Below are 115,343 nucleotides of genomic sequence, written 5' to 3' on the forward strand. Positions count from 1 at the left end.
AGGCCTCGACGCCTACCCGGGCAGCGCCACGCCGTTCGATCCTTGACTACGCGCTACACCCTCATCTGTGAAGAGCCCGTTTCAGCTCCGAAGCTCGCCGTGCGCTGCGCGGGGTGCTCGCGCCGTCGTCAGGATGCAGCGGCTGATTGAATGGCGTGGTGACCGACCTCGCGACCCCCTCGTGGCTCAGACCGACCTGGACACCGCGGGTCGGCGGCGACGCGGCGACCGTCGCCGACGTCGGGGAGGCCTGCGTGCTCGCGGCGATCACCCCCCACCTCGCGGCGGCCGGCGCCGAGATCGGGCCCGGTGACGACGCGGCCGTCCTGCCCCTCGCGACGGGCCGTGCCGTCGTCACGACCGACTCGATGGTGCTCGATCTCGACTGGCGCGACGACTGGTCGAGCGCCCACGACGTCGGGGTCAAGGTGATTGCCCAGAACCTCGCCGACGTCGTCGCGATGGGCGCGCGGCCCACCGGCGTCGTCGTGGCGCTCGCCACAGAGGAGCGCACGCGTGTCGACTGGCTCGTCGAGCTCACCGACGGCATGGCTGACGAACTGCGTCGCGCGGGTTGCGGATCCCTCGGCGGCGACCTGTCGGGCGCGCCCGCAGGCACCGTCGTCATCACCGTCACCGCGCTCGGCGAACTCGCCCCCGGCGCGCCGGCGCTGACACGCTCCGCCGCCCGGCCCGGCCAGGTGGTCGTGGTCTCCGACCGGCTGGGACGCTCGCAAGCCGGTCTGCTCGTTCTCAGCGGCGAGGTGGCCTGGCCGCCACGAGATGCGGGGGCGACGGCCCGTCGTGATCCCGGCCCGTCCGTCGCTGACGAATTTCCCTACGCAGACGCAGACGCGAACCAAGCGCTCCGCACATGCGCAGACGATCGCCAAGCGCCCCCCACAGACGGCGAGGCCGCGTCCCGCGCAGCCGTGGGTGCAGGGCCCCCCGCAGCCGCGAACGGGGCGGCCGAAGCCGTCGCACGCGAGTGTGTGACGTTCCATCGCGCACCCCGGCCGCGTTATGCAGGCGACGAGGCCGTGAGCGCGGGGATGGGCGTCGCGATGGACGTCTCCGACGGGTTGGGGCAGGACGCGGCGCGTCTGGCCGCGGCGTCCGGCGTCGGCATCGAACTCGATCGCGCCGCGCTGGAACGCATGGCGGCGCCGCTGCGGCCGCTGCTGGGGAATCGAGCGCTCGACTGCGTCCTCGCGAGCGGCGAGGAGCACGCGCTGCTCGGCACCTGCGACGCCGACGCGGTGCCGCCGGGCTGGCACGTCATCGGTCGCGTCGTCGCACCCGCAGCAAGCACGTCCGGCCGGCGGGCCGCGGTGACGCTCGACAGCGTCGACGTCGTCGAACGCGGCTGGTCGCACTACGAACGGGCGCGCCCCTCGTCGTCCGACTGACGGCGTTCGCTCGTCACGCGGGCGCCGTGCGCCGGCCGTCCGGGTCGAGGGCCCCATGCCGCTCCAGCACCTCAGCGTCGGCGCAGCGCGCGTGCCGTAGCCGCGAGACGCCACCCGGGCGCGGCGCCGAACATTGCAAACGGGTCTCGATTCCGAGTGTGAGCCCCTTCACCATGGCGCGCGGTGCGAGCTTGGCGTTACCGTCGAGGGTCACTTTCCTCCACGACTGTCCGGGAGCCAGCCTTGCTGCCTATGGATTCCTCAGCTCTGCGCCTCGACGCGGGGCCGGTCGACTACGTGCTCATCGCGTTGTACTTCGTGTTCGTGCTCGGCATCGGCCTGTTGGCCCGCCGACAGGTGAGCTCCAGCATCGACTTCTTCATGTCCGGCCGGTCCCTGCCCGCCTGGGTCACCGGCCTTGCCTTCATCTCCGCGAACCTCGGTGCGGTGGAGATCATGGGCATGTCCGCGTCGGGCGCCAAGATGGGCATGCCGACGTTCCACTACTACTGGATCGGCGCGATCCCGGCGATGTTGTTCCTCGCCATCGTCATGATGCCGTTCTACTACGGCTCGGGCGTGCGCTCGGTGCCTGAGTTCATGAAGCGTCGCTTCGGCACGGGCGCCCACCTCGTCAACGCGATCTCGTTCGCGCTCGCGCAGGTGCTCATCGCCGGCGTCAACCTGTTCCTGCTCGCCAAGATCGTCAACATGCTGCTCGGCTGGGACATGACGGTCTCGACGATCGTCGCCGCCGTCATCGTCCTCAGCTACATCACCCTCGGTGGCCTCTCGGCCGCGATCTACAACGAGGTGCTGCAGTTCTTCGTCATCGTGGCGGCGCTGCTGCCGCTGACGCTCGCTGCCCTGCACAAGGCCGGCGGTTGGGACGGGCTGCAGGCCAAGATGAAGGCCGCGGGCACGGACGGCGAGCTGTCGTCGTGGCCGGGCAACTCGCTGACCGGCTTCACCGATTCGGTGTGGTCCGTCATCGGCATCGTCTTCGGTCTCGGCTTCGTGCTGTCGTTCGGTTACTGGACGACGAACTTCGTCGAGGTGCAGCGCGTCATGGCCTCGAAGGACATGAACTCCGCGCGTCGCGCGCCGATCATCGGCACGTTCCCGAAGATGTTCATCCCGTTCATCATCATCATCCCGGGCATCATCGCCGGCGCGCTCGTGCCGGAGATCGCGAAGGCGAAGGCCAGCGGCGGCAACCCGGACTACAACAACTCCCTGCTGTACCTCATGAGCGACCTGCTGCCGAACGGTCTTCTCGGTGTGGCCATCGCGGGCATGCTCGCCGCGTTCATGGCCGGCATGGCCGCGAACATCTCGGCGTTCAACACGGTGTTCAGCTACGACATCTGGCAGGAGTACGTCGTCAAGGATCGTGACGACGCGTACTACATCAAGATCGGCCGCATCATGACAGTCGTCGCGACGATCATCGCGATCGGCACGTCCCTCCTGGCGCGAAGCTACTCGAACGCGATGGACTACCTGCAGACGCTGTTCGGCTTCTTCAACGCGCCGCTGTTCGCGACGTTCATCCTCGGCATGTTCTGGAAGCGCATGACGCCGACGGCCGGTTGGGCCGGCCTCGTCTCCGGTACGGTCGGCGCGCTCGTCGTCGCCGTCCTGTCGGAGAACGCGCTCGGCGATCTGTCGCAGGACGTCATCCACATCGGTGGTCAGGGCGCGTCGTTCGTCGCGGCCGGTACGGCGTTCGTCGTCGACATCGTCGTAAGCGTCATCGTCAGTCTCATGACGCAGCCGAAACCGGCGGAGAGTCTGCGCGGTCTCGTCTACAGCGAGACGCCGAAGGAGGACTTCGAGGAAGACACGAACACGTCGTTCTTCAAGTCGCCGACGAAGCTCGCGGGCCTGTCGCTGGTGCTCGTCATCATCCTCAACGTCGTCTTCCACTAAGGGGCATCGATCATGAGTACACCGATCAACGACGCGCACGACGCCCCGCGCGGGCGTGACGACGCCGTGCACACCGGGCGTGACGGCGCGGACGAGGTGACGACGACCAAGGCCGGCAACTCGGCCCGTCACGGCGCCGGCCTGTTCGACATCCGCAACATCATCGGGCTGCTGATGGCGCTCTACGGCCTCATCCTGCTCGTCACGAGCTTCACGACGAGCACCGCCGACAAGGCGAAGGCCGACGGCGTCAACCTCAACCTGTGGACGGGCATCGGCCTCATCGTCATCGGCGCCGCGCTCATCGCGTGGGCCGTGACGCGCCCCATCGTCGTCGACGAGCGCGAGCTGGAGGCCGACAAGGCCGCCGCCGAGCGTCAGGGCAAGCCCACCGCGCACTGAACGCCTCGCGCGGGGCCTGAGCGTTTCCGCGCGGCGTCGTCAGACGAATCCCCCGGTCTCCTTCGAGGAGGCCGGGGATTCGTCGGTTCGCGGGCGTCGAGCAGGCAACAAAAAACCCGGCCGAAGCCGGGTTTTTCGAACAAGTGCCGAGATCAGCGCTTGACCTTGCCTGCCTTGAGGCAGGAGGTGCAGACGTTGAGACGCTTCGGGGTCACGCCAGCCTCGCCGACCAGGGCGCGAACGCGCTGGATGTTCGGGTTCCAACGACGCTTCGTGCGGCGGTTGGAGTGCGAGATGTTGTGACCGAAGCCCGGTCCCTTGCCGCAGACGTCGCAGGTGGCAGCCACGGTTTCTCCTGAAGTCGATGTGTTCGGGCGGATGCCCTTCGGTTGCTTCGCGCAAGACCTGACGGTCTCGCTCGCCCCCATCGATCCGCAGCGTCGAGATGATGCGCGTGATGTCATGGGGGCAACCTGGACAGCATAGCCGGAGGCAGCGGGTGGGATCAAAACGGCGACGCGGTCGGGTGCGTGGAGGCCGGCCTGTCGAGCGCGGCGCGCCGCATGCGGAGCCGCCCGAGCGTCGCCGGTTCGCCGTGCGTGTGGCGTCCGCCCGGAGTGGCGTGGACGGCTTTTCACCCCGTCCTGCCGCGGTTGTCAGACCCGTGTGCCAAGGTACTCGTGACATGCCGCGATGACGATTCACGTCTCGCGGGAGACGCCCGCGGCGGTCGCCGGAGCGAGAGGCAGGAGGGTGCATGACGCAACGCCTGAATGCGCGTGACCTTGCCCGCGCCCTCGTCTCCGCACGCGTCGAACTGTCGTCGGCGGAGTCGACGCTCAACGCGCTCAACGTCTTTCCCGTGCCCGACGGCGACACCGGCACCAACATGCGCGCCAGCCTCGAAGCGGGCTTCGTCGCACTCTCACAGACCGGTTCGGACGATGCGCCGCGCGTGCGCACCAAGGCGTTCGTCACCGGCATGACGCGGGCGGCGCAGGGCAACTCCGGCGTCATCCTCTCCGAATACGTGCGCGGTTTCGTCCGCGTGCTGCTGGCCGATCCCGCCGTCCTCGAGGTCGGCCTCGACGGTCCGGGCCTCGCGGAGGCGCTCGGGTCCGCCTCGGCCTGCGCCCGCGGGGCGGTGGGCGAACCGGTGGAGGGCACGATCCTGTCGGTCGCGCAGGCCGCGGCCCTCGCCGCCCGTCGATGCGTCGACGAGGCGGCCGGCGCAGGACGCGAGGCCGATGCCGCCGAGGTGGCGCGGGCGGCACACCAGGCTGCGCAGGAGGCGTTGGACGCGACGCCCGCACAGTTGGAGGCGCTCGTGCGTTCGCGCGTCGTCGACGCCGGGGGTGCGGGTCTGCTGCTCGTCCTCGATGCCCTCGACCGCGTCGCCTCGGGTGCGGGGGGCCTGCCCCGGACGAACACCCGCTCGTGGCTCGACGCGCGTCGGACGACGTCGTTGGAGGAGGACGCGGGCTGCCACGTCGCCGCGGGTGGCACGGCCTTCGAGGTCGTGTGCGTCGCCGAGGGCCTCGACGACGAGGGCGCCTCGGCGCTGCGTGACGTGCTCGCGCGGTGGGGCGATTCGGTTGTCGTCGCGGGCGACGAACGGCTGCATCGCGTCCACCTGCACACGGACGAGCCCTTGACGGCCGTTTCCGTCATGCGTGAGCGCGCGACGATCAGCGCCGTCACGATGACGCATTTCGACGGCCCGCTGCCGGGGTGTGAACCCTTGCTCGTCGCCGCGCGCGACGAGGCGGTGCGCGCCTACGCGTTCGCCCTCGGTGCGCAGACGCGCGATTCGCGGGAGCCGGGAGCGCCGTGGGGCCACGCAGCCGGTGACGTTCTCGCGGACGTCGACGCCGGTGACGGCGCGCGCTCGAGCAACCTCCTCGCGCTGCTCGAACGACTCGACGATGCAGCCTCGCCGTTCGGTGACTGGGAGGGCGAGCAAGCGGCCGTCTGGGAGGAGGACGACCCCGGTGACGACGTCGAATTCCTGCGGGCCGACTCGTGGCGGGCCGCGCGCGACCTGGCCCGTCTGCATCTCCCCGGCGCCGAGTCGCTGCTCGTGTGCCTCGCGCCCGGCGCCGACGAAAGTGCGGCGCGGGAGTTCCTGTCGCTCGCTCGCACGCGCGTCGGTGACGGCGGCAGCATCGACGTCATGCGTCTCGATGCCGGTTCGCTCGTCCTCATGGAGGTGACCCATGGGTGAGGTGATGCTCGACTCGCCACTGCTCGCCGTCCTCGGATCCGGCGCGAAGAAGCTCGCGAAGGCGCGTGACCTCGTGACGGTGCGCGACCTGCTCGACTACTTCCCGCGCCGCTACATCGACGCGCACGCCGGCAGCACGTTCGGCGAGTTCGAACTCGGCGAGCACGTCGTGCTCACCGCCCGCGTCGAGACGATGACGCAACGACGCATGCAGACGCGCAAGGGTTCGATGGCGAACGCCGTCATCGTCGACGACGAGGGCCGCCGCGCCGCCGTCACGTTCTTCAGCGCGCAGCCTCACTACAGCGTCCTGCGCCCGGGCAAACGCGCGCTGTTCAGCGGCCAGCTCGGCCTGTTCAACAAGCAGCTTCAGCTGTCGCACCCGCAGTACACGCTGATGGACGACGCCGACATGAGCGTGTATCCGGGCAGCCTCGTGCCGGTCTACAAGCAGGTCGAGAAGATCACCAACCTCAACCTCACCCTCTCGATCAGCACCGTCCTCGACGCGCTCGGCGAGATCCCCGACCCCCTCGACGAGCCGCTGCGCGCGCGTCACGGTCTCGTCACGACGACCCGCGCCTACCGCGGCCTGCACCTGCCGGCGAGCATGGCCGACGTCCAGGCGGGGCGTGAGCGGCTGCGGTTCGACGAGGCGTTCACCACCCAGATCGTGCTGGCCCAGCGGCGCCACGAGGCGCGCTCCGAGCCGTCGACACCGCGCGTTGCGAAGCCCGGCGGTCTGCTCGAACGCTTCGATGCGTCGTTGCCGTTCGAGCTCACCGAGGGCCAGCGCGAGGTGGGGGAGCAGATCGCACGCGACCTCGCCGAACCTGTCGCGATGCACCGCTTGCTGCAGGGTGAGGTCGGTTCGGGCAAGACGCTCGTCGCGTTGCGCGCCATGCTCGCCGTCGTCGACTCGGGCGCGCAGGCCGCACTGCTCGCGCCGACGGAGGTGCTCGCTGCCCAGCACGCCGCCTCGATGCGCGCGATGCTCGGCCCGCTCGCCGAACGCGGACGCCTCGGCGGCGCGGACGACGGCACCCGCGTCACGCTGCTCACCGGCTCGATGTCGGCCTCGGCGCGCGCGCAGGCGCTGCTCGACATCGTCTCGGGCGAGGCGGGCATCGTCATCGGCACGCACGCGCTGCTGCAGAAGCACGTCGAGTTCGCCGACCTCGGTCTCGTCGTCGTCGACGAGCAGCACCGCTTCGGCGTCGAGCAGCGCGCGGCGCTCAGCTCGAAGGCGCACCGCCCGCCGCACGTGCTCGTCATGACGGCCACGCCGATCCCGCGCACCGTCGCGATGACGGCGTTCGGCGACCTCGACGTCTCCACGCTTCGTCAGCTGCCACGTGGGCGTGCGCCGGTCGTCTCGCACGTCGTGCCGACGCACGTCGCGTCGTGGATGAACCGGGTGTGGGAGCGCATCGCGGAGGAGTGCGCCGCCGGGCGTCAGGTCTACGTCGTCGCCGGACGCATCGGTGACGGCAGCGAGCCGGTCGCGCCGGGCCTCGTCGACGGGCCCGACGCTCATGGCGCCGGGGAGGGCGATGCCGCGGCGCGCCCCATCGGCGTCGTCGACCTCATCGACGAGATGCGCCGCCTGCCTGCGCTCGCTGGGCTGCGGATCGATCTCATGCACGGCCGGCTGCCCGTCGAGGAGAAGGACGACGTCATGCGCCGCTTCGGCGCCGGCGAGGTCGACGTTCTCGTCGCGACGACCGTCATCGAGGTGGGCGTCGACGTGCCGAACGCGTCGATGATCGTCATCGTCGACGCGGACCGGTTCGGCCTGTCGCAGCTGCACCAGCTGCGCGGACGCGTCGGGCGGGGCGAGCACGGCGGGCTGTGCCTGCTCGTGACACGCAACGAGAACCCCGACACGCTCGAGCGTCTGCGGCGCGTCGCGGAGACCAACGACGGATTCGCCATCGCCGATCTGGATCTAGACTTGAGACGGGAAGGAGACGTGCTCGGCGCCGCGCAGAGCGGACGGCGATCGTCTCTCGACTGGTTGGAGCTGACGAAGGCGTCCGATCTCGCCGTCATCGAGGCCGCGCGCACCGAGGCCGCCGCCATCGTCGAAGCGGATCCGTCTCTGACCGAGCATCCCCTGCTGGCGCAGGCCGCGCATGCCCGCGTGGACGCGTCGCAGGCCGAATTTCTGGAAAGAAGCTGATGACGCGCATCATTGCCGGCTCCGCCGGAGGCCGCAGGCTCGACACGCCCCCCGGAGCGGGCACCCGCCCGACGTCCGACCGCGTCCGTGAGGCGCTGTTCTCCCGGCTGGAGCATCTCGGTGCGATGCTCGGCGCGGACGTGCTCGACCTGTACGCGGGCTCCGGCGCGCTCGGGCTGGAGGCGTTCAGCCGCGGCGCCGCGTCCGCGACGTTCGTCGAGGTCGACCGCCGCGTCGCGACCGTCATCCGCACGAACGTGCGCAACCTCGGGTTCTCGCCGGTGCGTGTCGTGACGCAGGCCGTCGAGAAGTTCCTCGAGGGCCCGCCGAGCGTCAAGGCCGCGCTCGTGCTCATGGACCCGCCGTACAGCGTGAGCGAGGAGCAGCTGCGGCAGGCCATCGACCTGCTCGTCGAGCGGGAGTGGCTCGCCGAGCGCGCTCTCGTCGTCGTCGAACGCTCGTCGCGTTCGCCGCAGCCGACGTGGCACCCGCGCCTGGAGGCCTGGGAGCCGCGCGTCTACGGGGAGACGACGATGTGGTTCGCCGAGCTCGCCCAGGACGACGCGCCCGAGCCCGACGACGTCCAGGCCGTCGTGGCGACGCTCGATCAGGTCGTGCCCGAGATCGTCGTCACCGGTACGCCCGAGGACATCGCAAAGGTCACATCATGACGACGTGCGTCTGCCCCGGCTCGTTCGACCCGCTGACGCTGGGGCACCTCGACGTCATCGAGCGGTGCGCGGCGCTGTTCGAGGACGTCGTCGTCACGGTGCTGCACAACCCCGACAAGCAGGGGACATTCGGCGCCGACGAGCGCGTCGACCTCATCGAGCGCTCGGTCGCGCATCTCGACAACGTCCGTGCCGCGGCCTACGCCAACACGCTGCTCGTCGACGTGTGCCGTGAGCTGGGCGCACCGCTCGTCGTCAAGGGGCTCCGCGGGGAGACCGACTTCAGCTACGAGACGCCGATGGCGACGATGAACCGCGCGCTGTCGGGTCTCGAGACGGTGTTCATCCCCGGAAACCCGGGCATGGATCACCTGTCGAGCTCGCTCATCAAGCAGGTCGCGGGCCTCGGCGGCGACGTCACGGGCATGGTTCCGGAGCCCGTCATCGGCCCGCTGCTCGAACGTGTCGGCGCGTCGCGTTGACCTGCGCAGGCCCGCACATTCTGGGATTTGGGAGAGTGCGCGCCCGCGGCGTAGACTTGCACGTCGGCCTACGCCATCGCTGTGGCCGAAAGATGTTCGAAGTTCTCGACCGACGAAGAGTGCAAGGTAATGACCCAGGCTGATTCCCGCCGCCCGCTGGTGCTCGACACCAGGGAGCTCGGTCGTCGACCCGGAAATTCGCTGCGCCTCCACCGCGACGTCGAGGCTCCGGCAGATTTCGGTACCGACGTCATCGGCATCGAGGAGGGTCAGCCCGTCGGGCTCGACCTGCGTCTCGAATCGGTGATGGAAGGAGTCCTCATCACCGGTGAGGTCGAGGCGACGGCAACCGGCGCGTGCGTGCGGTGCCTGGAGGACGTGACCTACCCGGTCGACGTCCACTTTCAGGAGCTGTTCGTCTACGCCGATCGTGCTGCGCACCACCGTGAGGTGGCAGGCGGCGATGATGAGGACGAACTGCATGTGCTCGACGGCGACGACGCCGACCTCGAGCCCGTGCTGCGGGACGCTGTGGTGCCCACCCTGCCGTTCCAACCGGTGTGTCACGAGGACTGCCTCGGGTTGTGCTCCGAATGCGGTGCACGACTCGACGACGACCCCGATCACCATCACGAAGCTATCGACCCCCGCTGGTCGGCCCTGGTCAACCTGACCGAGGCTGGATCGGCAGAAGACGAGAAGAGGAACTGACGTGGCTGTCCCGAAGCGGAAGATGTCCCGCGCCAACACCCGCTCGCGCCGAGCCAACTGGAAGGCGACGCCCGTCGCCGTGCAGGCGTGCCCCGCGTGTGGTGCCAACAAGCAGTCGCACATGGCGTGCCCGGCGTGCGGTACGTACAACGGCCGCCACTACGGTGCAGCGGAGCGCACCGAGCACCAGGCCTGATCGGCCGTTCGCAGACCGTGGGCAAGAAGTCTTCGAAGCGGTCAGCTGCTGACGTGTCGCAGCGGCCCGTCGGCGACCTCGTCCGGATCCTCTCTGAGGTTTCGGGTGTGGACGTCGACGAGTCGCTGCTTCGTCGTGCCCTGACCCACCGTTCGTTCGCGTACGAGAACGGCGGCATTCCGCACAACGAGCGCCAGGAGTTCCTCGGCGACGCCGTGCTGGGCCTCGTCGTCACCGAGACGCTGTACACGGATCAGCCCGACGCGCCGGAGGGGCACCTCGCGAAGCAGCGGGCGGCGGTCGTCAACTCGCGGGCCCTCGCTGAGGTCGCGCGCGGTCTCGAGCTGGGGGAGTACCTGCTGCTCGGGCGTGGCGAGCTCGCCACGGGTGGACGCGACAAGGATTCGATCCTCGCCGACACGACGGAGGCCGTCATCGGCACGGTGTTCCTCTCGGGCGGCATCGAGGCGGGGCGTCGCATCGTCCACCACCTCATCGATCCGTTGATGAACCGATCGTCGACGATGGGGGCCGCGCTCGACTGGAAGACGTCGCTGCAGGAGGCCACCGCAGCGGCCGGTCTCGGTGCGCCGACGTACGTCGTCGAGGGTGAAGGGCCGGATCACGACAAGGTCTTCACCGCGACCGTCGTCGTCGACGGGCGCACCCTTGGTGCCGGCACGGGGCGCAACAAGAAGTCGGCTGAGATGATCGCCGCCGAGAACGCCTGGGTGAGCCTGCGCGACGAAGCGGCGAAGAACGCCGGTTCGGCCGGCGGTGACGTCGTACGCGACGAGGCGGACGCGGTCGCCGTCACGGACGGTGCGCATGCCTGAGCTTCCCGAGGTGGAAGTCGTACGACGAGGCCTGGACGACCACGTGGTCGGCCGGGCCTTCGTCACGTCCCGGGTGACGGGCTCGCGCGTCGCACGCCGTCACCTGCCGGGGCCGCAGCATCTGGCCGACGCATTGCTCGGACGACGGGTAGCGTCGGCCCAACGGCGCGGCAAGTACCTGTGGGTGACGTTCGAAGATGTCGGTCCTGCTTCTGCTGGCTCGGCGGACGCGACGGTGCCGCTGGACCGGCGCGAGGGTGCGGTGGCCGACGACGCCCTCGTCATCCACCTCGGCATGAGTGGACAGGTGCTCGTCGAGAGCGCCGACTCGCCGCTGGAGAAGCATGCGCATGCGGTGTTCGACCTGTCGGCGCCTGTGAAGCTCTCGCCGCCCAGGAGGTCGGGGGAGCGCGCTGGCTCGGGTGAGGCGGTGGATGCGCCGGGGGTGACTGACGCATCGGAGAGGCCGCGCTCGGAACGGTCGGCCCAGCAGATGCGCTTCGTCGACCAACGGACGTTCGGCGGGTTGTTCCTCGACGACCTGACGGTGGCGCACGGGCGCGAGGTGCCCGCGTCGATCGCGCACATCGCGCCTGACCCGCTCGAGGAGGCGTTCGACGCGGGCGCCGTCGCGCGGCTCATGCGCAGCAAGGATGTCGCGATCAAGCGGATGCTGCTCGATCAGGGCATCGTCAGCGGTATCGGCAACATCTACGCCGACGAGGCGCTGTGGCGCGCGAAGGTGCACGGCCGACGCCCGGGACGCATGCTGACGAAGACGCAGCTCATCGGCGTGCTCACGGCGGCGCAGGACGTCATGCGTTCTGCGCTCGATCATGGCGGCACCAGCTTCGACGCGCTCTACGTCAACGTCAACGGTGCGAGCGGCTACTTCGATCGCTCTCTCGACGCCTACGGCCAGCAGGGCAAGCCGTGCCGCCGCTGCGGCACGCTGATCGTCAGGGAGCAGTTCATGAACCGCTCGTCGCACTTCTGCCCGACGTGCCAGAAGCCGCCCCGGACGATGGACCGTTCCTGAACAGCGGGTCGATCGCCGCATGCGCTCCGATGCCGGCGACCTCCCCGATGCGCGAGAAGTCCGACTCGCTCGCCGCGACCCCCATTCAGCGGCGTCGCAGTCCTGCGGGCTTTCCTCGGGCACGATCAACCATCGTGTGACTGCGGGGTCGTTGCGGAAGCCGGCGATGATGTCGTCGTCCGACGCGACGGGATCGCGCAGGACGACGTCGCCGCACGGGGACGCATGTGGAACGAGGGGGGAAATGCGGCGCTCGACCTTCTCACGTCGGGCGCTACCGCTGAGCTCGGCGGATCCGAGAGGTCACGATTGAAGGCTCGGCTCCGCCGGATGGCGGCGCGTCAGATCGCCCATGCGAGTGGGGGACTCGGATCGTGGGCGAGGTATCGGTCCGATGCCCCCTGGACATCGACCCGATCGGCCCGAGTCGTGCTGACCTGCATCAGCTCGGTGTCGTCGGAAAGGGGAGCTGGCTGCGCTTCGGTCGCGTCGTCGATCTCGATGAATTCGAGTACGCCTCAGACGTGCGCGTAGACGTGAACGGGAAAGTCGGGGTGGTCGAACGACCCGTGCGCGATGATCGCATCGCGCGCACACTCATCGACACGTATCTGCTCGGGGACGCTCGCGTGAGCGCCGCCGCCGGCCGCGCGATCGAGGAGCGTGCTCGTGCTCTGCGACCCCTTCGACACGCTCGAAGCCGTGGCTGGTGGTGGAGATCAGGGTTTGTTCGTACGGCGAAGCCGCGCGGGCCGTTCAGAGCATCGGCTTCGATCTCCAGGAGCCCCTCGACGTTCGCGCACCTGTCCATCGGTTCGTTCGTGCTGACGGTGCGGTGATCGACCTCATGGTTGCCGACCGTGAGAGTCGCCCACCGGTCTACCGGGGGAGGCGAGTGGTGGACGTTCCGGTTTCAGCTCCGGCCATGAAACGAACCACTGATCACACCCTCCCCACCGGCACGCGGGTTCGTCTGCAGTCGTCATCCTGGTCGTCGCGACGGGCCGCCGCGACACGATCGACCGCTGATGCTTCGCGAGGCTCGACGGTGTCCGGGCGCGGGCTGCACTACCGTAGTCGGGTGATCGAACTGCGTACGCCCCGAGAGATCGACGAGATGAAGCCCGCCGGGGCGTTCGTCGCATCCGTCCTGACCGCCCTGCGCGAGGCCGCCGACGTCGGCGTCAACCTGCTCGAACTCGACGCCCTGGCGCACCGCATGATCACCGACGCCGGTGGGGAGTCGTGCTACATCGACTACCACCCGAGCTTCGGCGCGAGCGCGTTCGGCAAGGTGCTGTGCACGAGCGTCAACGACGCCGTCCTGCACGGCCTGCCGCACGACTACGCCCTCAAGGACGGCGACCTGCTCAGCATCGACTTCGCCGCATCACTCGACCGCTGGGTGAGCGATTCGGCGATCTCCTTCGTCGTCGGCACGCCGCGCGAGGCCGACCTGCGCCTCATCGACACGACCGAGCGAGCCCTCGCCGCAGGGATTGCGGCCGCGCAGCCCGGCAACAAGCTCGGCGACATCTCGGCCGCCATCGCCGACGTCTGCGCAGGCGCCGGATACCGCGTCAACACGCAGTTCGGCGGCCACGGCGTCGGCCGCACGATGCACGGCGAACCGCACGTGCCCAACGACGGTCGTGCAGGCCGCGGCCTCAAGCTCAAGCCTGGCCTCGTCATCGCGATCGAGCCCTGGCTCATGGCGGGCACCGACCAGATCATCCAGGACCGGGACGGGTGGACGCTGCGCAGCGTCGACGGTTCCCGTGGCGCGCACTCCGAGCACACCGTCGCGATCACCGCGGAGGGCCCGCTCGTCCTCACGGCGCGCGACACGGCCGCCGCCGGCGCGCCGCAGCCGACGGCCTGAACCGCGCGCCGTGTACGTCAAGTCGCTGACCCTCAAGGGGTTCAAGTCGTTCGCGTCGGCGACGAACCTCGTCCTCGAACCGGGCATCACCTGCATCGTCGGTCCGAACGGTTCCGGCAAGAGCAACGTCGTCGACGCGCTCGCCTGGGTCATGGGCGAGGGCAGTGCCCGCAGCCTGCGCGGCGGCAAGATGGACGACGTCATCTTCGCCGGCACCTCCGGGCGCCAGCCGCTCGGGCGCGCCGAGGTGACGATGACGATCGACAACTCCGACGGCGCACTGCCGATCGACTACACCGAGGTGACGATCAGCCGCACCATGTTCCGCGGCGGCGGCTCCGAATACGCGATCAACCGCACGCCGTGCCGACTGCTCGACATCCAGGAACTGTTGAGCGACTCCGGCATCGGCAAGGAGATGCACGTCATCGTCGGTCAGGGCCAGCTCGACGCGGTGCTGCGCGCGACGCCCGAGGAACGTCGCGGGTTCATCGAAGAAGCGGCCGGCGTGCTCAAGCACCGCCGTCGCAAGGAGAAGGCGCTGCGCAAGCTCGACGGCATGGAGGCCAACCTCACGCGCGTCGCCGACCTGACGGCCGAGGTTCGCCGCCAACTCGGGCCGCTGGGGCGCCAGGCCGAGACGGCGCGTCGGGCGCAAGCCATCCAGATGACGGTGCGTGACGCACGGCTGCGGCTGCTCGCCGACGACCTCGTCCAGCAGCGCGCGCGGCTCGAGGCCGACGTCGCGGACGAACAGGCGATGGTGCGGCGTCGCGCCGAACTCGACGACGCGGTGCGCGCCGCGAAGGCCGGCATCGACGAGATCGAGGCCGAGATCGCAGCCCGCGCTCCGGTGCTCGAACGGCTGCAGTCGCAGTGGTACGTGCTGTCGTCACTGGAGGAGAAACTCGATTCGACGCGCCGGCTCGCCGCGGAACGAGCCACCTCGCTGACGGCGGCGCAGGACGAGACGCCCGGTTCGGGCCGGGATCCCGAGCAGCTGCGGCGTCAGGCCGAACGGGTCCGGGGGGAAGAGCTGGAGCTGCAGGCCGAGGTCGAGCGAGCCCAGGAGGCGCTCGACGCCGCCGTCGAGGTGCGCGATAAGGCTGAACGTGAACATCAGGTCGAGCAGCAGCGACTCGTGCGGATCGCGCGGGCAGCCGCAGATCGACGCGAGGGTCTGGCCAAGCTTCACGGTCAGGTCGAGGTTCGGCGTTCACGCGTGGAAGCAGGCGAGGCCGAACTCGCGCGGTTGCGCGCCAGCATCGGGGAGTCCGCGACGCGAGTGGCCGAGGCCCAGGAGGAGCTGGCGCCTCTCGAGGAGGCGCTGCGCGACGCGGAAGCCGTCGAAGCCGCGCTCAATGATGCCGCGGAGAAGCTGGGGGCGGATCACGCTGCCCTGCTCGAACGTCGTCGCGTGCTGCGCGACGAGCGCAATACTTCAGCCCAACGCCGCAGCGCCTCAGCCGCACGCGCGCAGGCGCTCGATGAGACGCTCGGTTCCGACACGGCGGGGCTCGAGAACCTCCCCGCCGAAGCGTCGGGCGTGCTCGGCGACGTCGTCAGCCGCCTCGAGGTGGAGCCAGGTCACGAAGCCGGCGTCTCGCTCGCTCTGGGGTGGGCCGCCGAGGCCCTGCTCGTCGACTCCCACACCGACGCCGCAGCTCTGTTGGCCGCCCTGCGAGCGCAGGACGGCGGCCGCGTCGCTCTCCTCGTCGCGGGAGACGCGCCGCACGACGTCACGACCCACGACTGGCCGACCCTTCCCGAGGGTGCCGTCTGGGTGCGCGACGTCGCGAGCGTACCGGCGACGATGCAGAGCGCGTTCGACGTCCTCGTCGACCGACTCGCGATCGTTCCCGACGCCGACAGCGCGCTCACGCTCGTCCACGCCGGTGCGCGGGCCGTCACCCTCGACGGGGACGTCTACGAACCCACCGCGGTGCGTGGCGGGGGCCGCCCTGGGCGCTCCCGCCTCGAGGTGCGCGCGGCGCACGAGCACGCCGTCCGGGACGCGGAGATCGCAGCCGACGCCGAGCAGAACGCAGAAAACGCCCTGGAAGCCCTGACGCAGCCACTCGCGGCCGCGCAGGACGCCGCGGACGATGCTGCGGCGGCGCTCGCCGAGAACGACGCGCGCATCGAGGAACTCATGGCGGCGCTCGCGCGTCACCATCAGGCGATCGCCGCGGCCTCCCACGAGCGTGACCGCATCAACGACTCGATCGAGCAGGCGAGCGTCGCGCTCGATGCGAACCGTGGAGAGCTCATGGAACTCGAGATGCGTCTCGACGAGGCGCAGGCCGAACCGGGTGAGAGCGAACCGTCCGTCGCCGAACGAGACCGTTTGGCGACGCTCGCCGCGACGGCGCGCGAGCAGGAGACCGAGCAACGTCTGACGCTTCGCACGCTTCAGGAAAGAGTCCGCGCGATCGCTGGGCGCGCTGAATCCCTCGAGGCCGCCGCACGCTCGGAGGTCGCCGCGCGAGAACGGGCGCAGGCGCGCCGCGTCCGACGTCGGGAGGCCGCAGCCCTGGCGCAGGCCGTCGAACGGGCCGCCGAACTGGCACGCGAGCAGGTGCACCGCGCGCGCGATGAGGTGACCCGGGCGCGTGACGCCGAGCAGGCAAGCAAGGCGACTCGGGACGAGGCGTTGCGCACCGCCCGCGTCCGCCTGCAGGAATGCAGCGACCAACTGCGCGAGGTCACCGACTCCGTCCACCGCGACGAGATGGCGCGCGCTCAGCAGCGGCTGCGCATCGAGGCGCTGGAGACGAGGGCGGTCGAGGAACTCGGCATCGACCCTGACGTCCTCGTCGAAGAATTCGGGCCGCATCTGCCGGTGCCGCTGTTCGAGGCCGGCGCCGGTATGACGGCCGGCGAGAAAGCCGACACCCAGGCATCGTCGGGACGCGCTCCGTCAGGGCAGGGGAGCGAGGGCGACGACGCAGACGGCGGCCCCCCGAGCGGTACTGAGCCCGTCGCGAGCCGCCCGTTCGAGCGGGCCCTGGAGGAGAAGCGGCTACGCACGGCCGAACGCGACCTCAAGCAGCTCGGCAAGGTCAATCCGCTGGCCCTCGAGGAGTACGCGGCCCTGGAGGAACGGCACACGTTCCTCAGCGAGCAGCTCGCCGACCTGCGCGGCTCGAAGAAGGACCTGCTGTCCATCGTCAGCGAGGTCGACGCGCGCGTCGAGCAGGTCTTCACCGGGGCGTTCCACGACGTGGCGCGCGAGTTCGAAGGCGTCTTCTCCCGCCTGTTCCCCGGCGGTGAAGGGCGGCTCGTTCTGACCGACCCCGAGAACATGCTGACGACGGGCCTCGACGTCGAAGCGCGCCCGCCGGGCAAACGCATCAAGCGGTTGTCGCTGCTTTCCGGCGGCGAGCGCTCCCTCGTCGCCGTTGCGCTGCTCGTGTCGATCTTCAAGGCGCGCCCGAGCCCGTTCTACATCATGGACGAGGTCGAGGCGGCCCTCGACGACGCGAACCTCGGCCGCCTCATCACGCTGTTCGAGGAGCTTCGTGACTCGAGCCAGCTCATCGTCATCACGCACCAGAAGCGGACGATGGAGGTCGCCGACGCCCTCTACGGCGTGACGATGCGCGGTGACGGCGTGACGACGGTGGTCTCACAGCGTCTCGCCGACGTGCGGGTCGCACCCGAGCCGGCCGAGGCGTCCTGACGGCGCCGCTGGCCGTTGTGCGACACGAGGGCCACCTGAGGCGCGTCGACTGGCGCCGTCAGGACGGTTCGGCGACAATCATGGCGGAGCAGGCCTCATGCGCTCGCTCCCACCCGACGTGCCATCCGCGCGTCACACCCACCCCTCGGAGGATTCGTGTTCTGGATCGTGCTCGGTATGACGCTGACCGTCGTTCTGGCGGCGTTCGTCGTCGGCATCGTCGCGCTGCCGGCGCGACGGGCGGGCCGTCCGGTGCTCACCACGCGTGGCGAGAAGCTCTTCCGTGTCGGTCACGCGCCAGCCGCCCCGCGCGCCGCGACGGCCAAGGACGGCGAGCGCGCGGCCGAGCGCGGCGGTCGGATCCGCCGCTCCTGATTCCCCAGCTGACGCGTGCCGTCGCCGCCTCGTTGGGCGGTTGTCGGTGCCGTTTGCAATGATGGCGGCGTGGATCAGCTCTGGGAAATTCTTGGTGTCGTCGCCGTAGCGCTCGTCGCCGCCGTCATGGGCCTCGTGGCCTTCGTCCGCGGCCGTTCGCGCAAGGCTCCGAAGGTTCCGGCGCGCGAGGAATCCGTCGAGATTCCGCGCACGCCACCGAAGAAGACGCAGTACACGCCGAGTTCGGGTGTGCGCATCGACACGTCGAAGTCGGCGGCGCCCGCCCCGGCGAAGCCCGCGCAGACCGACGTCGTCGACGCACCGCGCGACGAAGCGCCCGCCCCCGAGGTCGTCGAGCCCGCTGACGTCGTCGACGAGACGCCCGCGCCCGAACCGGCTGCGCTCGAGCGCCCCGAGTCGGCCCGTGGGCGCATGGTTCGCCTGCGTGAGCGACTGTCGCGCTCGAACACTGCGCTCGGCAAGGGCCTGCTCGCCATGCTGTCCGGCGGCAGCCTCGACGACGAGGCGTGGGAGGACGTCGAGGACACGTTGCTGCAGGCCGACCTGGGTGTCGAGGCGACGACGCAGATCGTCGACAACCTCAAACGCCGCATCGCCGTGCACGGTGCCACGGACGAGGAAACCGTCTCCGGCTGGTTGCACGAGGAACTGCTCGCGCAGGTCGGCCCCGACATGGATCGCCGCATCGCGGCGAGCCGCGTGGGCGATCGACCCGCCGTCGTCCTCGTCGTCGGCGTCAACGGCACGGGCAAGACGACGACCGTCGGCAAGCTCGCGCGCGTTCTGGTCGCCGAGGACAAGGACGTCATCCTCGGCGCGGCCGACACGTTCCGTGCCGCCGCAGCCGACCAGCTCGAGACGTGGGGCGCCCGCGTCGGCGTGCCCACCGTTCGCTCCGAGAAGGAGGGCGCCGACCCGGCCGCCGTCGCGTTCGACGCTGTCAAGGCCGGTCAGGAGAACGAGTGCGACGTCGTGCTGCTCGACACCGCGGGGCGCCTGCACAACAAGGTCGGCCTCATGGACGAGCTCGCCAAGATGAAGCGCGTCATCGAGAAGCGCAGTCCCATCGACGAGGTGCTGCTCGTCCTCGACGCGACGACCGGCCAGAACGGCATGCGTCAGGCCGAGGTGTTCGGCCAGGCGGTCGACGTCACGGGTGTCGTACTGACGAAGCTCGACGGCACCGCCAAGGGCGGCATCGTCGTCAACGTCCAGCGTGAGCTCGGCGTGCCCGTCAAGCTCGTCGGGCTCGGCGAGGGCCCCGACGACCTCGCGCCGTTCGACCCGGAGGCCTACGTCAACGCCGTGCTCGATTGAGCAGGCCTGTCTCGAGCCCCGCAGCGCCCACCCGCCGTCACGGCCGGTGGGCGCTCGTGCGTCCACGCTTCGACACGAAACGTCTCACATGGCGTGCATACCCTCAGGATGTGACCGCGATTTCACGTCAGCGCCGCATCCGAAACATGGGCGAAACATCGCGAGCCGCATGCTGAAACGTGGCGAGGGCAGGATCACTGAGCATGAACGCACACCTTCTGGCGGCAGAGGCCGCCCCGAAACTCGACTATGCGGCCACCGCATTCGTCCTCGTGTGCGCATCGCTCGTGCTCATGATGACGCCCGCGCTGGCGTTGTTCTACGGCGGGATGACGCGCTCCAAGTCGGTGCTCAACATGATGATGATGTCGTTCGGCGCCCTCGGCGTCGTCGGCATCATCTATGTGCTCTACGGCTACTCGATGTCGTTCGGCACCCACGACATCGCCGGGGTGATCGCGAACCCGGGTGACAAGTTCGGTCTGCACAACGTCGCCGACGTGTTCAACTCGTTCGGGTACGAGGGCTACGGAAACATCCCCGAGCTCGCGTTCGTGGGCTTCCAGCTCACCTTCGCGGGCCTGACGGTCGCGCTCATCTCCGGCGCCATCGCCGACCGTGTGAAGTTCTCGACGTGGCTCGTCTTCTCCGCGATCTGGGCGACGATCGTGTACTTCCCGATCGCGCACATGGTGTGGGGCGGCGGGTTCCTCGGCGGCACCGACCAGGGCGTCGCCGCGACGATGTTCGGTTCGACCGACGGCAAGGCCACGTTCGCACCGATCGACTTCGCGGGCGGCACCGTCGTCCACATCAACGCAGGCATGGCGGGCCTCGTCCTGGCCCTCATCGTCGGGCGCCGCGCCGGTTTCGGCCGCGTGCCCATGCGCCCCCACAACGTGCCGCTGACCATGCTCGGCGCCGGTCTGCTCTGGTTCGGCTGGTTCGGGTTCAACGCGGGTTCCGAGCTCGCCGCAGACGGTTCGGCCGCCCTCGTGTGGGTCAACACGGCCGCCGCGACGTGTGCGGCGATGATCGGTTGGCTCGCCGTCGAGAAGATCAAGGACGGTGAGGCGACATCGATCGGTGCCGCCTCCGGCGTCGTCGCCGGTCTCGTCGCGATCACCCCCGCCTGTGGTGCGCTCAGCCCCGTCGGCTCGCTCATCCTCGGCGCGGTCGCCGGCATCCTCAGCGCCCTGGCCGTCAGCCTGAAGTTCAAGTTCAACCTGGACGACTCGCTCGACGTCGTCGGCGTCCACCTCGTCTCCGGCCTGTGGGGCACGATCGGCGCAGGCCTGCTGTCGACGACGAACGGCCTGCTCTACGGCAAGGGCTACGAGCAGACGGTCGTGCAGATCGTCATCGCGCTCGGTTGCCTCGCGTTCACGGGCGTGCTCACCGCCGTCATCGGCCTCGCCCTCAAGGCGACGATGGGCTGGCGCATCGACCACGACGACGAGCTCGCAGGCATCGACTCCGCCGAGCACGCCGAATCCGCCTACGATTTCGGTGGGTTCGCCTCCGGTACCCGCGTCGGCCACGGCCTGCTGCCGTCCGGCCACGGCCCCCTCGGTGGCAGCACCACCGGCGCAGAACACAACGACCCGCGAGGAGTGCAGGCATGAAACTCGTCACCGCCATCATCAAGCCGTTCAAGCTCGACGACGTCAAGGAAGCCCTCGAGGCCTTCGGCATCGCCGGGATGACGGTGAGCGAGGTCAGCGGCTACGGCCGCCAGCGCGGCCACAGCGAGGTTTACCGCGGCGCCGAGTACAGCGTTGACTTCGTGCCGAAGCTGCGCATCGAGGTCGTCATCGACGACGCCGACGCGCCCGCCGTCGTCGACGCCGTCGTGCGTGCCGCGCAGACGGGACGCATCGGCGACGGCAAGGTGTGGACCGTTCCCGTCGACGACATCGTGCGCGTGCGCACCGGCGAGACCGGCGCTGCCGCGGTCTGAGCGCCTTTGGGACGTGAGCCTCGCCGACGTGGCGCACGAGTCCTCGTGGCCCGAGTGCCGACGGTGACGCTCGGCCGCCCCGGTTCGGTCGAGACCCTGAAGAACGCCGTCGCCGCCCGAGGACCTCCGGCCCGGCGTTCGTCGGCGTCCGTCCCGCTTCGTGAGGCGAACCACGCCGCGCGCCACGCCGTCGTAGTCGCCGTAGACGCACAACCCCAGCCATCGACGGCGCAGAACCCCCGCCCAGCCCTCCGAGAGAGGACGATGCAGCCATGAGCGCCGTGTCCGCCCACTACGCCGCACGTCTCGACCTCGCGCGCACGCGCGAGTTCGAGCAACCCGGCGCGGGCCCCGCACGTCGGGAGCGGCTCGCGGCGTCGGCCCATGCCTTCATGGCGCAGGCCTGGCGCGATGCGTGTGCGGCGACGGGGCTGCCCGAGCGTCAGAGCGGTGTGGCGCTCGCCGTCGTCGGCTCGCAGGCCCGGGGCGATGCGGGGCCGTTGAGCGATTACGACTTCGTCCTCCTGCACGACGGGCGCAGCGTCGGCTCGAAACGCATCACCGAGCTCGCGGACGCCCTGTGGTACCCGTTGTGGGATGCAGGGGTGCGCTTCGACCACTCCGTGCGCACGCTAGCGCAGTGCCGCCAGGCCGCGTCGTCAGACCTCGCCGCTGCGGTCGGCATGCTCGACATCGCGTCCGTGGCCGGTGACGACGTCCTCGTCGCCGGGGTACGCCAGGCGATCGCCGCCGACTGGCGCGGTGCCGCGCGCAAGCGGCTGCCGGAGGTCGTCGAGTCGTTGCGGGCGCGGCACGCGCGGTTCGGTGACATCGCGACGACGCTCGATCCGGACCTCAAGGAATCCGGGGGAGGCCTGCGCGACCTCAGCCTCGTCGGCGCGCTGACGACGGCGTGGCTCGCCGACCCTCACCGCGCCAGCGCAGAACGCGCCCGAGCGCAATTGCTCGACGTGCGCGACGCGTTGCACGTCGTCACCGGGCGGGGGCGGGAGCGGCTCAGCCTGCAGGATCAGGACGCCGTCGCGGCGCTGCTCGGGTGCTCCGACAGCGACGAGTTGCTGACGCATGTCGTCGACGCGGCGCGCACGATCACGTACGTGACGGACGCGGCCGTGCGCGCGGCCGGCCAGTCGCAGCGAGCCCGGACGTTGCGCGTCGGGCCGCGCCGACCGTCGCTGACGCCGCTCGGGCACGGGTTGCACCTGCACGACGGCGAGGTCGTCCTCGGCGCGGGGCGCCGCGACGGCGGGCACCTGACGTTGCTGCGCGCCGCCGCTGCGGCAGCCTCGCGGGGTGCGCTCATCGGGCCGACGACCCTCGCGAACCTCGTCGCGAGCTGCGGGCCGCTGCCCGCCCCGTGGCCGCGAGAGATCCGGGAGGGTTTCGTGGGGTTCCTCGCGAGCGGGCCCGGCATCGTCGACGTGTGGGAGGGCCTCGATCTGAGCGGCATCGTCGACGTCTGGCTGCCCGAGTGGTCGACGGTGCGTTCGCGCCCGCAACGAAACGCGATCCACCAGTTCACCGTCGACCGACACAGCATCGAGGCCGTCGTCATCGCGGCGGGCCTGCGCGAGCACGTGGCACGGCCCGACCTGCTCCTCGTCGCCGCGCTGCTGCACGACATCGGCAAGGCCGCAGGCGCGCGTGACCACAGCGCGGAGGGCGCACCCGTCGCGCGCGCGATCTGCCAGCGCATGGGCTTCGATCGCGCCGACTGCGACCTCGTCGAACGTCTCGTGCGCGAACACCTCACGCTCGTCGATCTGGCGACGAAACGCGACCCCGACGACCCTGCGACCGTCAGGATGCTCTGCGAGGCGGCCGGCAGCGCCGAAGGCCTCGACCTGCTCGCCGCGCTGACGGAGGCCGACGCGCGAGCAGCCGGACCACAGGCATGGACGACGTGGCGCGCCGGCCTCGTGCGCGACCTCGCCGCGCGAGCACGCAGGCGGTTCGCGTCGGAGGAGACGGTCGCAGGCGTGCCCGCACCTGCCGCGACCTTCGAGGGTGCCTCGTCCCCCGACGCGTCGTCGCCCGGGGCGACGGCCGAGCAGCGGCCGTCCGAGGACGTGGCGACCGGACACGCCGGTTCTCCTCCTGCGGTCTCTCGACCCTCGAGTCGCGCCCCCGCGGCGTCAGCCCAGGCCCTGGACGAGACCGAGTCGGTCGCGGAAGGCGACGGGGTGCAGGCGCAGGTCGACGCTGGCAGCCCGTCGGGCATCGTGAGCGCGGACGAGCGAGGACGCGTCACGGCGGGGGAGGTGGTCGTCGAGATCGAGCCGCTGGAGGGCGTGAGCGGCGTCGTGACCGTCCGCATCATCGACGTCGACCGGCTCGGCCTCTTCGCCGACATGGCGGGCGTGCTCGGGCTGCGACGCACGTCCGTGCGGTCGGCGAACCTGCGGACGATCGACGGCCTCGCCGTCGACACGTGGGTCGTCGAGGTGCCGCACGGCGACGTGCCGCGCACGAGCGACCTGGCGCGGTCGCTGCGAACGTTGCGCGAGGGCGAGCGCCTGCCGCTGCGTGCCCTCGAGGCAGACGCGCGCCGTCGCGCTGCCGCGGGGCCGTCACGCGCGACGATGCCGCGGGCGTCCGCGTTCGTCGTCCCGGGTGCATCGCAGCACGCGACCGTCATCGAGGTGCGCGCCGCCGACCGTCTCGGATTGTTGTTCGACGTTGGGTCGGCATTCGCCGCCGAGCGGGTCTCCGTGCGCTCCGCGCACATCGCGACATATGCGGGACGCAGCGCCGACACCTTCTACGTCACGGACGAGCAGGGCTCGCCGCTGGCGCCGCCGCACGCGGCGCGCGTCATCGGCGCCGTGCTCGACGCCGTCGACACCGCCGGCTGACGCATCTCTTCGCTCGAACCGCTACCTCGAAGAACCCCGGCACCCGTCCCCATCTGCGAATCCCGTCCCCATCTGCGAATCCCGTCCCCCTCTGCGAGTCTCGTCCACATCTGCATCTACGCCAATGTGGACGAGCATCGCAGATGGGGACAGTCGCCACGATGCGTCGATCCTCGAGGGCATTCCCGGCGAGACCGAGCGTCGACATCGACGAATGCCGACGCGACGGGCTCGGCATCGGCGCCACTGCACGGTCGATCTGACGGGGCCGCATGGGAGCGGGTAATCTGGGCCGGTGTTCAATAGCCTCTCAGACCGCCTGACAGCGACCTTCGCCAACCTCAAGGGCAAGGGGCGTCTCACCGAGTCAGACATCAACGCGACCATCCGTGACATCCGGATGGCGTTGCTCGATGCCGACGTCGCGCTGCCCGTCGTCAAGCAGTTCACGCGGGGGGTGCGTGAGCGTGCGCTCGGTGCGGAGGTCAGCCAGGCGCTGAACCCCGGCCAGCAGGTTGTCAAGATCGTCAACGAGGAGCTCATCGCGATCCTCGGCGGCCAGACGCGGTCGATCCAGTACGCGAAGACGGGCCCGACCGTCATCATGCTCGCCGGTCTGCAGGGTTCCGGTAAGACGACGTTCGCGGGCAAGCTCGCGCGTCGGCTGCGCGACGAGGGTCACTTCCCGGTGCTCGTCGCCGCCGACCTGCAGCGTCCGAACGCCGTGCGTCAGCTCGAGGTCGTCGGTGAGCGTGCGGGCGTGCCGGTGTTTGCGCCCGAGCGTGGCAACGAGGGTGGCCACGACGCGGTCTCGGAGACGGGCGAGGGCACGCGCAGCCACGGCGACCCCGTCTGGGTTGCCCAGGCCGGTGTCGCACAGGCGAAGGTACGCCAGTACGACGTCGTCATCGTCGACACCGCGGGTCGTCTCGCTGTCGACGAGAACCTCATGCAGCAGGCCGCCGACATCCGTGAGGCGATCCAGCCGAACGAGGTGCTGTTCGTCATCGACGCGATGATCGGTCAGGCCGCCATCGAGACGGCGATCGCGTTCCAGGACGGCGTTGACTTCACGGGTGTCGTCCTGTCGAAGCTCGACGGTGACGCCCGCGGTGGTGCCGCCCTTTCGGTGGCCTCGGTGACGGGTCGCCCGATCATGTTCGCCTCGACGGGCGAGGGCGTGAAGGACATCGAGGTCTTCCACCCCGATCGCATGGCGAGCCGCATCCTTGACATGGGTGACGTGCTGACGCTCATCGAGCAGGCGGAGCGCGCGTTCGACAAGCGCCAGGCCGCCGAGATGGCGCGCAAGTTCATGGACGAGGAGGATTTCACGTTCGACGACTTCCTCCAGCAGATGTCGGCCATCAAGAAGATGGGCAACATCAAGGGCCTGCTCGGCATGATGCCGGGCATGGGTCAGATGCGTGACCAGCTCAACTCGCTCGACGAGCGCGAGTTCGACCGTGTCGAGGCCATCGTCCGCTCGATGACGCCGTTCGAACGCACGCACCCCAAGCAGATCAACGGTTCGCGACGCGCGCGCATCGCGCGAGGTTCGGGCGTCTCGGTCTCCGAGGTCAACCAGTTGCTGCAGCGTTTCGGCGAGGCGCAGAAGATGATGCGTCAGCTGAAGCGTGGCGGCGGCATGCCGGGCATGCCGGGCATGGGTGCGATGCCTGGTGGCGGCGGTGGCAAGAAGGCGAAGAGCCAGCCGAAGAAGAAGGGCAAGAGCGGCAACCCCGCCAAGCGTGCGCAGGAAGAGGCGGCCGCAGCGGCCAAGGCCGAAGCGGCGCGTGCGGCCGCGATGGAGAACGCGTTCGGCCAGATGAACGACGAGCCCGACTACTCGAACATGAAGCTGCCCAAGGGCTTCGAGAAGTTCCTCGGCCCGGGGGCGGACAAGGACTGACCGCGTCGGCCGTCCTTCGGCCCGGAGGAGTTGTGGAGGTTCGTGCGACCGGTAGCGCGAACCTCCACAACCTCTCGGGCGATCAGCGCCGACGTCGCGCGATAGTGTCGGTTCATGAATGACGATGTGCTTCACCTCACCGGCTGCATCCTCGCCGCGCCTGACGACGAGGTGGGGGAGGCCTGGGTCGTCGACGGACGCATCACCTACGTGCGTCCCGAGACGCACCTCGATGACGCCGTCGAGCTCGACGGCTGGCTCCTGCCGGGGCTCGTCGACGCGCACTGCCACGTCGGGCTCGAGTCGCATGGGGGAGTGCCGCCCGAACGCGCCGAAGAGCATGCCCTCGCCGACCGCGCGGCCGGCGCGCTCCTGCTGCGCGACTGCGGCTCACCCGTCGACACGCACTGGATCGACGAACGTGACGACCTGCCCCGCATCGTCCGCGCCGGCCGCCACATCGCCCGCACCAAGCGCTACATCCGCAACTACGCCCACGAGATCGAGCCCGAAGATCTCGTCGCGTACGTGCGCCAGGAGGCGCGCCGCGGTGACGGCTGGGTCAAGCTCGTCGGCGACTGGATCGATCGCGACGCCGGCGACCTCACCCCGTGCTGGCCCGCAGAGGCACTGAAACCCGCCCTAGACGCCGCCCACGCCGAGGGCGCGCGCGTCACCGCGCACTGCTTCGGCGAGCAGTCATTGTTCGACTTCGCGGACGCCGGCGTCGACTGCATCGAGCACGCGAGCGGCCTCACCGAGGAATCCATCGCACTGTTCGCCGAGCGCGACATCGCGATCGTCCCGACCCTCATCAACCTCGACAACTTCCCGACGTTCGCCGCTGCCGGCGAGGCCAAGTTTCCCGCCTACGCTGCGCACATGCGCGACCTGCACGCCCGCCGGTACGCCACGATCGGCGCGGCCCGCGACGCCGGCATCCGCATCTACGCCGGCACCGACGCGGGCGGTCAACTGCCGCACGGCCTCATCGCGAGCGAGGTCGCCGAGATGACGAACGCCGGGATGAGCAACAGCGAAGCACTCGCGACGGCGACGTGGGGCGCGCGCGAATGGCTCGGCCACGAACGCCTGACGGAGGGTGCGCCGGCCGACATCGTGATGCTCGACGCTGACCCGCGCGACGACGTGCGCGTCCTCGCCGCGCCGCGCCACGTCGTCCTGCGCGGACGCATCGTCGAATGAGGCCGAACGCATGAGCAGCGCCGAACTCCTCCACGCCGACGGCGAACGTGTCAGCGTCAGCGTTGCCCGGCGAGCCGACATCGAGCCCTACCGACGCGCGATGACGCGCTCCGCGGCACGCATCGGCTCATGGAACCCCGTCAATCCGGGCGATCTCGTCCACCACCTCGCGGCGCAATCCGAGAAGCACCGCACCTTCCTCATCCGCGCCCACGACGACGTGCGCGCCCCGCACGACACGGCCGGTCTCGTCGGCTGCGTCAACGTGTCGAACGTCGTGCAGGGGCGGTTCATGAGCGCGACGATGGGGTACAACGCATTCGACCCGTACGTCGGGCAGGGGCTGTTCCGCGAAGGTCTCGCGCTCGTCGTCGACATCGCTCTGCGCCCCACGCCGTCGGGCATGGGCCTGCACCGCGTCGAGGCGAACGTGCGCACGGCCAACGCGACGTCGGCGGGCGTCCTGCGGTCGCTCGGTTTCAGGCGCGAGCGCACCGTCCGCCGCATGTTGTGGCTCGCCGACGGCCCGTCGGGCGCCAACGCCTGGCGCGATCACGACTCCTACGCACTGACTCGCGAGGAATGGCCGGCGCGAGCGTACGCCGAGCACGACGCTCCCACTGGCGTCATCGTCCTCGACGACGCGATCAGTGAACCGGCCGCCGTTGCGCTGGCGCGTGAGCTGACGGCGGTGGCCCTGTTCGGACTGCCTTACGCGGCGGCCCTCGACGTCGCTGCGTACGCCGGTGCGCCGATCGTGTGGTGCGCGGGTTCCTCAGCTGAGCGCGCCCTCGTCGATCTGACGGCTCGCGGCGTGCGCGCCGCGCGGCCCGATGACGCCACCGCCGCGCAACTGTGGCAGCTCAACGACGGTCCCCACGATGCACGAGCCCTCGTCCAGCAGGCGCTGAACTTGCGTCCGCGTCTCAGCTGACCACCGCTTCGAGCGTTCCCCGCCGAACCACACCGGACGTCGAGCCACGATGAGGTCGCCACACCGAGCATGCTGCCGGGCCCTCACCACACGCGTGTGGTGAGGGCCCGGCAGCATGCTCGGTCAGTGCGTCACTTGACGGTGACGTTCACCGAGTCCGAAGCGAACTGCGAGCCGTTCTCGAGGAACTTGATCGAGTAGGTGCCCGACTGCTCCATCGGTACCTTGACGGTCAGCGTGACGGCCTGGCCGTCAGCGTTCGAGGTGCCCTTGGAGTCGAGCGTGCCCTTCTTAGACTGTGAACCGTTCGAGATCTCATAGCTGTACTTCGCGCTGGACTTGAACTGCACGGCTGTCGTGAAGTAGACCCGCTGGCCCTTGTACGAGGCGTCGATGCTGCTCGCGTCCTCCTTGCAGAACTGAGCCGACGACACGTAAGCCAGGTTCTTGCTGAGGCACGAACGCGTCTCGTGGCTCGAGGCGAAGCCGATGATGTCGCTCTTCGTCACCTTTGCAGAACTGGCTGCCTGCGAGCTGGGCGACGAAGACGAGTCGGTCGATGCTGACGAGCTCGTCTCCGAGGTCGCAGGCGACGACTCGGGCGACGATTCAGCGGCGCTCGACGTCTCGGGCGCAGCCGACGTGGCCTGCGACTGGGCGCCCGCGGGGCTCGACGACATGGGGTTGCTCGGCACAGCGGCGCCCGACGATGAACTGCCGCCGCTCTCGACGGTGCTGCATCCTGCAAGCGTGAGCGAGGCCAGTGCGAGCGTCGGGACGATGGTTCGGCTGATCTTCATGGCGTCCTCCTGGTTGTCGGTGTCATCATTCTGATGCGTTGGACACGGATCCGGTTCCATCTCGGAGAAAAGAACTCATGAAGCCTCGATAGATCCTGAATGCGGCCTGGTCTCAGCCGTTCACGACGACCCGGAAGTCGCGCCGCACGAGCAGCTTCTCGCCCTTGTAGACCTCGCAGCGGGCGTCATCGCTGCCCGCGACGGTGATGCTCGCCGTCACCACCCCGAGGTTCTTGTCGACGCGCCCTGCCTCGAACGGGAAGTCGAACACCCGCGTGCCCTTGCGGATCCGGACGCGCAGTGGCGACCCCTTCGCCCCCGCGACGACGGCGGAGCACTGCAGGCCCTTGCCGCGCTCGAGCTGGATCACGTCAGAGGTCTCGGCGCACGAGCGCGATTTCTTCTTTCGCCCCGGGGTGTCCTTGATCTCGGTGTACATGCGCACCTGGCTGGCGCCGTCGACGCCCTGCGGGCCCTTGACCTCGACGGAGCCGCTCACCGGCTTGGCGCCGTCGACGGTGAACTCGCACGTGTAGATGCCGGCGGGCATGGCGGCCGGGGCGACGCCGATGTCGCCGCTCAGTGCGACCTTGCCGTCCGAACCGGGCCTGCCGACGTCGCCGGTCTGCGACGTCAGCTCGTTGCCGTCCTTGAGCACGCGAATCTTCACCTTGCGTCCCGGTTTGACCGTGGTCGCGCAGGCGAGGTCGCCGCCCTCGTAGACGGTGGTGGGGGAGGTGCACCTCTTGTTCTTGACCTTCGCCTGGTCGCAGAACGTCATCGACCCGGCCTGAGCCGTGCCTCCCGGAGTGACGAAGGTGTCGGCGACGCGTGACGAATCAAATGACGCCGAACTCGACGGCGACGGACGGGTCGTGGACGGCGACGCCGTCACCGTCGTCGCGCTCTGGCCGGCGGGCGCCTTGAGCGAATCACCGGTGTAGCTGCAGGCCGTGAGCGGCAGGCACCCCGTGAACAAGACGCTGACGAGGCGTCCTACTGTCAGGGTGCGCATCGTGCGTCCTCCCCCTCGTGATCCGCGTCAGTCGACGCTGATCTCACCCATCTCGTCCCAGCCATCGCCCTCGACCTGACGCGAGACGATCTTGGGCGTGGCCGTGAGCCACTCAGCCGTCGACGACGTGAAGGCCTTGAAGTGGTCCGAGGAGACGTGCGCCACGGCCGCGTCGTCCTGAAACGCCTCGACGAGCACGAACTCGTTCGGCTTCTCGACGCTGCGGCTCCACTCGAACCACAGGTTGCCCGCCTCGGCGCGCGTGGCCGCGGTGAAGTCGGCGACGTGGTCCATCCACCCGTCGACCTTGTCGGGGCGGACGTCGAACTTGACAACGATGAAGATCATGGTGATTACCTCTCGAGTGCGCCCGCTGGACGTGACGATGACGTGGCGTGCACCTGCGCGACGCCACGTCATCTTTCTATCACCTCATACCGACAACGCCCCCGGGGCGACGGCTCGACGCGCTCACGGGCACGCAGATCGCTCGCCGTACCCGTCGGCGTCACACGGCCGAGCTCAGGCGACCTCGTCGACCTTCTCCGACTGACGAAGGTCGTCGGAGTCGATGCTGCGCGGCATGCGCAGCCCCTCGTCGAGCAGGAAGCGGACGTAGGCGTAGTTGGAGAAGAATCCGGGCAGCTCGTCGGTGAGCGCGCTGCGTTCGAGCACCTCGCGGGCCTCGTCGAGGCGCTCGGACTCGTCGGCGTCGGCGGTGCGCTTGAGCTTGGTCATCTCCTCGTCGATGACGCGCCCGAGCAGCTCCCGCGTCACCTGCGGACCCTCGGCGAGCTGCGTCGAGTGGTGCAGCCACTGCCACAGCTGGGCGCGGCAGATCTCGACGGTCGCCGCATCCTCCATGAAGTTGCCGATGGCGACGGCGCCCTTGCCGTCGATCCACGCCGCGAGGTACTGCAGCGCGACGCTGACGTTGTGGCGCACGCCCTGCAGGCTCGTCGTCTGCATCGTGCCCTCGAGGCTGACGAGGGCCGCCGCGTCGAAGCGCTGCGGGCGCTTGACGTCGATCTGGTCGAGCTTGTCGCCGAGGACGTGGGTGAAGGCAGACAGCACCGTGTCGACCATCGCGGGGTGGGCGACCCACGAACCGTCGAAACCCTCCTCGGCCTCGCGCTCCTTCTCGGTGTGGACGACGTTGAGGACGCGGTGACGCATGTCGTCGTCCTGCAGCGTCGGGTTGTTCGCGGCGGGCGCGGCGATCGCGTGCGTGCCGCGCTTGTGCGCCGTCGTGACGAGCAGTTCGGTGAACTCGCGCATGAACGGCGTCGTCATCGTGATGCGCTCGCGGTCGGGCAGGACGTACTCGTCGCCGCGGTGGGCGAAGGTACGCACGTAGCTGAAGATGTAGTCCCAGCGGCCCGCGTTGAGACCGGCGGCATGCTCGCGCAGTTCGTAGAGGATCTCCTCCATCGCGAACGCGGCGGGCAGTGTCTCGATGAGGATGCTCGCACGGATCGTGCCGCGCTCGATGCCGAGGGCGTCCTGAGCTTCGACGAAGACGTCGTTCCACAGGCGCGCCTCGGCCGCCGACTCGATCTTCGGCAGGTAGAAGTACGGGCCGAACCCGGCGTCGATGAGAGTCTGCGCGTTGTGGAAGAAGAACAGGCCGAAGTCGACGAGCGTCGCCGAGATCGGGCGGCCGTCGACCGTCAGGTGCTTCTCGCACAGGTGCCACGCGCGTGGGCGCATGATGAGCGTCGGACGCTTGCGCTCCGGGTGCGCGCGGTACTCGCGCACCGCGTCGGCGAGCACGACCTGGCCCTCGATCATGTTGAACCACGTCGGTGACGTCGCGTCCTCGAGATCCGCGAGCCACGTCGAGGCGTTCGACTCCATCGCGTGCTGCGTCATCGAGCGCGTGACGGGGGAGACGAGCTCGACGCGGCGATCGAGCAGCCCCGGCGCGGCGGGCGCGACCTGCCACGACGCGTCGTCACGCACGGACTGCGTCGCGGGGTCGAAGTCGAGGTCGGTGCCCGTGTTGATGCGGCGTGACAGGTCGCGACGCTGCGCGAGTAGTTCGGCGCGACGCCCGGCGAACGCTCCGTCGAGCCGGCCGAGGAAGGCGAGGGCGCCGGGCGTCAGGACCTCCTCGAACCGAGGGTGCAGCTGACCGCGGACGGTGGGGGAAGAGCTCATGAGCCCTCCTTCGGGTGCGCTGTGGGCGTCGTCGGGGCGACGGCTGGGCTGGGCTTGGACTCCATCATGACCGATCGCGACGCCCGGGCGGGCGACGCTCGCGACGCGGACACGGCGGCCGCGGCACGCATGATCGCGGGATCGAGCGATCAGGTGCACGGCGCGACGGGGGTAGGGGTGAGCCCCCACCCCCACGCGATCGGAGCCAGGTGATCGCGCGGGGGATGGGGGCCGGTTCAGTGGCGGGAGCAGCTCAGAACTGAGCGCTCTCCGTCGACTCCTTCAGCGCGGTCGTCGACGACTCGGGGTTGAGCGTCGTGGCGACCAGGTCGAAGTAGCCCGTGCCGACCTCGCGCTGGTGACGCGTGGCCGTGTAGCCGCGGCTCTCGGAGGCGAACTCGCGCTCCTGCAGCTCGACGTACGCCTTCATCTGCTCGCGGGCGTAGCCGTGGGCCAGGTCGAACATCGAGTAGTTGAGAGCGTGGAAGCCGGCGAGGGTGATGAACTGGAACTTGAAGCCCATCGCGCCCAGCTCGCGCTGGAACTTGGCGATCGTGTCGTCGTCGAGGTGCTTCTTCCAGTTGAACGACGGCGAGCAGTTGTACGCCAGCATCTGGTCGGGGAAATCGGCCTTGACGGACTCGGCGAACTTCTTCGCGAGCTCGAGGTCGGGCGTGCCCGTCTCCATCCAAATGAGGTCGGCGTAGGGCGCGTAGGCCTTCGCACGCTCGATGCAGGGCTCGATGCCGTTCTTGACCTTGTAGAAGCCCTCGTTCGTGCGCTCGCCGGTGAGGAACTGCTGGTCGCGCTCGTCGACGTCGGACGTGATGAGCGTCGCGGCCTCGGCGTCCGTGCGGGCGATGACGACGGTCGGCGTGTTCGACACGTCGGTGGCGAGGCGGGCGGCGTTCAGCGTGCGAACGTGCTGCCTCGTCGGGATGAGCACCTTGCCGCCGAGGTGGCCGCACTTCTTCTCGGAGGCCAGCTGGTCCTCCCAGTGCACGCCGGCGGCGCCGGCGGCGATCATCGACTTCATGAGCTCGTACGCGTTGAGCGGGCCACCGAAGCCGGCCTCGGCGTCGGCGACGATCGGCACGAGCCACTCGTCGACGCTCTTGATGCCCTCGGAGAACTCGATCTGGTCGGCGCGCATCAGGGCGTTGTTGATGCGGCGGACGACCTGCGGCACCGAGTTGGCCGGGTAGAGCGACTGGTCCGGGTACGTCTGGGCGGCGAGGTTCGCGTCACCGGCGACCTGCCAACCGGACAGGTAGATGGCCTTGAGGCCGGCCTTGACCTGCTGGACGGCCTGGTTGCCCGTCAGTGCGCCGAGGGCGTTGACGAAGTCCTCGGTGTGCAGCTTCTCCCAGAGGTTCTCGGCGCCGTGCTTGGCGAGGGTGAACTCCTCCTGGATGCTGCCCTGGAGACGGACGACGTCCTCAGCGCTGTAGTCACGCTTGACGTTCTTCCAGCGCTCATTGGTGTCCCAGTCGTTCTGGATCTCGGCGGCGCGTGCCTGGATGTTCTCGCCAGTCATGGCTCCTGGTCCTTTCCTCGGTGAAGCCTCAGCCGGGTGGCGGTGGGGCTCGATGTGTCCACTCTGGCCGATCGAACTGGCAAGTAACAAGACTTTTCCGATAAAGATCTGCGATTATTGACACATCGACAGGTTTTTCGGGGTCTTTGGCCCCGAGTGAGCACGAGGTGACGCATGGCGCGGGCGAAGGTGAACGGTATGAGCGACACGAGCGCACCGCGCGAGGGGCGGCTGTCGCGCCCCCGCGTCTCCACCGAGACGGCCACCCGACCCGAGCGCGCCGCACCCGACGCCCTGACGATCGGACGCCGCCTGCGTCACGTACGTCAGGGCGCCGAGCGGACGCTCGGAGACGTCGCGGCCGCCGTCGGCATGAGCCCGTCGGCGCTCTCGCTCATCGAGAACGGCAAGCGCGAGCCGCGACTATCGGTGCTGACGTCGCTGGCCGAGGTGCTCGACGTCCCCCTCGCCGACCTGCTCGCGACCGCGCCGCCGTCACGGCGTGCCGCGCTGGAGATCCGACTCGAACGCGCGCAGCGCGCCGAGCAGTACTCGGCGCTCGGGCTGCCGACGGTTCGGGTCGGGCCGCGATTGCCGACGGAGGCGCTCGAGGCGCTCGTCGGGATGCACGAGGCGCTCGCGTCGATGCAGAGCGAGCGCGCCGCGACGCCCGAGCACGCCCGGCGTGCGAACGCCGAACTACGCACGCGCATGCGGGAGGCCGACAACTACTTCGGTGACATCGAGCAGGCAGCCGCCGACCTGCTCGCCGGCGTCGGGCATGCGGGCGGGCCGGTCTCGCGCACCTCCGTCGATCGGATGGCGGAGCACCTCGGGTTCTCGCTCGTGCACACCTCGGATCTGCCGAACTCGACGCGCACCGTCAGCGATCTGGCCAATCGCCGGATCTACCTGCCGCAGCCGGAGGCGGGCCAGCACGACGCGCGTTCGCTCGCGTTGCAGGCGCTGGGGCACCTCGTCCTCGGCCACGAGGTGCCGGCCGACTACGCCGAGTTCCTCTCCCAGCGCGTCGAGATCAACTACTTCGCCGCGGCCGTCCTCATGCCGGAGAAGGAGCTGGGGGCGCGGCTGCTCGAGGCCAAGGCGGCCAAGGACATCTCGATCGAGGACCTGCGCGACGCGTACGGCGTCTCCTACGAGACGGCCGCGCACCGGTTCACGAACCTCGCGACGAAGGTGCTCGACATCCCCGTCCACTTCATGCGCATCAGCGCCGACGGCGTCATCTACAAGGCGTACGAGAACGACGGCATCGTCTTCCCGGCGGACGCGACGGGCGCCATCGAGGGCCAGCGGGTGTGCAAGCACTGGACGGCGCGTGTCGTGTTCGACCAGCCCGATCTGTCGCGCTCGTACCAGCAATACACGGACACGCGCTCGGGCACGTACTGGTGCTCGGCGTTCGTCGATCGCACCTCGTCGGGCTTGTTCAGCGTCAACGTCGGCACTCCGTACCAGCACGTCAAGTGGTTCCGCGGGCGCGAGACGACGTCGCGCTCGCAGTCGCGATGCCCCGACCCGTCGTGCTGCACGCAGCCGCCGGGGGAGCTGACGGCGCGCTGGGGCGGGCACGCCTGGCCGAGCGCTCGCGTGCATTCGCACCTGCTCGCCGCGATGCCGCCCGGCACGTTTCCGGGCGTCGACGACACCGAGGTGTACCAGTTCCTCGAACGCCACGCGCGCGAGAGCTGACGTCCCTTCCTGATGTCGCCCGAAAACCCGGGCAACATCACGATGGAGCGCGGCGATTGGGCGTAGCTGGCGCCCTCTGGCACAATGGCGGGGTACCCGTGTGTCTGCTGCCGCAGATGCGCGCCTACCCCGAGTCACGGTTCCCCGCGAGGTTCGGTGTGCGTCCGTACAACGCTCGCCGTCACACCCCCTTCGGTCTTGCCGTGGTTCACACGAACAGAAAGTGAGACCGCCACCATGGCAGTCAAGATTCGCCTCAAGCGCCTCGGCAAGATCCGTCAGCCCCAGTACCGCGTCGTCGTCATGGACAGCCGGACGAAGCGTGACGGCCGCGCGATCGAGGAGATCGGCAAGTACCACCCCAAGGAGGAGCCGAGCCTCATCGAGATCGACTCCGAGCGTGCGCAGTACTGGCTCTCCGTCGGCGCGCAGCCGACCGAGCAGGTCGCCGCGCTGCTCAAGATCACGGGTGACTGGCAGAAGTTCAAGGGCGAGCCGGGTGCCGAGGGCACGCTGAAGAAGGCCGAGCCGAAGGCCGACAAGAAGGCCCTCTACGAGGCCGCTCTCAAGGCTGCGCAGAACGCGACGGACTCCTCGAAGGACGGCGCCACCACGGCCAAGAAGAAGGCTGACGCCCCCAAGGCCGAGGCGCCCGCCTCCGAGGCCAAGGCTGACGAGGCCCCCGCCGCTGACGCTCCGGCTGTCGAGGCCGAGAAGACCGAAGAGGCCTGATCCTCGTGCTCGAAGAAGCACTGGAGCACCTCGTCAAGGGCATCGTCGACCACGACGGCGACGTCGTCGTGCGTCACAAGGACGGGCGCCGCGGCGAACTCCTCGAGGTTCGCGTGCACCCCGACGACCTGGGGCGCGTCATCGGCCGCTCCGGTCGCACCGCCTCCGCCCTTCGCACCGTGGTCTCCGCGCTGGCCGGCGGTCGCCCGGTTCGTGTCGACATCGTCGACACCGACCGCGCCCGCTGAGCTGTCGCACCGACGAAACCGCCTCCGCCGTCACGGTGGGGGCGGTTTCGTATTGCCGGATGCGTCGGCCGGGCGAGCGGCCGGGGTGTGGTCGCGCCGCGAAGGGCTTGGGCGCGTCGGGCCGGTGGCGGACCTGCGGGGTGCGCCCGCGACACGGGCGCCAGGGCTGTGCTGGTGCGATGCGACAATAGGCGGCATGGATGACGTCGTCGTGGCACGGATCGGCAAGGCTCACGGGTTGAAGGGCGAGGTGACCGTGCAGCTGCACACGGATTCGCCCCAGCAGCGGTTCGTGCCCGGCGCGACGTTCGAGACGGAACCGGCCTCACGCGGCCCGCTGACCCTGCGCTCGGCGCGCGTTCACAACGGCCTCCACCTGCTCGCCTTCGACGAGGCGCCCGATCGCACGGCCGCCGAAGGGTTGCGCGGCATCAAGCTGCTCGCCGAGGCCGACGACCTCGACGAGGACGACGCCTGGTACGAGGAGGACCTGCTCGGGTTCGACGTCGTCGTCGCCGGTGAGAAGGTCGGCGTCGTCAAGGCGCTCGAATCACGCGAGGTGCAGGATCTGCTCGTCGTCGACGGTGTCGAGGGCTACGACATCCTCGTGCCGTTCGTCGAGGAGATCGTGCCCGAGATCGACGAGGACGCGCGCGTCGTCGTCGTCACGCCCCCGCCGGGGCTGCTCGATCTCGCACGTCCCGATGCGCCCGACGCCCCCGACGACAGCGCCGCGCTCGAGGCCACCGATCCGGCGGAGGCGAACTGAACTCGTGCGCTGCGACATCATCTCGATCTTCCCTGAATACCTCGAACCGCTGAAGCTCAGCCTGCCCGGTCAGGCGCAGCGCAAGGGCCTGCTCGACGTGGCCGTGCACGACCTGCGCGACTTCGCGCACGACCGTCACCGCACCGTCGACGACACGCCCTACGGCGGTGGGGCCGGCATGGTGATGAAGCCGCAGCCGTGGTGGGAAGCGCTCGAGCATGTGCGCACCCTGGGCGACGGCACGCCGACGCTCATCGTCCCCGGCCCCGGTGGTGAGGTGTTGACGCAGCGGCTCGCGCGCGAACTCGCAGACGAGGACTGGCTGATCTTCGCGTGCGGCCGATACGAGGGTATCGACGAACGCGTCTACGAGGCTGCGGCCGACGTCATGCCGGTGCGCGTCATCTCCCTCGGTGACTACGTGCTCAACGGGGGAGAGGTCGCCGTCCTCGCGATGATCGAGGCCGCGGCCCGGCTGCTGCCGGGGTTCATGGGCAACGCAGAGTCGCTCGTCGAGGAGTCGCACGAGGACGGTCTGCTCGAGTACCCCGTCTACACGAAACCCGCGACCTGGCAGGGACGTGAGGTGCCGCCGGTGCTGCTCTCCGGCGATCACGGCAAGGTCGCCGCGTGGCGACACCAGCAGCGCCTCGAGCGGACGGCCGCGCGTCGTCCCGACCTGCTGCACGCCTCCTCGGCCGTGACGCCCGGTGGCGTCGACGATCGCTGGGGCGGTGCCCTGATCGCGAAGGCGACGCCCGCCGACGTCGGCGATCTGCTGACGTGCACGCACGCGTGCTGGCTGCGTGAGGGCATCCTCAACGACACGCTGACGATCCCCGCACAGCACGAGACGGTCGAATCGCTCACGGCGTCGCTCCATGAGTGGGACACGTACGTCCTGCGTCATGACGGCCGGTTCATCGGTTCGGTGCGGGGCAAGCTCGTCGACGACACCTGGCACATCGGCCGGCTCATGGTGGTGCCCGACCTGCACGGACGCGGCCTGGGGCGCGCGTTGCTGGAGTTCATCCAGGAGGTCGCCCCGAGCGACGCGACGCGGTTCGAGCTCTTCACCGGAACGGGCAGCGAGCACAACCTCAAGCTCTACAAGAAGGCCGGGTTCCGCGGTGTCGTGCAGCCGAACGGCACGACGGTCGTGTTCACCAAGCGTCGCCGGGGGCGCTGAGCGTCGTACCGCGCCTCTCCATGTACCCACGTCCCTGCCTGCCCGGCGGGCAGGGGGGGGCATCTTTCGCCGGGGCGCCGGGGCTGCGGATTTCCTCATGGCAGCCGATCCTGGCAGGATGAACCCTTGCGTCATGTCGCCATGAGTCCCCGCCGCAGGGGGAGTGACTCGTGCGGCAGGTACCCCCGGGGTTTCGATGTAGATCATCCCGGGCATCACCTCGCCGATCACGCGGGTCATGAGACTCGACATGCCGCACGTTCCGAACAGCTTTCCGGCCACCATGGCCGGAACTGACCGTGGCAACCTGCGCGTGCCACAGATACGAGAGATCGACATGAACAAGTTCGACGCGATCGAAGCGGCGAGCCTGCGCTCCGACGTCCCGGAATTCCGCGCCGGCGACACGCTCAACGTCCACGTCAAGGTCATCGAAGGCACGCGTTCGCGTGTCCAGGTGTTCAAGGGCGTCGTCATCCGTCGCCACGGCGGCGGCGTCGGCGAGACCTTCACCGTCCGCAAGGTGTCCTTCGGCGTCGGTGTGGAGCGCACGTTCCCCGTCCACACGCCCGTGATCGAGAAGATCGAGGTCGTGACGCGCGGTGACGTGCGCCGCGCCAAGCTGTACTACCTGCGCGACCTGCGCGGCAAGGCAGCCAAGATCAAGGAGAAGCGCGACGCGGTTCCCGCCAAGAAGGCCTGAGAACGCGCACAGCTCCCAGACGGCTCATGACGTCCATGGACGACGAGCATCACCCCGAAGGCGCGACCCCCACGCGGGGCCGCGCCTTCGGCGCATCCCGACGCACGCGTTCGCTGCGTCCTCGTTCGCTGCGGCGCGTGCTCGGGTGGGTGTTGTCGGGCGTCCTCGTCGCGCTGCTGCTCGTCCACGCGTTCGTCGCGGAGACGTTCACCGTGCCGTCGCGTTCGATGCAGCCGTCGTATCAGGTGGGGGATCGCATCGTGGTGGACAAGCTGCACGATCATCCACGGCGGGGTGACGTCATCGTCTTCTCCGGTGCCGACGTGTTCTACGAGCAGACACCGCGCGACGGGGTGCTCGGCGCACTCGACACCGCCGCGGGGTGGCTGGGGTTCCGCCCGAACGACCAGGACTACCTCAAGCGCGTCATCGGGGTCGGCGGAGACACGGTGAGCGTCGGCCACGACGGCAGGCTGCGCGTCGACGGGCGCGTCGTCGACGAGCCGTATCTGCCCCAGGGGCAGCGATGCGCCTCGGCGGAGCCGTTCTCGGTGCGGGTCCCAGCCGATCACCTGTTCGTCCTCGGTGACAACCGCGACTTCTCGGATGACTCCCGCGGACACCTCGGTGACCCGGGTGGAGGGTTCGTCCCACTCGAATCCGTGATCGGCACCGTCGCCGGCACGTACTGGAGCGCACGATGAGACGGCACGATCGATGACGGGAACGCACGCATGACGAGTTCGACCCCGACCCTGCGCCTCGAACGTCAGCTGCTGCGCACGGGGTACACACTTGTCGCAGGCATGGACGAGGTAGGACGCGGTGCGCTCGCGGGCCCCGTCAGCGTGGGCGTCAGCGTCGTCGATGCGGCGACGTCGACGGTGCCGCAGGGTGTCAAGGACTCCAAGCTCGTGCCCGAGCCGAGGCGCCCCGATCTCGCGCGCCGCGTTCGGCGCTGGGCGTTCGACGGCGCCGTCGGCCACGCCTCGCCCGCCGAGATCGACGCGCTCGGCATGACGCGCGCGCTGCGCCTGGCCGGCACCCGCGCCCTCGCGCAGCTGAGCGTGCGCCCGGACGTCGTCATCCTCGACGGCAAGCACGACTGGCTGAGCGAGCCCGAGACGATCGGACTGCTGGGCCTGCTCGAGCCGGAGAGCGCCCCGACGTGGCACGTCGTCACCCAGATCAAGGCCGACATGCGGTGCTCGTCGGTGGCCGGAGCCAGTTTGCTCGCCAAGGTGGAGCGTGATGCCATGATGGTCGACGCGGCCCGCGACCACCCGGTGTACGGCTGGGAGATCAACAAGGGATACTCCGCGCCCGACCACCTCGCGGCCATCGCCGCGCACGGCGCATGCGACCTGCATCGGCGCTCGTGGAAGACTTTCCGCGACACGGGCGCGGTGCCCGCCCCGACGAGCGACGAGGAGTGAGATCCCGATGAGTGCGGAGGATCTCGAACAGTACGAGAACGAGCAGGAACTGGCGCTGTACCGCGAATATCGCGACGTCGTCGGCCTGTTCCGCTACGTCGTGGAGACCGAGCGACGTTTCTACCTCTGCAACGCCGTCGACATGACGGTGCGCGGTGAGGGCGCCGACGTGTTCTTCGACGTGACGATGCAGGACGCCTGGGTGTGGGACATCTACCGCCCTGCGCGGTTCGTCAAGAACGTGCGCGTCGTGACGTTCAAGGACGTCAACGTCGAAGAACTCGCCAAGAACGACCTCGAGATCCCCGACGGGCCGGGCTTCACGAACTGAACCGCCCGGCCTGGACCCTATGGCGCTCGCGCTGTGCGCCGCCGCTCGCGTGGCGCCGGTGTCGACGGGCGGGTCGGCGGCCTGGCGCATCTCGCTCCTGGGGACGGTGACGGCTGCAGGGGCTGATCGGACCGTGCTGCACCCCTGTTCCACAGGGTGGCCTCCGGCGACGAGCGCTGAGGTGCCCGCACCCGCTTCGCTGGGGTGCGGAGGTGGTCACCATGACCGACAATTCGACGCGGCCACGCGCCGGGAGCACCACGACCGAGCACGAACTCGCCCCACCTGCCGGGCGGGCGCGACCCACGCGAGAGGCCCCGGCCGGGGCGGCGGCCCGTTCGACCCCCTCGACGGGCGCCGCATCACCGCCGGACCCGCGGCGCACGCTCGGTGCGCAGGGCGAGCGTCATGCCTGTGCCTACCTCGCCTCGCTCGGCTACGAGATCCTCGAGACGAACTGGCGATGCAGCGAGGGTGAGATCGACGTCGTCGCGCGTGACGGGCGCGAGATCGTCGTCGTCGAGGTGAAGACGCGACGTTCGCAACGCTTCGGGCCCGCGGTCGAGGCGGTGACGCACGAGAAGCACCTGCGTCTGCGCCGCCTGGCCTGCCTGTGGCTCCGCGAGCGCGAGGTGTCCGCCGCCGCGGTGCGCATCGACGTCATCGGCGTCGACGTGCTGGCCACCGGCGTCCGCGTCGACCATCGTCGGCGGGTGATCCTGTGAGCTTCGGGATGACGAAGGGCGTCGCCGTCTCCGGCATCGAGGGCACCGTCGTCGACGTCGAGGTGAGCGTCGGGCAGGGGTTGCCCCGCGTCATCATCTCCGGGATGCCGGACACGGCGATCTCGCAGTCGCCGAACCGTTTGCGCTCGGCGATGATCCAGTCGGAGCTCGCCTTTCCGGACACGCGCCTGACGATCAACCTCGCGCCCGCGTCGCTGCCCAAGGCCGGTGCCGGGCTCGACCTCGCGATCGGTGTGGCCGTGCTCGCCGCGACCCGGCAGGTGGGTCCTGCCGAGGCGGCCGGCGTCATGCACATCGGTGAGTTGGGGATGGACGGCACGGTGCGGCCCGTCCACGGTGTGCTCCCGGCCTGCCTCGCGGCGTTGGAGGCCGGGCAGCGGGAGGTGATCGTGCCGACGGCGAACGCGGCCGAGGCCGCTCTCGTGTGGGGGCTGAGAATCCACCCGGTGCGCTCGCTGTCGGACGTCGTGGCGTTCCACCGAGTCAGGGCCGAAGGACGCACTCTCGACCTGCCCTGGCCGGAGCCCGCCGACGACGACGTCGAGGCCCCGCCCAGCGACGACATGCGCGACGTCGTCGGCCAGTACGAGGCGCGAACCGCCCTCGAGGTGGCGGCGGCCGGCGGGCACAACGTCTCGCTCATCGGGCCGCCCGGTGCTGGCAAGACGCTGCTCGCGAGCCGGCTGCCGGGCATCCTGCCGCCCCTGACGCGGGAGGAGGCGATGGCCGTGACGAGCATCCAGTCCGTCATGGGCGTCTTCCGCGGCGGGCCGCTCGTCGAGAAACCTCCGTTCGTCGCGCCGCACCACGGCACGACGATGCCCGCCCTCATCGGCGGTGGGCCAGGGCGCCCACGGCCTGGGGCGGTGACGCAGGCACACGCCGGCGTCCTCTTCCTCGACGAGGCCCCCGAGTTTCGTCGCGAGGTGCTCGACAGCCTGCGCCAGCCACTCGAACGCGGCAGCGTGACGATCGCGCGGTCGGAGCAGGTCGTGCGCTATCCGTGCCGCTTCCAGCTCGTGCTTGCGAGCAACCCGTGCCCCTGCGGGCACTACATCGGCCGCGGCGCGGCCTGCACGTGCACGTCGAAGGCGCGCCGCACCTACCTCAAACGACTGTCCGGCCCGCTGCTCGATCGCATCGACGTCCACCTCCAGGTCAACGCGGTCACCCGCAGCGACCTCGCGGCCGGGCCGGGGGAAGCGAGCGCGAGCGTCGCCGACCGGGTCCTCGAGGTGCGCGAGCGATCCGCCGCCCGATGGGCGCCGCTCGGGCACCGCCTCAACGCTCAGGTTCCGGGCGCCGTGCTGCGTTCGTCACCCTGGGCGCTCGAGGCGGGCGACATCGCGGTGCTCGACCAGGCGCTCGACACCGGTTCCCTGACGTTGCGTGGCTACGACCGCATCCTGCGGCTCGCGTGGACGCTGTGCGACCTGCGTGGAGCGAACCGCCCCACCCGTGAGGACGTCTTCACGGCCCTCACCCTCAGAGAAGGACACCCCGAGTCATGACCGATCTCGACCCTGTTCCCGACGACGGCATCTCGGCGTTCGGCGCTGCGACGCTCGATGCCTCGATGCTCGATCCCCAAACCCGGCGCGCCGCGCCCCTGGGCGGGGCGTTGTTCTCCATCACCGAGTCGACAACCCCGGGGGCCTGCCTCGATCCCGGCCCTGCCCACGCGGCTGCGCGAGCGGATCGAGCGGGGGCGCGCGACGATGCGCCGGCCCCGGCCATGAGTGCGGGCGAGCGGGCGGCGCGCCTCGTGTGGGCCCACATCGCGGAACCGCGCGATCCCAAGGCTCACGCCCTCGTCGACGCCCTCGGGCACGAGGAGGCGCTCTCCGCCGTCGAGGAATCCCCTGACAAATGGGAGAACTTCACGACGCGGCTACGCGCCCTCGACCTCGACGAGCAACGCCGGCGCCTCGACGTTGTGGGAGCGCGGGTGCTCGTACCCGGCGACGAGGAGTGGCCCACCGGGCTCGACGAGCTACCCGAGACGCCGCACGCACTCTTCGTCATCGGGGAGGGGGATCTCGCCTGCGCCGCAGAACGTTCCGTCGCGCTCGTCGGGGCGCGCGCCGCGACGCACTACGGGCAGCGGATCGCGGCGCAGATCGCGCTGGGCGTCGGCGCGCACGGGGTGAGCGTCGTGTCCGGGGGAGCCTTCGGCATCGACGCCGCGGCGCACCGCGGGGCGCTCGCCGGAGACGCCGACACCGTCTGCGTCGTCGCGGGAGGCGTGGATCGCGTGTATCCCACGGCGCACGAAGAACTGTTCGCGCGCGTCAGGGAGCGCGGCGTCATCGTCAGCGAGATGCCCCTGGGATTCGCGCCGATGCGCCAGCGTTTCCTTCATCGCAACCGGCTCATCGCCGCGCTAGCTCCCGGGACGGTCGTCGTCGAAGCGGGGCTGCGTTCCGGATCGCTCAGCACGGCCCGGCGAGCGGAGGAACTCAACCGCGTCGTCGGCGCGGTGCCCGGCCCGGTCACGTCAGCGGCGAGCGCCGGCTGCCACGAGCTCGTGCGTGACGGAGTCGCCGTGCTCGTCACCGGGGCGGAGGACGTCATGGAACTCGTCGGCTCCTACGGCCCGCGCGCCACGACACGTGACACGCTGCCCGTGCTCGCGCGGCCCGAGGACGCCGTCGGCCCGCGGGCGCGCCTGGTCTGGGACGCGCTGCCGCTGCGTGAGCCGACCTCCCTGGAACGGGTGGCGCGCACCGCGGGACGCCCGGAGCGCGAGGTCGTCTCAGCCCTCGGGGAGCTGCTCGCAGCCGGTCTGGCAGCGCGTGAGGACGGAGGGTGGCGCAAGGCGTGAACGGATCGCCCACCCACACAGCACCAGGGGATCGCGAACGCCACTTTCGCGGTCGTTCGTGGGAACGCCCCCGGCGCGGGACCAGGGGCGAGGCGCGCTTCCTGCGACGTGTGCTGCGAGCGGTGTGACGCGGCGGGACGTACTCTCGTCGGGTGAGTGGACCGAGCCAGCCACGTGGGCCGAGTGAACGGGTGATCGAGCAGTTCCTCGATCACCTGAGCGCCGAACGCGACCGTTCGACCAACACGGTGCGTGCCTACTCCGTCGACCTGGCGTCCCTGCGCCTCCACCTGACGGGGGCCGACGTCGCCTCGTGGTCCGACCTCACCCTCAACGACCTGCGCAGCTGGCTGGCCGCGCAGAGCGAGGCGGGCAACTCGCGCAGCACCCTGGCTCGACGGGTGTCGACGGTCAAGACGTTCTGTCGTTGGGCGCGCCGCAGGGGCGTCATCGCGACCGACCCGTCGGTGCGACTCAGCGCGCCGCGCCGCATGACGTCACTGCCCGAGGTGTTGCGAGTCGATCAGGCCGCCGCGATCCTCGATGCGGCGGACGAGGCAGCGGCCGCGGCCGTCCCCGCCGCACGCGGCTGCGGTGAAACAGCCGCTGATGCCGGCTCCGCCACACGCCAGTCGGTTGAGGCGGCCGTCGACGTCGGCTCCGAAGCGGGTGAGGCAGGGGCAGCGCCGACGGAGACCGTCTCGCCCCATCAGTCAGCACCGACACCTGCGGCCGGTCCCGAAGAGCGCGCCGTCAGGGCTCGGGACGCCGCCGTCCTCGAACTGCTCTACGCCTCCGGCATGCGCGTGGGCGAGCTGGCCTCCCTCGACGTGAGTGCGCTCGACGAGGCGAACCAGCTCGTGCGTGTCATGGGCAAGGGCCGCAAGGAACGGATGGTGCCGTACGGTCTGCCTGCGCGGGAGGCACTGGAACGGTGGCTGAGGTGCCGTGGGGCGCTCGCGGCCGATGGGGAGCGAGCCCTGTTCGTCGGGGTGCGGGGGCGTCGGATCGACCAACGCATCGTCCGGGAACTCGTCAACCGCGCGACAGCGTCCGTCGACGGCGCGCCGACGCTGTCGCCGCACGCTCTGCGACACAGTGCCGCCACGCACCTCGTCGAGGGCGGCGCCGACCTGCGCACCGTCCAGGAATACCTCGGCCATGCCTCGCTCGCGACGACGCAGATCTATACCCACGTCTCCGCCGAACGCCTCCGGGCCGGGTTCGAACAGGCCCACCCACGCGCGTGAGGCGCGCGTGTCGAGAAACCGCGTCTCTGGTGCCGCGGGGGCCAACCCAAGCCCCCTGACGTGTCGGCGCCGCCGACGAGGCCAGATGCTCACAGGGGCGGAAGAAGTACGGGGCGTCGGTGCGCGATGAGCGTCAGCGGGTCGCGGTAGCTCTTCGGCCCCACCTTGTAACCCCAGTGCAGGCATGCCGGCTCGCAGTGCCCGGGTTCGAGATCGGCCACGTGCTCCCCGCGATGCACGCTCGCCCCCTTGGACACCTGGTGACTGACAGGTTCGTAGGTCGTGTCGAACCCCTGGGGGTGACGGATCGTCAGCACGCCGCGCCCGGCGACACTGCCGCTGAAGGTGACGACCCCGTCAGAGGGCGCGACGACGGGTGCTCCCGGTGACGAGCGCAGGTCGACGCCGCGGTGACCGGCGCCCCACACGACCTCCGGCGGGTCGAAGCGACGCACGACCTCGTGCGGCGTGACCGGCCAGGCGAACCCGGCACTGGGCGCATCGTCCAGCGCGCCGACGCTGGGTCGGGCGAGCGCTTGCGCGGTGGTTGCTTTCCGGCTCGTGTCGACGCTCGCCTGAGTGAGGGCCTGCGTGATGGGCTCTCCGCGGTGCGTGCCGACGACCGCCATGGGCTCCAGCGACGGTTGCGGTGGTGCCGAACGTCGTGGCGGCAGCGGCGCAACGCCCGGGCGTTCGACCCTCGGCCGGGTGAGCCGCGGCCGGACGGGCATCGAGGCCCTCGGTTTCTCAGCCCCGCCCACCACAGAGGGGCCCACCACCGACGATCCCACCACCGACGGGCTCACCACGGCGAACCCCACGAGGCCGGCGGAACCCACGGCGAGCAGGGACGAGACGATGCGCAGGATGGCCATGTCGGCAGTCTGCAGCGCACACGCCGTGGGGCCGCGGCGTCAGCCCGAGACCCTGTGGACGGGCCTGCAGATCACGTCGTTCGCGCGCTGCGGCCGTACGTATCCACAAGCCGCTCGATCGCAGCGTCGATGACGGAGCGCTGCTTGCAGAACGCGAAGCGCAGCACACTCGTCATGCCGGAGGCGTCCGGATCGTCGCAGAACGCCGACGCCGGAATCGCGACGACCCCCGCCTCCGTCGGCAGGCGCAGCGCGAACTCGGCTGCGTCGTCGACGCCGAGGGGCGCCGCGTCGGCGAGGACGAAATAGCCGCCCTGTGGCGCAACGGCGTCGAACCCGGCGCGCGTCAGTCCGTCGACGAGCAGAGCACTGCGGGCCGCCATCTCGGCGCGCTGTTCGGCGAAGAACGCGTCGGGCAGGCACAGCCCGGCCGCGATGCCGTGCTGCAGCGGCGTGCCGCTCGCAAAGGTCAAGAACTGCTTGACGCTCGCCACCGCGGCGACGAGGTCGGCAGGGCCACTGACCCACCCGATCTTCCACCCCGTCGTGCTGAACGTCTTGCCACCCGAACTGATCGTCAGCGTGCGCTCGGGCATGCCGGGGGTGCTCGCGAAGGGCATGTGCTCGTGCGGCGCGAACGCGAGGTGTTCGTACACCTCGTCGCTGATGACGACGGCGTCGTGGCGCGCGGCGTGCTCGGCGATCGTCGCGCACTCCGCCGCGGTGAAGACCTTGCCGGTCGGATTGTGCGGCGTGTTGAGCAGGACGAGCGCGGTGCGCTCGCTGAACGCCGCGGCGAGGGCGTCCTCGTCGAGCGCGAAGTCGGGGAAACGTAGCGGCACCGTGCGCCGCACGCCGCCGGCACGCGCGATGTCAGCGGCGTAGGAGTCGTAGGTGGGTTCGAACACGACGACCTCGTCGCCCAGTTCGACGAACGCGAGGATCGCGCTCGCCAGCGCCTCCGTCGCTCCGACGGTGACGAGGACGTCGGTGTCGGGGGAGACCTCCAGCCCGTACCAGTGGTGCTGGTGCGCGGCGATCGCCTCGAGCAGCGTCCGCTCACCACGCGCCGGCGGGTACTGGTTCGCGCCGTCGGCGATGGCCTGGCGGGCCGCTGCGAGCACGGCCTCGGGGCCGTCGGCGTCGGGGAAGCCCTGGCCGAGGTTGAGCGCGCCGGTCTCGGCCGCGAGCGCCGTCATGCGCGAGAAGATCGTCTGCCCGCCGGCGGGGCGGATGGCGCTGCGTCGGCCCGCACGGGGCGCGGGCGAGGTCTGCGGTGCTGGCGTCGTCGAGTCGCTCATCGCTCCAATCTAGGACCCCTGGCGGCGATTTCGGGTTGCCCCCTCGAGCCGGTAGGCTGGAGGCACGTCTTGTGTGCCCTGATGCGCGTCGCCCACCTGATCGCACCTCCGGCTTCGAGTTCCGTCTCGAGAGCCGGGTCGAGCAGAGGTGATGTGTGGGCGGGCCGCGAGACGAATTCGCGTGGCCTCACGCCTCGCACATCCTGCTCTCGCAGGGCGTACGTCGCGGGCCCTCGCCCTTCGGTCCGTCGATCGTGAACCTCTGTGAGGGGAATGGCCGACGGTGGGTGATGGTCGGGCCGCCAGGGCAGCAATCCGGCTGCACGAACTGAAACCTCGACATGAAAGGGGACTTCGGCATGGCCGTCGTCACCATGCGCCAGCTCCTCGAGAGCGGCGTCCACTTCGGACACCAGACCCGTCGTTGGAACCCGAAGATGAAGCGCTTCATCATGACGGAGCGCAACGGCATCTACATCATCGACCTCCAGCAGTCGCTGACCTACATCAACGACGCCTACGAGTTCGTCAAGCAGACGGTCGCCCACGGCGGCACGATCCTGTTCGTCGGCACGAAGAAGCAGGCTCAGGAGTCGATCGCCGAGCAGGCCACCCGCGTCGGCATGCCGTACATCAACCACCGTTGGCTCGGTGGCATGCTCACGAACTTCCAGACGATCAGCAAGCGCCTCGCGCGCCTGAAGGAGCTCGAGGCTCTCGACTTCGACGACGTCGCCGGCTCCGGCTACACGAAGAAGGAGCTGCTGCTCCTGTCGCGTGAGAAGGCCAAGCTCGAGCTCGTCCTCGGCGGCATCCGTGAGATGTCGAAGATCCCGTCGGCCGTCTGGATCGTCGACACGAAGAAGGAGCACCTCGCCGTCGACGAGGCGCGCAAGCTGGGCCTGCCGGTCATCGCGATCCTCGACACGAACTGCGACCCCGACGAGGTCGACTACAAGATCCCGGGCAACGACGACGCCATCCGTTCGGTCGGCATCCTCACCCGCGTGATCGCCGACGCCGTCGCCGAGGGCCTCGTCGCCCGATCGTCCGGCAAGTCGGGCGAGTCGGCCGCCGAGCCGATGGCCGAGTGGGAGCGCGAGCTGCTCGCCTCCGACGCCGGCGCGAAGGCCGCCGCTGACACGGACACCGAGACGGGTCCGTCGTCGATCAAGAAGGCTGCTGACGAGACGGCTGCCGCTGACTCGACGAACGCTGACGAGGCCGCTGCCGTGGCCGAGGTCGACGAGAAGACGGCGACCGAGGTCGCCGACTCCCAGGCCTGAGAAACTGGCTCGACGTTCATGACGTCTTCCCCCGGCGCCGGCACTGCTCGTGGCAGTGTCGGCGCCGGGGGAGCGTAAACCCCCTGCATTCTTTCGACTCAGAGGAGCGAAACACTCATGGCGAACTACACCGCCGCTGACATCAAGGCGCTGCGCGAAGCTACCGGCGCCGGCATGATGGACGTCAAGAAGGCACTCGACGAGGCTGACGGCGACAAGGCCAAGGCCACCGAGATCCTGCGCGTCAAGGGCCTCAAGGGCGTGACGAAGCGCGAGGGTCGTTCCGCTTCGAACGGCCTCGTCGCCGCGAAGGTCGAGAACGGAGTCGGCACGCTGGTCGAGGTCAACTGCGAGACCGACTTCGTCGCGAAGGGCGACAAGTTCATCGCCCTCGCCGAGCAGGTTCTCGACCAGGCTGTCGCGGTCGAGGCCGCTGACGCCGATGCGCTGCTGAAGAGCAACATGGGCGGCAAGACGGTCGCGGAGGTTCTCGACGAGGCCAACGCGACGATCGGCGAGAAGATCGAGGTGCGTCGTGTGGCGCGTCTCGAGGGCGAGAACGTGACGGCGTACCTGCACAAGACGAGCCCTGACCTGCCGGCGCAGATCGGTGTTCTCGTGGCACTCAAGGGTGGCGACGAGGCGACGGCTCGTGACATCGCGATGCACATCGCCGCGTTCTCCCCGTCGGTGCTGACGCGCGACGAGATCGACGCCGAGGTCGTGGAGAACGAGCGTCGTGTCGCTGAGGCCACGGCCAAGGAGGAGGGCAAGCCGGAGGCTGCTCTGCCGAAGATCATCGAGGGCCGTGTCAACGGGTACTTCAAGGAGAACGTGCTGCTGGAGCAGCCGTTCGCGAAGGACGCGAAGAAGACGGTCAAGAAGGTCGCTGATGAGGCAGGCGCGGAGGTTTCGGGCTTTGCGCGGTTCAAGGTCGGTGTGTGACCGAGCGGGAACCGGAGGTTGAGGCCCAGACGCGCGCAGCGCGTCCGGGCCTCGGCCGTAGGTGAGCGCGAAGTCAGACGCCAGAAAGAATGGCGTCTGGCACCGCTCGTTCAACTCACCGCATGGCGCCAGACGAGGCCCGGATCGCGCGCAGCGCGTCCGGGCCTCGCGGCGTGAGGTGGGGGCTCGTCACGTCGCTGGAGGGACTAGCGTGTGTCCATGAGTGGCTTCATGGTGGATCTGCCGGAGTGCGTGCGTCGCGTCGAGGGGGGTCTCGGGCCTGCCGGCGCTGGAGGTATTAGGGCCGCGGTCGTCGGGTGTCGTGCAGTTGCACGGCGGTCAGGTGACGAGTTTCGTGCCGCGTGGTGGGCGTGAGCTGTTGTGGCTGAGTCCGTTGGCACAGGCGGGTCCGTCGACGGCGATCCGCGGCGGCGTCCCGGTGTGTCTCCCGTGGTTCGGTGCGGGCCGTGACGGCGGGCTGTCGCCGTCGCACGGCCTGGCGCGTCGGGCGCGGTGGAGGCTGCACTCGGTGCGCGAGGAGGGCGAGGCGGTCATCGTCTCGCTCGTGGTCACTCCCGAGGCGGTCGCGCAGCTCGACGGCGCCGAGCACTGGCCGCTGGGGCTGTTCGCAACCCTCGAGATCACGTTCGGCGATGCTCTCGGGCTGCGCCTCGTCGTGCGCAACGAGGGCTCAGACCCGCTGACGTTCGAGGCAGCGCTGCACACGTATCTCGCGGTCGACGACGTGCGCACGGTGCGTGTCGAAGGGCTGACGGGTGCGTCGATGCTCGATCAGGCCAGCGGGGAGCGCTCACGCGTCGAGGGTGACCTGACGTTCGACGGCGAGGTCGACGTCGTCGTCACGGCGCCGAAACAGCCCATCACCGTCGTCCAGGGGCGGACGGAGGGGCGGACGCCGATCTACCGCATCGAGCGCGAGAATCTGCCGGATGCGGTCGTGTGGAACCCCGCCCAGCAGAAGACCGCCTCGCTCGCGGACGTGCCCGACGACGCGTGGCCGCGGTTCGTCTGCGTCGAGGCGGCCACGATCAAGGACGACGCCGTCACCCTCACCCCCGGGCAAGACACAGCACTGGGCGCGACGTACGCTCCGCTCGCAGACTGAAGTTTTTCGGCTGCCCTCAGCAGTGTGAAAAGATTGGCCGACTCATGCCCGACGAAGCGCCAGGAGGCGAAGTGAGCGACACCGACGCGAGCGAGAGGGTGAACGCCTCCCCGGCGATCCCCAGGTACGACCGAGTGCTGCTCAAGCTCTCCGGTGAGGTCTTCGGCGGCGGCAGCGTCGGCGTCGACCCCGACGTCGTGCGGGGCATCGCTCGCCAGATCGCGCCGGCCGTGCGCAGCGGCATCCAGGTCGCGGTCGTCGTCGGTGGCGGCAACTTCTTCCGCGGTGCCGAGCTGCAGCAGAAGGGCATGGATCGTGCGCGTGCCGACTACATCGGCATGCTCGGTACCGTCATGAACTGCCTGGCGCTGCAGGACTTCCTCGAGAAGGAGGGCATCGACACGCGCGTGCAGTCGGCCATCGAGATGACGCAGGTCGCCGAGCCGTACATCCCGCGCCGTGCGATCCGTCACATGGAGAAGGGCCGCGTCGTCATCTTCGGTGCCGGCGCGGGCATGCCGTACTTCTCGACCGACACCGTCTCCGCGCAGCGTGCGCTCGAGACGAAGTGCGACGCCGTGCTCGTCGCGAAGAACGGTGTCGACGGCGTCTACTCCGATGACCCGCGCAAGAACCCCGACGCGGTGAAGCTGGATGTCGTCACGCACGCCGACGCGTTGGCGCGCGGGCTCAAGATCGTCGACGCCGCAGCGTTCAGCCTGTGCATGGACAACAAGCTGCCGATGGTCGTGTTCGGCATGGAGGGTGAAGGCAACATCACCCGCGCCCTGCAGGGTGAGAAGATTGGCACGGTGGTCTCCGCGTCCTGACGCGGGGCCGAACGTGGCTGTTCCCGAGAACGTCCGAGAAACGAGAGCGAAACCATGGATATTGACGAGATCCTCCTCGAGGCCGAGGAGAAGATGGACAAGGCGATCGAGGCCACGAAGGAGGACTTCGCCTCGATCCGCACCGGCCGTGCGAACGCGGCGATGTTCAACCGCCTGACGGTCGACTACTACGGTGCGCCGACGCCGCTGCAGCAGCTCGCGTCGTTCCAGACGCCCGAGGCGCGCACGATCCTCATCATCCCGTTCGACAAGTCGGCCATCTCCGAGATCGAGAAGACGCTGCGCGACTCCGACCTCGGCGTCAACCCGAGCAACGACGGCAACCAGATCCGCTGCATCCTGCCCGCCCTCACCGAGGAGCGCCGCAAGGACTACATCAAGATGGCCAAGGACAAGGCCGAGAACGGCCGCGTCAGCGTGCGCAACGTGCGCCGCAAGGCGAACCAGGACATCGACAAGCTGGTCAAGGACAAGGAGGTCGGCGAGGACGACGGCGCCCGCGCCGAGAAGGACCTCGACGCCATGACGAAGAAGCGCGTCGACACCGTCGACCCGCTGCTCAAGGGCAAGGAGGCCGAGCTGCTCGAGGTCTGACCTCGACGCACGCTCGCATTCGGCATGCCCGCTTCGGCGCAGCCTTCGAGCCCACCCCCGCCGGGGGTGGGCTCGAAGGTCGTGTCCAAGACGCTCGCGCCCGCCCCCGCGAAGAAGAACAAGGCCGGGCGCGACCTCAAGGCCGCCATCACGGCCGCACTCGTGCTCGGCGTGCTCGTCCTCGCGTCTCTGCTCATCCGCAAGGAGGCGTTCGTCGTCCTCGCGACGGCCGCGTCCGTCGTCGGCACGCGCGAGCTGCTCATGGCGATGCCGCCGGCCAAGTTCCGCCCGCCGTGGATCCCCGCGCTCGCCTCGGCGGCCGTCATCCCCGTCGCGGCGTATCTGCTCGGGCCGTCGGCGATGCTCGCGGCGCTCGTCGGCAGCGTCCTCGTCTTCATCGTCTGGGGTGCGGCGAGCAACCGCCTCGCGCCCGACACCGCGTCGGCGGCGCTCATCGCGCTGTACGTGCCGGCGCTCGTGTCGTTCGCGATGATGCTCCTGCATGCTGATGACGGCGTCAGCCGCATCATCACGTTCATCCTCGTGACGATCGGCAGTGACATCGGCGGCTACGTCGCCGGCGTGCTGTTCGGCAAGCACCCGATGGCGCCGACCGTCAGCCCCAAGAAGTCGTGGGAGGGCTTCGCCGGGTCGTGGCTGAGCTGCGTCGTCATCGGCGTGCTGACGGTGACCCTCATCCTGCACGCGCCGTTCTGGGTCGGCATCCTGCTCGGCTCGCTCGTCGTCGTCGCGGCCACCGTCGGCGATCTGTGCGAGTCGATGATCAAGCGCGATCTCGGCATCAAGGACATGAGCAACCTCATCCCGGGTCACGGCGGTCTCATGGACCGTCTCGACTCGCTCGTTCTCGCGGCCCCCGTCACCTGGGCCGTTCTCACCGCGTTCGCCAGCTGAGGCGAGGAGTTCTTCCATTGAGCACCACCGAATCGACCACGACCGACCTGCCCGAGCCGACGGCGAAGCGTCCCGTTCCGGGCCAGCTGATGTTCACCGCGCCGCGGCGCGGCAAGCCGCCGAAGCACCTGGCGGACTTCGACCTCGCCGGGCGTCAGGCGTTCGCGAAGGAGCTCGGGCTGCCCGCGTTCCGCGCCAAGCAGCTGTCGAACCACTACTTCGAACGCTTCGTCGCCGACCCTGCCGAGATGACGGACCTGCCGAAGAACGGGCGCGAGGAGATGGTCGCGCAGCTCATGCCGACGCTGCTGACGAGCATCAAGACGCTCGTCGCCGACGGCGGTAACACGCTCAAGCAGGTGCACCGCCTGTTCGACGGCGCGCTCGTCGAGAGCGTCATCATGCGCTACCCCGGCCGCGTCACGATGTGCATCTCCAGCCAGGCCGGCTGCGGCATGAACTGCCCGTTCTGCGCGACCGGGCAGGAAGGGCTGACGCGCAACCTCACGACGGCGGAGATCGTCGAGCAGGTCGTCGCCGGCGCGCGGTTGCTGCGCTCCGGCGAGCTGCCCGGCCTCGACGACGACGAGCGCGAGACGCCGCTGCGCGTCAGCAACGTCGTGTTCATGGGCATGGGGGAGGCTCTTGCGAACTACCGCCAGGCGGTCGACGCGATCAAGCGGCTCGTCTCGCCCGCCCCGGAGGGGCTCGGCATGTCGGCTCGCGGCGTGACGATGTCGACGGTCGGGCTCGTGCCGGCCATCGACAAGCTCGCGGCCGAGGGCATTCCGGTGACGCTGGCGCTGTCGCTGCACGCGCCCGACGACGAACTGCGCAACGAGCTGGTGCCCATCAACACGCGCTGGAGCGTCGACGAGGCCCTCGATGCGGCGCATCGCTACTTCGAGGCGACGGGGCGTCGCGTCAGCATCGAGTACGCGCTCATCAAGGACATCAACGACCAGGGCTGGCGCGCGGATCTGCTCGCGAAGAAGCTCAACGCGCGTGGCAAGGGGTGGGTGCACGTCAACCCGATCCCGCTCAACCCGACGCCGGGCTCGAAGTGGACGGCGTCGCGCAAGGGCGTCGAGCAGAACTTCGTTGAGCGCCTACGCGCGGGCGGCATCCCGACGACGGTGCGCGACACGCGCGGCTCCGACATCGACGGAGCGTGCGGGCAGCTCGCCGCCAAGACGGCCTGACGCGAGCAGTTCGCCTCGATCATCGCCCCAAATGCGTCATTCGTGATGCGTTTGGGGCGATGATGCGTCAAGCCTGAGGCTTGCGATGAGCTCAGGCGCCCGTCAACACTGCGAACGCGTCCGCGGGCGTCTCGACGAGGTGGAGGTGGTCGGCGAAGCGTCGCCCCGACGCGAGCGCGGTGAGCGCCGGCCAGACGGGGACGACGTCCGTCCACTGCGAGCGCCCGACGAGGACGAGGTGCGGCAATGGCACGTCGTCGGCGGCGTAGTACAGCGGCGTGACGCTCTGGAAGATCTCCTGCACGGTGCCCGCGGCGCCCTCGAGGACGATGATGCCGCCGCTGGCGCCGGCGAGCAGGCCGTCCTCGCGCAGGGCGTTGGAGAAGAACTTGGCGATGACGTCGCCGAAGACGTTGGGCGGCTCGTGGCCGTAGAACCACGTCGGGATGCCGACGCTGCGCACGTCGTCACCGGCGCCATCAGCCACGCCCAGCAGCTCCCGCGCCGCGAAAGCGCTGTGCGCCCAGGCGTCGATGCTCGGACGGAACGACTCAACGCCCGCCAGGCACTCCAGCGCCGCGTCGAGGCCGCCGACGCGGTCAGCCGCGCCGAGGTTCGCAGCCTCCATCGCGCCGGGCCCGCCGCCGGTCAGGACGACGTGGCCGCCGTCGGCGAGATCGCGCGCCAACCGGGCGATCTCGGCGTACGCGGTACTCGTGCGTCCCATCGCGTGACCACCCATGATGCCGACGGTTCGTCGGCCCTCGAGGCTCTCGTGCAGGGCGTCGCGCATCGACTCGTCGTGCAGCCCGCGCATGGCGCCCGCATAGGCGTCATGCGCCACGCGGCAGTCACGCGACCAGCGATACGCCTGCGCGTCAGGGGTGTGTTCGTAGCCGCGCTCGAGGCCAGCATAGAGCTCGCCGGCGGAGTAGAGACGCGCGCGGTAGGGGTCGATCGGCAGGTGCGGATCGCTGGGAAACAGGATGGCGCCGCGGTCGGTCAACGTCCGGGCCGTGGACGCCGGCACGTGGCCGCCGAGCACGACGAGACCGTCGAAGCGGTTCGGCAGAGCGATCAACGCCTCGCCGGCAGCGCTGGCGAGGTCGACGCCCTGCAGCCGCAGACCGCTGACGGTTCCGCCGTCCTGCAGATGGGCGAGCAGCTCGTCGGCCGAGTGGATCTCACGAAGCATGAGGCCAAGCGTGGCACACGAGCGATTCGTCGCCGAGCACGGCGGCGAACTCACCCGGAACCTCGCCATCACGAGGCAAGATGGGTGTATGACCGACGTCACGTTCGACCACGCCTCACTCCACGCGCGCAGCCTCGACGACCCCGAGGGGTTCTGGCTCGAGGCCGCCAGCGGCGTCGACTGGATCACCCGACCCAAGCGGGCGCTCGACGCCTCGAGCGCCCCGCTGTACCGCTGGTTTCCCGACGCGCGGCTCAACACCTGCTACAACGCGCTCGACCGGCACGTCATCACCGGCCGCGCCGATCAGCCGGCGCTCATCCACGACAGCGCCGTCACCGGCACGAGCCGCACGTACACCTACGCCGAACTGCTCGACGAGGTCGCCCGCCTCGCCGGGGTGCTCCAGGCGCTCGGGGTGGAGAAGGGCGACCGGGTCGTCATCTACATGCCGATGATCGCGGAGGCCGTCATCTCGATGCTCGTCTGCGCGCGCATCGGGGCGGTGCACTCGGTTGTGTTCGGCGGCTTTGCGCCCACCGAGCTGGCCGCACGCATCGACGACGCCCAGCCCAAGGTCGTGCTGTCCGCGAGCTGCGGCGTCGAGCGCACCCGCGTCATCGAGTACAAGCCGATGCTCGACGCGGCACTCGCCCGCGCGTCGCACGAGGTGGGGCACTGCGTCATCGTGCAGCGCCCGCAGTGCGAGGCGAGCCTGGGGGAGAAGGACTTCGACTGGGCGCAGGTCATGGCGCCCGGTGCGGTGCAGCCCGCCGGCTGCGTCGCCGTCGCGGCCACCGACCCGCTCTACATCCTCTACACCTCCGGCACGACGGGGCGGCCGAAGGGCATCGTGCGTGACAACGGTGGCCACGCCGTGGCCCTGACGTGGTCGATGAAGCACGTCTACGGCGTGGAGGCCGGTGACGTGTGGTTCACGGCCAGCGACGTCGGCTGGGTGGTCGGCCACTCCTACATCGCCTACGCGCCGCTGTTCGCGGGCCTGACGACGGTGCTGTACGAGGGCAAGCCCGTCGGCACCCCGGACGCCGGCGCGTTCTGGCGCATCGTCGAGCAGTACGGCGTCGCGGGCCTGTTCACGGCGCCGACGGCGATCCGCGCGATCAAGAAGGAGGATCCGGACGGCTCGTTGATCGCCGGGCACGACCTGTCGTCGTTGCGGACGCTCTTCCTCGCCGGTGAGCGCCTCGACCCCGACACCTACGCCTGGGCGCACGACAAGCTCGGGGTGCCGGTCGTCGACAACTGGTGGCAGACGGAGACGGGGTGGCCCATCGTCGCGAACCCGGTCGGCATCGAGTCGTTCGCGCCGAAGCCCGGATCGGCGACCAAGCCCCTGCCCGGCTACGACGTGCAGGTGCTCGCGCCCGACGGCTCGCCCGTCGAACCAGGCGCCGAGGGTGCCGTGTGCCTCAAGCTGCCGCTGCCGCCCGGTACGCTCGCGACGCTGTGGGGTGGCGACGAGCGCTACGTCAGCTCCTACCTGTCCGCGTTCGAGGGCTATTACCTCACCGGTGACGGCGGCTACATCGACGACGACGGGTACGTGTGGATCATGGGCCGCACCGACGACGTGCTCAACGTCGCGGGGCATCGCCTGTCGACGGGCGCCCTCGAGGCCGCGCTCGCGGGGCACCCCGCCGTCGCCGAGTGCGCCGTCATCGGGGTCGCCGACCAGCTCAAGGGCCAGGTGCCGCGGGCGCTCGTCGTGCTCAAGGCCGGGCGGGAGTACACCGACGACGAGTTGCTCACCGTCCGCGACGAACTCAAGGCGCGCGTGCGCGCCGAGGTCGGGGCGCTCGCCTCGCTCAGCGACGTCGACGTCGTCCAGGCCCTGCCGAAGACGCGATCGGGCAAGATCCTGCGCAAGACGATGCGCCAGATGGCCGACGGTGAGACGCCCCAGGTGCCCGGCACGATCGAGGATGCCAGCGTCCTCGACGCTCTCGGTGAGGTGCTGCGCCACCACTCGTGACGTTCGCGACGCCGCGCGGCGTCGTCCGCGCCGGCTATGACGAGCTGGTGCTGCACCTCGGCGCGGCGGCTGCCGATCTCGGCGCATGCCGAGAACGGTTCGTCCCCGGCACCGCATCGGTCCCGGGGACGAACGCTACGTCACTCGAACTCAGCCGAGCTTTCGAAATCAGCCGAGCTTCGTCACCTCGAGCGTCACGCCGTGCTGACGCAGGCGCTCGGCGTACGGCGCCCCGAGGGCGACTGCGGGCGTGAGGACGCCGCCGTCCGCCTCGCCGGGCAGCGTCGGCAGGTCGCCGAGCGCCAGCGTCACGGCCGCCTCGCCGAGCATGACGGCCGTCGCCTTGTAGCCCGGGTCGCCCTGCGAGGCGACGATCGAGCGGTAGCGGGCGCCGCTCGTCGTCGTCGAGCGGATGTCCATGCGGAAGAAGCCCTTCTCGCGCGCTTCCTCGCTCGGGCCGCTGCCCGGCGCGGGGACGAGGCGTTCGAGCAGCGGGCGCAGACGCTTGACGCCCATCGCGCCGAAGCCCGCCCCCAGCGCACCCGCGACGGCGTACGCCATCGCGCGACCCTTGACGCCCTTGCCGGCCTTCATCACCTCGCGGTAGCGGAAACCCGAGCCGTACACGTGGCCGAGCAGCGCGTTGCTGCGGCGCACGATGCGCGTGTTGTAGGAGGCCATGAGGAACGGCGCGACCCACGCGTCGACGTCGTCGGAGTACCACACCGACAGCGAGTCCTTGAACTCGCCGCTCGGCTCGCGCGAGCGGTCGGGGGAGAGGGAGAACTTGTCGCCGGCGATCTTGCGGCGAGCGGGGTCGTCGGCGATGTCGTCGGCCTGCTGCATCGCCGAGGCGATCGTCCCGCCGCTCATGCCGCCCTTCATCGACGCGTACTCGGTCGTCGCCGTGAGTTCCCCGTCACCGGCCTCACGCGCCGTCTGGGCGAGCAGGAAGACGCCGAGGTCGGAGGGCACCGAGTCGTAGCCGCACGAGTTGACGATACGTGCGCCGTTCGCGCGGGCCGTCGCGTCGTAGCGGTCGATGCAGTCGTGGGCGAAGAGCACCTCGCCGGTGAGGTCGACGTAGTGGGTGCCGGCCTCGGCACAGGCGCCGACGAGCGGCAGGCCGTGGCGCGCGTACGGGCCGACGGTGGAGATGACGACGCGTGCCCGGTTCGCGAGGGCGTGCAGCGACGCCTCGTCGCCGGAGTCGGCTGTCACGATGCCCCAACCGGCGGCGGCTGCGGCCTCGGTGCTCAGGTCGTCGCGCACCTTCTCGACCTTCGAGGCGGTGCGTCCGGCGAGGGCGATGCGGATGTCATTCGGCGCGTGCTCGGCGAGGTGCTTCGCGACGAGCCGGCCGACGAACCCGGTCGCGCCGTAGAGGACGATGTCGAATTCTCGCGTCGTATCAGTCATGCTCCGCAGGCTACCGGTGAGTCACCTGCGCTGCCCACATACCTGAGGGGGGCCTCGATTACTCGTGTGGCCACATTGTGTGCGAATCTGTCCGCATGATGGATGGTGTGGCATGGCGCTGAGTGCATTCGAACTGTACTCGATCGGTATCGGACCCTCGTCGTCCCACACCGTCGGTCCCATGCGAGCCGCGGGGCGGTTCCTCGAATCCTTGCGCGTGGCAGGGCTGTTCGACGACGTCGCGCGCGTCCAGGTCGAACTGTGCGGGTCGCTCGGGCAGACCGGCCACGGGCACGGCTCCGACAAGGCGGTCGTCCTCGGCCTGATGGGTGAGGACCCGGAGACGGTCGACACCGACACCGCGGACGCGCGTTTCCACGCGGTCAAGGAGACCCACCGCCTTCTGCTCGGCGGCCTGCGCGAGGTGCCCCTCGACGACGACGACCTCGTCCTGCACCGCCGCAAGACGCTGCCCGGGCACCCGAACGGCATGATCGCTCGGGCGCTCGGCGCTGACGGATCGGTGCTTCTCGAGCGCGTCTACTACTCCGTCGGAGGCGGGTTCGTCGTCGACGAGGACGCGCTCGGCGCCGACCGTGTCGTGCAGGACACGACGCCCGTCGAGTTCCCGTTCAACACGGGCAAGGAACTGCTCGAGATCTGTGCGCGCACGGGTCTGCCGATCAGCGAGGTCATGATGCGCAACGAGCTGTCGTGGCGCACCGAGGAGGAGGTGCGCTCGGGCATGCTGCACCTGTGGTCGGTCATGGATCAGTGCATCACCAACGGTTTCTCGACCGAGGGCACCCTCCCCGGCGGGCTCAAGGTGCCGCGCCGCGCCCCCGCCATCCACCGTGCGCTGCAGCAGCAGGTCGAGCCCGGCTACCCGATCGACCCGCTCGATGTCATGGACTGGGTCAACCTGTTCGCCATGGCCGTCAACGAGGAGAACGCCGCGGGCGGCCGCGTCGTCACCGCGCCGACGAACGGTGCGGCCGGCATCATCCCCGCCGTCCTCAAGTACTACGTCAAGTTCGTCCCCGGCGCCGATGAGGACGGCATCGTCCGGTTCCTGCTGACGGCTGCGGCCATCGGCATCCTGTTCAAGGAGAACGCCTCCATCTCGGGCGCCGAGGTCGGCTGCCAGGGCGAGGTCGGTTCGGCGTGCGCGATGGCGTCCGGTGCGTTGTGCGAGGTCATCGGCGGCAACCCCGAGCAGGTCGAGAACGCCGCCGAGATCGGCATCGAGCACAACCTCGGCTTGACGTGCGACCCCGTCGGCGGGCTCGTGCAGATCCCGTGCATCGAACGCAACGCGATCGCCTCGATGAAGGCGATCAACGCCGCTCGCCTGTCGCGTCGCGGTGACGGCAAGCACACCGTCAGCCTCGACCAGGCGATGAAGACGATGCGCGAGACCGGCCGCGACATGAGCGTCAAGTACAAGGAGACGGCACGCGGCGGGCTGGCTGTCAACGTCATCGAGTGCTGACGTCCGGGCGAGCGGCGGCCGTCACCGCGTCTCACTGAGGCGCTGAGTGGCGACGCCTCGCGTCGTGAGCGATGGTTCGTCGCAGCGGGCTCGGGGGCGGTTGTCAGACGTCTCGTACACAATGGGGGCGTGACCACCCAGCGCACCGTCTCCCTGCTCGGCTCCACCGGTTCGATCGGCACCCAGGCGTGCCAGATCGCGCGGAACAACCCCGAGCGCTTCCGCATCGTCGCGCTCAGCTCCGGCGGGCGCGACCTCGAGCTCGTCGCGCGTCAGGCCGTCGAGTTCGACGTCGAGCTCGTCGGTATCGCCTCCGGTGACGCGGCACGGCTCGAGACGCTCATCGCCGATGCGGCGTCGGGCGCAGGCAAGCAGGTTGTCAGCCGCGTCGTCAGTGGTGACGACGCGTCGGTGCAGGTCGCGAGCGTCGGTGCGGACGTCGTTCTCAACGGCATCACCGGTTCGATCGGTCTGCGCCCGACGATCGCAGCGCTCGAGGCGGGCAGCACACTGGCGCTCGCGAACAAGGAGTCGCTCATCGTCGGTGGCCCGATCGTCAAGCGTCTCGAAAGGCCCGGGCAGATCGTGCCCGTCGACTCGGAGCACTCGGCCATCGCGCAGGCGCTCACCTCCGGTACGCACGACGAGGTGCGCAAACTCGTCGTCACTGCCAGTGGAGGGCCGTTTCGCGGCATGAGCCGCGCCGCGCTGGCCGACGTCACACCCGCACAAGCCCTGAAGCACCCCAACTTCGCGATGGGCAAGGTCATCACCACCAACTCGGCGACGCTCGTCAACAAGGGCCTCGAGGTGATCGAGGCGCACCTGCTGTTCGACATCCCGATCGATCGTGTCGAGACGGTCGTGCACCCGCAGCAGTACATCCACTCGATGGTCGAGTTCGTCGACGGCGCCGTCGTCGCGCAGCTCGGCCTGCCGACGATGCTCGTGCCGATCGCGATGGGCCTCGACTGGCCGCACCGCATCGCGGGCGTGGAGACACCGATCGACTGGACGAAGGCGATGGACTGGCGGTTCGAACCTCTCGACGACGAGGCGTTCCCCGCCGTTCGCCTCGCCCGTCAGGTGGGTGAGGCCGGCTCGACGTACCCGGCCGTCTACAACGCGGCCAACGAAGAGTGCGTCGAGGCCTTCCACGACGGGCGCATCGGCTTCCTCGACATCGTCGAAACCGTCGAGAAGGTCGTCGACCAGCACGCGCCCGAGAGCGGCGAACCTGACGTCGACGCCGTCCTCGCCGCAGAGACATGGGCGCGCCGCACCGCGCACACGCTGATCGAGAAGGGGCTGCGCTGATGCTGTTCGTCCTCGGGGTGCTGTTCATGATCGTCGGCGTGGCTGCCTCGATCGCGCTGCACGAGATGGGGCACATGGTGCCCGCGAAGAAGTTCGGCGTCCGCGTGCCGCAGTACATGATCGGCTTCGGCCCGACGCTGTGGTCGAAGAAGCGCGGCGAGACCGAGTACGGCGTCAAAGGCATCCCGCTCGGCGGTTACGTGCGCATGATCGGCATGTACCCGCCGAAGGCGGGCGACCCGGACGGCTCCGTGCGCGCCTCGTCGACCGGTCGGTTCAGCCAGCTCGCCGACGAGGTGCGTGAGCAGACCTTCGAGGAGCTGCGCCCCGGTGACGAGAACCGCGTCTTCTACAAGCTCAAGACGTGGCAGAAGGTCACCGTCATGTTCGGTGGGCCGTTCATGAACCTCGTCATCGCTGCGGTCGTCATGACCGTCATGGTGTGCGGCGTCGGCCTGCCGAAGCTCACCGGCACGAAGGTGACGTCGCTGACGACGTGCCTGACGAAGGTCGAACCCGGTCAGAAGTGCCCGACGGGGCAGGAGGCGCCGGCGGCCTCGAGCGGGTTGAAGCTCGATGACGTCATCATCTCGGTCGCGGGGCAGAAGGTGAACAGCAACCTCGAGGCGACCCGCGTCATCCGCGCGCACGGCGGCGAGAAGATCCCGTTCGTCGTCGAGCGTGACGGCCGGCAGCAGACGCTGCAGGTCACGCCGAGGACGACGAAGGTGGCGAAACTCGACGCCGACGGCAACCCCGTCACCGACGCGGGTGGCCAGAACGTCATGATCGACGCCGGGTACGTCGGGCTGTCGATCGGTCAGTACACGTTGCAGCGTCAGGGCCCGGGTGCTGTCCCCGGCATGCTCGGCACGAGCATCAAGCAGACGGCGGGCGTCGTGCTGCACATACCGGAGAAGATGAAGGGCGTCGCGCAGGCGGCGTTCAGCGACGAGGCGCGCGATCCGAACGGGCCGATCTCCGTCGTCGGGGTGACGCGCATCGCGGGCGACGTCGCCGAGTCGTCGAAGGTCGAACTCGGCCAGAAGGTGCTGCTGCTGCTCAACCTGCTCGCCTCCCTCAACCTCGCGTTGTTCGTGTTCAACCTCATCCCGCTGCTGCCCCTCGACGGCGGCCACATCGCGGGTGCGCTGTGGGAGGCGATCAAGCGGCCCATCGCGCGGGCGCGCGGCGTCGCCGGCCCCGTCTACGTCGACGTGACGAAGGCGCTGCCGGTCGCGTACGCCGTCTCGCTCGTCCTCATCGGGATGTCGGTGCTGCTCATCTACGCCGACGTCGTGAAACCCATCACCATCCAGTGAGTCTCGGCCCAGCCCAGGGCGTCGCGCGGCAGTCGTAAGATGGGCTCATGTCGGTTTCTCTCGGTATGCCCTCGGCGCCCGCGCCGGTCATCGCTCCTCGTCGCAAGACGCGCAAGATCAAGGTCGGCAAGGTCGAGGTCGGGGGAGACGCCCCCATCTCGGTGCAGTCGATGACGACGACGCCGACGACCGACATCAACGCCACGCTCCAGCAGATCGCCGAGCTGACGGCCACCGGGTGCGACATCGTCCGTGTCGCGTGCCCGAGCCAGGACGACGCGGAGGCGCTGCCCGCCATCGCTCGCAAGGCGCAGATCCCCGTCATCGCCGACATCCACTTCCAGCCGAAGTACGTCTACGCGGCGATCGAGGCGGGGTGTGCGGGTGTGCGCGTCAACCCGGGCAACATCCGCAAGTTCGACGATCAGGTCAAGCAGATCGCCAAGGAGGCGAAGGACGCCGGGGTCTCCATCCGCATCGGTGTCAACGCCGGTTCGCTCGACAAGCGACTGCTCGAGAAGTACGGCAAGCCGACGGCCGAGGCGCTCGTCGAGTCGGCCGTGTGGGAGGCGTCGCTGTTCGAGGAGCACGACTTCCACGACTTCAAGATCTCCGTCAAGCACAACGACCCCGTCGTCATGGTGCGCGCCTACGAGATGCTCTCCGAGCGGGGCGACTGGCCGCTGCACCTCGGTGTGACCGAGGCCGGGCCCGCGTTCCAGGGCACGATCAAGTCGGCGACCGCGTTCGGCGCGCTGCTGAGCCGCGGCATCGGCGATACGATCCGCGTCAGCCTCTCGGCCCCGCCGGTCGAGGAGGTCAAGGTCGGCAACATGATCCTGCAGTCGCTCAACCTCAAGCCGCGCAAGCTCGAGATCGTCAGCTGCCCGAGCTGCGGGCGCGCGCAGGTCGACGTCTACACCCTCGCCGAGCAGGTGACGAAGGGCCTCGAGGGCATGGAGGTGCCGCTGCGCGTCGCCGTGATGGGCTGCGTCGTCAACGGCCCCGGTGAGGCGCGCGAGGCCGACCTCGGCGTCGCCTCCGGCAACGGCAAGGGCCAGATCTTCGTCAAGGGTGAGGTCATCAAGACGGTGCCGGAGAGCCAGATCGTCGAGACGCTCATCGAGGAGGCGATGCGCATCGCCGAGGAGATGGGCGAGGACGCGGGCGCCGACGGCGCCGGCCCCACCGTCTCGGTCGGCTGACGCCGGCATGCTGCGAGGTTCGGGGGTGCGAGCCCTCGACGCCGGCGACCGCGCCGGCGCGCGGGCGTTGTGCGACCTCGACCCGGTGACGAACGTCTTCGTCGCCGCCCGCCTCGACGAGGGCGCGCTCGGTTCGACGAGCGCTGCCTTCGGTCTCGACGGTGACGTTGGCCAGCCACTCGCGGCAGGGGCGGACTCTTCGGGGTTCGATGCCGACGGGCTGGGTCGAGGCGGCGCTCGCTCGCTCGAGTCCAGTCAACGGCCGCTGCGCTCGATGCTGTGGGCGTCGGCGAATCTCGTCCCCGTCGAGGCGAGCCCTGACGATCTGGAACGCTACGCGGCCCGCGTCAAGTGTGCGCGACGCCGCGTCAGTTCGCTGTTCGGGCCGGCCGAGCAGGTGCTGCCGCTGTGGCAGCTCGTGTCGCGTTCGTACGCGCCGGCGCGCTCGTTCCGCCCCGAGCAGCCGCTCATGGTCGCCTCGCGGGAGGCGCGCGAGCGTCAGGGCATCGAGCCCGAACCGCGCGTGCGCCTGGCCCGACTCGACGAGGTCGACGCCATCGTGCCTGCGGCCGCGGCGATGTTCACCGAGGAGATCGGCTACGCGCCCTACGTCGGCAGTGCCGCGGCCTACCGCGCCGGGGTGCAGCGCCTCGTCATGGGTGGGCGCACCTTCGTCCTGATGGACGGTGCGCGCGTACGGTTCAAGGCCGACGTCGGATCGCTCGCCTCGGGCGTGGCACAGATTCAGGGTGTGTGGATCGACCCCGCCTGGCGCGGCCGCGGGCTCGCCGCACCGTGCATGGCGCGCGTCGTCGACCTGGTCGAGGCGGAGCTCGCGCCCACCGTCAGCCTCTACGTCAACGGGTACAACACCCCCGCGCTGCGTGCGTACGAACGCGCCGGGTTCGAACGCGTCGGGACGTTCGCGACCGTCATCCTCTGATGCGGCGGCGCCGTCGCAGAGGCGACGCGGTGGCACCGCTTATCGATGGGACGAGCGCCCTGCCCCCGCACTTCGACCCGTTTCAACGGCGTTGTCAGGGCGATGTGATGGGGTGGGGGCATGAATCCTGTCACCGGTCTTCGTGAACTTCCGCCCCTGATGCGCGGGCTCGTCGGCGCGTACGTCGTCTCCGGCGTGACGCACCTCGTGCGCCCGCAGGTGTTCGAGCCGACCATTCCGCCGCTGCTACCCAAGGCGCGCGAACTCGTCTACCTCAGCGGTGTCGCCGAACTCGTCTGCGCCGCGGGTCTCGTCAACCCTGCGACGCGCCGAGCCGCGGGTTACGCCTCTGCCGCCCTGCTCGTCGCCGTGCTGCCCGCGAACGTCGAGATGGCGCGTCAGGCGCAGGCGAGTGTCCGACGCCGCTCCACGCCGGGCAAGCAGGCGCGCCTCGCCGGCATGCTCGCGCGGGTCCCGGCGCAGTGGCCGCTCATCAAGGCGAGCCTCGACATCGCTCGCCGCTGACGAGGGCTCGCGAGGCCGACCGTGCGCCGTGCGTGGGTCGCCGTCACTGTGGGTGACGGTTCGCGCCGGACTGATGGGCCCGCGCCGCATTGGCGGGCCCGCGCCGTGCGGTCGGCGTAGACTCCTGCGCGCAGACGCCGCCCGGGCACCGGGCCGGCGATCTACAGTGGCGGCATGACTGACGTGTTCGCGCTCACACCAACCAATCAGGCCGACGTCATGGCCGGGTTCGACGCCGTCGACGCCGACGAGGCGCTCAAGGACGCGGCGAGCGCGTTCGCCTCGCACGAGCATGCCGACGTTCTCGGCCCCCTGCGCGAGCTCGGTGTCATGGCCGGCAGCGAGGAGGCTCGCGAACACGGCATGGCTGCGAACACGTTCACGCCGCGGCATCGCGCCGTCGACCGGTTCGGCGCGCGTACCGACGCCGTCGAGTTCCACCCGTCCTGGCACTGGCTCATGCGCCGCGGCGTCGAGTTCGGTCTCGCGGGCGCGCCCTGGCAGGACGCGTCGGCGGACGCTCACCTGCGGCGGGCAGCGGGCTTCATCACGTGGTCCGGTGTCGAGCCCGGGCACGTCTGTCCGCTGACGATGACCCATGCCGCCGTCCCCGCCCTGCGCGCGGACGAGGCGCTGACGCAGCGTTACGCCGACGGCCTCGCGGCGAGCGTCTACGAGCCCGGCGATCTGCCCGCGGCGAGCAAGGAGGGGCTGCTCGCGGGGATGGGGATGACGGAGAAACAGGGCGGCTCCGACGTGCGCACCAACGTCACCGAGGCCACCCCGTCGGGTTTCGACGACGACGGCGCCGCCGTCTATTCGCTGCGCGGGCACAAGTGGTTCACGAGCGCGCCGACGAACGATCTGTTCCTCGTCCTCGCGCAGGCTCCCGGCGGGCTGACCTGCTTCGTCGTGCCGCGCGTGCACCCTGACGGCACTCGCAACGCGCTGCGCATCGTCCGGCTCAAGGACAAGCTCGGCAACCGCTCCAACGCGAGCAGCGAACTCGAGTTCCACGACGCCTACGCCACTCGCCTCGGTGACGAGGGTGCGGGCGTGCGCACGATCATCGAGATGGTGAGCGCGACGCGGCTCGACTGCGTCCTCGGCTCGGCCGGGCTCATGCGTCGCGCGACGAGCGAGGCGGCCTGGTACACCGCGCGTCGGCATGCCTTCGGCGGCGTCCTCGCCGACAAGCCCGCGATGCAGAACGTCCTCGCCGATCTCGCGATCGAGTCGGAGGCCGCGACGGCGCTCGGCATGCGCCTCGCGGCGAGCGTCGACCGTATCGAATCAGGCGATCCCGGCAGCGAGCACGAGCGCGCGTTCCGTCGCTTCGCACTGCCGCTCGCAAAGTTCTGGGTGTGCAAGCGCACGCCGATGCACGTCGCCGAGGCCCTCGAATGCCTCGGCGGCAACGGGTACGTCGAGGAGTCGGGCATGCCGCTGCTGTTCCGCGAGTCGCCGCTCAACTCGATCTGGGAGGGCTCGGGCAGCGTCAACGCCCTCGACGTCCTGCGCGCCCTGACGCGTTCGCCGGAGGCGTTCGAGGCCTTCAGCCGCGAGCTCGACGTGACCCGCGGCGACCACCCCGGGCTCGACGTCGCGACGAAACAGGTGCTCGCCGACGTCGTGTCGTTGACGCCCGACGACGCGGAGTACCGCGCCCGCGACATCAGCGCTCGAATGGCCGTCGTCCTCCAGGCGAGCCTGCTGCTGCGCAGCGCGCCGTCGAGCGTCAGCGACGCGTTCATCGCGAGCCGCGTGCAGGGGGAGTGGGGCGGCGTGTTCGGCACCCTCGGCACGTCGGCCGCGAGCGCCGCCATCGCCCGACGCGCGACGCCGCGGCCCTGACGCCCTGGCGGTCAGTTGAACAGCCCGCCGAGGCCGCCCTGCTCGTTCGTCGAGGGCATGAGCTTGGCGGCCCACTCCGCGAACGCCTGCGGGTTGCGTGACTGCAGGAGCACGCGCCCGGGCCCGACGAAGTTGAAACGAGCCCTTCACCGGACTTCATCGACTGGATCGAGCGTCCTTCGACCGCCCGACGCGTTGTGAACTGCATCCCCAGGTCGTAGGCGATGACGTGCCCGGTGTGGATGACGTCACGCTCGCCCGGAGCGAGGTCCATGACGGCGACCGCGCCGTAGACGCTGAGGCCCTGACCGCTGGCCTCGAGGCCGAAGCCGCCCTCGCCGCCGAAGAGGTTCTTCATGCCACCGAACTGCGAGGTGACCTCCATGCCCTCACTGTTGGCCATCCAGTTGCCGCTGACGACGAAGCAGGGGCGATCGGGCTGGATCTCGAGCGCCAGCATGCCGCCGGGCAGGACGCCGGCGATGTCGACCCACCCGCCCTCGGCGGGGGCGGTGTACGTCGTCGAGAAGAAGGACTCACCGCAGAGCACGGAGCGCTTGAGCCCCTCCATGATGCCGCCGCTGGCGGCCTTGCTGGAGATCTGCACGCCGGGCGAGTGCGCCATCATGGCCCGCTCTCGACCTGCACGCTCTCACCCGCCTCGAGCAGGAGACGGGAGACGGCGAAGGACGGATTGTGACGTCGTCGAATCTGCATGGATCTCAGGAAGGCCTCGCGGCCCGAGCGTCGGGTGGATGCGGGCCGTGCACGCCCTGGGCGGGCCGGGATAGTGTGGGGCCGAGTCACGCGGAGCGACCGCGACACGACCCGAGGAGAGACCGTGGCCCAGCGCATGTCCAACCTGTTCCTGCGAACGCTTCGCGAGGATCCGGCGGACGCTGAGCTGCCGGGCCACAAGCTGCTCGTGCGCGCCGGCTACATCCGACGCGCCGCGCCCGGCGTGTACACGTGGTTGCCGCTCGGGCTCAAGGTGCTGCGTAACGTCGAGACCATCGTCCGCGAGGAGATGGAGGCCATCGGCGCGCAGGAGCTGAGCTTCCCCGCGCTGCTGCCGCGCGAACCCTATGAGGCGACGAACCGCTGGGACGAGTACGGCCCCAACCTGTTCCGCCTGCAGGACCGCAAGGGCGTCGACATGCTCCTCGGCCCGACGCACGAGGAGATGTTCACCATCACGGTGAAGGACATGTTCTCGAGCTACAAGGACCTGCCGACGACGCTGTTCCAGATCCAGACGAAGTACCGCGACGAGGCCCGCCCGCGCGCCGGCCTGCTGCGCGGGCGCGAGTTCATCATGAAGGACTCGTACTCCTTCGATCACACGAAGCAGGGCCTCGAGGAGAGCTACGCCAAGCACCGCGGCGCGTACGTCAAGATCTTCGACCGCCTCGGCTTCGAGTACGTCGTCGTCCACGCCGACTCGGGTGCGATGGGCGGTTCGGCGTCGGAGGAGTTCCTCGCCGTCAGCCGCCACGGTGAGGACACGTTCGTCCGCTCGCCCGGCGGTTTCGCGGCGAACGTCGAGGCCGTCGTCGTGCCGCAGGCCGAGCCCGTCGAGGTGAGCGTCGGCCCCGCACACATCGAGGACACACCCGAGACCCCGACCATCGAGACGCTCGTCGCGGCCCTCAACGCGAATCACCCGCGCGACGACGGACGCGAGTGGACGGCTGCCGACACACTGAAGAACGTCATCGTCATGCTCGTCCACCCCGACGGCACGCGCGAACCGCTCGCGATCGGCGTGCCCGGCGATCGCGAGGTCGACGCCAAGCGCCTCGAGGCTCAGGTCGCTCCGGCCGACGTCGAGGCGTTCGAGGAGAAGGACTTCGCCGCCTACCCGATGCTCGCGAAGGGCTACATCGGCCCGGGCGTGCTCGGCGAGGAAAAGGCCTCCGGCATCCGTTACCTGCTCGACCCCAGCATCGCCGAGGGCTCGGCGTGGGTGACGGGCGCCGACGTCAGCGGCAAGCACGTCATCGACCTCGTCCACGGCCGCGATTTCACCGCCGACGGCACGATCCAGGCGGCGCAGATCAAGGAGGGCGACCCGGCCCCCGACGGTTCGGGCCCCCTGACGCTCGCGCGCGGCATCGAGATGGGTCACATCTTCCAGCTCGGCACGAAGTATGCCGAGGCGCTCGGGCTCAAGGTGCTCGACGAGAACGGCAAGCTCGTGACGGTGACGATGGGCTCCTACGGCATCGGCGTCTCCCGCGCCGTCGCCGCCATCGCTGAGGACAACCTCGACGACAAGGGCCTCATCTGGCCGCGTCACATCGCGCCGTTCGACGTCCACGTCGTCGCCACGGGCAAGGACGCCGCGGTCTTCGAGAAGGCGGAGCAGGTCGTCGCCGACCTCGAGTCGGCCGGGCTCGGCGTCCTGTTCGACGACCGTCCGAAGGTCAGCCCCGGCGTGAAGTTCAAGGACGCCGAGCTCATCGGCGTCCCGACGATCGTCGTGCTCGGGCGCGGCCTCTCCGACGGCACGATCGAAGTCAAGGACCGCCGCTCGGGCACCTCGCGTGACGTCGGCGTCGACGAGGTGGCGGCCGAGGTGCTCTCCGAGGTGCGCGGCGCCTGATCCCACCTTGCGTCACGAGAGCCACCACGGCCCGACGTGGTGGCTCTCGCGCGTCGAACGGCCGCCGCCCCGGTCACGAGCGGCGCGGGCGCGGCGGTCACGGACTGAGAGACGTTTGCGGGCACGCGGCGCGCGGCCCAGGATGACGGGGTGAACGACCCGGGAACCCTGACGCTCACCCTGCTGGCGCTCGCGGCGGCCTGCGCGGGATGGATCGACGCCGTCGTCGGCGGAGGCGGGCTCGTGCAGTTGCCGGCCCTCATGGTCGCGTTCCCGCACGCCGCGCCGGCCCAACTGCTCGCGACGAACAAGCTGGGTTCGATCTGTGGCACATCGGTGAGCTCGGCGACGTACCTTCGGCGGGTGCGTCCCGATCTGCGCACCGCGCTGCCGCTCGCCGTGATGGCGTTCGCCGGCTCGATGGCGGGTGCGGCGCTCGCCAGTCACATCCCGCGCAGCGCGTTCAACCCGATCATCCTCGTCGTCCTCGTCGCCGTCGGCGCGTACACGCTGTTCAAGCCGTCGATGGGGCAGCTCGAGAACCTGCGGCACGCCGGCAGCCGGCGCCATTACGCGACGGCGGGCGCCGTCGGCCTGGGCGTCGGCCTGTACGACGGCGCGCTCGGCCCGGGGACGGGCTCGTTCTTCGTCTTCGCGCTCGTCAGCCTGCTCGGCTACCGCTTCCTCGAGGCCTCCGCCAAGGCCAAGCTCGCCAACTTCGCGACGAACCTCGCCGCCCTCGTCGTGTTCATCCCGGCAGGTGCGGTGGCCTGGCGTGTCGGCCTCGTGCTCGGCGTCGCGAACCTCGCGGGCGGCTATCTCGGCGCCCGGACCGCCGTCTCGAAGGGGGCCGGGTTCGTGCGCGCCGTGTTCGTCGTCGTCGTGGGGGCCTTCGTCGTCAAGCTCAGCTACGACACCGCCGCGCAGTTCGGCCTGCTCTGATGCTCAGCCGCGCCCGGCGCCTCACCGGCTACCACGGCTCGAGCGTCCGGCGACGGCGGCGGGTGCCGTCACCCGTCAGGACGCCGGCTTGGCGTCGCAGCCGAACGCACCCATCGTCGCGGTCGTCTTGGCGTAGGATGCTGGGTTCTGCGACGGGGTGGCCAGCTCGACGACGCGCGTCTTCTGGTCCTGATAGGTGGGCTGGTACGTCATAGATTGGCTGATCTTGCCGCCCGCGTCGCGCGTGAAGGTGACGCTCGCGTACGCGCCGTCCGCCGTGCCCGGCAGATATGCGGCCTGCTGGCCGGAGAACAGGTTGCCGAGGGCGTAGGAGACGTATCGTCCGTCGATCTTCTGGCACGGCTGCACGATGTGCGGATGGTTGCCGATGATCCACTCGACCTGCCCGGAGCGCAGCAACGCGTCCGCGTACTTCTTCTGCTCCGCCGAGACCGGCTTGTACTCACGTCCCCAGTGCATCGACACGACGACGATGTCGGCGCCCTGCTTGCGTGCTTCGGCGGCATCGGCCTCGATGCCTTCCGGGGTGCGCACCGCGTACAGGTTGTCCGCGACCCAGGGCGCGTCCTTGGGAGTGCCCGTCTGGTCGCCGTTGATGCGGTTGTCGAGCGTGTAGCTGTACGACAGTTGCGCGACCTTGAACCCCTTGGCCTCGTAGAACACGGGCTGGCCCTTCTCGCCGGCAGACGCGGCCGGGCCGGCCGCCTGCAGACCGTTCGCGGCCATGACGCTGCGCGTGCTCGCCAGCCCGGAGAGGCCGCGGTCGTAGGCGTGGTTGTTGGCCGTCGAACACCCGTCGAACCCAATGGACTTCACCGTCGTCGCGAACTCGTGGGGCGCGTTGAAGCTCAGCTCGCGCGCCAGGTTCGTGTCGTCACGCGACAGCGGGTTCTCCATCTGGCAGATGCGTAGATCGCCCGCCTGCGTGACGGGGGAGATCTGGCCGAAGAACTGGTCGAAGCGGTACCCCGTGCCGCCTGCGGCACGACGGGCCATCTGCGTGACCGACGGGTGGACGATGAGGTCGCCCGACGCGCCGATCGTGATGCTGCCCGGCTTGTTCTTGACCGGCTCCGGGGGAGCGACCGAAGAGCTGGCCGAGGGACTCGCACTCCCACCGGAACTGCTCGACGCGCCGGCCTTCGATGACGCCCCGGAGCTCGAAGCGCCGCCCGTGTCGTGCGAGCTGCCCGAACAGGCCGTGAGAGCGAGCAGCGAGATCAGTGGTGCGGCGGCGGCCGCGCGTCCCCGAATACGCATGCGGACGAGTTTATTCCCGGCGGGCGTGCTCAGGTCGCGAGGCCCGGGAACGGCGAGACGCTGCCCCCACCGAAGCGCACCGTGCGGGCCGCGCTAGACCACGCGAGCAGCAGCCCGTTGACATCATCGGCGCTGCGCGTGCCCGTCGCCGCGACGGCGCACGCCGACATCAGAGCCGCGGCCGCCTTGCCCGCATCGGCGCGGGCCGCGGCGAGCGAGTCGTAGCGGCGCGCGGGCGCAGCGGGGCTCGCGGAAGCAGACGATGACGACGACGGCGACCCCGATGACGCCGACGATTCCGCGAGCGAGCGCACGGCGTAGAGGTCGTCGAGCAGGTCGGGGACGTCGCCGCGATCGTCGGGATCGGTGCGCGCTGCCCACCACTCGAGCGCGTGGATCGTCACCGCGTTCGCCTCGAGCAGCGCCGACGACGAGGGCACCGACGCCGTCGCGGACCACGGCACGGAGACGCCACCCGGCAGCGAGCTGAGCCCGCGCGCGGCGATCGACAGGGCGAGAGGCCTCGATGTCGCCGAAACCTTCTGCAGGCTCGCGCACAGCGCGGGGGAGACCCAGTCGCTCTCGGCGCGGGTCCACGCCGTCGCGGCGGGGCTGCTGCTCGCCGAGGGCGACGACGCCGGGGCGCTCGCGCGGGAGCTCTTTCCGGACGCCGACGCCCATGGCGACGCAGACGCTGACGCCGACACGCTGGGCGCCGCAGTGGCGCTGACGCTGGGCAGCGACGTCGCGCCGATGCCGCGCAGCGTCGCGTCGAGTCGTTTGAGTTCGGCGACGTGGGCGCCCTGCGCGTCGGCGGCCTCCCGGCGGTGGTTCGTCTCCTGGCTCGCCGCGCTCATCGCGACCACGAGGTGACGACGCACAGCCTCGAGGGGGCCCGAATCGGGCGCCGGTGCCGCCGTCGGCCCCGGCAGGGGCGCGTCCTTCTCCACGCGCAGCCTGCATGCGCTCGTGGTGGTGAGGACGACGGCGGCGAGCGCGGTGCGGCGGGTGAGACGAGCATCGGGCATGGGCACAGTCTCGCACGCACTGGCCGCGCGTTCCGGCGGGCGGTGACGCCAGGCGCACCGTGGGCGCGTCAGGCTCACCGCGCCTTCCCACAGGATGAACACCCCGTTATCCATCATTTGCAGTTTTGCTGAACCGAAGACAAGGTTATGTACTTCGAGCCCGAGAGAAACGACGAAGGAGCGGACGATGACGACGACGAGTGAACGTCCCCGCGCCACGCAGCGCACGGCCAAGCCCGAGGGGCAGTGGGCCAAGGGCGAGTTCGACCCGCTCAACCCGAACGAGGTCTTCAAGGCCGAGGACGCGCCCCTCAACGTGCGCGCCCGCATCCTCGAGCAGTACGCCCGCGAGGGCTTCGACAGCATCTCGGGCACTGACCTGCGCGGCCGCATGCGCTGGATGGGCCTGTACACCCAGCGCAAGCAGGGCATCGACGGCGGCAAGACGGCGACGCTGGCGCCCGAGGAGCTCGACGACGAGTACTTCATGATGCGCGTGCGCATCGACGGCGGGCAGCTCTCCCGCGAGCAGCTGCGGGTGCTCGCGAGCATCTCCACCGATTTCGCACGTGGTACGGCCGACATCACCGACCGCAACAACATCCAGTACCACTGGATCGCGATCGAGGACGTGCCGGAGATCTGGCGCCGTCTCGAGGCCGTCGGTCTCGACACGCTCGAGGCCTGCGGTGACTGCACGCGCACCACGCTCGGTTCGCCGGTGGCCGGCGTGCACCCCGACGAGGTGATCGACGCGACCCCCGCGATCGACTTCATCAAGGCCAACTACGTGGGCGACCCGGATCTCGCGAACCTGCCGCGCAAGTTCAAGTCGTCGATCGCGTGGCTGCCCGACGCCGCCCCTGAGATCAACGACATCAGCTTCGTCGGCGTCGTCCACCCCGACCACGGCCCCGGCTTCGATCTGCAGATCGGGGGAGGGCTGTCGACGAAGGCGTTCTTCGCGCTGCGCCTCGGTGCCTGGGTGCCGCTCGAAGAGGTGCCCGAGGTCTGGCTCGCGACCGTCAAGCTGTTCCGCGACCACGGCTACCGCCGGCTGCGCAACCGCGCGCGTCTCAAGTACCTCGTCGAGGACTGGGGCGCCGACAAGACGCGTGAGGTGCTGGAGCGCGAATACCTCGGGCGCCCCCTGCTCGACGGGCCCGCCGCGCCCACGCCGAAGCACACGATCGACCACGTCGGTGTGCATCGTCAGAAGGACGGACGCAACCTCGTCGGGTTCGCGCCGATCGCAGGGCGCACGAGCGGCGCGGCGCTCGCGGGCGTCGCCGACGCGATGGAGGCCGCCGGCAGCGACCGGCTGCGCCTGACCGCCTACCAGAAGCTCGTCGTCCTCGACGTGCCCGACGACGCCGTCGAGCCGCTGCTCGAGACGATGCGGCCGCTTGGCTTCGACGGGCGTCCGTCGCCGTGGCGCCGCGCGACGATGGCGTGCACGGGCCTGGAGTTCTGCAAGCTTGCCATCGTCGAGACGAAGCAGCGAGCCCACGACCTCGTCGCCGAGCTCGAGGAGCGTCTCGGCCACCTCGACGACCAGCTCGAGCACCCCATCGCGATCCATCTCAACGGTTGCCCGAACAGTTGCGCCCGCATCCAGGTGGCGGACATCGGTCTCAAGGGCCAGATCATCACCGACGCGGCCGGTGACCAGGTGCCCGGCTACCAGGTCCACCTCGGTGGTGGCCTGGGCGAGGACCTCGTCGTCGGGCGCAAGCTGCGCGCCCACAAGGTCGCCGCGAGCGAGCTGGGCGACTACGTCGAACGCGTCGTGACGCGGTACGTCGCCGCACGCGAGAGCGGCGAGAGCTTCGGCGACTGGGCCCGCCGCGCCGACGAGGAGGAGCTGCGATGACGCAGGTCGTGCGCGAGCCCGACGAGCTGCGTCGGATCGCCATTCGGGCCGCCGGCGAGCTCGACGGTGCACCGGCAGATGCCGTGCTCGATTGGGCGGCCGCGGAGTTCGGGGAACGCTTCGCCGTGGCCACCTCCATGCAGGACGCCGTGCTGACGCATCTCGCGTCCCGCAGCCTGCCCGGCGTCGACGTGCTCTTCCTCGACACCGGGTACCACTTCGAAGAGACGCTGCAGACCCGCGACGCGGTCGCCTCGACGTACGACGTCGCGCTGCGCACCCTCGAACCGTCCCAGAGCGTGGCGGAGCAGGATGCGACGTACGGCGCGAACCTCTTCGAACGCGACCCCGATCTGTGCTGCGCGCTGCGCAAGACCCACCCGCTCGACGAGGCCCTCGACGGCTACGAGGCCTGGGCCACCGGTGCGCGTCGCAGCGAGGCGATCACGCGGCGCGACACACCGGTCGTCAGCTTCGACGAGCGCCGCGAACGCATCAAGGTCGCGCCGATCGTCGCGTGGAGCGACGCCGACGTCGAGGCCTACATCGCCGAGCACGCCATCGTCACGAACCCGCTGCTCACCCAGGGCTACCCCTCGATCGGGTGCGCCACGTGCACCCGCCGGGTGGCGCCGGGCGAGGACGCGCGCGCCGGACGCTGGGCGGGCCGCGACAAGGTCGAATGCGGGATCAACACATGAGCGCCGCGACCGTGTGGCTCACGGGCCTGTCCGGAGCGGGCAAGTCGACGCTCGCCGAGCGCCTCGTCGCCACCCTGCGCGAGCGGGGCGAACGCGTCGAACTGCTCGACGGCGACGAACTGCGCACCTCCCTCAGCGCCGGCCTCGGGTTCTCCCGGGCGGACCGGAACACCCACGTGACGCGCGTCGGTTTCGTCGCCGACCTGCTCGCCCGCAACGGTGTGTGGGCGATCGTGCCGGTCATCGCCCCGTACGCCGATGCACGCGCCGAGAACCGCGCACGCCACGAGCGCAGCGGTAGTCGCTACCTCGAGGTCTTCGTCGCAACGTCGCTCGAGGAGTGCGCGCGACGCGACGTCAAGGGCCTGTACGCCCGGGCCGAGGCCGGCGAATTCACCGGAATGACAGGCCTCGACGACCCCTACGAGGTTCCGACCAACCCCGAATTGCGTCTCGAGACCCAGGGCCGCTCGATCGAGGAATCCCTCGCCGAGATCCTGCGTCTCATCGACGAGGAGAGGACACCCGCATGACCGAGACGATGACGCCACCGGACGTCTCCACGAACCCCGCCGGCGAGCTGTCGACGTTGCGGGCACTCGAGGCCGAGGCCATCGAGATCATCCGCGAGGTCATCGCCGAGTTCGAACGCCCTGCGCTGCTGTTCAGCGGCGGCAAGGACTCCGCAGTGCTGCTGCACGTCGCACTCAAGGCGCTCGCCCCCGCGCCGTTGCCGCTGACGCTGCTGCACGTCGACACCGGCCACAACCTGCCTGAGGTCATCGCGTTCCGGGACGAGGTCGTCGCCCGTCATGGCCTGCGCCTCCACGTCGCGGCGGTCGAGGACTGGATCGCCGACGGCCGCCTGCAGGAACGCCCCGACGGCACCCGCAACCCCCTGCAGACGGTGCCCCTCGTCGACACGATCGAGGCAGAACGCTTCGACGCCCTCCTCGGCGGGGCGCGCCGGGACGAGGATCGGGCGCGCGCGAAGGAGCGCATCTTCTCGGTGCGCAGCGCCATGGGAGGGTGGGACCCGCGCGGGCAGCGTCCGGAGCTGTGGAACCTCTACAACGGCCGTCACGCCCCCGGCGAGAACACGCGTGTGTTCCCGCTGAGCAACTGGACCGAACTGGACGTCTGGCGCTACATCGAGGCCGAGGACGTCGCGCTGCCGCCGATCTACCACGCGCACGAGCGCCAGGTCTTCCTGCGTGACGGCATGTGGCTGACGCCGGGGCCCTGGTTCGGGCCGCGCGACGACGAACCCCTCGTCACCCGCTCGGTGCGCTACCGCACCGTCGGTGACGGCTCCTGCACGGGCGCCGTCGAGTCCGAGGCCCGCACGACCGCCGACATCATCGCCGAGATCGCCGCGAGCCATCTCACCGAGCGCGGAGCCACCCGCGCCGACGACCGCCTCTCCGAGGCCGCTATGGAAGATCGCAAGCGAGAGGGCTACTTCTAGAGATGACGACCACGACCACCCGTGCCGCCGACGCACCACGTTCGTCCACCGAGCACGCACCGACCGCCTCGCCCGGTTCCCAGCTCCGCCTCGTCGTGGCGGGCAGCGTCGACGACGGCAAGTCGACCCTCGTGGGTCGTCTGCTGCACGACACGAAGAACATCCTCGCCGACACCTACGACTCGATGGTCGCCGCGAGCACGTCACGCGGCGCCGAGCAGGTCGACCTTGCTCTCCTGACGGACGGGCTGCGCGCCGAGCGCGAACAGGGCATCACGATCGACGTGGCGTACCGGTACTTCTCCACGCCCCGGCGCACCTTCGTCCTCGCCGACACCCCGGGGCACGTGCAGTACACGCGCAACATGGTCACCGGCGCCTCCACCGCTGACGCAGCCGTCGTCCTCGTGGACGCGCGACACGGGGTCAGCGACCAGACGCGTCGTCACGCCGCGTTGATGGCGCTGCTGCGTGTTCCGCACGTCATCTTCGCCGTCAACAAGATGGATGCCCTCGAGTGGTCGCGCTCGCGGTTCGACGAGGTCCGGACCCAGGCGATCGACCTGGCCGACAGGGTGGGCCTCAGCGATCCCCGCGTCGTCGCGCTATCTGCGCTGACGGGCGAGGGGGTCGTCGCTCCGGCCCCCGACGGGTACGACCACCCGCCGCTGCTCGACCTGCTCGAGTCGCTACCCGTCCGCGATGACCTGCGGGCCGAGTCGTTCCGCATGCCGGTCCAGCTCGTCATCCGGCCTCGCACCGCCGAGCATCCGGATTATCGCGGTCTCGCCGGCCGCATCGCCTCCGGCGTCCTGCACGTCGGTGACCGTGTGCGCGCGGTGTCCTCGGGCCTGACGAGCCGGGTCGTCGCGATCGACACTCCGGTGGGCTCGCGTGAGGTGGCCGTAGCGGGCGAGTCAGTGACGGTGCGTCTGGGCGACGAACTTGACGTCGCTCGTGGTGAGGTCCTGTCGCTCGTGGCCGACCCCGATCAACCGGTTGCCGACTCCGAGGTGAGCGGAGTGCTCGCGTGGCTCGCGGCCGCGGACGGGCGTGTCCGTCAGCGCGTCCTCGTCAAGGCGGGCACCAAGGTGGTGCGCGCGGTCGTCGACGACATCACACATCTGTGGGACGTCGAGACGAGCACGTGGCACGTAGCCGGCCCTGAAGCAGTGATGACGCTCAACACGATCGGACGAGTCCGTCTGCGTCTGGCCGAGCCCGTGGTGCTCGACCCGTACGACAGCCACCGGGCGACCGGCGCGTTCCTCGTCATCGATCCCGCGAGCGGCGCCACGCTCGGAGCCGGCATGTCGGGTGCGGGGCTCGGTTCGGGTGCGGACGACGACGCCGCGCAGCTCGAATCCGAAGAGGATTGGCTGGCTGGCTGACATGCGCGACGATCACGCACCTGTCGATGCCGTACACCGATCCCGGGCCCGATCACCCCAGATCGGGCGCCGGACGCTCCTCGGCGCCGGCCTCGCCACCCCCTTCATGACACCGGCCCTGTCGGGGTGCGGGGCGGCTGAGGCGAGCCCGCATCGCCTGCGATTGGGGCACTTCTCGAACCTGACCCACGGCGTGGCCCTCGCAGGCATGGCCCGCGGAACGTTCGCGCGCCACCTGGGCGGCACGGCCATCGAGCGGCAGGTCTTCGACAACGGGCCCGCCGCCGTCCAGGCCATGCTCGCCGGCGCGATCGACGTCGCCTACCTCGGCCCGAACCCGGCGATCACGGCGTGGGTGCGGACGAAGGGCGCCGGAGTGCGCCTCCTCGCCGGAGCAGCGGAGAACGGCGCTGCGCTCGTTGCTCGTCCCGGAGTGAAGAAGATCGACGATCTGCGTGGGTGCAGCGTCTCCACGCCGCAGATCGGCGGCACCCAGGACGTAGCCCTCAAGACACTGCTCGCCGAGCACCACCTGACGACGGGGCCGGGAGCGGACGAGGTGGAGACCGTGTGGATGGCCAACTCACAGACTCTCGATCAGTTCCGCCAGGGGCGCCTCGACGCCAGCTACCAGGCCGAGCCATGGGTCTCTCGCCTCGTCGTCGAAGCCGGCGCGCACGTGCTCGTCGACGAGCGCACCCAGTGGCCCGACCACCGATTCGTGACGACGTGCCTGCTCGTCACCCAGGAGTACCTCGAACGCGCGCCTGCTCAGGTGGAGCAGCTCCTGGCGGCCCACGTCGAGACCGTGGAATGGATCAACAGCCATCGGGGCGCCGCGAGTGTGCTGCTCAACGCCGAGATCGGCAAGCTCAGCGGCAAGAAGTTGAAGCGATCGGTCGCCGAGCGGGCCATGGACAACGTGCAGTTCTCCTGGGATCCGTTGATGGCAAACATCGCGCAGGTCGCCGAACACACGTGGCGAACGGGCGGCATCGACGTCCGTCCCGACCTGCGCGGGTTGGCGGACCTCGACCCGCTCCGGCAGGTCCTTGCTGCACGCGCCCTGCCTGCGATCACCGACGCCGGTCTCGGCGTGCACAGAAAGGGCTGACATGACGTTCGACACCACCACGGCAGGCGAGCGACACCCGATCGCCCCGCCGAGCGACGCACGCTCGACGGCACAGCCGGCCGCCGTCGACATCCGCGGTCTGCACAAGGTCTTCGGCCAGGGCGACGACGCCGTCGAGGCGATCGGCGGGCTCGACCTGAGGGTCGAACAGGGGGAGTTCGTCAGCGTTCTCGGCGCCTCCGGCTGCGGCAAGTCGACCCTGCTGTCGATCATCGCCGGGCTCGAACCCGCCAGCGCGGGCGACGTGCACGTCGACGGCCCTCAACCGGCGCTGATGTTTCAGGATTCCGCGCTCTTCCCGTGGCTGAGCGTCGGCGAGAACGTCGAGGCTCCCCTGCGATTCAGGGGCGTGCCCTCCGCCGAACGCCGCCAGCGGGCGCAGGAGCTGCTCGCGACGGTGCGGCTCGACGGCGCAGTGGATCGACGACCCCACGAACTGTCCGGAGGCCAACGCCAACGCGTCGCCCTCGCGCGCGCACTCGCCCAGAACGCGCGCCTGCTGCTCATGGACGAACCATTCGCCGCCCTCGACGCCATGACGCGCGACCTGCTCCACGGGGAACTTAGCGACGTGTGGCATCGCGACGGCATGGCCGTCATCTTCGTCACCCACAACGTGCGTGAAGCAGTGCGTCTCGGCCAACGTGTCGTCCTGCTCTCTTCGCGCCCGGGACGCGTCAGCCAGACGTGGGACGTCGACCTGCCACAGCCGCGTGCCATCGAGGACGCAGGCGTCGGTGAGCTGTCCCGCGAGATCACCTCGCGCCTGCGAGAGGAGATCAGTCGTCATGCCCACGCCTGAGTTCGACATGCGCGAGGAGGATCCGTTCGAGGCCAGTGCCCGACGGCACCGCTCGCCCGGCCCCACGAGATCGATGATCAGTGACGACGACGTCACCTCCGGACTAGACGCGCTCGAACAGGCTCAGGCGCAGCGCCGACGCCGCGTCGACCCGCTGTCCGTGCTAGCGCCGCTGGGTGCGCTCGCGATCGTGGTCCTCGCCTGGCAGGTTCTCGTGTGGGCACACGTCAAACCGGCCTGGGTGCTCCCTCCGGTCACCGACATCGCTCGGGCCCTGTGGACCTCCCTCACCTCGGGGGAGGCGCTCGACGCGATCTGGGTCAGCCTGCGACGCGGCGCGGTGGGCTTCGCGCTCTCTCTCGTGCTCGGCACGACACTCGGGCTCGTCGTCGGCCGCGCGAGACTGGCGCGGCGCGCCTTCCGACCGCTGCTCGCAGCGATGCAGTCCCTGCCGTCGGTCGCGTGGGTGCCCTTCGCCGTCATGATGTTCTACCTCAGCGACACGACGATGTACGCCGTGATCCTGCTGTCCGCAGTGCCCTCGATCGCCATGGGATTGATCGGCGGGTTGGATCAGGTCCCGCCTCTGTTCGAACGAGCCGGCCGGGCCCTCGGAGCGAGTCGCACGCAACTCGTGCGTCACGTCCTCCTGCCGGCGGCCATGCCGACCTATCTCGGCGGCATCAAGCAGGGCTGGGCGTTCGCCTGGCGTTCCCTCATGGCCGCCGAGCTCATCGTGCAGTCGCCCAAGCTCGGATTCGGTCTCGGTTCGATGCTCAACCAGGGGCAGGCGAACTCGGACATGCCAGCCGTGATGGCCGCGATCGTTCTCGTGCTCGTCGTCGGGTTGGCCGTGGAGGTGCTGCTCTTCGCCCCGATCGAGCGGCGCATGCTGCACCGTCGGGGCCTCGCGCCGTCGTAGGGCTGACCTGCGGCGAGCCGGGACGCTCCGGTCTCGGGCGACGACGGCTCCTCGCGCGTCACGATAGACTCAGGGGCGATGCGCAGGCACGACGCCTGCGCATTCGTCACCTCACGGCTCGTGCCGCGGGCGACGGGTGCACGGCACGGCGACAACTCCAGGAGGCGCGAGTGAGCAACTCGGAACAGACGATCATCGACACGATTCTGCCGAAGCTCGAACCACTGGGTCTCCTCGTCGAGGACGTCACCGTCGTGCCTGCCGGCAAGCGCCGCCTCGTGCGCGTGCTCGTCGACCGCGACGTCGCCCTCGAGACGGCGGTCGAGGAATCGATCGAGCCCGTCACGCTCGACGAGGTCACGGACGCCACGCGCGTCATCGACGCAGAACTCGAGGCGAGCGACGTCATGGGCGAACAGCCCTACGTCCTCGAGGTCAGCTCACCCGGCACCGACCGTCCGCTGACGCTGCCGCGCCACTTCGCGCGCAACGTCGGCCGCCTCGTCACCGTCACCCTCGACGACGAGTCGAAGGTCGCCGGTCGCATCACCCGCGCCGACGCCCAGACGGTGCAGGTGACGCCCGAGCAGGGCGGCAAGAAGGCGGGGGCGGCCGTTGACGCCGAGCCCGCCCGACTCAATTACACATCGATCACCGGCGCCAAGGTGCAGGTGGAATTCACGCGCGGCGACGACGCCGACGCCGTGGGAGAGGACGTCTGATGGACATCGACATGGCTGCACTGCGCGCCCTGGAGCGGGAGCGCGAGATTCCGATGGACGTCATCGTCCCCGCCATCGAGCAGGCGCTGCTGCTCGCGTACCAGAAGGAGGAGGGCTCCTACCGCCGGGCGCGCGTCGAGCTCGACCGCCGCACGGGTCATGTCGTCGTGTGGGCGCGCGAGGACGGCGAGAAGCAGGAGGACGGCACCTGGAGCGAGCCCGGCCCCGAGTTCGACGACACCCCCAAGAACTTCGGGCGCGTCGCCGCGGGTACGGCCCGTCAGGTCATCATGCAGCGCATGCGTGACGTCGAGGACGAGGCCATCCTCGGTGACTTCATCGGCAAGGAAGGCGACATCGTCTCCGGCACGATCCAGCAGAGCCTCGACTCGCGGTTCGTCAAGGTCGACTTCGGCACCGTGGAGGGCATCCTGCCGACTGCGGAGCAGGTGCCAGGGGAGACCTACCGTCACGGCGAGCGTCTGCGCTGCTACGTCGTGTCCGTGCGCCGCGGCCCGAAGGGCCCGCAGATCTCGCTGTCGCGCACCCACCCCAACCTCGTGCGCAAGCTGTTCGCGATGGAGGTGCCCGAGATCGCCGACGGTAGCGTCGAGATCGCCGCGCTCGCGCGCGAGGCGGGTCACCGCACCAAGATCGCGGTGCACGCCACGAAGCCCGGCATCAACGCCAAGGGCGCCTGTATCGGCCCGATGGGTCAGCGCGTGCGCGCCGTCATGAGCGAGCTGCAGGGCGAGAAGATCGACATCGTCGACTACTCGCGCCAGCCCGATGAGTTCATCGCCGCGGCGCTGTCGCCCTCGCGCGTCGAGTCGGTCGAGGTCGTCGACCCGAAGGCCCGAGCCGCCCGCGTCGTCGTGCCCGACTTCCAGCTCAGCCTCGCCATCGGCAAGGAGGGCCAGAACGCCCGTCTCGCGGCGAAGCTGACGGGGTGGCGCATCGACATCCGGCCCGACACCGCGCTCGCCGACGGCGGGCGTGACGACGAGTCGGCCCGTTGAGCGCGCGCCCTCAGACGTCTCGCGCGCACCCCGGCCATCGAGCGTGGCCGGGGTGCGCGCATTTCGTCGCGGAGCTGTGCGGGGGTAGGGTAGGTCTTGAACGGTGACAGATGTGAAGGTGGGGTGCGTGTGAACGTGCCGATCCCGAACGTCGAGCTCTCCCGGCCCGCAGAACCGCAGCGAACCTGCATCGGGTGCCGGGGCAAGGGCGGCCGTTCCGTTTTGCTGCGCATCGCAGTGAGCGAGGACGGCGCCACCCTGGTGCTCGACTCGCGCAAGGCGATGCCCGGTCGAGGAGCCTGGCTCCACGCCGACACGACGTGCCTCGAACAGGCCACCAAGCGTCGGGCATGGGCACGAGCACTTCGTCTGCACACCGCGGTCCACACCGCGACGCTGCAGGAACACGTGGCGGCCGAGATCGCCCGCCTGCCGTCGCCCGACGGCGAACACACCATGACCGAAAGCGGGTTTGACGCGATGAGCAACCGATGAGTTCTCACCGATGAACACCTACCCCTCGGCGGTCGGCTGATCCTCCGGGCAAGCAATTGCTCGAAGCCTTGGCCGCCCGTCACCATCTGACAGGAGAAACGTGGCCAAGGTTCGAGTCCACGAGCTCGCCAAGGAGCTCGGAGTCGAGAGCAAGGAACTGCTCGCGCACCTCAAGGCGCAGGGCGAGTTCGTGAAGTCCGCCAGTTCGACGATCGAAGCGCCCGTCGTGCGCAAGATCAAGGAGAACCCCCCGAAGCCGACGAAGGCCGGTGGCGACGCCGCCGACGTGCCGTCGAGCTCCCCGAAGCCGGCCGGCGGTTCGTCCGCCAAGCCCGGCGCCCCCAAGCCGGGCCCGAAGGCGCCTGCTCCCAAGGCTGCCCCGGCCGATGCCGCACCCGCGGCGCCGTCGAAGCCGGCCGAGAGCGCCACCCCGAAGCCTGCGGCCAAGACCGAGTCGGACGCTGCCCCGGCAGCACCCGCCGCGGCGACGCCGTCCGCGCCCAAGCCCGCTGCGGCCGCACCGTCGGCACCGAAGCCCGCTGCTGCGCGCCCCGGCCCCAAGCCCGGGCCAGCCGCGAAGCCGGCGAGCACGTCGGGTCCGTCGCGTGGCGAGCGTTCGGAGCGCCCCGAGCGTTCCGGCAACCGTCCCGGCCCGCGCCCCGGCGCACCGCGTCCGGGCAACAACCCGTTCAGCTCCAACCAGGGCATGGGCCGTGGTGGCGAGCGTCGTGGCGGCGAGCGCACCGAGCGCCGTGACGGCGGTGAGCGTCGCGAGAGCGGCGCACGCCCCGGCAACAATCCGTTCGCGCCGAGCCAGGGCATGCCGCGTCCCGGCGGCAACCGTGGCCCCGCAGGCTCCGGTGGCCCCCGTCCCGCGGGTGCGGCAGGTCCGCGTCCCGGCGGTTCCGCCGGTGCCGGTGGCCCCCGTCCCGGTGGTCCGCGCCCCAACCCGGGCATGATGCCGTCGCAGGCGGCCGTGCCGCGTCCCGGTGAGCGTCCCGCCCGTGGTGGCGGTGGCGGTCGTCCCGGTGCGGGTGGTCGTCCCGGCGGCGGCGGTTTCGCCGGTCGTCCCGGTGGCGGCGGTCGTGGCCCCGGTGGCCGCGGCGGCACCCAGGGTGCGTTCGGTCGCGGTGGCAGCAAGGTGCGCGGCCGCAAGAGCAAGCGCGCGAAGCGTCAAGAGTTCGAGCAGATGCAGGCGCCGTCGATCGGTGGCGTGAGCGTTCCTCGCGGCAACGGTTCGACGATCATCCAGGTGCGTCGCGGTGCGTCGCTGACGGACTTCGCCGACAAGATCGACGCGAACCCCGCATCGCTCGTCACCGTGCTGTTCCACCTCGGTGAGATGGCGACGGCGACGCAGTCGCTGGACGAGGACACGTTCCAGCTGCTCGGCGCCGAGCTCGGCTACGACATCCGTGTCGTCTCCCCGGAGGAGGAGGAGCGCGAGCTCTTCGGCCAGTTCAACATCGACCTCGACGCCGAGGCCGAGGGCGAGAGCGACGACGTGCTCGAGCAGCGTCCGCCGGTCGTCACCGTCATGGGTCACGTCGACCACGGAAAGACGCGCCTGCTCGACGCGATCCGCAACGCGGACGTGGCGCAGGGCGAGGCCGGCGGCATCACCCAGCACATCGGTGCCTACCAGGTCCACAAGGAGCACGAGGGCGTCGACCGTCCGATCACGTTCATCGACACCCCGGGTCACGAGGCGTTCACCGCCATGCGTGCCCGCGGTGCGAAGGTCACCGACATCGCGATCCTCGTGGTCGCCGCCGATGACGGCGTGATGCCGCAGACGATCGAGGCGCTCAACCACGCCCAGGCGGCGAACGTGCCGATCGTCGTCGCGGTCAACAAGATCGACGTCGACGGCGCGAACCCGGCGAAGGTGCGTCAGCAGCTCACCGAGTACAACCTCATCGCCGAGGAGTACGGCGGCGACACGATGTTCGTCGACGTCTCGGCCCGCCAGGGTCAGAACATCGACTCGCTGCTCGAGGCCGTGCTGCTCACCGCCGACGCGGCGCTCGACCTGCGTGCGAACCCGAACAAGGACGCCCGTGGTGTCGCGATCGAGGCCAACCTCGACCGTGGTCGCGGTGCCGTCGCGACGGTTCTCGTGCAGTCCGGTACGTTGCGCGTCGGTGACGCCATCGTCACGGGTCAGGCCTACGGACGCGTTCGCGCCATGCTCGACGAGCACGGCCAGAACGTCGCCGAAGCGGGCCCGAGCCGCCCGGTGCTCGTCACCGGTCTTGCCTCGGTGCCGCGCGCCGGTGACACGTTCATCGTCGCTCCGGACGACCGCACGGCCCGTCAGATCGCCGAGAAGCGTGAAGCGGCCGACCGTCAGGCCTCGCTGGCCAAGGCGCGCAAGCGCATCAGCCTCGAGGACCTCAACGAGCACCTCGCGGCGGGCAAGGTCGAGACCCTCAACCTCATCCTCAAGGGTGACGTGTCGGGTTCGGTCGAAGCCCTCGAGGACGCGTTGCTGCAGATCGACGTGGGCGACGACGTCGACCTGCGGATCATCGACCGTGGTGTCGGCGCGATCACGATGAACAACATCAACCTCGCCGTCGCCTCAGACGCCATCATCGTCGGCTTCAACGTTCGCGCCGAGGGCCAGAACGCGGAGTACGCCGAGAAGGAAGGCGTCGAGATCCGTTACTACTCGGTCATCTACCAGGCGATCGAGGAGATCGAGCTCGCCCTCAAGGGCATGCTCAAGCCGGAGTACGAGGAGCGCGAGACGGGCTCCGCCGAGATCCGCGAGATCTTCCGCTCGTCCAAGTTCGGCAACATCGCCGGATCGATGGTCAGGAGCGGCGAGATCAAGCGTGGCGCCAAGGCGCGCATCACGCGCGACGGTGTCGTCATCGTCGAAGGCCTCGAGATCGCCGGTCTGCGACGCTTCAAGGACGACGTCACCGAGGTCCGCGAGGGCTTCGAGTGCGGTATCAACCTCGGTTCGCACAACGACGTCCAGACGGGCGACCTCATCACCACGTACGAGATGGTGGAGATCCCCCGAGCCTGACGCCTCGCCGTGTCCGAGGCGATGACCTCATCGCCTCGGACACATGGTCGGATGCGACCCCGCTCGAACCCCGCACACCGGGGTTCGGGCGGGGTCGCCGTCGTGTATGGCGTGAGTCAGCCGTGGCACCGGGCCACGGCGCTGCGCGGCGCCATGCGGCATCGGCCGTGCGCGGCAGATCGGGCAGAATGGGGCCCGTGACTCTTGACGCTCCCGTGCTGAACCCCGATGTCTCGACCCCGCCCGACGTGGCGCCGGACGGGCGCCTGCTGCTGCTCGCGCCGTCGTCGAACCGCGTGTACGCGGGGGACGCGGCGCGCCTCAACGCTGCGGAGATCACGCTGCTCGCGGGTGCGCTCGGCATCGAGGCGAGCGTCGAGCCCGTCACCGTGGCAGGGGTCGACTACCTCGCCGTCGCCGGTGACGACGACCGGCTCGACCGCGTCGTCTCCGAGGCCAGCGGCGCGTTCGCGCTCTTCGGCGCGCGCGACGGGCTGCTGCGCCCGACCCCGCTGGAGCGACGCAGGCTCTACACCGATGACGTCGTCACGATCCAGAAGTACCAGGGCAAGACGAACGAGCAGTTCACGCACCTGCTGCTCAACGTCACCGCGGCGCTGAGCAAGCGTCCCGCACAGCTGCTCGACGGCACGCTGCACGTCCTCGACCCCATGTGCGGGCGCGGCACGACGCTCAACACGTGTCTGCTGCGCGGCCTCGACGTCACCGGCGTCGAGGTCGACAAGGGCGACTTCGAGCAGTACCAGGCGTTCATCACGACGTGGCTGCGCACGCACCGCCTCAAGCACGAGATCGACGCGACACAGATCCGTCGCAGCGGCCGCACGTACGGCCGCGCCCTCGAGCTAGAGACGGCTCCCAGCAAGGAGGACTGGAAGGCGGGGCGCACCCAGCAGGTGACGTACCTGTCGATGGACACCACCAAGCTGCCGGACGTCATGCGCCGCGCGAGCGTCGACGTCGTCGTCACCGACCTGCCCTACGGCGTGCAGCACGGCAGCCACGGTAGCAATGGCGAGCGGCTCGCCCGTTCACCGTTGCGCCTGCTCGATCGCGCGCTGCCCGGCTGGCACGACGCGCTGCGCACCGGCGGCACGATCGGCCTCGCGTACAACCGTCACGTCGCCGGGCCCGAGGCGATGGCAGAAGCGCTCGAGGCTCACGGCTTCACCGTCGTGCACGGCCACGGCGTGGACGGCCCGACGCAGGGGCACGTCGCCGCGGACGCCTTCCGTCACCGCGTCGACGCCTCGATCGATCGCGACATCGTCGTCGCGCGCAAGGGCTGAGCGGTACATACGGGACACCCTGATCGGTAACGGCCGCGCCCGGCTGCGTCGTCGAGCCGCCGCCTGCGCCCATCGCCTAGGGTTGGGGCAGTTCACTTCAGCATCAGGAGGCATCCATGGCCGACCAGGCCCGCGCCCGCAAGGTCGCCGACCGCATCAAGTCCCTCGTCGCCGAGTACGTCGAGTTCCGTCTCAAGGACGAGCGCGTCGGCTTCCTCACGATCACCGACGTGCGCGTCACCGGCGACCTGCAGAACGCGTCCGTGTTCTACACCGTCTTCGGCAGCGACGAGGAGCGCGCCGCGACGGCCGAAGCGCTCGCCGACAACAAGGGCCGCATCCGCAGCCACGTCGGCAAGGGCCTCGGCATCCGTCTCACGCCGACGCTCGAGTTCATCGCCGACGCGATCCCCGAGGGCGCCGCACACCTCGAGGACGTGCTCGCCCAGACGCGCGCCCGCGACGAGGAACTGGCCCGTAACCGCTCTACCGCCGCCTACGCGGGCGAGGCGGACCCGTACAAGAAGCCGGCCGAACCCGCCGACGAGGCGTGAGCGAGTCCGCTGCCGAGCAGCGCCCTCGCCGCGAGGCGCGTCCGCAGACGCCCGACGGGCTCGTCCTCGTCGACAAGCCCGCCGGATGGACCTCGCACGACGTCGTCGGCCGCATGCGGCGCCTCGCGAACACGCGCCGCGTCGGCCACGCCGGCACACTCGACCCGATGGCGACGGGCGTGCTCGTGCTCGGCGTCAACAAGGCGACGAAGCTGCTGACGTTCCTCGTCGGGTGCGACAAGGAGTACACCGCGACGATTCGCCTCGGCCAGACGACGATCACCGACGACGCGGAGGGCGGCGTCACGGCCTCGACGCCGTTGACGCGCGCGGAGCTGAGCGACGAGGCCCTCGCGGCGGCCGTCGCCTCGCTCAGCGGCGACATCGAGCAGGTGCCGAGCAGCGTCAGCGCGATCAAGGTCGACGGTAAGCGCTCCTACGCCCGCGTGCGTGGGGGAGAGGACGTCGCCCTCGCCGCGCGTTCCGTCACCGTCAGCCGCTTCGAGGTGCTCGACGTGCGTGAGGCGAGCACGGACGACGGCATGCCCGTGGTCGACCTCGACGTCGTCGTCGAGGTGACCTCCGGTACCTACGTGCGCGCCCTCGCGCGCGATCTCGGCGCCGCGCTCGGCGTCGGCGGGCACCTCACAGCGCTGCGGCGCACCCGCGTCGGCGCGTTCACCCTCGAGGATGCGGCGACGCTGGAGACGATCGCCGAGCAGGCCGGGGACGGCGGCGTCCCGCGCGTCATCCCGATGGCGCAGGCCGCGGCGGATTCCTTCGTCGTCCACGATCTCGATGTCGAGGAAGAACGCGCCCTCGGGTACGGCCAGCGGATCGCCTCGGCGCACCGCGGGGAGGAGACGGTCGCGGCGATCGCGCCCGACGGGCGTCTCGCCGCGATCCTCGACGAGCGAGCCGCCACCGCGAAGTCGCGCGTCACCTTCCCGGCCTGAGCCTGCAGGCAGCACGCGCCGCGGTCACCACCCGCGGCGCCCGCGACGCACGCCACGCTCACCCAGGTGCGAAGCTGTCGCACCGGGCGGTAAGGTGACGCTGCAACGCACGACGAGACGAAGGATGGGCGATGAGCCGTCTGACCGGCTGGTGGCACGGGTTCAACGCCCACGAGAAGCGCTCGATCCTCGGCATGGCGGGTTTCGTCGCGCTGCTGCACGTCGTGGGGTGGGGGGTGCTCGCGTTCGTCGTCGAACCGCAGAACCTGCAGATCACCTCGGACGGGCACAAGCAGCTGTTCGGCATCGGCCTCGGCCTCACCGCCTATACCCTCGGCATGCGTCACGCCTTCGACGCCGACCACATCGCGGCCATCGACAACACGACGCGCAAGCTGCTCACCGACCGTCGCGAGAACAAGCCCGTGTCGGTCGGTTTCTGGTTCTCCCTCGGCCACTCGAGCGTCGTGTTCACGATGTGTCTGCTGCTCGCGCTCGGGATCAAGGCCATCGCCGGGCCGGTGAAGGACGACGACTCGACGCTGCACCAGTGGCTCGGCGTCTTCGGCCCGACGGTCTCCGGCGTCTTCCTGTGGGTCATCGGCATCCTCAACCTCATGAGTCTCATCGGCATCGTGCGCGTCTGGCGCGGGGCGCGTGAAGGCCGCCTCGACGAGCAAGCGCTCGAGGGGCATCTCGATGGCCGCGGATTCTTCGCCCGCATCCTGCGGGGCGCGACGAAGTCGATCACGAAGCCGGTGCAGATGTACCCGACAGGGTTCCTGTTCGGCCTCGGCTTCGACACGGCCACCGAGATCTCGCTGCTCGTCCTCGCGAGCGGGGCGGCGGCCTTCGCGCTGCCGTGGTACGCGATCCTCACCCTGCCGATCATCTTCGCCGCCGGCATGAGCCTGCTCGACTCGATCGACGGCATCTTCATGTCCCGCGCCTACGAATGGGCCTTCGCCAAACCGCTGCGACGGCTCTACTACAACGCGACCGTGACGGGCCTGTCGGTGTTCGTCGCCCTCGTCATCGGCACGATCGAACTGGCCGGCGTCGTGAGCGACAAGTGGAACATCACGAGCGGCCCGGTCGCCTGGCTGGGTTCGATCCCGCTCGACTCGGTCGGGTACGTCATCGTCGCGCTCTTCGTGCTGACGTGGGCCGGCGCGCTCGCCGTGTGGCGTCTCGCCCGCATGGACGAGCGCGAGCTGTCCACGGGCGGATAAGGTGGCGTCGTGCTGCGCCTGACTGACCCCCACGACCTGCCCGCCGACTTCGGGCCCACCGTCGTCACACTCGGAAACTTCGACGGCGTCCACCGCGGCCACGCCGCCGTGATGCAGCGCGTCGCGGAAGAGGCTCACGCCCGTGGGCTCAAGAGCGTCGCTGTGACGTTCGAGCCGCACCCCCTCGCCGTCCTCGCGCCCGACAAGGCGCCCGAGATGCTGACGGGCATGAAGGACCGGCTGTTCCTGCTCGAACAGCTCGGCCTCGACGCCGTCGTCGTCATGCCGTTCACCCGCGAGCTCGCCGCGCAGACGCCGCGCGAGTTCGTCGAGGCGACGTTCGTCGACGCCCTGCATGCGCGCTGCGTCGTCGTCGGCAAGGACACCCGCTTCGGCGTGAAGAACTCCGGCGACATCAGGACGCTGAGCGAGCTGGGGGGCGAGTTCGGCTTCGACGTCATCGCCCTCGACGACGTCGGCCCGGGCGTGCGCTGGTCGTCCTCGCAGGTGCGCGAACTCATCGCGGGCGGCAAGGTCGATGAGGCCGCCGAGGTACTCGGGCGCAACCACTGCGTCGTCGGGGAGGTCGTCAAGGGCTTCCAGCGCGGGCGCGAACTCGGTTTCCCGACGGCCAACCTCGCGCGGGACGCCGAGGGCGTCGTCCCCGCTGACGGTGTGTACGCGGGGTGGCTGGTGCGTCGCTCGCTCGCCCAGGACGACCCCGAATACCGCTTGCCCGCCGCCATCAGCGTCGGCACGAACCCGACGTTCGACATCCCCGAGCGCACGGTCGAGGCGTACGTCCTCGACCGCACCGACCTCGACCTGTACGGCGAGATCGTCGCCGTCGAGTTCGTGCAGCACCTGCGCGGCAACGTGAAATTCGACTCGATCGAGGCACTGATCGAGCAGATGACGCGCGACGTCGAGGCGGCACGCGACCTGCTCGCGCCTGCGTGAACGCAGCGCGACGCGAGCCGCGACGCGTCCTCGCCGACCTCGCACGCCTCGACCTCGGCCTGCTGACGGCGGCGGCCGGCCTCACCGTCATCGGCATCCTGCTGACGTGGTCGGCCACCGCACACGTCTCCGGCACCGCCTTCGCCGTGCGCGGCGTCATCAACGCCGTCATCGGAGTGGGCCTCGCGGCGCTCATCATGCGCCTCGATCCGCGGACGTTGCGCGCGCTCGCCCCGGCGATCTACCTCCTCACGTTGCTCGCCCTCGTCGCCGTCCTGACACCCCTCGGCAGCACGATCAACGGTTCGCGCTCGTGGATCGAACTACCCGGCTTCTCGATCCAGCCGTCGGAGATGGCGAAGGTCGCGCTCGCCGTGACGCTCGCGTCCGTCCTCGCCGACCGCGACGACCCGCGCCCCCTCGGCCTGCGGCAGCTGCGGTTGCCGCTCGCCGTCGTCGCCGTGCCCCTGGCGCTCATCATGCTGCAACCCGACTTCGGCTCAGCCGTCGTTCTCACCCTGCTCGCGGTCTCGGCGCTGCTCGTCCCCGGGGTGCGCCGGCGGGTGCTGCTCGGCGCGGGCACCGCGCTCGCGGGAGTCGTCGCCGTCGCCCTGTTCACCCCCGTGCTCGCGCCGTATCAGCGCGACCGGCTGCTCGCGTTCGTCGACCCCACCGCCGACCCGAGTGGCATCGGCTACCAGGTGGCGCAGGTCAAGACGGCCATCGGTTCCGGGGGGTTGTTCGGTGAGGGCTTGTTCGAGGGACGCTCGACGCAGGGCGGGTTCATCCCGTTCCAGTACACCGACTTCGTATTCTCCGTCGCGGGGGAGGAGCTCGGGTTCGTCGGGGCCGTGGGCGTCGTCGCGCTCGAGCTGTTCGTCGTCGTGCGCATGCTGCACGTGGCGCGCCGTTCGGAGGACGATTTCGCGCGCCTCGTCTGCGTCGCGCTCGCCGGATGGTTCCTCGTCCAGACGCTCGAGAACCTCGGGATGAACCTCGGTCTCATGCCCGTCACGGGGGTGCCGCTGCCGTTCGTCTCGTACGGTGGATCGAGCATGTTTTCGTGCTGGGCCGCCATCGGGCTCGTCGGAAACATCCAAAAGACCCGCCGCTCTCGCCTAGGGTGAGGGCTACACCGAGGAAAACTGGCGAGTAACCACTCTGCCGAGTTGCGACTGGAGGCGCCTACCCATGGTCATGAACATCGCCGACGAGAAGTTCGAGCGCGATCTCATCGACAACCGAGCCCGCAGCGTCGCGCATCTGTTCATCGACCGCGTCGCGAAGTCGGGCCAGGACGAGGCGTACCGCTTCCCGCAGGGTGGCGCCTGGAAGTCGATGACGTGGGCGCAGACCGACACGCACGCCCGTCAGATCGCGGCGGGCCTCGTCGCGCTCGGCGTGGACGCCGAGGACCGCGTCGCCATCGCCTCCTCGACCCGCCTGGAGTGGGTCCTCGCGGACCTGGGCAACATGCTCGCTGGCGCGGCGACGACGACCGTGTACCCGACGAGCCAGCTCGCCGACGTCGTCCACATCCTCACCGACTCGGGCTCGCGCGTCGTGTTCGCCGAGGACACCGATCAGGTCGAGAAGCTGCGTAGCGGACGCGAGCAGATCCCCGACGTCGTCAAGGTCGTCGTCTTCGACGGCGAGGGTGACGGCGAGTGGGTCATGACGCTCGACGAGCTGCGCGAGCTCGGCCGCACCCGTCTCGAGGAGACGCCCGACGTCATCGACGACCGCGTCGCCGGCATCAAGCCGCAGCACCTCGCGACCCTCATCTACACCTCGGGCACGACGGGCAAGGCGAAGGGTGTGCGCCTGTCGCACGACTGCTGGACGTACGAGGCGTCCGCCGTCGACTCGACCGGTCTGCTCAACGCGGGTGACGTGCAGTACCTGTGGCTGCCCTTGTCGCACGTGTTCGGCAAGATGCTGCTGTGCCTGCCGATCCAGGTCGGTTTCCCGACGGTCGTCGACGGTCGCGTCGACAAGATCATCGACAACCTGCCCGAGACGCAGCCGACGTGGATGGGCGCCGCGCCGCGCATCTTCGAGAAGGTGTACGGCAAGATCAACACGATGATGGAGGCCGACGGCGGCGCGAAACTCAAGCTGTACCGCTGGGCCGTGGAGGTCGGCACGAAGGTGGCCAACGAGCGCGCCGACGGCCGCGAGCCCTCCGGGCGTCTCGCGATCGAGTACAAGTTGGCCGACAAGATCATCCTGTCGAAGATCCGCGCCCGCTTCGGCGGTCACGTGCGCTACTTCATCTCCGGTTCGGCGGCGCTCAACAAGGACATCGCGCTGTGGTTCTCCGCGATCGGTCTGCCGATCCTCGAGGGCTACGGCCTGTCGGAGTCGTCGGCGGCGGCGAGCGTCAACCGTCCCTACCTCGGCGCGAACCAGGTCGGCACCGTCGGTTGGCCGCTGCCGGGCACCGAGTTCAAGCTCGGTGAGGACGACGAACTGCTCGTCAAGGGTCCCGGCGTCATGCAGGGCTACTGGAACCTCGAGCGCGAGACCGCCGAGGTGCTGACGGACGGCTGGTTCCACACCGGTGACATCGGTGAGATCTCCGAGTCGGGCCACATCCGCATCACCGACCGCAAGAAGGATCTGTTCAAGACCTCGAACGGCAAGTACGTATCGCCCGGCGCCATCGAGGCGATGTTCAAGGGCGTCTGCCCGTACGCCTCGAACCTCGTCGTCGAGGGCGATGGCCGCAAGTTCGTCTCCGCGATCATCACGCTCGACGAAGACGCCATCGCCGAGTGGGCCGAGAAGAACGGCATGGCCGGCAAGAGCTACCGCGACGTCGTGACGAGCGACGCGTGCCGGGAGATGGTGCAGGGCTACGTCGACGAGATGAACCTGCGGCTCAACCGCTGGGAGCAGATCAAGCGTTTCATCATCCTGCCGCGCGACCTGTCGGTCGAGGAGGGTGAGATCACCCCCAGCATGAAGATCAAGCGCCGCGTCGTCGTCAAGAAGTTCAAGGACGACCTCGACGAGCTCTACACCGACTGACGCCCGCCCGCCGCGCGGGCCGACGAACGGGGCATTCGAGCCGATGACGCCCGGGTGCCCCGTTCGCGTGCCCGCACGCGCGCCGAGTCCGCGCAGGTCACGTGTGCCTCAGGTCATCACCACCCTTCGTCTCGCGATAGTGTGAGGGGCGTCAAGTCCCTTTGCCGCTTACATCGGCTCGCACTCAGCGATCGGAGGTTGTCCATGTCCAGTGCCCAGCTGCTCACGTCCACCCGTGAGGTCAAGGCCGTCGTCGGGGAGCCCGAGGTCGTCGAGGACACCACCGCGTGGAGCGAGCTCAAGGCCGCATGCGAGGCCATCGCCGCGATGCAGGTCAAGGACGGCTCTCTCGCCCCCGAGGCTGACGCCGGCGCCGCAGGCGCCGAGCTCGAGCGCGCCGTGACGGCGATCGAGGCGCTCGCGCCGTCGTTCCCGCACGACGCCGCCTACCTCGACGCGCTCGTCGTCGACCTGCGCCGGTGGGCCGACCACGGTTTCGGCGTGCCCGACTTCCTCGACTCGCTCGTCGCATTCGACCCGCAGAACCAGCGCGAGGACGGCGTTCGCCACCTCGTCGTGTTCCCGATGTACACCCAGAACGGTTCGCCGAACCGTCACCTCGAGGCCGTCCTCGTCGAGGTGATCTGGCCGGAGTTCATCGACACCCTCGAGCGCGAGTACGAGAACCCGCTGTTCGTGCCGCTGCGCTTCGTCGACTTCACCTCCGGCTACGACACGAACTCGGCGGTGCTGTTCACGGAGACCGTCGCGACGCGTGAGACGCCCGTCTTCACCTGGGGTGCGATCTTCCAGGACCGTGAGGCAGCGCGCTACCGGCGCGTCGTCAGCGAAGCCGCGCGCATCACGAAGCTCGAACTGCCGAGCGGGGCGCAGGCGATGCTCGAGGATCAGTCGCTCACCGAGGCGACCTTCATCATGTGGGATCTCATCCACGACCGCAGCCACATGCGCGGCGATCTCCCGTTCGACCCGTTCATGATCAAGCAGCGCATGCCGTACTTCCTCTACTCGCTCGAGGAGTTGCGCTGCGACCTCACGGCGTTCCGTCACTGCGTCGACCTCGAGCGTCGTCTCGGCGAGCGCGTCGTCGCGGGGGAGAACCTGACCGCCGTGGAGCGTGACACGCTGACGCATGCGCGCGGCGTGCAGTACGCCGTCCTGCTCGATCGCATCTTCCGGTTCGCGCTCACCGGCGGCCGTGTGCGCAACTACGACGGTCTCGGCGGGCAGCTGCTGTTCGCGTGGCTGCACCAGCGTGGCGTGATGAACTGGACGGACTCGAAGCTCACGGTCGAGTGGTCGCGCCTGCCCGCCTGCATCATCGAACTCGCCGACGCCGTCGACGAGCTGTACTGGCGCTCGATCGACCGCCCCAAGGTCGCGCACTGGCTCGCGGCGTACGAGCTGATCCGTTCCGTTCTGACGCCGCACCCGGCGTCGGTGTGGGCGCGCGGGCTGCCCGACGAGGTGCTCGCGGGGCCGCCGAAGGGCTACACCGACGCGGTGCTCGACGACGAGTTCCCGCTGTCGATGTTCTTCGAGGCGCTCGAGCGCAAGATGGCGCCCGTCATCGCCTCGACGCGAGGCATCACGGGCCGCGATGACTGAGGAGACGACGATGAAGCACGAACCGTTCGAGGCGCTGCACGACACCGCGCGGCGCGACTTCGCGTCCGACAACTACGCGGGGATGCACCCCCGCGTCGTCGAGGCGCTCGCCGCGGCCAACGGCGGCCACCAGGGCGCCTACGGTGCGGACGACTACACGCAGCGGCTGCAGGAGGTCGTGCGGGGCCACTTCGGTGACGACGCGATCGCCTACCCGGTCTTCAACGGCACGGGCGCGAACGTCCTCGCGCTGCAGTCGATGCTGCCGCGCTGGGGCGCCGTCATCGCCGCGACGACGGCGCACATCCATGTCGACGAGGGTGGCGCGCCGGAGCGCACCGGCGGGCTCAAGCTGCTCACGGTCGAGACCGAGGACGGCAAGCTCACCCCAGAACTCATCGACCGCGAGGCATGGGGTTTCGGGGACGAGCACCGCGCCCAGGCCGGCGTCGTGTCGATCACGCAGTCGAGCGAACTGGGTACGCTCTACACGCCCGACGAGATCGCCGCGATCGCCGAACACTCGCACCGATTGGGGCTCAAGGTGCACCTCGACGGCGCGCGGTTGTCGAACGCCGCCGCCGCGCTGGAGGTGCCGCTGCGCGCCATCACGACGGACACCGGCGTCGACGCCATCAGCCTCGGTGGCACGAAGAACGGCGCGATGCTCGCCGAGGCCGTCGTGGCGCTGACGCCCGAGGCGTGTGCGGGGCTCGGGTTCTCGCGCAAGTTCCTCATGCAGCTGACGTCGAAGATGCGCTTCGTCTCCGCGCAGTTGCTCGCGCTCTACGACGGTGAGCTGTGGCGCGAGAACGCGACGCAGGCCAACGCTGCGGCGCGGCGCCTGCGGGCCGGGATCGAGGCCGAGCAGGCGCGCGGTGCGCTCGGTGAGGTCGCGTTCACGCAGCCGACGCAGGTCAACGCCGTCTTCGCGACGCTGCCGGCCGACGTCGCGAACCGACTGCGCGAGAGCTACCGGTTCTACGACTGGGACGAGGCACGCGGCGAGGTGCGCTGGATGTGCTCGTTCGACACCCGCGACGAGGACGTCGACGCGTTCGTCGCCGCGCTCGTGGCGGCGTCACGCCGTGGAGGTGAGACGGGCAGCGCCTGAGCGGGCGCCCCGGCGACGATTGGGCGCTCGTCCTGGGCCGAACTACCCTGGGGGACATGTCTGGTGAGTCTGTCTTCCACGATCTCGAGCCGCTGCTGGAGCAGGTGAACAAGCCGATCCAGTACGTCGGTGGCGAGCTCAACGCCCAGGTCAAGGACTGGAACTGCGGCGGCTACGGCCCCGACGGACAGGAGCTGACGACGCGCTGGGCCCTCATGTACCCCGACGCCTACGAGGTCGGCGTGCCCAACCAGGGCGTCATGATCCTGTACGAAGTGCTCAACGAGCGTGATGACGCGCTCGCCGAGCGCACCTACTCCATGTGGCCGGACATGGAGGCGAAGATGCGTGAGGCGGGCGTGCCGCAGTTCACCGTCGACGGCCACCGCAGCGTGCGCGACTTCGACGTGCTCGGCATGTCGTTCTCGACCGAGCTCGGCTACACGAACATGCTGACGGCGCTCGACCTCGGCGGAATCCCCCTGCACGCCGACGAGCGCACGATCGACGACCCGATCGTCCTCGCGGGCGGGCACTCGGCGTTCAACCCCGAGCCGATCGCCGACTTCATCGACGCCGCCGTCATCGGTGACGGCGAAGAGGCCGTCCTGCTCATCACCGACATCATCAAGGAGTGGAAGCTCGCCGAGCGCCCCGGCGGGCGTCGCGGGCTGCTGCTCGAACTCGCGCGCACGGGCAGCGTCTACGTGCCGTCGATGTACGAGGTCGACTACCTGCCCGACGGGCGCATCCAGCGTGTCGTGCTGAGCGAGGAGGCGCACGGTGTGCCGTGGCGCGTCGCGAAGCACACCGTCATGGATCTCGACGAGTGGCCTTACCCGAAGCAGCCGCTCGTGCCGATGGCCGAGTCCGTCCACGAGCGGATGAGCGTCGAGATCTTCCGCGGCTGCACGCGTGGTTGCCGTTTCTGCCAGGCCGGCATGATCACGCGCCCCGTGCGCGAGCGTTCGATCACAGGCATCGGCGAGATGGTCGAGAAGGGCCTCGCCGCGACCGGCTTCGAGGAGGTGGGCCTGCTCTCGCTGAGCTCCGCCGACCACACCGAGATCGCCGAGATCTCCAAGGGCCTCGCCGACCGCTACGAGGGCACGCAGACGGGTCTGTCGCTGCCGTCGACGCGCGTCGACGCGTTCAACATCGACCTCGCCAACGAGCTGACGCGCAACGGCCGCCGCTCGGGTCTGACGTTCGCGCCCGAGGGCGGCAGCGAGCGCATCCGCAAGGTCATCAACAAGATGGTCTCCGAGGACGACCTCATCAACACCGTCGCCGCCGCATACGGCGCGGGCTGGCGTCAGGTGAAGCTGTACTTCATGTGCGGCCTGCCCACCGAGACCGACGAGGACGTCCTGCAGATCGCCGACATGGCGCGCCGCGTCATCGAGACCGGGCGCCAGGTGAGCGGCCGCAAGGACATCCGCTGCACCGTCTCCATCGGCGGGTTCGTACCGAAGCCGCACACGCCGTTCCAGTGGTGCGCTCAGCTGTCGGCCGAGGCCACGGACGAGCGGCTCAAGAAGCTCAAGGACGCCATCCGAGCCGACAAGAAGTTCGGTTCGAGTATCGGCATGCGCTACCACGACGGCAAGCCCGGCATCGTCGAGGGCCTGCTGAGCCGCGGCGACCGCCGCGTCGGCGCCGTCATCGAGGCCGTGTGGCGTGACGGCGGCCGCTTCGACGGCTGGAGCGAGCACTTCAGCTACGAGCGCTGGATGGGGCAGGCTGACGCGGTCTTCGCCGCCTCCGAGCACCCGATCGACGTCGACTGGTACACGACGCGTGAGCGCGGCGAGCTCGAGGTGCTGCCCTGGGATCACCTCGACTCCGGTCTCGACAAGGACTGGCTGTGGCAGGACTGGCAGGATGCCCTCTCCGAGGAAGAAGTCGACGACTGCCGCTGGACGCCGTGCTTCGACTGCGGCGTGTGCCCGCAGATGGACACCGACATCCAGATCGGCCCCACGGGCAAGACGCTGCTGCCGCTCACCGTCCTCGGTGAGGGTGCGAAGAAGTTGGCCGCCGCCGACCACGCGCACTGACGTGGGCGCGGCGTCATGACGATGCGACTCGTCTCGACGGGGCGCCGGTGAGACGCCGATGAGCCCACGACGTGCTCGCCGCGGCGTCCACAGGCGCGATGCGCGCGTCGACATGCTGCGCGGGCTCGCCCTCGTGTCGATGTTCGTCGCCTACTGCGCCCCGGACGACGGCCCGTTCCGACTGGCGGCGTTGACCGAGTTCGCGACGGCGCCGTTGTTCGCGCTTCTCATCGGCATCAGCGCGATGCTCGCGGACCGGGGCAACGCCGGGCTGACCGTCTCGTTCGTCCGGGCCGGGGTGCGCGCGGCCGTGCTCGTCGCGCTCGGGTTGTGGATCGAGCCGTGGGGTGCGCAGGTCGACGTCGTCCTCGTCTACCTCGCCCTGCCGACGCTGCTCGCGCCCCTGCTGGCGCGGCTGCCCGACACGGTGCTGCTCGGGATCGCCACGATGTCGTGGGCTGCCGCACCCGCCCTGCTGAGCTGGGGCCGCACCCGCAGCACCGAGGCTCTCGTCGCCGGCGACGACGTGGGCCACCGTTTGTGGGACGTCGTGGTCGCGGGGCCGCACTACCGCCTGACGACGCTGCTCGTCTTCACCTGCCTCGGCATCGTGCTGTGGCGCTGGACACGCGCCGTCCCCGCGTGGAGCGCGGGCCTGGCGGGCCTCGTCGCACTCGCAGGGGCCGCGTTGCTCATGGCGGCGAAGACGTCGGGGCGCCTCGCGTTCGAACCGTACGACGGCAGTCACCTCGAGATCGTGCTCGAGGCGCTGCTCGTCGGGGGATTCGCGCTCGCCTGGTTCGCCGTCGTGCCGGAGCGCTTCTGCCTGCCGGCGCTCGCCGCCGCGGGGTCGATGACGTTGAGTGTCTACGTCCTGCAGATCGCCTACCTCGCCTGGTACGTGCGTGAGCTGCATCCCGGCGAACGCGACGACGCGTGGGGCAACGTCGGCGTCCTGTGCGTCGGCGCCCTCGTGTTGCCGATGGCGTGGCGCTCGCTGGTCTCGCGCGAACCGTGGTCGCGTGGGCCCCTCGAGGGCGCGACGGCCGCCGTCACCCGCGGCATCCGCTGAATCGCGTGCCTCGTCGTGCCGGCGAGCCGAGTGACGGTGCGGTGATCCGCGCGCCCTTGCGTCGACGGTAGGCTCGTGCTCGTGGCACGTCAGCGAGTTCCCGAAGGTCCGCCCCCCGCACCCGCCGTCCAGAAGGTCTCGGTGAGGTACGCCAAGCGCGGACGTCTGCGTTTCTCCTCGACGCGTGACTTCCAGCGCGCCCTCGAGCGTGCCGTGCGTCGCGCGGGGGTGCCGATGGCGTTCTCCGCAGGCTTCCACCCGCACCCGCGTATCTCGTACGCGAACGCCGCGCCGACGGGGGCCGCCTCCGAGGCCGAGTACTTCCAGCTGCAGTTGACGCAGCAGTGCGACCTCGAGGCGCTGCGCGCAGCGCTCGACGAATCGTTGCCGCAGGACATGGCCGTGCTGCGCGTCGTCGAGGCCGCACCGGGAGCGCTCGCCGACCTGCTCCAGGCCAGCGTGTGGCAGCTCGACTTCGAAGGCGTCACGCTCGAGACAATCACCGACGCCGTGGCGACGTTCATGGATCGCGCCGAGCTGCTCGTCACCCGCATGACGAAGTCGGGTGCGCGCGAGTTCGACGTGCGTCAGGCCGTCCTCGCCTCCGACGTCGTGCTCGTGCGCGCCGGAGATGCCGACGGACGTGACCTCGTGCGCTGGACGATGACGATCCAGCACACGACGCCCGCGGTGCGCCCCATCGACGTCATGACCGGTCTCACCGAGCTGACGGGCCTGCAGGTGCCGCGTTCGCCCCTCATGACGCGTCTCGCACAAGGCGTCCTCGAAGCCGGCGGCCGCGTCAGCGACCCGTTCGACGCCTGAGACCTCCATCCGAACGAAGCCCCCGGGCGGGAGGCGTCGGTCGGGAGGCGCAGCGTGGGGGAGGCGCTGTGACGCCATGTGGACACGAGGGTGCCGACCTGCCGGCACTCGTGGGGTGACTGTGCGATAATGCGGGTGGAACGTGCAGGTCTCACAGAGCCTGTCGCTCCCGCAGAACCTTCCGACCGCGCCGTCGGAGCGCAGGTGATGCGGCGCGAGCCGCAGCCGATGCACCGCGAATCGCGCGAGGGTGGCCGACGCATCGTCATGCGAAGCCGCCGACCGAGAAGCTCTGCGGCGTGACGTCCGGTGCCGCGCGCAGCGCGAGCCGACGAGCCACGTAGAAGACGACTTCCGTCCTGCGGACACGAACGATCGCAGGCGATACGAACGATCCGCGCCGCGGCGCGTGCAAGGCCCAGGTGGTCTTTCTGTGGCACACGTCGTGCCGACGAAGAAGGAGGGCCCCGTGGCCCCCGAAAATCTTGAATTCCCCTTCGCCAGCCCGTTCGCGGCCGGCAGCCCCTTCACAGCGCCGCAGGCCGAGCCCGCGCAGGACGCTGACACGAGCGACGAGGTCGAGGCCATCGACGGTGACGAGGACGTCACCGATGGCGACTCGGGCCAGGGCGCGCCCGCCGGCGCCGCGTTCGGCCTCGTGTTCCAGGCCGCCGACCCGATGACGCGCGTGCCCCGCCGCTCGCGCCGCGCCGATGACGAGTCGCCGCGTGACGAGGCACCCGCGGGCCGCGCAGGTGGCGACGACGACGAGGCCGACGAGCAGCCGCGGCCCGCGCGTTCGCGCAGCCGCCGCCGTCGCGGTGATGACGCGCAGCACGACGAAAATGGCGACGCGTCGTCCGACGACGCCGCTCACGGCTCGCGCGAGGACGCGGACGATGCGGGCGCGAAGCAGTCGGCCGACACCGACGACAACCACGACGCGAACGACGAGAACGATGAGAACGACGACGAGCAGACCCCTCGGCGCCGACGCGGCGGCCGTGGCCGTCGCGGCAACAAGGGTGACGACGCCCGCGACGGTTCGCAGGCTCAGCACGACGACGCCGACGACCGCGACTCCGGTTCCAAGGGTGGCAACGCGAAGCACGACGACGCGGCGCAGGGCGACGGCTCCAAGCGCGACGGCAACGCCGCGCAGGACGACAGCTCGAAGCACGACGACGCCCAGGACGACGCGGGGTCGCGCAAGCGCACGCGCCGTCGCCGTCGCAGCGGCTCGGGTCAGGGCTCGGACGGCGACGACGCGAACACCGTGACGAAGGTGCGCGAGCCGCGTCGCGCGAAGGACGAGATCACGTCCATCAAGGGCTCGGTGCGCCTCGAGGCGAAGAAGCAGCGCCGCCGCGAGGGCCGTGAGGCGGGACGCCGCCGCACCGTCATCACCGAGGCCGAGTTCCTCGCACGCCGCGAGAGCGTCGAGCGCGTCATGGTCGTGCGCGAGCAGGAGGGGCGCACTCAGATCGGCGTCCTCGAGGACGGGGTGCTCGCCGAGCACTATGTCTCGCGTCAGGAGCAGGCGAGCTCGATGGCGGGCAACGTCTACCTCGGCCGGGTGCAGAACGTGCTGCCGTCGATGGAGGCGGCGTTCGTCGACATCGGCCGCGGGCGCAACGCCGTCCTGTACGCCGGCGAGGTCAACTGGGACGCCGCCGGTCTCGACAACCAGCCCAAGCGCATCGAGCACGCCCTCAAGGCGGGCGAGAGCGTCCTCGTCCAGGTGACGAAGGACCCGATCGGCCACAAGGGCGCCCGCCTGACGTCGCAGATCTCGCTACCGGGACGCTTCGTCGTCTTCGTGCCGGGCAACTCGATGACGGGCATCAGCCGCAAGCTGCCCGACACCGAGCGCGCGCGCCTCAAGCGCATCCTCAAGGAGGTCGTGCCGGCCGACGCGGGCGTCATCGTCCGCACCGCCGCCGAGGGTGCTTCCGAGGAGGAGTTGCGCGCCGACGTCGAGCGCCTCATGAAGATGTGGGAGCGCATCCAGGCGAAGGCCGAGACGGCCAACGCGCCGTCGCTGCTGCACGGCGAACCGGATCTGACGGTCCGCGTCATCCGCGACGTGTTCAACGAGGACTTCGCGAAGATGGTCGTCTCCGGCGAGCGTGCCTGGAACGAGGTGCACACCTACATCTCCGAGGTCGCGCCCGACCTCGTCGAGCGCCTCGAGAAGTGGGAGGGCGACGAAGACGTCTTCGCCGAGCACCGCATCGACGAGCAGCTAGCCAAGGCCATGGACCGCAAGGTGTGGTTGCCGTCGGGCGGTTCGCTCGTCATCGACCGCACCGAGGCGATGACGGTCGTCGACGTCAACACCGGCAAGTTCGTCGGCTCCGGGGGCAACCTCGAGGAGACCGTGACGAAGAACAACATCGAGGCGGCCGAGGAAATCGTGCGTCAGCTGCGCCTGCGCGACATCGGCGGCATCATCGTCGTCGACTTCATCGACATGGTGCTCGAGGCGAACCGCGAGCTCGTCGTGCGTCGCCTGCTCGAGTGCCTGGGCCGCGACCGCACGAAGCACCAGGTCGCCGAGGTCACCTCGCTCGGCCTCGTGCAGATGACGCGCAAGCGCGTCGGCGCGGGCCTCGTCGAGGTCTTCTCCGAGACGTGCGAGTCGTGCCAGGGGCGCGGCATCGTCATCCACGACCACCCGGTCGAGAACCGCGACATCAACGGCAACGACACGAACCGCAAGGGTCGTGGCGGGCGCGGTGGTCGTGGTGGCCGTGACACCCCGGGCAACGGTTCGCACGGTTCGACCGGCGGCTCGAACGGCGGTCAGCACCAGGGTCGTCAGGACGAGGCCGGCGAGTCGAAGGCGGAGCGCGACAACGGTTTCGCGCAGATCGCCGCGGCCGCGCACGCCGCAGCGATCTCCGCGGGCGACAAGTCGGCGACGTCGAAGCCCGTCTCCACCGCGTCTGACGACGACGCCGTCATGACGGTGTCGCCGCAGGACGGCGCTGGCTCGGCTGAGGCTGCTCCCGAGACAAGTGCGCCCAAGAAGTCGGGCACGCGCCGCTCCGGTCGCGTCAAGCCGCGCTCGGAGCGCGTCGCCCAGGCTGCTGCCGACGCCTCGACGGACGCGGGCGACGTGACGAGCGCGCCTGCGGCGAACGAGGGTGCCGCTGCCGACATCGCGACGAACGGCACGACGGTGAGCGGTTCGGCTCCTGCCGACGCGGGCAGCGCTGCCACTGCGACGGCGTCGACGGCGCAGGCCCCGACGGCGCGTCGTCGCGGTTCGCGTCGCGCGGCGGCGTCGACGGGTGCGCCCGCACGAGCCGGTGAGGCGAGCGTCATGACGGTGCCGGCGGCATCGGCGTCGGCATCGACCGCACCGTCCGAGGCATTTGAGTCGGGCACGTCGACCTCGGCTACGCCGTCGACTTCGGCGGCACTGGCGAGCTCCGGCACGGACACGGCATCGACCGACGGCCCGACGCTGGGTGCCGCATCGACGTCGGATGCTCCGGCGAACGCCACGTCATCGGCAGTCGTCACCTCGTCGGCCGGCACGACGCCGGCGCCGATGAAGCGTCCGCGTCGCCGCGCCGGTTCGAGCGCGGGTGCGCCCGTCACTCTGCAGCCGGTCGACCTCAGCGCGCCGGCGTCGTCGCCGGCCCCGTTGACGAAGGTCGCAGGGGAGGACGGCTCGGCGTCGAACTCGACGGGTTCGACCACGACGAGCGACGCGACCACCGCGAACGACACGGCCACGGCCCACAACACGGCTACGGCGAGCAACACGTCTGACGCGGCGTCGGCTGCCGTTGGCGAGCAGAAGGCTCCGGCACGCAAGAAGCGTGCTCGCGTCAGCTCGCCCGCCGGGGCACCCGCGCCGAAGGCAGCGAGCGACGACTGATCGATCGCGCGGGGCGCGCACCACGTCGTCCCGACGATCTTGGGGGCCGAAACTCCGCATGGCGGATTTTCGGCCCCCAACCGTCGTCGTGAAGACTTCAATCCGGCACCGCGGAGTTTCAGACCTCAAGCGTCCTGGCGAGGCGAGGCACCGACAGCCGGCGGGCCATCAGGACGATTTGGGCCCCGCACCCGCCGCCAGGTATTCTTTACGTTTGGTGCGCCCACCGCGCCCGATGTCCCGTCACCGCCAGCCTGCGCCTCGTGCGTGTGCGCGGCGAAACCGGGGTAGCTATCGGCCGGTCAGACAGAGCGAGCGTGCCATGACGAAAGAGAGTCCAACGTGTACGCGATTGTTCGCGCGGGTGGTCGCCAGGAGAAGGTCTCCGTCGGCGATGTCCTCCTCATCGACAAGGTCTCGGCGCAGCCGGGCGAGAGCATCGAGCTGAAGCCGCTCATGCTCGTCGACGGTGCCGACATCACGGTCGAGGCCGACAAGCTGGCCGGTGTCAAGGTGGCCGCCGAGGTCGTCAAGGCCGCCAAGGGCCCGAAGATCACCATCATGAAGTACAAGAACAAGACGGGTTACCGCAAGCGCCAGGGCCACCGTCAGCCGCTGACGCAGATCAAGGTCACCAAGATCGGCTGAGCCTCGCGCTCACCCCTGATCTTCCACAGATTTCGAAAGAGGCTCTGACATGGCACACAAGAAGGGTGCATCCTCGACCCGCAACGGTCGTGACTCCAATGCACAGCGACTCGGCGTGAAGCGCTTCGGCGGCCAGGTCGTCGGCACGGGCGAGATCATCGTCCGCCAGCGCGGCACGCACTTCCACCCCGGCGAGAACGTCGGCCGTGGCGGCGACGACACGCTTTTCGCCCTCGCCCCGGGCGCCGTCAAGTTCGGCGAGCGCAAGGGCCGCAAGGTCGTCGACATCGTCGTCGAGCCGGAGATCACGGCCTGATCGCTCACGCGATCATCTGATCACCCCGCGTGAGGGGGTGAGCCCGCGCGTCGCGGCTCACCCCCTCACGTGCGTCTCGGAACGCTCATAGAATCAACGTGGTGACGCATCGACGCGGCACCGCATCACGGCGGCACCACGGGCCTCACGGGCCCGGCCGCGCCACGCGCCTCGCGCGCGCCGAAAGGAATCACCCATGGCAACCAACTTCGTCGACCGCGTCGTCCTCAACGTGACGGCCGGCAACGGTGGGCACGGCGTCGCCTCCGTGCATCGTGAGAAGTTCAAGCCGCTCGGTGGCCCGGACGGCGGCAACGGCGGGCACGGCGGTGACGTCGTCCTCGAGGTCGACCCGCAGGTGACGACGCTGCTCGAGTACCACAAGAGCCCGCACCGCAGCGCGCAGAACGGCAAGCCGGGTGCCGGTGACGAACGCAACGGCGCCGACGGCGACGACCTCGTCCTGCCCGTGCCGGAGGGCACCGTCGTCAAGGATCGCGACGGCACGATCCTCGCCGACCTCGTCGGTTTCGGCAGCCGTTACGTCGCGGCCGCCGGTGGCCGCGGCGGCCTCGGCAACAAGGCCCTCGCGAGCCAGCGGCGCAAGGCGCCCGGTTTCGCGCTGCTCGGCGAGCCGGGGGAGAGCAACGACATCGTGCTCGAGCTGAAGACGCTCGCCGACGTCGCCCTCATCGGTTTCCCGAGCGCCGGCAAGAGCTCGCTCGTTTCCGTCGTCAGCGCCGCGAAGCCGAAGATCGCCGACTACCCGTTCACGACGCTCGTGCCCAATCTCGGTGTCGTGACGGCTGGTTCGCAGCGTTTCACGATCGCCGACGTGCCCGGTCTCATCCCCGGCGCGAGCCAGGGCAAGGGCCTCGGCCTGGAGTTCCTGCGTCACGTCGAGCGCTGCTCGGTCCTCGTCCACGTCATCGACTGCGCGACGCTCGAGCCGGGCCGTGACCCGATGAGCGACCTCGACACGATCGAGCACGAACTGAGCGAGTACGTCGCCGACGAATCCCTCGGCGGCAAGCCCCTTTCCGAGCGCACCCGCATCGTCGTGCTCAACAAGGCCGACGTGCCGGACGCCCGCGAACTCGCCGAGATGGTCAAGCCCGACCTCGAAGCACGCGGCCTCGAGGTGTTCATCGTCTCCGCCGTTGCGCACCAGGGCCTCAAGGAGCTGACGTTCGCGCTCGCCAAGCACGTCGAGCAGGCGCGTCAGGAGGTCGAGTCGGCCGTGCCGGCGCGCGTCATCGTGCGTCCGAAGGCCATGGACGACGCCGGGTTCCGCATCGTGAAGGAGGGTGGCACGCACGGCACGCTGTTCCGTATCGTCGGGGATCGCCCGACGCGCTGGGTGCGCCAGACCGACTTCAGCAACGACGAGGCCGTCGGCTACCTCGCCGATCGTCTCAACCGACTCGGTATCGAGGAGGAGTTGTTCAAGGCGGGCGCGGTGCCCGGCTCGACCGTCCTCATCGGTCCCGGCGACAACGCTGTCGTCTTCGACTGGGAGCCCACCCTGCAGGCCGGCGCCGAACTGCTCGGCGCCCGCGGCACCGACCTACGCCTCGAGGAGGCGTCGCGTCCGTCGCGCGCCGAGAAGCGCGACGAGTTCCACAACCGCAAGGACGGTCAGCGTCTGGCGCGCGAAGAGCTCGCGGCCGAACGTCAGGCCGGAGTCTGGACCGAGCACGAGAGCTACCGCACCGAGGAGTGACGCGCCCCGCGCGTCGGTGCAGCAAGGAGTCGCCCGATGAACGCAGACGCCACGACGACCATGCCCGACGAGCACGCCACGCGTGCGGCTGACGTGCGCGACGAGCACGATCATGCCGAGCACGCCCCGCAGACGCCCCCGACGACCCCTGCCGTCGACGGCGACGCGGTGCGCGCGCAGGTCCGCGAAGCCAAGCGCGTCGTCGTCAAGGTGGGGTCGAGTTCGATCACCCACACGAGCGGCGGCATCAACCACGAGGCGCTGACGGAGCTCGTCGGGGTGCTGGCCGAGCGTCGGCACGCGGGCAAGGAGGTGCTGCTCGTCTCCTCCGGAGCCATCTCTGCGGGGATGGGCCAGCTCGGCATGCCGACGCGCCCGACGGAGCTGCCGCAGGCGCAGGCCGCAGCTGCCGTCGGGCAGGGACAGCTCATGTCCGCGTACTCGCTGCTGTTCCAGGGTCTCGGGCTGACGATGGGGCAGGTGCTGCTGACGACGGAGGACGTCACCCGCCGCGCCACGTACCTCAACGGCCGCTCGACGCTGCAGACGCTGCTCGAGTTCGGCGCGGTGCCCGTCATCAACGAGAACGACACGGTCGCGACGCAGGAGATCCGCTTCGGTGACAACGACCGGCTCGCGGCGCTCGTCGCACACCTCGTCGACGCCGACGCGCTCATCCTGCTCTCGGACGTCGACGCCCTCTATGACGGTCCGCCGAGCCGCGAGGGCACCTCGCGGATCCCGTTCGTCGCGGACGTCGCCGCGATGGATGACGTCGAGATCGGCGGCACCGGATCCGGTGTCGGCACCGGGGGCATGCGGACGAAGGTCGACGCGGCGCGCATCGCGACCGCAGCCGACATCCCGACGATGCTGACGTCGATGCCGAACGCGCGCCACGCGCTGCTCGGCGAGCAGGTGGGCACGGCATTTGCGCCGACAGGTCGTCGTCGCAGCGCGCGACGCCTGTGGCTCGCGCACGCGACGCACCCGGCCGGGCGCCTCGTGCTCGACGATGGCGCAGTCGAGGCCGTGCGGACGAAGGGGCGCTCGCTGCTTCACGCGGGTGTCATCGAGGCGCAGGGGCGATTCCTCGCAGGCGACGCCGTCGACCTCGCCGACCGTCACGGCCACGTGTTCGCGCGCGGGCTCGTCAACTACGACGTCGCCGACGTGCACCGTGCCATGGGGCGCACGACTCGCGATCTGAGCGACGCCATCGGCCCGGCTTTCGAGCGCAGCCTCGTCCACCGCGATCATCTGGTGCTGCTGCCCTGAGCCACTTGTTCGGCCCGGGGGAGTAAAGTGAGCCTTGCCTATGATCGCCGCGTCCCGCGACGATGCGAGTGCTCCGAAGGTGAGGCCCATGACGACTCTCGACCTGCTGCGGCCCGGCTCCCACGCCACCGTCGTCGGATTCGATGCGTCCCGGTGCGCCGACGCCGTCCTGTGTCGCCTGCGCGAGCTCGGCTTCCGCGAGGGTGAACAGATCGAGGTCGTGCGCCGTGCGCCGATGGGCGATCCGATGGTCTTCCGTGTCTGCGAATACGAACTCTGCCTGCGTCGGCGTGACGCGGGTGCCATCCGCGTCGACGTCCTGTGAGCTGCCACGCCCCCGATGACGTCGCGACAGCGGACGCCGCGACGAGCACCCGCGTCGCGCTGCTGGGCGCGCCGAACGCCGGCAAGTCAAGCCTCTTCAACCGACTCACCGGTCTGCGCGCGAAGACGGGCAACTACCCGGGCGTGACGGTGTCGCGTTCGTTCGGAGACGTGCGCGCAGGCGAGACGAACCTCGTCCTCGAGGATCTGCCGGGCACCTACAGCCTCGAGGCCGTGAGCCCCGACGAGCAGGTCGTCGTCGATGCCCTCGCCGGCCGACTCGACGGCGTGCCGGCACCCGACGCGCTCATCGTCGTCGCCGACGCCACGACGTTGCGACGCTCGCTGCCCTTCCTCGCGCGCGCGATCGCGTTGGGCAAGCCGACGATGCTGGCCCTCACGATGATCGACGAACTGCACGCGCGCGGCGGCCGCCTCGACGTCGCAGCCCTCGAGCGGGCCCTCGGCGTGCCGGTGCGGGCCGTCATGGCGGCGACGGGCGCGGGGGTCGACGACATCCGCGCCCTGCTCGCCGACGTCCCCGCCTGGACGCGGCCCGTCGTCAGCCCGCCGACGCAGGATGCGCAGCTCGCGCCATGGTCGCGTTCGGTGCTCGCGGCCGCCGAGTACACGCCCGCCGGGCAGGACACGCGCTCGCGGCGCATCGACGCGGTGCTGCTGCACCCGGTCGCCGGTCTCGCCGTGTTCTTCGCGACGATGTTCCTGTTCTTCCAGGCCATCTTCACCGTCGCCGCGCCGCTGCAGGATCTCGTCGAGCAGGGGTTCGCGTGGCTCGGCGCCCAGGCGCAACACATCCCGAACGACACGCTCGCCTCACTCGTCGGCAACGGCATCATCGGTGGTGTCGGCGCGACGCTCGTCTTCGTGCCGCAGATCATGCTGCTGTTCCTCGTCCTGTCACTGCTCGAGAACGTCGGGTACTTGTCGCGCGCGGCGTTCCTCATGGACCGGATCATGGCCGCCACGGGGCTGGAGGGCCGCGCGTTCGTCGCGATGCTCAGCTCGTTCGCATGCGCGGTGCCAGGCATCATGGCGACGCGCACCATCCCTTCGTCACGCAACCGCATCGCGACGATCATCACTGCGCCGCTCATGACGTGCTCGGCGCGCCTGCCTGTCTACGTGTTGCTGACGTCGCTGCTCGTCGAACCGGGGCAGCGGTACGGGCCGTTCAACGCGCAGGGCCTCGTGCTCTTCGGGTTGTACGTGCTCGGCGGGCTGTCGGCCCTCGTCGCGGTCGCCGTGTTCAAGGCGACGGCGCTGCGCGATGCGTCGCTGCCGTTCTACATGGAGATGCCGCCGTACCGCTTCCCGTCGATCCGCAACGTCGTGACGACGATGTAACACTCGGTGCGTATGTTCCTGCGCAAGGCCGGCGGCATCATCCTGACGACGACGGTCGCGCTGTGGGTGCTGCTCAACTTCCCGGCCCGCGGCGCCGAGACCGCCGGGATGGGCGACACCGAGAAGGCCGCGTACGTCATCGACCACTCGTATGCCGCCTCGATCGGGCGGTTCATCGAGCCGATCTTCGCGCCGCTCGGGTTCGACTGGCACATCTGCGTCGGGCTGCTCGGCGCGACGAGTGCGCGCGAGGTCTTCGTCGCGACGCTCGGGCAGGTGGCGAGCGCGACCGACCCCGAGGACCCGCGCGCGGCGCTCATGAAGATGACGTTCAGCGACGGCCCGCACGCCGGGCAGCTCGTCTTCACGACGGCGACGGTCGTCGCGCTGCTCGTGTTCTTCGTCTACGCCCTGCAGTGCGTCTCGACCATCGCGATCATGCGTCGCGAGACGAACACGTGGCGCTGGCCGGCGATCGCGTGGGCGTACATGTTCGTCCTCGCATGGGGCATGGCGTTCCTCGCTCGCCACATCGTGCTCGCGCTCACATGAGCGACCTCGCCCTGCACCCGGAGGCAACACCCGATCCAGACGTCGTGCGGTGGCGCTTCTCCGGAGCGCGGTGCGACGTCCCGCTCGGAGCGCTCGCGGCGTGGCCCGAGGCGCTGACGCGCGCGGGCGCCGGCGACATGGTCAGCGAACCGGGCGCGCTCGTCGTCAGGCTGCGCGCGCCGCACACGTGGGCGAGTGACGGAGCAGCCGTGCGCGACGCGCTGAGCGACGTGCTTGCTGACACGTCGAGCCGATTCGTTGCGCGTGAGCCCGGCGGCGTCGAGCCGAGCGATGCCTCGAGCAACGCCGACGGGGACGCCGTGGGCGAATTCGACGAGGGCGCTGCCGACGACACCGAGATCGCCGAGCAGGCCCGAGTGGTCGTCGCGGACGTCGCCGAGCAAGTGGCGCACTCGCACGGCGGCGACATCACGCTGATCGGCGTCGAGCGCGGCGTCGTCACCGTCAGCCTCACGGGCGCGTGCGACGGCTGCCCCGCGGCGGCGATGACGCTGCACCGGCGCATCGAGGACGAGCTGCGCGCGCGGGTCGGCGTGGTGCGCGAGGTGCGTGCCCACACCGTGAAGAAGCGCTCGGGCGGACTGGAGCGAGGCGGGCGTGCGCTCCTACAGTGGGCGCATGAGCGACGTCGCTGAAGAAACCCGTCACCGCATCGAGACCGCCGGTCGCGCGGCGCGCGCCGCGTCGAAACGCCTCGCGCTGCTCTCGCGCGCCGAGAAGGATACCGCGCTGCTGACGCTCGCCGACGCCGTCGAGGCCGCGTCCGCGACGATCGTCGCGGCGAACGAGGAGGACCTGGCGCGGGGCGCTGCGGGCGGCATGAGCGAGAGCCTGCAGGATCGGCTGCGGATGACGCCCGAACGCGTCACCCAGGTCGCGCAGGCGCTGCGCGACGTCGCGGCGCTGCCCGACCCCGTCGGCGAGGTGACGCGCGGCAACACTCTCGCCAACGGCTTGCAGATCAAGCAGGTGCGCGTGCCGATGGGGGTCGTCGGCATGATCTACGAGGCGCGCCCCAACGTCACCGTCGACGCAGCGGGGCTCGGATTGAAGAGCGGCAACGCGATGATCCTGCGCGGCGGCTCGGCCGCGGCGGCGACGAACGCCGCGATCGTCGAGGCACTGCGCGCCTCGTACGAACAGCAGGGACTCCCCGCCGATGCGGTGCAGTTGCTCGACGGCGGCCACGACGACGTGACGGCGCTCATCACCGCGCGCGGTCTCGTCGATCTCGTCATCCCGCGCGGTGGGGCCGCGCTCATCGAGGCGGTCGTCACCGGTTCGAGCGTGCCGGTCATCGAGACGGGCACGGGCAACGTCCATGTCTACGTCGATCGCGCGGCGGATCTCGACATGGCGCTCGACATCACCGTGAACTCCAAGACGCACCGGCCGAGCGTGTGCAACGCGGCCGAGAGTCTGCTCGTGCACGCCGACGTCGCCGAGACGTTTCTGCCCCGCGTGCTCACCGAGCTCGCCCAGCGCGGTGTCGTCCTGCACGCCGACGAACGCGCCGCTGCCCTCGCCGGTGGCGTCGCGACCCAGCCCGTCACGGATGAGGCGTGGGGCACCGAGTTCCACGGCCTCGAGATGTCGGTCGGTGTCGTGGACAGCCTCGAGGGGGCGATCGCCCACATCGATGGCTACTCGACGCATCACACCGACTGCATCGTCACCGAGGACCGCGCGGCAGCGCGCACGTTCGCCGCGCAGGTCGACTCGGCCGTCGTCATGATCAACGCCTCGACGCGTTTCACCGACGGCGGCGAGTTCGGCTTCGGCGCCGAGATCGGCATCTCGACGCAGAAGCTGCACGCACGCGGCCCGATGGCGCTCGCGGAGCTGACGACGACGAAGTGGATCGTCGACGGCGACGGCCAGATCCGCTGACGTCACTCGCGCCGCATCCTGACGACGGTCCCGACGTTTCGGGGTGACGCTCGGCGCCTGAAGCGCGTTCGTCGCGGCCCGGCGCCCACCGCCCGGCGCCCGGAGCGTCATGACGCCTGGGCGAGCACCTCGAACCCGGGTTCGGCGACGGGGTGTGTTCCGTCTGCGCGGGAACCACTCTGTGTCTCGACGCCGGAGCGAGCATCATCGCCCGTGCCCTGGCCCCCGGCCTCGAACGAGTCGTAGGCGACGTAGTGGGTCGGGCGTGCCTGGGCCGTTTGGAACAGGCGGCCCACGTACTCGCCGAGCACGCCGAGGCACAGCAGCTGCAGCGCGCCGAAGCCGCTGACGACGACGATCGTGGACGCCCATCCGGTGATCGAGTGACCCGTCAGCTTCGAGACGACGGCGAATGCGGCCACCGCGAAGGCGAGGACGAAGCCGGCGAGACCGAACCACGTCGCGAGGCGCAGCGGAGCGCTGGAGACGCCCGTGACGGAGTCGAGCGTCAGCCTGATCATCTTGCTCAACGGGTACTTCGACTCGCCGGCGGCCCGCTCGTCGCGGCGGTAGCCGACGTCGGCCGACGGAAAGCCCAGGGCCGGCACGACGAGGCGCAGCACCCGGTTGGTCTCCGGCAGCGCGAGGACGGCGTCGACGGTCGTGCGCGACATGAGTCGGAAGTCGCCGGCGTTCATTGCCCCACGCGCGCCGAGGCGATGCATGAGTGCGTAGAACGCCTCGGCGGTGACGCGCTTGAAGGCGGTGTCGGTGCTGCGGTCGGTGCGCACGCCGTAGACGACGTCGACGTGTTCTCGCTCGGCCACCTCGAGCATCTGGGCGATCACCTCGGGTGGATCCTGCAGATCGGCGTCGATCGTCACCATCCAGCGTCCCCGGGCTCGGGCGAGGCCCGCGCTGATCGCCGCCTGGTGCCCGGAGTTCGCGCGCAGCTGGATGAGACGCACCTGCGGCCACGTCCGACGCATCGCGTGCAGGAGCGACGCGGTCGCGTCGCGGGATCCGTCGTCGACGCACACGACCTCGTACGGCACCTCGAGCCCGTCGAGGACGGGGCGCAGGCGTTCGGCGAACAGGGG

100 protein-coding genes and 1 pseudogene (1 of these 101 running past the window's edge) are annotated in these 115,343 nt (G+C 69.9%); 86 read left to right on the forward strand and 15 right to left on the reverse strand.

Features of this window, described 5'->3' with window-relative positions; all coding sequences use genetic code 11:
- The first annotated feature begins 158 nt into the window (after positions 1-158).
- The 3 genes from AC1RS9_RS03650 to AC1RS9_RS03660 all read left to right on the forward strand — a co-directional run bounded on the left by AC1RS9_RS03650 (position 159) and on the right by AC1RS9_RS03660 (position 3,743).
- Positions 159-1,409 (forward strand): thiamine-phosphate kinase, encoded by a 1,251-nt coding sequence (locus tag AC1RS9_RS03650; RefSeq protein WP_197418873.1) that lies wholly within the window; start codon positions 159-161, stop codon positions 1,407-1,409.
- A 252-nt stretch (positions 1,410-1,661) separates the two neighbouring features.
- On the forward strand, positions 1,662-3,341 hold the full coding sequence (locus tag AC1RS9_RS03655; protein WP_062257676.1) for a sodium:solute symporter family protein: 1,680 nt from the start codon (positions 1,662-1,664) through the stop codon (positions 3,339-3,341).
- A gap of 12 nt (positions 3,342-3,353) precedes the next feature.
- Positions 3,354-3,743 (forward strand): hypothetical protein, encoded by a 390-nt coding sequence (locus AC1RS9_RS03660; RefSeq protein ID WP_231729491.1) that lies wholly within the window; start codon positions 3,354-3,356, stop codon positions 3,741-3,743.
- Between the two features lie 152 nt (positions 3,744-3,895).
- Here AC1RS9_RS03660 and rpmB read toward each other — a convergent pair whose 3' ends face one another.
- Positions 3,896-4,090: a 50S ribosomal protein L28 gene (rpmB, locus tag AC1RS9_RS03665; protein WP_006943284.1), complete on the reverse strand. Its 195-nt coding sequence runs from the start codon at positions 4,088-4,090 to the stop codon at positions 3,896-3,898.
- A 410-nt stretch (positions 4,091-4,500) separates the two neighbouring features.
- On the opposite strand from rpmB, the gene AC1RS9_RS03670 reads away from it, so the two are divergent.
- The 8 genes from AC1RS9_RS03670 to AC1RS9_RS03705 all read left to right on the forward strand — a co-directional run bounded on the left by AC1RS9_RS03670 (position 4,501) and on the right by AC1RS9_RS03705 (position 12,084).
- Positions 4,501-5,967, forward strand: coding sequence for a DAK2 domain-containing protein (locus AC1RS9_RS03670; RefSeq protein WP_144694549.1), 1,467 nt, complete (start codon positions 4,501-4,503; stop codon positions 5,965-5,967).
- A complete protein-coding gene (locus tag AC1RS9_RS03675) occupies positions 5,960-8,149 on the forward strand; it encodes an ATP-dependent DNA helicase RecG (protein WP_186318544.1) in 2,190 nt (729 codons plus the stop codon). Before AC1RS9_RS03670 ends, AC1RS9_RS03675 begins: the two co-directional genes overlap by 8 nt.
- A complete protein-coding gene (gene rsmD / locus AC1RS9_RS03680) occupies positions 8,149-8,820 on the forward strand; it encodes a 16S rRNA (guanine(966)-N(2))-methyltransferase RsmD (protein WP_038568854.1) in 672 nt (223 codons plus the stop codon). The genes AC1RS9_RS03675 and rsmD overlap by 1 nt, the downstream gene beginning before the upstream one ends.
- Positions 8,817-9,302: a pantetheine-phosphate adenylyltransferase gene (gene coaD / locus AC1RS9_RS03685; RefSeq protein ID WP_038568852.1), complete on the forward strand. Its 486-nt coding sequence runs from the start codon at positions 8,817-8,819 to the stop codon at positions 9,300-9,302. Before rsmD ends, coaD begins: the two co-directional genes overlap by 4 nt.
- 129 nt (positions 9,303-9,431) lie before the next feature.
- Entirely contained in the window at positions 9,432-10,013 is a 582-nt protein-coding gene (locus AC1RS9_RS03690; protein ID WP_038568850.1) for a YceD family protein, read from the forward strand.
- A gap of 1 nt (position 10,014) precedes the next feature.
- Entirely contained in the window at positions 10,015-10,209 is a 195-nt protein-coding gene (gene rpmF / locus AC1RS9_RS03695; RefSeq protein ID WP_006943268.1) for a 50S ribosomal protein L32, read from the forward strand.
- A gap of 53 nt (positions 10,210-10,262) precedes the next feature.
- On the forward strand, positions 10,263-11,045 hold the full coding sequence (gene rnc / locus AC1RS9_RS03700; protein WP_235006183.1) for a ribonuclease III: 783 nt from the start codon (positions 10,263-10,265) through the stop codon (positions 11,043-11,045).
- On the forward strand, positions 11,038-12,084 hold the full coding sequence (locus AC1RS9_RS03705; protein WP_144694545.1) for an Fpg/Nei family DNA glycosylase: 1,047 nt from the start codon (positions 11,038-11,040) through the stop codon (positions 12,082-12,084). Before rnc ends, AC1RS9_RS03705 begins: the two co-directional genes overlap by 8 nt.
- Before the next feature lie 518 nt (positions 12,085-12,602).
- Here AC1RS9_RS03705 and AC1RS9_RS03710 read toward each other — a convergent pair.
- The gene (locus AC1RS9_RS03710) at positions 12,603-12,776 is read right to left on the reverse strand and encodes a hypothetical protein (protein WP_165584042.1); all 174 of its coding nucleotides are present in this window, start codon (positions 12,774-12,776) and stop codon (positions 12,603-12,605) included.
- A 389-nt stretch (positions 12,777-13,165) separates the two neighbouring features.
- Between AC1RS9_RS03710 and map the strand changes: the two genes are divergently transcribed.
- The 10 genes from map to AC1RS9_RS03760 all read left to right on the forward strand — a co-directional run bounded on the left by map (position 13,166) and on the right by AC1RS9_RS03760 (position 28,249).
- On the forward strand, positions 13,166-13,966 hold the full coding sequence (gene map, locus AC1RS9_RS03715) for a type I methionyl aminopeptidase (RefSeq protein WP_038568842.1): 801 nt from the start codon (positions 13,166-13,168) through the stop codon (positions 13,964-13,966).
- A gap of 10 nt (positions 13,967-13,976) precedes the next feature.
- A complete protein-coding gene (smc, locus tag AC1RS9_RS03720) occupies positions 13,977-17,648 on the forward strand; it encodes a chromosome segregation protein SMC (protein WP_492920553.1) in 3,672 nt (1,223 codons plus the stop codon).
- A 177-nt stretch (positions 17,649-17,825) separates the two neighbouring features.
- Positions 17,826-18,023 carry a hypothetical protein gene (locus AC1RS9_RS03725; RefSeq protein ID WP_150112764.1) on the forward strand — a complete coding sequence of 66 codons (198 nt, stop codon included), beginning with the start codon at positions 17,826-17,828 and terminating at the stop codon, positions 18,021-18,023.
- 69 nt (positions 18,024-18,092) lie between these two features.
- Complete coding sequence (gene ftsY / locus AC1RS9_RS03730; protein ID WP_038568836.1) at positions 18,093-19,361, forward strand: signal recognition particle-docking protein FtsY; 1,269 nt, start codon at positions 18,093-18,095, stop codon at positions 19,359-19,361.
- 203 nt (positions 19,362-19,564) lie between these two features.
- Positions 19,565-20,986, forward strand: a complete 1,422-nt coding sequence (locus tag AC1RS9_RS03735) for an ammonium transporter (protein WP_038568834.1) — start codon at positions 19,565-19,567, stop codon at positions 20,984-20,986.
- Positions 20,983-21,321, forward strand: coding sequence for a P-II family nitrogen regulator (locus AC1RS9_RS03740; RefSeq protein ID WP_006943278.1), 339 nt, complete (start codon positions 20,983-20,985; stop codon positions 21,319-21,321). Before AC1RS9_RS03735 ends, AC1RS9_RS03740 begins: the two co-directional genes overlap by 4 nt.
- Positions 21,322-21,593: 272 nt before the next feature.
- A complete protein-coding gene (locus AC1RS9_RS03745) occupies positions 21,594-24,197 on the forward strand; it encodes a [protein-PII] uridylyltransferase (RefSeq protein WP_144694541.1) in 2,604 nt (867 codons plus the stop codon).
- 295 nt (positions 24,198-24,492) lie between these two features.
- Positions 24,493-26,109, forward strand: a complete 1,617-nt coding sequence (ffh, locus tag AC1RS9_RS03750; RefSeq protein ID WP_144694539.1) for a signal recognition particle protein — start codon at positions 24,493-24,495, stop codon at positions 26,107-26,109.
- A gap of 114 nt (positions 26,110-26,223) precedes the next feature.
- Positions 26,224-27,315 carry an amidohydrolase family protein gene (locus AC1RS9_RS03755; protein ID WP_492920557.1) on the forward strand — a complete coding sequence of 364 codons (1,092 nt, stop codon included), beginning with the start codon at positions 26,224-26,226 and terminating at the stop codon, positions 27,313-27,315.
- A 10-nt stretch (positions 27,316-27,325) separates the two neighbouring features.
- On the forward strand, positions 27,326-28,249 hold the full coding sequence (locus tag AC1RS9_RS03760) for a GNAT family N-acetyltransferase (RefSeq protein ID WP_492920559.1): 924 nt from the start codon (positions 27,326-27,328) through the stop codon (positions 28,247-28,249).
- 131 nt (positions 28,250-28,380) lie between these two features.
- Here the strand turns inward: AC1RS9_RS03760 and AC1RS9_RS03765 are convergent, their stop codons facing one another.
- Positions 28,381-28,758, reverse strand: coding sequence for a hypothetical protein (locus AC1RS9_RS03765; RefSeq protein ID WP_038568827.1), 378 nt, complete (start codon positions 28,756-28,758; stop codon positions 28,381-28,383).
- Here AC1RS9_RS03765 and AC1RS9_RS03770 point away from each other — a divergent pair.
- On the forward strand, positions 28,739-29,083 hold the full coding sequence (locus tag AC1RS9_RS03770; protein ID WP_492920561.1) for a hypothetical protein: 345 nt from the start codon (positions 28,739-28,741) through the stop codon (positions 29,081-29,083). The genes AC1RS9_RS03765 and AC1RS9_RS03770 overlap by 20 nt on opposite strands.
- A gap of 78 nt (positions 29,084-29,161) precedes the next feature.
- On the opposite strand, the gene AC1RS9_RS03775 is transcribed toward AC1RS9_RS03770, so the two are convergent.
- The 4 genes from AC1RS9_RS03775 to aceA form a co-directional block, all read right to left on the reverse strand.
- Entirely contained in the window at positions 29,162-30,064 is a 903-nt protein-coding gene (locus AC1RS9_RS03775; protein ID WP_492920563.1) for a hypothetical protein, read from the reverse strand.
- Positions 30,065-30,091: 27 nt separating this feature from the next.
- A complete protein-coding gene (locus tag AC1RS9_RS03780) occupies positions 30,092-30,412 on the reverse strand; it encodes a putative quinol monooxygenase (RefSeq protein WP_038568821.1) in 321 nt (106 codons plus the stop codon).
- Between the two features lie 174 nt (positions 30,413-30,586).
- On the reverse strand, positions 30,587-32,224 hold the full coding sequence (gene aceB / locus AC1RS9_RS03785) for a malate synthase A (RefSeq protein WP_062256690.1): 1,638 nt from the start codon (positions 32,222-32,224) through the stop codon (positions 30,587-30,589).
- A 253-nt stretch (positions 32,225-32,477) separates the two neighbouring features.
- On the reverse strand, positions 32,478-33,761 hold the full coding sequence (gene aceA / locus AC1RS9_RS03790) for an isocitrate lyase (protein ID WP_492920565.1): 1,284 nt from the start codon (positions 33,759-33,761) through the stop codon (positions 32,478-32,480).
- 198 nt (positions 33,762-33,959) lie between these two features.
- Between aceA and AC1RS9_RS03795 the strand changes: the two genes are divergently transcribed.
- The 13 genes from AC1RS9_RS03795 (at position 33,960) to AC1RS9_RS03855 (ending at position 45,702) form a co-directional block, all read left to right on the forward strand.
- Positions 33,960-35,474 carry a helix-turn-helix domain-containing protein gene (locus AC1RS9_RS03795; RefSeq protein WP_235006181.1) on the forward strand — a complete coding sequence of 505 codons (1,515 nt, stop codon included), beginning with the start codon at positions 33,960-33,962 and terminating at the stop codon, positions 35,472-35,474.
- A gap of 237 nt (positions 35,475-35,711) precedes the next feature.
- Complete coding sequence (gene rpsP / locus AC1RS9_RS03800; RefSeq protein ID WP_459110160.1) at positions 35,712-36,206, forward strand: 30S ribosomal protein S16; 495 nt, start codon at positions 35,712-35,714, stop codon at positions 36,204-36,206.
- A 5-nt stretch (positions 36,207-36,211) separates the two neighbouring features.
- The gene (locus tag AC1RS9_RS03805; RefSeq protein ID WP_006944891.1) at positions 36,212-36,454 is read left to right on the forward strand and encodes an RNA-binding protein; all 243 of its coding nucleotides are present in this window, start codon (positions 36,212-36,214) and stop codon (positions 36,452-36,454) included.
- A gap of 196 nt (positions 36,455-36,650) precedes the next feature.
- A complete protein-coding gene (rimM, locus tag AC1RS9_RS03810) occupies positions 36,651-37,223 on the forward strand; it encodes a ribosome maturation factor RimM (protein ID WP_492920567.1) in 573 nt (190 codons plus the stop codon).
- Positions 37,224-37,227: 4 nt separating this feature from the next.
- A complete protein-coding gene (gene trmD, locus AC1RS9_RS03815) occupies positions 37,228-38,412 on the forward strand; it encodes a tRNA (guanosine(37)-N1)-methyltransferase TrmD (RefSeq protein ID WP_062256704.1) in 1,185 nt (394 codons plus the stop codon).
- A gap of 337 nt (positions 38,413-38,749) precedes the next feature.
- Positions 38,750-39,115 (forward strand): 50S ribosomal protein L19, encoded by a 366-nt coding sequence (rplS, locus tag AC1RS9_RS03820; RefSeq protein WP_038571206.1) that lies wholly within the window; start codon positions 38,750-38,752, stop codon positions 39,113-39,115.
- A 26-nt stretch (positions 39,116-39,141) separates the two neighbouring features.
- The gene (gene lepB, locus AC1RS9_RS03825; RefSeq protein ID WP_131941229.1) at positions 39,142-39,819 is read left to right on the forward strand and encodes a signal peptidase I; all 678 of its coding nucleotides are present in this window, start codon (positions 39,142-39,144) and stop codon (positions 39,817-39,819) included.
- 30 nt (positions 39,820-39,849) lie between these two features.
- Positions 39,850-40,551 (forward strand): ribonuclease HII, encoded by a 702-nt coding sequence (rnhB, locus tag AC1RS9_RS03830; protein WP_259879976.1) that lies wholly within the window; start codon positions 39,850-39,852, stop codon positions 40,549-40,551.
- A gap of 7 nt (positions 40,552-40,558) precedes the next feature.
- Positions 40,559-40,882, forward strand: a complete 324-nt coding sequence (locus AC1RS9_RS03835; RefSeq protein ID WP_006944864.1) for a DUF2469 domain-containing protein — start codon at positions 40,559-40,561, stop codon at positions 40,880-40,882.
- 221 nt (positions 40,883-41,103) lie between these two features.
- Positions 41,104-41,607, forward strand: coding sequence for a YraN family protein (locus AC1RS9_RS03840; RefSeq protein ID WP_082740568.1), 504 nt, complete (start codon positions 41,104-41,106; stop codon positions 41,605-41,607).
- A gap of 8 nt (positions 41,608-41,615) precedes the next feature.
- The gene (locus AC1RS9_RS03845; RefSeq protein WP_492920571.1) at positions 41,616-43,139 is read left to right on the forward strand and encodes a YifB family Mg chelatase-like AAA ATPase; all 1,524 of its coding nucleotides are present in this window, start codon (positions 41,616-41,618) and stop codon (positions 43,137-43,139) included.
- A complete protein-coding gene (dprA, locus tag AC1RS9_RS03850; RefSeq protein WP_208065349.1) occupies positions 43,136-44,452 on the forward strand; it encodes a DNA-processing protein DprA in 1,317 nt (438 codons plus the stop codon). The genes AC1RS9_RS03845 and dprA overlap by 4 nt, the downstream gene beginning before the upstream one ends.
- 191 nt (positions 44,453-44,643) lie before the next feature.
- The gene (locus AC1RS9_RS03855; RefSeq protein WP_115297195.1) at positions 44,644-45,702 is read left to right on the forward strand and encodes a tyrosine recombinase XerC; all 1,059 of its coding nucleotides are present in this window, start codon (positions 44,644-44,646) and stop codon (positions 45,700-45,702) included.
- An 89-nt stretch (positions 45,703-45,791) separates the two neighbouring features.
- Here the strand turns inward: AC1RS9_RS03855 and AC1RS9_RS03860 are convergent, their stop codons facing one another.
- A complete protein-coding gene (locus AC1RS9_RS03860; RefSeq protein ID WP_006944892.1) occupies positions 45,792-46,331 on the reverse strand; it encodes a M23 family metallopeptidase in 540 nt (179 codons plus the stop codon).
- Between the two features lie 317 nt (positions 46,332-46,648).
- Positions 46,649-47,878: an aminotransferase class I/II-fold pyridoxal phosphate-dependent enzyme gene (locus AC1RS9_RS03865; protein WP_074039824.1), complete on the reverse strand. Its 1,230-nt coding sequence runs from the start codon at positions 47,876-47,878 to the stop codon at positions 46,649-46,651.
- A gap of 359 nt (positions 47,879-48,237) precedes the next feature.
- On the opposite strand from AC1RS9_RS03865, the gene rpsB reads away from it, so the two are divergent.
- From rpsB to rlmN, 7 genes are all read left to right on the forward strand, one after another.
- A complete protein-coding gene (gene rpsB / locus AC1RS9_RS03870) occupies positions 48,238-49,164 on the forward strand; it encodes a 30S ribosomal protein S2 (RefSeq protein WP_062256714.1) in 927 nt (308 codons plus the stop codon).
- A 117-nt stretch (positions 49,165-49,281) separates the two neighbouring features.
- Positions 49,282-50,109, forward strand: a complete 828-nt coding sequence (gene tsf, locus AC1RS9_RS03875) for a translation elongation factor Ts (RefSeq protein WP_038568786.1) — start codon at positions 49,282-49,284, stop codon at positions 50,107-50,109.
- A gap of 322 nt (positions 50,110-50,431) precedes the next feature.
- Positions 50,432-51,235: a D-hexose-6-phosphate mutarotase gene (locus AC1RS9_RS03880; RefSeq protein WP_062256716.1), complete on the forward strand. Its 804-nt coding sequence runs from the start codon at positions 50,432-50,434 to the stop codon at positions 51,233-51,235.
- A 71-nt stretch (positions 51,236-51,306) separates the two neighbouring features.
- On the forward strand, positions 51,307-52,065 hold the full coding sequence (gene pyrH / locus AC1RS9_RS03885) for a UMP kinase (RefSeq protein WP_006944885.1): 759 nt from the start codon (positions 51,307-51,309) through the stop codon (positions 52,063-52,065).
- 54 nt (positions 52,066-52,119) lie between these two features.
- Positions 52,120-52,680, forward strand: a complete 561-nt coding sequence (gene frr, locus AC1RS9_RS03890; RefSeq protein ID WP_474916178.1) for a ribosome recycling factor — start codon at positions 52,120-52,122, stop codon at positions 52,678-52,680.
- An 81-nt stretch (positions 52,681-52,761) separates the two neighbouring features.
- Entirely contained in the window at positions 52,762-53,595 is an 834-nt protein-coding gene (locus AC1RS9_RS03895) for a phosphatidate cytidylyltransferase (protein WP_286697235.1), read from the forward strand.
- 89 nt (positions 53,596-53,684) lie between these two features.
- Complete coding sequence (gene rlmN, locus AC1RS9_RS03900; protein ID WP_492920667.1) at positions 53,685-54,797, forward strand: dual-specificity RNA methyltransferase RlmN; 1,113 nt, start codon at positions 53,685-53,687, stop codon at positions 54,795-54,797.
- A 91-nt stretch (positions 54,798-54,888) separates the two neighbouring features.
- Here the strand turns inward: rlmN and AC1RS9_RS03905 are convergent, their stop codons facing one another.
- Positions 54,889-55,992: an LOG family protein gene (locus AC1RS9_RS03905; RefSeq protein WP_473956926.1), complete on the reverse strand. Its 1,104-nt coding sequence runs from the start codon at positions 55,990-55,992 to the stop codon at positions 54,889-54,891.
- A gap of 88 nt (positions 55,993-56,080) precedes the next feature.
- On the opposite strand from AC1RS9_RS03905, the gene AC1RS9_RS03910 reads away from it, so the two are divergent.
- Positions 56,081-57,988 (forward strand): acetate--CoA ligase, encoded by a 1,908-nt coding sequence (locus AC1RS9_RS03910; protein WP_286697233.1) that lies wholly within the window; start codon positions 56,081-56,083, stop codon positions 57,986-57,988.
- A gap of 168 nt (positions 57,989-58,156) precedes the next feature.
- Here the strand turns inward: AC1RS9_RS03910 and AC1RS9_RS03915 are convergent, their stop codons facing one another.
- Positions 58,157-59,407, reverse strand: coding sequence for a saccharopine dehydrogenase family protein (locus AC1RS9_RS03915; RefSeq protein WP_006944880.1), 1,251 nt, complete (start codon positions 59,405-59,407; stop codon positions 58,157-58,159).
- A gap of 112 nt (positions 59,408-59,519) precedes the next feature.
- Between AC1RS9_RS03915 and AC1RS9_RS03920 the strand changes: the two genes are divergently transcribed.
- From AC1RS9_RS03920 to AC1RS9_RS03950, 7 genes are all read left to right on the forward strand, one after another.
- On the forward strand, positions 59,520-60,899 hold the full coding sequence (locus AC1RS9_RS03920) for an L-serine ammonia-lyase (protein WP_286697232.1): 1,380 nt from the start codon (positions 59,520-59,522) through the stop codon (positions 60,897-60,899).
- Between the two features lie 129 nt (positions 60,900-61,028).
- The gene (dxr, locus tag AC1RS9_RS03925; RefSeq protein WP_115297189.1) at positions 61,029-62,216 is read left to right on the forward strand and encodes a 1-deoxy-D-xylulose-5-phosphate reductoisomerase; all 1,188 of its coding nucleotides are present in this window, start codon (positions 61,029-61,031) and stop codon (positions 62,214-62,216) included.
- The gene (locus AC1RS9_RS03930; RefSeq protein ID WP_074039832.1) at positions 62,216-63,538 is read left to right on the forward strand and encodes a M50 family metallopeptidase; all 1,323 of its coding nucleotides are present in this window, start codon (positions 62,216-62,218) and stop codon (positions 63,536-63,538) included. Before dxr ends, AC1RS9_RS03930 begins: the two co-directional genes overlap by 1 nt.
- A 47-nt stretch (positions 63,539-63,585) precedes the next feature.
- Positions 63,586-64,743 (forward strand): flavodoxin-dependent (E)-4-hydroxy-3-methylbut-2-enyl-diphosphate synthase, encoded by a 1,158-nt coding sequence (gene ispG, locus AC1RS9_RS03935; protein ID WP_062257398.1) that lies wholly within the window; start codon positions 63,586-63,588, stop codon positions 64,741-64,743.
- 25 nt (positions 64,744-64,768) lie between these two features.
- Positions 64,769-65,686, forward strand: a complete 918-nt coding sequence (locus AC1RS9_RS03940) for a GNAT family N-acetyltransferase (protein ID WP_286697231.1) — start codon at positions 64,769-64,771, stop codon at positions 65,684-65,686.
- Positions 65,687-65,806: 120 nt separating this feature from the next.
- Positions 65,807-66,211, forward strand: coding sequence for a DoxX family protein (locus AC1RS9_RS03945; RefSeq protein WP_062257400.1), 405 nt, complete (start codon positions 65,807-65,809; stop codon positions 66,209-66,211).
- A 174-nt stretch (positions 66,212-66,385) separates the two neighbouring features.
- Positions 66,386-68,065 (forward strand): acyl-CoA dehydrogenase family protein, encoded by a 1,680-nt coding sequence (locus AC1RS9_RS03950; RefSeq protein WP_006944872.1) that lies wholly within the window; start codon positions 66,386-66,388, stop codon positions 68,063-68,065.
- Positions 68,066-68,240: 175 nt separating this feature from the next.
- On the opposite strand, the pseudogene AC1RS9_RS03955 reads toward AC1RS9_RS03950, so the two are convergent.
- A pseudogene (locus AC1RS9_RS03955) lies at positions 68,241-68,693 on the reverse strand (AIM24 family protein); the annotation flags it as partial.
- 213 nt (positions 68,694-68,906) lie between these two features.
- On the opposite strand from AC1RS9_RS03955, the gene AC1RS9_RS03960 reads away from it, so the two are divergent.
- Together AC1RS9_RS03960 and AC1RS9_RS03965 are read left to right on the forward strand one after the other, a co-directional pair.
- Complete coding sequence (locus AC1RS9_RS03960; protein WP_115297187.1) at positions 68,907-70,670, forward strand: proline--tRNA ligase; 1,764 nt, start codon at positions 68,907-68,909, stop codon at positions 70,668-70,670.
- Between the two features lie 150 nt (positions 70,671-70,820).
- Positions 70,821-71,612 (forward strand): TSUP family transporter, encoded by a 792-nt coding sequence (locus AC1RS9_RS03965; RefSeq protein WP_006944901.1) that lies wholly within the window; start codon positions 70,821-70,823, stop codon positions 71,610-71,612.
- 75 nt (positions 71,613-71,687) lie between these two features.
- Here AC1RS9_RS03965 and AC1RS9_RS03970 read toward each other — a convergent pair whose 3' ends face one another.
- Both AC1RS9_RS03970 and AC1RS9_RS03975 read right to left on the reverse strand, forming a co-directional pair.
- Positions 71,688-72,893: a CapA family protein gene (locus tag AC1RS9_RS03970; protein WP_492920577.1), complete on the reverse strand. Its 1,206-nt coding sequence runs from the start codon at positions 72,891-72,893 to the stop codon at positions 71,688-71,690.
- Positions 72,894-72,922: 29 nt separating this feature from the next.
- On the reverse strand, positions 72,923-73,921 hold the full coding sequence (locus AC1RS9_RS03975; RefSeq protein WP_492920578.1) for a hypothetical protein: 999 nt from the start codon (positions 73,919-73,921) through the stop codon (positions 72,923-72,925).
- 187 nt (positions 73,922-74,108) lie between these two features.
- Here AC1RS9_RS03975 and AC1RS9_RS03980 point away from each other — a divergent pair, with 187 nt between their 5' ends.
- From AC1RS9_RS03980 to AC1RS9_RS04145, 34 genes are all read left to right on the forward strand, one after another.
- On the forward strand, positions 74,109-75,794 hold the full coding sequence (locus tag AC1RS9_RS03980) for a nitrite/sulfite reductase (RefSeq protein ID WP_492920579.1): 1,686 nt from the start codon (positions 74,109-74,111) through the stop codon (positions 75,792-75,794).
- Positions 75,791-76,495: a phosphoadenylyl-sulfate reductase gene (locus AC1RS9_RS03985; protein ID WP_492920580.1), complete on the forward strand. Its 705-nt coding sequence runs from the start codon at positions 75,791-75,793 to the stop codon at positions 76,493-76,495. Before AC1RS9_RS03980 ends, AC1RS9_RS03985 begins: the two co-directional genes overlap by 4 nt.
- Positions 76,492-77,028, forward strand: coding sequence for an adenylyl-sulfate kinase (gene cysC / locus AC1RS9_RS03990; RefSeq protein ID WP_050786489.1), 537 nt, complete (start codon positions 76,492-76,494; stop codon positions 77,026-77,028). Before AC1RS9_RS03985 ends, cysC begins: the two co-directional genes overlap by 4 nt.
- A complete protein-coding gene (gene cysD / locus AC1RS9_RS03995; protein ID WP_006944913.1) occupies positions 77,025-77,963 on the forward strand; it encodes a sulfate adenylyltransferase subunit CysD in 939 nt (312 codons plus the stop codon). Before cysC ends, cysD begins: the two co-directional genes overlap by 4 nt.
- A gap of 2 nt (positions 77,964-77,965) precedes the next feature.
- Positions 77,966-79,354 carry a sulfate adenylyltransferase subunit 1 gene (locus tag AC1RS9_RS04000; RefSeq protein ID WP_062258543.1) on the forward strand — a complete coding sequence of 463 codons (1,389 nt, stop codon included), beginning with the start codon at positions 77,966-77,968 and terminating at the stop codon, positions 79,352-79,354.
- Positions 79,355-79,460: 106 nt separating this feature from the next.
- Positions 79,461-80,468 carry an ABC transporter substrate-binding protein gene (locus AC1RS9_RS04005; RefSeq protein WP_231729591.1) on the forward strand — a complete coding sequence of 336 codons (1,008 nt, stop codon included), beginning with the start codon at positions 79,461-79,463 and terminating at the stop codon, positions 80,466-80,468.
- Between the two features lies 1 nt (position 80,469).
- Entirely contained in the window at positions 80,470-81,291 is an 822-nt protein-coding gene (locus AC1RS9_RS04010; RefSeq protein ID WP_006944904.1) for an ABC transporter ATP-binding protein, read from the forward strand.
- Positions 81,278-82,213 (forward strand): ABC transporter permease, encoded by a 936-nt coding sequence (locus AC1RS9_RS04015; RefSeq protein WP_083607188.1) that lies wholly within the window; start codon positions 81,278-81,280, stop codon positions 82,211-82,213. The genes AC1RS9_RS04010 and AC1RS9_RS04015 overlap by 14 nt, the downstream gene beginning before the upstream one ends.
- Before the next feature lie 170 nt (positions 82,214-82,383).
- Positions 82,384-82,935 (forward strand): ribosome maturation factor RimP, encoded by a 552-nt coding sequence (rimP, locus tag AC1RS9_RS04020; protein WP_062257565.1) that lies wholly within the window; start codon positions 82,384-82,386, stop codon positions 82,933-82,935.
- On the forward strand, positions 82,935-83,954 hold the full coding sequence (gene nusA / locus AC1RS9_RS04025) for a transcription termination factor NusA (RefSeq protein WP_006944857.1): 1,020 nt from the start codon (positions 82,935-82,937) through the stop codon (positions 83,952-83,954). The genes rimP and nusA overlap by 1 nt, the downstream gene beginning before the upstream one ends.
- 129 nt (positions 83,955-84,083) lie before the next feature.
- Positions 84,084-84,449, forward strand: a complete 366-nt coding sequence (locus AC1RS9_RS04030; RefSeq protein ID WP_050786491.1) for a YlxR family protein — start codon at positions 84,084-84,086, stop codon at positions 84,447-84,449.
- Positions 84,450-84,549: 100 nt separating this feature from the next.
- The gene (gene infB, locus AC1RS9_RS04035) at positions 84,550-87,489 is read left to right on the forward strand and encodes a translation initiation factor IF-2 (RefSeq protein WP_062257567.1); all 2,940 of its coding nucleotides are present in this window, start codon (positions 84,550-84,552) and stop codon (positions 87,487-87,489) included.
- Between the two features lie 197 nt (positions 87,490-87,686).
- A complete protein-coding gene (locus tag AC1RS9_RS04040; protein WP_286697191.1) occupies positions 87,687-88,799 on the forward strand; it encodes a TRM11 family SAM-dependent methyltransferase in 1,113 nt (370 codons plus the stop codon).
- A gap of 116 nt (positions 88,800-88,915) precedes the next feature.
- On the forward strand, positions 88,916-89,353 hold the full coding sequence (gene rbfA, locus AC1RS9_RS04045) for a 30S ribosome-binding factor RbfA (protein WP_006943469.1): 438 nt from the start codon (positions 88,916-88,918) through the stop codon (positions 89,351-89,353).
- Positions 89,350-90,309 carry a tRNA pseudouridine(55) synthase TruB gene (gene truB / locus AC1RS9_RS04050; RefSeq protein WP_241724703.1) on the forward strand — a complete coding sequence of 320 codons (960 nt, stop codon included), beginning with the start codon at positions 89,350-89,352 and terminating at the stop codon, positions 90,307-90,309. Before rbfA ends, truB begins: the two co-directional genes overlap by 4 nt.
- A 131-nt stretch (positions 90,310-90,440) precedes the next feature.
- On the forward strand, positions 90,441-91,541 hold the full coding sequence (nicT, locus tag AC1RS9_RS04055; RefSeq protein ID WP_006943463.1) for a Nickel transporter NicT: 1,101 nt from the start codon (positions 90,441-90,443) through the stop codon (positions 91,539-91,541).
- 9 nt (positions 91,542-91,550) lie between these two features.
- Positions 91,551-92,501 (forward strand): bifunctional riboflavin kinase/FAD synthetase, encoded by a 951-nt coding sequence (locus AC1RS9_RS04060; protein WP_492920585.1) that lies wholly within the window; start codon positions 91,551-91,553, stop codon positions 92,499-92,501.
- Positions 92,498-93,628: a rod shape-determining protein RodA gene (gene rodA / locus AC1RS9_RS04065; protein ID WP_062257572.1), complete on the forward strand. Its 1,131-nt coding sequence runs from the start codon at positions 92,498-92,500 to the stop codon at positions 93,626-93,628. Before AC1RS9_RS04060 ends, rodA begins: the two co-directional genes overlap by 4 nt.
- A gap of 64 nt (positions 93,629-93,692) precedes the next feature.
- On the forward strand, positions 93,693-95,534 hold the full coding sequence (locus AC1RS9_RS04070) for an AMP-dependent synthetase/ligase (RefSeq protein ID WP_062257574.1): 1,842 nt from the start codon (positions 93,693-93,695) through the stop codon (positions 95,532-95,534).
- A gap of 204 nt (positions 95,535-95,738) precedes the next feature.
- Entirely contained in the window at positions 95,739-97,163 is a 1,425-nt protein-coding gene (locus AC1RS9_RS04075) for a DUF6421 family protein (RefSeq protein ID WP_062257576.1), read from the forward strand.
- Positions 97,164-97,173: 10 nt separating this feature from the next.
- A complete protein-coding gene (locus tag AC1RS9_RS04080; protein ID WP_492920588.1) occupies positions 97,174-98,277 on the forward strand; it encodes a threonine aldolase family protein in 1,104 nt (367 codons plus the stop codon).
- 56 nt (positions 98,278-98,333) lie between these two features.
- A complete protein-coding gene (locus tag AC1RS9_RS04085; protein ID WP_074039973.1) occupies positions 98,334-100,337 on the forward strand; it encodes a TIGR03960 family B12-binding radical SAM protein in 2,004 nt (667 codons plus the stop codon).
- Between the two features lie 58 nt (positions 100,338-100,395).
- Entirely contained in the window at positions 100,396-101,409 is a 1,014-nt protein-coding gene (locus AC1RS9_RS04090; RefSeq protein ID WP_074045575.1) for a hypothetical protein, read from the forward strand.
- 75 nt (positions 101,410-101,484) lie between these two features.
- Complete coding sequence (locus AC1RS9_RS04095; protein WP_492920591.1) at positions 101,485-102,234, forward strand: TIGR03936 family radical SAM-associated protein; 750 nt, start codon at positions 101,485-101,487, stop codon at positions 102,232-102,234.
- Between the two features lie 679 nt (positions 102,235-102,913).
- Complete coding sequence (locus tag AC1RS9_RS04100) at positions 102,914-106,126, forward strand: Rne/Rng family ribonuclease (protein ID WP_492920669.1); 3,213 nt, start codon at positions 102,914-102,916, stop codon at positions 106,124-106,126.
- Between the two features lie 342 nt (positions 106,127-106,468).
- On the forward strand, positions 106,469-106,774 hold the full coding sequence (rplU, locus tag AC1RS9_RS04105; RefSeq protein WP_006944318.1) for a 50S ribosomal protein L21: 306 nt from the start codon (positions 106,469-106,471) through the stop codon (positions 106,772-106,774).
- Between the two features lie 49 nt (positions 106,775-106,823).
- Positions 106,824-107,090: a 50S ribosomal protein L27 gene (rpmA, locus tag AC1RS9_RS04110; protein ID WP_006944241.1), complete on the forward strand. Its 267-nt coding sequence runs from the start codon at positions 106,824-106,826 to the stop codon at positions 107,088-107,090.
- A gap of 196 nt (positions 107,091-107,286) precedes the next feature.
- On the forward strand, positions 107,287-108,813 hold the full coding sequence (obgE, locus tag AC1RS9_RS04115) for a GTPase ObgE (protein ID WP_062257584.1): 1,527 nt from the start codon (positions 107,287-107,289) through the stop codon (positions 108,811-108,813).
- A gap of 36 nt (positions 108,814-108,849) precedes the next feature.
- On the forward strand, positions 108,850-110,091 hold the full coding sequence (gene proB / locus AC1RS9_RS04120) for a glutamate 5-kinase (protein WP_171969908.1): 1,242 nt from the start codon (positions 108,850-108,852) through the stop codon (positions 110,089-110,091).
- An 88-nt stretch (positions 110,092-110,179) separates the two neighbouring features.
- On the forward strand, positions 110,180-110,416 hold the full coding sequence (locus AC1RS9_RS04125; protein WP_235006176.1) for a FeoA family protein: 237 nt from the start codon (positions 110,180-110,182) through the stop codon (positions 110,414-110,416).
- A complete protein-coding gene (locus AC1RS9_RS04130; RefSeq protein ID WP_235006174.1) occupies positions 110,413-111,780 on the forward strand; it encodes a ferrous iron transporter B in 1,368 nt (455 codons plus the stop codon). Before AC1RS9_RS04125 ends, AC1RS9_RS04130 begins: the two co-directional genes overlap by 4 nt.
- A 12-nt stretch (positions 111,781-111,792) precedes the next feature.
- Positions 111,793-112,332, forward strand: coding sequence for a nucleoside recognition domain-containing protein (locus tag AC1RS9_RS04135; protein ID WP_235006172.1), 540 nt, complete (start codon positions 111,793-111,795; stop codon positions 112,330-112,332).
- Positions 112,329-112,988 (forward strand): NifU family protein, encoded by a 660-nt coding sequence (locus AC1RS9_RS04140; RefSeq protein ID WP_074045578.1) that lies wholly within the window; start codon positions 112,329-112,331, stop codon positions 112,986-112,988. Before AC1RS9_RS04135 ends, AC1RS9_RS04140 begins: the two co-directional genes overlap by 4 nt.
- Positions 112,972-114,243 (forward strand): glutamate-5-semialdehyde dehydrogenase, encoded by a 1,272-nt coding sequence (locus tag AC1RS9_RS04145; protein WP_040014386.1) that lies wholly within the window; start codon positions 112,972-112,974, stop codon positions 114,241-114,243. Before AC1RS9_RS04140 ends, AC1RS9_RS04145 begins: the two co-directional genes overlap by 17 nt.
- Positions 114,244-114,350: 107 nt before the next feature.
- On the opposite strand, the gene AC1RS9_RS04150 is transcribed toward AC1RS9_RS04145, so the two are convergent.
- Positions 114,351-115,343 carry the 3' portion of a glycosyltransferase family 2 protein gene (locus tag AC1RS9_RS04150; protein WP_074045627.1) on the reverse strand. 90 nt of this gene lie beyond the right edge of the window, so 993 of the gene's 1,083 nt are visible here — the last part of the coding sequence; the start codon falls outside the window, past its right edge; it ends in the stop codon at positions 114,351-114,353.

The sequence above is a fragment of the Dermacoccus sp. MPR-E5 genome (assembly GCF_058809565.1).

Bases quoted from the DNA above. Each gene is read 5' to 3' on its own strand.
- AC1RS9_RS03655 (WP_062257676.1), top strand. From the start codon at position 1,662: ATGGATTCCTCAGCTCTGCGCCTCGACGCGGGGCCGGTCGACTACGTG.
- AC1RS9_RS03660 (WP_231729491.1), top strand. From the start codon at position 3,354: ATGAGTACACCGATCAACGACGCGCACGACGCCCCGCGCGGGCGTGAC.
- AC1RS9_RS03670 (WP_144694549.1), top strand. From the start codon at position 4,501: ATGACGCAACGCCTGAATGCGCGTGACCTTGCCCGCGCCCTCGTCTCC.
- AC1RS9_RS03675 (WP_186318544.1), top strand. From the start codon at position 5,960: ATGGGTGAGGTGATGCTCGACTCGCCACTGCTCGCCGTCCTCGGATCC.
- rsmD (WP_038568854.1), top strand. From the start codon at position 8,149: ATGACGCGCATCATTGCCGGCTCCGCCGGAGGCCGCAGGCTCGACACG.
- coaD (WP_038568852.1), top strand. From the start codon at position 8,817: ATGACGACGTGCGTCTGCCCCGGCTCGTTCGACCCGCTGACGCTGGGG.
- AC1RS9_RS03690 (WP_038568850.1), top strand. From the start codon at position 9,432: ATGACCCAGGCTGATTCCCGCCGCCCGCTGGTGCTCGACACCAGGGAG.
- AC1RS9_RS03705 (WP_144694545.1), top strand. From the start codon at position 11,038: ATGCCTGAGCTTCCCGAGGTGGAAGTCGTACGACGAGGCCTGGACGAC.
- AC1RS9_RS03725 (WP_150112764.1), top strand. From the start codon at position 17,826: ATGACGCTGACCGTCGTTCTGGCGGCGTTCGTCGTCGGCATCGTCGCG.
- AC1RS9_RS03735 (WP_038568834.1), top strand. From the start codon at position 19,565: ATGAACGCACACCTTCTGGCGGCAGAGGCCGCCCCGAAACTCGACTAT.
- AC1RS9_RS03740 (WP_006943278.1), top strand. From the start codon at position 20,983: ATGAAACTCGTCACCGCCATCATCAAGCCGTTCAAGCTCGACGACGTC.
- AC1RS9_RS03745 (WP_144694541.1), top strand. From the start codon at position 21,594: ATGAGCGCCGTGTCCGCCCACTACGCCGCACGTCTCGACCTCGCGCGC.
- AC1RS9_RS03755 (WP_492920557.1), top strand. From the start codon at position 26,224: ATGAATGACGATGTGCTTCACCTCACCGGCTGCATCCTCGCCGCGCCT.
- AC1RS9_RS03760 (WP_492920559.1), top strand. From the start codon at position 27,326: ATGAGCAGCGCCGAACTCCTCCACGCCGACGGCGAACGTGTCAGCGTC.
- AC1RS9_RS03770 (WP_492920561.1), top strand. From the start codon at position 28,739: ATGATGTCGCTCTTCGTCACCTTTGCAGAACTGGCTGCCTGCGAGCTG.
- AC1RS9_RS03775 (WP_492920563.1), bottom strand. From the start codon at position 30,064: ATGCGCACCCTGACAGTAGGACGCCTCGTCAGCGTCTTGTTCACGGGG.
- AC1RS9_RS03780 (WP_038568821.1), bottom strand. From the start codon at position 30,412: ATGATCTTCATCGTTGTCAAGTTCGACGTCCGCCCCGACAAGGTCGAC.
- aceB (WP_062256690.1), bottom strand. From the start codon at position 32,224: ATGAGCTCTTCCCCCACCGTCCGCGGTCAGCTGCACCCTCGGTTCGAG.
- aceA (WP_492920565.1), bottom strand. From the start codon at position 33,761: ATGACTGGCGAGAACATCCAGGCACGCGCCGCCGAGATCCAGAACGAC.
- AC1RS9_RS03795 (WP_235006181.1), top strand. From the start codon at position 33,960: ATGAGCGACACGAGCGCACCGCGCGAGGGGCGGCTGTCGCGCCCCCGC.
- rpsP (WP_459110160.1), top strand. From the start codon at position 35,712: ATGGCAGTCAAGATTCGCCTCAAGCGCCTCGGCAAGATCCGTCAGCCC.
- rimM (WP_492920567.1), top strand. From the start codon at position 36,651: ATGGATGACGTCGTCGTGGCACGGATCGGCAAGGCTCACGGGTTGAAG.
- rplS (WP_038571206.1), top strand. From the start codon at position 38,750: ATGAACAAGTTCGACGCGATCGAAGCGGCGAGCCTGCGCTCCGACGTC.
- lepB (WP_131941229.1), top strand. From the start codon at position 39,142: ATGACGTCCATGGACGACGAGCATCACCCCGAAGGCGCGACCCCCACG.
- rnhB (WP_259879976.1), top strand. From the start codon at position 39,850: ATGACGAGTTCGACCCCGACCCTGCGCCTCGAACGTCAGCTGCTGCGC.
- AC1RS9_RS03835 (WP_006944864.1), top strand. From the start codon at position 40,559: ATGAGTGCGGAGGATCTCGAACAGTACGAGAACGAGCAGGAACTGGCG.
- AC1RS9_RS03840 (WP_082740568.1), top strand. From the start codon at position 41,104: ATGACCGACAATTCGACGCGGCCACGCGCCGGGAGCACCACGACCGAG.
- AC1RS9_RS03845 (WP_492920571.1), top strand. From the start codon at position 41,616: ATGACGAAGGGCGTCGCCGTCTCCGGCATCGAGGGCACCGTCGTCGAC.
- dprA (WP_208065349.1), top strand. From the start codon at position 43,136: ATGACCGATCTCGACCCTGTTCCCGACGACGGCATCTCGGCGTTCGGC.
- AC1RS9_RS03860 (WP_006944892.1), bottom strand. From the start codon at position 46,331: ATGGCGGTCGTCGGCACGCACCGCGGAGAGCCCATCACGCAGGCCCTC.
- AC1RS9_RS03865 (WP_074039824.1), bottom strand. From the start codon at position 47,878: ATGAGCGACTCGACGACGCCAGCACCGCAGACCTCGCCCGCGCCCCGT.
- rpsB (WP_062256714.1), top strand. From the start codon at position 48,238: ATGGCCGTCGTCACCATGCGCCAGCTCCTCGAGAGCGGCGTCCACTTC.
- tsf (WP_038568786.1), top strand. From the start codon at position 49,282: ATGGCGAACTACACCGCCGCTGACATCAAGGCGCTGCGCGAAGCTACC.
- frr (WP_474916178.1), top strand. From the start codon at position 52,120: ATGGATATTGACGAGATCCTCCTCGAGGCCGAGGAGAAGATGGACAAG.
- rlmN (WP_492920667.1), top strand. From the start codon at position 53,685: ATGTTCACCGCGCCGCGGCGCGGCAAGCCGCCGAAGCACCTGGCGGAC.
- AC1RS9_RS03905 (WP_473956926.1), bottom strand. From the start codon at position 55,992: ATGCTTCGTGAGATCCACTCGGCCGACGAGCTGCTCGCCCATCTGCAG.
- AC1RS9_RS03910 (WP_286697233.1), top strand. From the start codon at position 56,081: ATGACCGACGTCACGTTCGACCACGCCTCACTCCACGCGCGCAGCCTC.
- AC1RS9_RS03915 (WP_006944880.1), bottom strand. From the start codon at position 59,407: ATGACTGATACGACGCGAGAATTCGACATCGTCCTCTACGGCGCGACC.
- AC1RS9_RS03920 (WP_286697232.1), top strand. From the start codon at position 59,520: ATGGCGCTGAGTGCATTCGAACTGTACTCGATCGGTATCGGACCCTCG.
- AC1RS9_RS03930 (WP_074039832.1), top strand. From the start codon at position 62,216: ATGCTGTTCGTCCTCGGGGTGCTGTTCATGATCGTCGGCGTGGCTGCC.
- ispG (WP_062257398.1), top strand. From the start codon at position 63,586: ATGTCGGTTTCTCTCGGTATGCCCTCGGCGCCCGCGCCGGTCATCGCT.
- AC1RS9_RS03945 (WP_062257400.1), top strand. From the start codon at position 65,807: ATGAATCCTGTCACCGGTCTTCGTGAACTTCCGCCCCTGATGCGCGGG.
- AC1RS9_RS03950 (WP_006944872.1), top strand. From the start codon at position 66,386: ATGACTGACGTGTTCGCGCTCACACCAACCAATCAGGCCGACGTCATG.
- AC1RS9_RS03970 (WP_492920577.1), bottom strand. From the start codon at position 72,893: ATGCGTATTCGGGGACGCGCGGCCGCCGCCGCACCACTGATCTCGCTG.
- AC1RS9_RS03975 (WP_492920578.1), bottom strand. From the start codon at position 73,921: ATGCCCGATGCTCGTCTCACCCGCCGCACCGCGCTCGCCGCCGTCGTC.
- AC1RS9_RS03980 (WP_492920579.1), top strand. From the start codon at position 74,109: ATGACGACGACGAGTGAACGTCCCCGCGCCACGCAGCGCACGGCCAAG.
- AC1RS9_RS03985 (WP_492920580.1), top strand. From the start codon at position 75,791: ATGACGCAGGTCGTGCGCGAGCCCGACGAGCTGCGTCGGATCGCCATT.
- cysC (WP_050786489.1), top strand. From the start codon at position 76,492: ATGAGCGCCGCGACCGTGTGGCTCACGGGCCTGTCCGGAGCGGGCAAG.
- cysD (WP_006944913.1), top strand. From the start codon at position 77,025: ATGACCGAGACGATGACGCCACCGGACGTCTCCACGAACCCCGCCGGC.
- AC1RS9_RS04000 (WP_062258543.1), top strand. From the start codon at position 77,966: ATGACGACCACGACCACCCGTGCCGCCGACGCACCACGTTCGTCCACC.
- AC1RS9_RS04005 (WP_231729591.1), top strand. From the start codon at position 79,461: ATGACACCGGCCCTGTCGGGGTGCGGGGCGGCTGAGGCGAGCCCGCAT.
- AC1RS9_RS04010 (WP_006944904.1), top strand. From the start codon at position 80,470: ATGACGTTCGACACCACCACGGCAGGCGAGCGACACCCGATCGCCCCG.
- AC1RS9_RS04015 (WP_083607188.1), top strand. From the start codon at position 81,278: ATGCCCACGCCTGAGTTCGACATGCGCGAGGAGGATCCGTTCGAGGCC.
- nusA (WP_006944857.1), top strand. From the start codon at position 82,935: ATGGACATCGACATGGCTGCACTGCGCGCCCTGGAGCGGGAGCGCGAG.
- rbfA (WP_006943469.1), top strand. From the start codon at position 88,916: ATGGCCGACCAGGCCCGCGCCCGCAAGGTCGCCGACCGCATCAAGTCC.
- nicT (WP_006943463.1), top strand. From the start codon at position 90,441: ATGAGCCGTCTGACCGGCTGGTGGCACGGGTTCAACGCCCACGAGAAG.
- AC1RS9_RS04070 (WP_062257574.1), top strand. From the start codon at position 93,693: ATGGTCATGAACATCGCCGACGAGAAGTTCGAGCGCGATCTCATCGAC.
- AC1RS9_RS04075 (WP_062257576.1), top strand. From the start codon at position 95,739: ATGTCCAGTGCCCAGCTGCTCACGTCCACCCGTGAGGTCAAGGCCGTC.
- AC1RS9_RS04080 (WP_492920588.1), top strand. From the start codon at position 97,174: ATGAAGCACGAACCGTTCGAGGCGCTGCACGACACCGCGCGGCGCGAC.
- AC1RS9_RS04085 (WP_074039973.1), top strand. From the start codon at position 98,334: ATGTCTGGTGAGTCTGTCTTCCACGATCTCGAGCCGCTGCTGGAGCAG.
- AC1RS9_RS04090 (WP_074045575.1), top strand. From the start codon at position 100,396: ATGAGCCCACGACGTGCTCGCCGCGGCGTCCACAGGCGCGATGCGCGC.
- AC1RS9_RS04100 (WP_492920669.1), top strand. From the start codon at position 102,914: ATGACGCGCGTGCCCCGCCGCTCGCGCCGCGCCGATGACGAGTCGCCG.
- rpmA (WP_006944241.1), top strand. From the start codon at position 106,824: ATGGCACACAAGAAGGGTGCATCCTCGACCCGCAACGGTCGTGACTCC.
- obgE (WP_062257584.1), top strand. From the start codon at position 107,287: ATGGCAACCAACTTCGTCGACCGCGTCGTCCTCAACGTGACGGCCGGC.
- proB (WP_171969908.1), top strand. From the start codon at position 108,850: ATGAACGCAGACGCCACGACGACCATGCCCGACGAGCACGCCACGCGT.
- AC1RS9_RS04125 (WP_235006176.1), top strand. From the start codon at position 110,180: ATGACGACTCTCGACCTGCTGCGGCCCGGCTCCCACGCCACCGTCGTC.
- AC1RS9_RS04135 (WP_235006172.1), top strand. From the start codon at position 111,793: ATGTTCCTGCGCAAGGCCGGCGGCATCATCCTGACGACGACGGTCGCG.
- AC1RS9_RS04140 (WP_074045578.1), top strand. From the start codon at position 112,329: ATGAGCGACCTCGCCCTGCACCCGGAGGCAACACCCGATCCAGACGTC.
- AC1RS9_RS04145 (WP_040014386.1), top strand. From the start codon at position 112,972: ATGAGCGACGTCGCTGAAGAAACCCGTCACCGCATCGAGACCGCCGGT.